The following is a 115,343-nucleotide window of genomic DNA, read 5'->3' as shown; positions in this document are numbered from 1 at the left end:
AAATAGTGAGCAATTTAACCAATGGATTGAAAATGGTGCAGCGATTTATGTGTGCGGTGATGAGAGTAAGATGGCTAAGGATGTTCATCAAGCTATTCGTAATGTATTAGTGAAAGAACAAAATCTTTCTGAAGAAGATGCAGAAGAATACTTGAAGCAATTGAAACGAGATAAGAGATATCAACGAGACGTGTATTAATAGAAAGGATGGGGGATACATGGCTAGAACAAATAAACAAATTTCAGAAGAACTTGATAAGAATCTTGATGAAATGGAATTTTTAAAAGCCGACAGTGACTTTCTACGTGGAACAATCGAACAAGGGCTTGCCGATCCAATTACGGGCTCGATTTCACAAGATGACGCTAAGCTATTAAAGTTCCACGGAAGTTACATGCAAGACGATAGAGATTTAAGAGATGAACGTCGTAAACAAAAATTAGAACCAGCATATAGTTTTATGATACGTGTTCGTGTACCAGGGGGGAAAGCGACACCAGATCAATGGATTGCTATGGATGACATCTCTAATAATCATGCTAATCAAACGATTAAATTGACCACAAGACAGGCATTTCAATTTCACGGAATTTTAAAGCGTAACTTAAAACAGTCTATGAAGGAGATCAACGACTCTGTCTTAGATTCAATAGCTGCTTGTGGCGATGTAAATCGTAATACGATGTGTAACCCAAATCCCTATCAATCAAAAGTTCACAAAGAAGTGAACACATATGCTACTGACATTAGTAATCATTTACTTCCAAGAACTGGCGCATATCATGAAATTTGGCTAGATGGCGAGAAAGTATTAGATTCCAGTGAGGAAAAGGAGCCGATATACGGTAATACGTATCTACCACGTAAATTTAAAATCGGTATTGCTGTACCACCCTCTAACGATATCGATGTCTATTCACAAGATATCGGACTTATTGCTATTGTAGATAACGATGAATTACTGGGATTTAATGTCACGATTGGTGGAGGTATGGGTATGACTCACGGTAATACTCAAACGTATCCACAACTAGGGCGTTTAATAGGATTCATACCAAAAGAAAAAGCTGTAGATGTTTGTGAAAAGCTTTTAACAATTCAAAGAGATTACGGTAATCGTGAAAATCGTAAAAATGCACGCTTTAAATATACAGTCGATCGTCTTGGTGAAGCTTGGGTCAAAGAAGAATTGAACCGTCGATTAGGATGGGATATTGAAGATGCACGTGACTTTGAATTTGAACATAATGGTGATCGTTTAGGTTGGATTGAGGGTAATGGCAATTGGAATTTTACGTTGTTTATTCAAAATGGACGAGTCAAAGATACTGAAGATTATAAATTGAAAACAGCACTTAGAGAAATTGCTGAAATGCATACAGGTGACTTCAGATTATCACCGAATCAAAATTTAGTAATCGCTAACGTTACACCTGAGAAAAAAGATGAAATCCAAGCTATCATTGATAAGTATGGTCTTACAGATGGTAAGAACTATACTGGATTACGTAGAAACTCTATGGCATGTGTAGCCTTTCCAACTTGTGGATTAGCGATGGCAGAATCGGAAAGATACTTACCATCTTTAATCTCTAAAATTGAAGATTTATTAGATGAAGCTGGAGTTCAGGAAGAAGAAATTACAATTCGTATGACAGGATGTCCAAATGGTTGTGCAAGACCTGCACTTGCTGAAGTCGCATTTATCGGAAAAGCACCTGGCAAATATAACATGTATTTAGGTGGTGGCTTCAAAGGTGAGCGTCTCAATAAATTGTATAAAGAAAATATCGGTGAAAATGAAATATTAGAAAGTTTACGTCCATTGTTGATTAGTTACGGTAAAGAACGACTTGAAGGCGAGCACTTTGGTGATTTCGTCATACGTTCAGGTGTGGTAGCAAAAGTCCATGATGGTCGCGACTTCCATAGCTAATCTAAAGGGGGAGTGATTAATATGGGCAAGGTATTTCTAGTTGGTGCAGGTCCTGGTGATCCTGATTTATTAACAATTAAAGGTTTAAAAGCAATTAAAAAAGCAGATGTGATTCTTTACGATCGTTTGATTAATAAAGAAATTTTAGAATTCGCCTCTCCTTCCACTAAATTCTTTTATTGTGGTAAAGATCCTAATAAGCATTCATTACCACAAGAAGAAACGAATAAAATGATGGTCACTTTAGCTAAGAAAGGGCATACTGTTACACGATTAAAAGGTGGCGATCCTTTCGTCTTTGGTAGAGGTGGCGAAGAAGCGGAAGTACTAGCAAATCACAATATTCCGTTTGAAATTGTACCTGGTATTACATCGGGTATTGCTGCACCAGCATACGCAGGTATTCCTGTCACTCACAGAGATTTTAGTTCATCTGTCGCATTCGTAACCGCAGTCAATAAACCAGGTATGGATAAAGAACAATATTGGGAACATTTAGCGAATGGACCAGAAACGTTATGCGTTTATATGGGAGTTAAACGACTTCCAGAAATTTGTGATTTATTAACGAAACATGGTCGTTCATCAGAAACGCCAGTCGCACTCGTTCACATGGGTACATCAATACGACAAAAAACGATTACTGGTACACTTGGTAATATTGTAGATAAGGCACATCAAATAACGAACCCAGCTATGATCATCATTGGTGATGTAGTCCATATGCGAGAGAAGATCAATTGGTTTGTGGAGCAAGCTGATGTAAACAAATTGTCAATTCCTAAAGTGACATCTAAATAGGACTGTTTTAGTTTTATCATTTATTTTCTGAAAATGAAGAAAAATAGTAAGATGAATATGACAAATACGAGGAGGGATTTACCGTGAATATGCCATTAATGTTAGATTTAACAAACAAAAAAGTTGTTGTTGTCGGTGGTGGGAAAATTGCTACACGACGTATTAAAACATTGTTAAATTACACAGAACATATTCACGTTGTAAGCCCGGTTATCACTAATCAAATAGCACAATGGGTTGAAACTCAGCGCATCACTTATTTGGAAAAACGTTTCGAACCTACTGATATTGAAGAGGCAGATATGGTAATTGCTGCTACCAATCATTCAGAGGTCAATGAAGAGGTAAGGTTATCAGTACCTGAACATGTGTTATTTAATCATGCAGAACAAGCTGAATTAGGTAATGTTACGTTTCCTAATGTTTTTCGAAGGGATCGCTTAACGATTAGTGTATCCACTGAAGGTGCGAGTCCAAAGTTAGGACAACGTATTATTAATCATTTAGAGGATACATATAATGAGGAGTATGTAACTTATGTTCAATTTCTATATGAAAGTAGACAATACATTAAAGCACTCAGCATAGAGCCATCTGATAAACATGCGTTACTTGAACAAATTTTATCAGACACATATTTAGATGAGAATAAGCAACATGAATTCATCCGATGGCTTCAATCACAGGTTTAATGAAGAATGGGGGCATTTGATATATGCGCAAAGTATTAATATTCGCAATAGCGGGATTTTTAGCACAACTTGTAGATGGGTCACTCGGCATGGGATTTGGTGCATCATCATCATCCATTTTACTCACTTATGGTATTGCGCCAGCAGTAGTTTCTGCAACAGTTCATTTCTCAGAAATTGCTACCACTGCAGCTTCTGGTACATCTCATTGGAAATTTGAAAATGTTCATAAGCCAACGATGTTAAAGCTTGCGATACCTTTCTATTTCAGCCTTCATAGGTGCAGGCGTTTTAACGTTTATTCACGGTAATTACATTAAACCATTCATTGCACTCTTTTTATTAAGCATGGGATTCTATATTTTATATCAATTCTTATTTAAAAGAACACATGAACACCATACGCATGTTGGTGATTTGAGTAGTTTCAAAGTGATTCCACAAGGTGCGATTGCAGGTTTCTTAGATGCTATCGGTGGTGGAGGCTGGGGTCCAGTGAATACACCGCTCTTACTTTCAAGCAAGAAAATTCAACCACGTTATGCGATTGGTACGGTTTCAGCTAGTGAATTCTTTGTTACATCTTCTGCAGCAATTAGTTTTATTATATTTTTAGGATTAACTCAGATTAACTGGTTTGCTGTCATTGCACTAAGTGTTGGTGGCATGCTTGCTGCTCCAATTTCAGCATATTTAGTTAAAATTTTACCTATAAATATTTTAGCAATATGTGTGGGTGGGTTAATTATTTTCACAAATAGTAATGCATTATTAAGTTATTTCATTAAAGATACAACAATCTCAAATACAGTTAGATGTATTATTTTAGCAGCAATTATTGTTTTACTCATCGTTCAGGTGATTCGAAACAAGAAATTGTCTTTTTCTTACAAGAAAAGCCGAGTAAACAAATATAATTAATTGGATAAAGGGGTTATAAAACGATGTCTAAAAATGAAGAAGTAATTAACTATACAATTCAACCACATGGTGGTGAATTAATTAACCGAGTTGTTGAAGGTGAGGAAAGAGAACGTTTAATTAAGGAAGCATCATCATATAAATCAATTACTTTAAATCCTTGGGGTATTTCAGATTTAGAATTAATTGGTATTGGTGGTTTTAGTCCGTTAACAGGATTTATGAATAAAGCAGACTATACCAAAGTTGTTGAAGACACTCATTTAGAAAATGGATTAGTATGGAGTATTCCCATTACTTTACCAGTATCTGAAGAAGAAGCGAATCAATTAGAAATTGGTGATGACATTGCTTTATACGGTGAAGATGGTGAATTATATGGAACATTAAAATTAGAAGAGAAGTACACGTACGATAAAGAAAAAGAAGCAAAATTAGTCTATGGAACTACTGAAGAACAACATCCAGGTGTCAAGAAAGTGTATGAAAAAGGTAATGTGTACTTAGCTGGACCTATTCAATTAATCAATCGCCCTAAACATGATGAATTTTCTGATTATCATCTAGATCCATCTGAAACAAGACAATTATTCCATGATTTAGGTTGGAAAACGGTTGTCGGATTCCAAACTAGAAATCCAGTTCATCGTGCACATGAATATATCCAGAAATCAGCTTTAGAAATTGTAGATGGATTACTTCTCAATCCTTTAGTTGGAGAAACTAAATCAGATGATATACCTGCTGATGTTCGTATGGAAAGTTATCAAGCTATCCTCAAGAATTATTTCCCTGAAAATAGAGCACGACTAGTGATTTATCCTGCAGCAATGCGCTATGCCGGCCCTCGTGAAGCAATATTGCACGCAACAGTGCGTAAGAATTATGGTTGTACACACTTTATAGTGGGACGTGATCATGCGGGTGTGGGTGATTACTATGGCACATATGAAGCGCAAGAGCTTATCACTCAATTTGAAGATGAACTAGATATTCAAATCTTAAAATTTGAACATGCTTTTTATTGTGAAGCATGCGGTAATATGGCGACGGCTAAGACATGCCCTCATGATGCCTCTCAACATTTACATTTAAGTGGTACAAAAGTTAGAGAAAAATTACGTAACGGAGAATCCTTGCCGACTCAATTTTCAAGACCAGAAGTCGCTGAAGTACTAATTAGAGGTTTACGAGAAAAATAATAAAGTAAAAGGAGAGATAGCATGAGTGAATCTAACAATATTACTTGGCATGATTCAGAAGTGACGAAAGAAGAAAGACAAAATCGTAATGGTCATAAAAGTGCAGTTATTTGGTTTACGGGGTTATCTGGTTCAGGTAAATCGACCGTTTCTGTCGCTTTAGAAAAAGCGCTATTCAATGAAGGAAAGCAAACATATCGTTTAGATGGGGATAATGTGCGTCATGGTCTTAATAAAAATTTAGGATTTAGTCCTGAAGATCGTACTGAAAACATACGCCGTATAGGTGAAGTTGCCAAACTCATGGTTGATGCAGGTTCAATCACTGTGACAGCTTTCATTTCACCGTATAAACAAGATCGCGATAATGTACGCGCGATTCTCAAAGATGATGAATTTATAGAAGTATATACGAAATGTAGTGTTGAAGAATGTGAGAACCGCGATCCTAAAGGATTGTATAAGAAAGCACGCTCTGGAGAAATTCCTGAGTTTACAGGTATTAGCGCCCCTTATGAAGCTCCAGATCATCCAGAAATCATTTTAGATACTGAACATGAATCAATTGATCAATCAGTTGATCGTGTGATTCAATACCTTAAGCAACATCAATATATTTAACTCACAAGCATGTATGTCAATGAACATACATGCTTTATGTTTGAATTGTTATATGTCTATACATATTTTTTATTTTGAAAATCTTTGTTACAATTATAGAAAGCGCTTACAAAATACAAGGGGATTTAACGAGTATGATGAGGAATGATTTATTGGGGGATGATTAAAATTTTATACATCTGTGTATAGTAATACTTATTAAACCTACGTATGACATAGCGGAGTTAATAAAAGGGGATGTTAAATATGCATGGAGATAATATATGGTTAACGATGATTGGGTTAGCGATCATTGTTTCAATTGTAGGTTTACTCATAGCGAAGAAAATTAGCCCGGTTGTTGGCATGACATTGATACCATGTATCGGTGCAATGATATTGGGGTACAGTGTGGGAGATTTAGTAAAATTCTTTGATAAGGGCTTATCACAAGTTATGAACGTTGTCATAATGTTTATATTTGCCATCATCTTTTTTGGCATTATGACTGATAGTGGATTATTTAAGCCTTTAGTGAAGCGATTGATATTAATGACGAGAGGTAATGTGATTATTGTTTGTGTTATGACTGCGTTAATTGGTTCATTTGCACAATTAGATGGCGCTGGGGCAGTGACTTTCCTACTTTCAATACCAGCATTGCTTCCATTATATAAAGCGCTAAATATGAATAAATACCTACTAATATTATTACTTGCATTAAGTGCAGCAATTATGAACATGGTTCCGTGGGGTGGACCTATGGCACGTGTGGCAACAGTATTGAAAGTGAAAAGTGTGAATGAATTATGGTATGGTCTGATTCCAATTCAAATTATTGGATTCGTCCTCGTAATCATCTTCGCAGTATACTTAGGATTTCGTGAAAAGAAACTTATTAAGAAGGCGATAGAAAAAGGCGAAGTAGAAGAAACGCAAGATGTAGATATACATAGATTAGTTAATATTTATGAACGTGAACAAGATATTAAGTTTCCAGTTAAAGGCCGTGCTAGGAATAATCCTTATATTATATGGATAAATGTAGTATTAACGATTTTAGTTATCGTCATCATGTTAGCAAATCTAGCGCCACCAGAGTTTGCTTTCATGATAGGCACTTCACTCGCACTAATTATCAACTATAAAAGTGTTGATGAACAAATGGATCGATTAAAGGCTCATGCTCCTAATGCCTTAATGATGGCGGCAGTCATTATTGCAGCTGGAATGTTCTTAGGTGTTCTTAATGAAACGGGTATGCTTAAAGCGATTGCTACTGATTTTATTAAGATTATTCCAGATGCAGTAGGTCCATATTTGCATATCATTGTTGGAATATTCGGTGTGCCGTTAGATTTATTAACAAGTACGGATGCATATTACTTTGCTGTTTTACCTATTGTTGAACAAACTGCTAGTCAATTTCATGTTTCAGCTGTTTCTACAGCATATGCAATGGTGATAGGTAATATTATTGGTACATTCGTAAGTCCGTTTTCACCAGCATTATGGTTAGCCATTGGACTTGCTGAAGCGAATATGGGTACTTACATTAAGTATGCATTCTTTTGGATTTGGGGATTTGCTATTGTGCTACTACTCATCGCAGTACTTATGGGCGTCGTTACTGTTTAGATTTTAATTAAATCATATACTTAGTGTGAAGGCGCTATCACAGAAGGGATGAAACGAAGTTTTCATCCCTTTTTCAATGAAATAATTTACTCTAAAAATTATCAGATAAATTACAACAACTGTAACAACGATGTTGATTAAATCGCTATAACTACTGTCATGAAAGTGGTTTAAATTGTGTAAAATTGACACACGTTTTTTACAAGAGGGCGTTACATTATTATGATTCATTTACAAAGTATTAACATTGTACACAAACGGTTGTGTGTCTGTTACAGTGTTTCTTGTCGTTAATTAACGAAGAAAAAATTAAACTTAAATGTTAAAGATAATTGAAGGTAGCCACGAGATAGTTAAAAGATTTACCCAAATTATAGGAGGATATTAAAATGAAAAAAATCGCTACAGCTACAATCGCTACAGCAGGTATTGCAACATTTGGAATCATGCAACACGATGCAGATGCAGCGGAAAATAACAATAATGGATATAACCCTAACGATCCTTATTCTTACAGCTACACTTATACAATCGATCAACAAGGTAACTATCATTACGATTGGAAAGGTAATTGGAGTCCACAACAAGCTCAACAAGGAAACAACTCTAACTACTCAAATGCTAACCAAAGTACACAAAGCTACAATTCATACAATAACTACAATAATTATAGAACAAATAACCAAACTCAAAGCTACAACTCAAATAATGGTGGAGGTTTAGGTGCAAATTATTCAACTTCTGATAGAAACGTTAAAGTAACAACTCAATCAGCACCAACTCAAAAATCTTCAAGCAATGCATCAGCTGCATTCGCAGGTCAAACATCTTCAGGTTCAAACCTATACACTTCAGGTCAATGTACTTACTATGTTTATGACAAAGTTAGCGGCAAAATCAGCTCAACTTGGGGCAACGCTAACAACTGGGCTAACGCAGCAGCATCATCAGGTTACACTGTAAACAATACACCTAAACAAGGTGCAATCATGCAAACTTCACAAGGTGCATTCGGTCACGTTGCATACGTTGAGAACGTAAATAATGACGGTTCAGTAAAAGTATCTGAAATGAACTATAACGGTGGACCTGGAGTTGTATCTACTCGTACAATCTCAGCAAGCCAAGCTGGCGCTTATAACTACATTTCATAATCGAGTGACTAGAAATATTTTTAGTACTGAAGCCATGAACTTAAACGGTTCATGGCTTTTTTATATAGATAAGAAACTTTATACATATAAAGAGTTAAGTCAATGATTATGTGATTGAAGTTATTTTAAAAGGGAAATTTAAAAATAAAGAGATTAGAGTTGAGCTATTTTTAGCTTTAAGGAAGGTGAAGTAACATGGAATTTAACATTTGGATGTGGATTATTTTAGCAGTTATTATCATTGTCACTATAGCTGTTATTCTTATATTAACAGTTGGTTCAGTTTATGAAGAACGTGCTTACGATAAACGTTCAAAAGAAGAAAAACGTAAAAACACAGAAAAGAACCTTCAAATGGCAAAAGGTCACACAGATGAAGAAAGTGAAAAGAGTGAAGCACCACACCATCAAACTGAAGATAAAGCACATCATTCAGTAGATAATGAAAAAGTTGAAGAACGGTTTAAAGACAAAGATAGATAAGTAGAATATTTTTTATTCATAAGGCTCTGACATGTAGATGATAATCACACATGTTAGAGTTTTCTAATTGTTCGCAATAAAGTGCCCTTTCTACATATAGTTCATGAAACGTTAAAATCTTTTTGACACTTTCGTTAACGTCTAAGTTATCGATTGTAATACTATATATAGTGTTATATTTTGTAAATAGATACCATATATAGAAAAAGGTGATAATATGACTGCTTTAGAACAATCATTAACACGATTGATAACAAAAGACCCGACAATATTAAATGAAAATGCAAATAAAGATAGTAATACTTTCTCTACAATGAGAGATTTAACAGCTGGAACTGTATCTAAATCATATGCACTAGAAAATCTACTTCCAAAACACGTAGCTAAAGCACATTTATCTGGAGATATACATTTCCATGATTTAGACTACCATCCTTTTCAACCATTAACGAATTGTTGTCTAATTGATGCTAAAGATATGTTAGAAAATGGCTTTGAAATAGGTAATGCACATGTGACCTCCCCTAAATCAATACAAACCGCATCTGCACAACTTGTTCAAATTATCGCAAACGTATCAAGCAGCCAATATGGTGGTTGTACAGTTGACCGCGTAGATGAATTATTAAGTACATATGCTAAATTAAATGCAGAACATCATCGTGAAATGGCACAACAATATGTCCAACCGGATAAAATAGAATCTTACGTAGAGCAACAAGTGACTAAAGATATCGGCGATGCCATCGAAAGTTTGGAATACGAAATTAATACACTTTATACCTCCAACGGTCAAACGCCATTTGTAACATTAGGATTTGGTTTAGGTACAGATGAACTTAGTCGCAAAATACAACAAGCTATTTTACGTACGCGTATTAAAGGACTGGGTAAAGACCGTATGACAGCTATTTTCCCGAAACTTGTCTTCTCAATTAAAAAGGGTACTAACTTTAGCCCAGATGATCCCAATTACGATATTAAACAACTCGCGCTTGAGTGTTCAACGAAACGTATGTATCCTGACATCTTAAATTATGACAAAATCGTTGAGCTTTTGGGTGATTTTAAAGCGCCAATGGGTTGCCGTTCATTCTTACCTAGTTGGAAAGATGCAACAGGAAACTTTGAAAATAATGGCCGCTGTAACTTAGGCGTTGTCACATTGAATATCCCAAGAATTGCAATAGAATCTAATGGTGATATGGCCAAGTTTTGGGAGTTATTTGATCAAAAAATGCAATTGATGCATGATGCATTAGTTTATAGAATTAAACGCTTAAAAGATGCAATACCTAATAACGCGCCAATTCTTTATAAAAGTGGTGCTTTTAAATACAAATTAAACGCTTCTGAAAATGTAGAAGAACTGTTTAAACACCAACGTGCGACGATTTCAATGGGTTACATTGGCTTATATGAAGCCGCAACAATGTTTTACGGTCCTGATTGGGAGGATAATATTGAAGCTAAAACATTTACATTAGATATTCTAAGAGAAATGAAATATTATCAGAATGCATGGACTAACCAATATGATATTTGGTTTAGTATTTATAGTACGCCAAGCGAATCTTTGACCGACCGATTTTGTCGCTTAGATAAAGAGCGCTTTGGTGAAATACCTGATATTACCGATAAAGGATACTACCAGAATTCCTTCCATTATGATGTGCGTAAAGATGTAACACCTTTCGAGAAGTTAGATTTTGAAAAGGATTACCCTTACTATGCAAGTGGTGGTTTCATTCATTATTGTGAATATCCTAAACTTAATCACAACATTAAAGCGTTAGAGGCAGTGTGGGATTATTCTTATGATAAAGTTGGCTATTTAGGAACGAATATTCCTATTGATCATTGTTACAAGTGTGATTATGATGGTGATTTTGAAACTACTGAAAATGGTTATAAATGTCCGAACTGTGGAAATAGCGATCCTAAGACCGTCGATGTCGTGAAAAGAACATGTGGTTATTTAGGAAATCCAGTACAACGACCAGTAATAGAAGGACGTCAAAAAGAAATTTGTGCAAGAGTTAAACATATGAAGGAACCACGTTCATGAGCATGTTAGACATTAAAACAGGACAAAATCACATTGCTAAAATTGAAAGTCATAGCTTTGTGGATGGCGAGGGTGTACGTTGTAGTGTATATGTATCAGGATGTCCTTTTCAATGTAAAAAGTGCTATAACGAAAAAGCACAGATTTTTAAATATGGTGAAACATTTTCTGAAGATATCTTGCAAGAAATACTTGAAAATTGTGCCCCCTCATATATTTCTGGAATCAGTATTTTGGGTGGAGAGCCTTTTTGCAATTTGAATATATCTTTAAAGATTGCACGAGCGTTTAGAGAGAGATTTGGTTACAGTAAAACGATTTGGATATGGACTGGCTTTCTATTCGAATATTTGAAACATCAAACGGATGAACGACGAGAATTACTTGAACTTACTGATATTTTGGTTGATGGACTATTTATGTATCAGCTATATAAACCCAATTTACCTTATAAAGGCTCTCTTAACCAACGCGTGATAGACGTTCAAGATTCTTTGCGTAGCCATGGGATTATTGAATATGTGTAATAATGAAGCGGGTGATAACACTCGCTTCAGTTTATTTCATAATCTAAAATGTTAAAAGAGATATTAATCACTAAAGTAGGAAAAATGATAATACCTAATCAAATTTAAAGTGATAATAAATAATATTCTACCTATATATATACTATTTACATCTTTAAGTGATAAAATATTAATGTATACAAAATTTGTTCACCAAGTTTAAGGAGATCTTCTCATGGTTTTATTTATCATAGAAATCATAATAATGATTCTTGCGATATTATTAGGTCTTAGAACAGCTGGCGCACTTGGATGTGGTATCTTTGCGATTGTGGCTCAGTTAATAATGATATTTATCTTTCGATTACCTCCAGGTTCAGCTCCTGTTACAGCAGTTTTAATTATCTTATCTATTGGTATCGCAGGCGGAACTCTTCAAGCAACAGGTGGTATTGATTATCTCGTTTATATTGCTTCGCGTGTGATTGAACGCTTTCCAAAATCGATTATATTTATTGCTCCGATGATTGTTTTCCTTTTCGTCTTTGGTATAGGTACGGCTAATATAGCTTTATCCTTAGAACCTATTATTGCAAAAACGGCGCAGAAGGCACATATACAACCTAAGAGAGCCTTAACTGCATCAGTTTTAACTGCAAATTTAGCACTGCTTTGTAGCCCTGCAGCTTCAGCTACCGCATATATCATTTCAGTTTTAGCAGGATATCATATATCGATGGGTAAGTATTTAAGTATCGTTTTACCAACTGCTCTTATTAGTATGTTGCTACTTAGTATTTTTTGTACTTTTGTAGGGCGTAAAGAGAAAGTACATGATTCATCTGAGCGTTTAGTTCAAATGCCGGAGGACGAGCTTGAAAATCAATTTTCAGGAAAAGTAAAAATAGGCGTGCTAAGCTTTCTATTATGTGTGTTAGGCATCTTAACATTTGGTATATTCCCACATCTTATGCCTACATTCGATGTTAATGGAAAGACAGTCAAAGTAGAAATGACTGAGATAGTACAATTCTTTATGTATTTAAGTTCAGCAATTAATTTACTATTAGTCAAAATTAACACATCAGATATTTTAACTTCTCATATTACGCAATCAGCAACGGGAGCTTTATTTGCTGTGCTTGGACCGGGTTGGTTAGGTGCAACAATCTTTAATGCGCCACAAAATTTAAAAATATTAAAAAATGATATCGGACAAACGATTAGCCAAGTTCCATGGTTAGTCATTATATTGGTTTCCATTGTAGCGATGATTGTAATATCTCAAACTGCCACTGCATCGATTATGGTGCCGATCGTTATGAGTTTAGGCATTCCACCTATTTATTTCGTAGCCATGGTACAAACATTGAACGTTAACTTCGTGATACCAGCTCAACCTACATTACTATTTGCTGTGGAGTTAGATGAAACAGGCAGAACGAGACCAACCAGCTTCGCCGTCCCAGGATTCTTTGTGATTACTGTATCTATCATCATTGGGTTCACTATTAAAGCACTATTAGGTTATTAAAAATTAAATCATTCTCTACGGTTTACATAAACTACTTTTCAATGAAATTGGAAAGTAGTTTTTCTTTTGTATAAGGAATTATTTCTTTAAGAGTCGAAGTTTTGAAAATAAATAAATATTCTTTGAATGCGTATTTTTATGCATAATCAACATTCTGTAAAATTCGTTTATTTTGTTAAATTTTAATTTAACACTGTTGTCATAGTCATTTTAAATGAGCATTAAAATGCCTCAAACTATATAAATATTCACTATAACGGTTAAAAATCTTTGTATGTAATTTGCATTATTATTAAAACTTCGTTATTGTCTTTTTTGTGAATCAATAAATATTGAGCGTAATTGAACACACGATTCATAAAAATAATATTAGGGGGATCACAATTGAAAAAGGAAAAAGTTATGGACTGGACGACCTTCATAGGCGTAGTCATAGTATTACTTTTTGCCGTTATACCTATGATGGTTTTTCCGAAAGCAAGTGAAACAATCATCACAGACATCAATAGTGCCATTTCTAATTCAATTGGTTCTGTGTATTTATTTATGGGACTGGCAATCTTTTGTTTCGTTCTTTACATAGCGTTTGGTAAATACGGCAATGTCACATTAGGGAAAGCAAGTGACAAGCCAGAATTTAATAATTTCACATGGGCTGCGATGCTATTTTGTGCGGGTATCGGCTCAGATATCTTGTATTGGGGTGTGATTGAGTGGGCGTTTTACTACCAAGTCCCACCTAATGGCGCAAAACCAATGTCAGATGAAGCACTTCAATATGCGACACAGTATGGTATGTTCCACTGGGGCCCTATTGCATGGGCTATCTATGTATTACCAGCACTACCAATCGGTTATCTTGTGTTCGTTAAGAAACAACCGATTTATAAAATTAGTCAAGCTTGTCGACCTATTTTAAAAGGTCAAACTGATAAATTTATCGGTAAAGTTGTAGATATATTATTTATATTTGGTTTACTTGGAGGTGCCGCTACGTCATTAGCACTTGGTGTGCCAATGATTTCAGCTGGTGTTGAGAAGTTAACTGGTTTAGATGGAACTAATATGGTGTTACGTTCAATCATCTTATTAACCATTACAGTTATATTCGCAATTAGTTCTTATACTGGATTGAAAAAAGGTATCCAAAAATTAAGTGACGTCAACGTGTGGTTATCATTCATATTACTAGCGTTCGTGTTTATCGTTGGTCCAACAGTGTTTATTATGGAAACAACGGTAACTGGGTTCGGTAACATGTTAAGAGATTTCTTCCACATGGCGACTTGGATGGAACCATTTGGCGGTATTCATGGTCGTAAGGAAACTCATTTCCCTCAAGATTGGACAATTTTCTATTGGTCTTGGTGGTTAGTATATGCACCGTTCATCGGTTTATTTATCGCCCGCATTTCTAAAGGTCGTACACTTAAAGAAGTAGTATTAGGTACAATGTGTTACGGTACATTAGGATGTGTATTATTCTTCGGTATTTTTGGTAACTATGCAGTTTACCTACAAATTACTGGACAATTTAATGTTATTAATTATTTAAATAGTCATGGTACTGAAGCAACAATTATTGAAGTAATGCATCAGTTACCATTCCCAACAATTACAATTATTTTATTCTTAATCTCAGCATTCTTATTCTTAGCAACAACATTTGACTCTGGTTCTTATATCCTAGCAGCTGCATCACAGAAAAAAGTTATCGGGGAACCTTTAAGAGCCAATCGTTTATTCTGGGCATTCGCATTATGTTTACTTCCATTCTCACTCATGTTAGTGGGTGGCGAGAGAGCACTTCAAGTATTGAAAACAGCATCAATATTGGCCAGTGTACCTTTACTCGTCATTTTCACCTTTATGATGATTTCCTTCCTCATCATACTGGGTCGAGATCGAATAAAACTTGAAACACGTGCAGATAAATTGAAAGAAGTTGAACGACGATCACTTCGAATCGTTCAAGTCAAAGAAGAACCAGAAGACGATAATTTATAAATACTAATTCAAAAAAGCCAAGGGATATTCACGTTTAAATACGTTTGAATATCCCTTGGCTTTTTTACGTTATAATTTAAATTTAATTTTATTCATTTTCATGTTCAGGAATAGGGAAGTATTTGAATATTTCTCCAGATTCCAATGACTCGCTTAATTGTTCTAACCATTCATAATATATTTTTGAATGATCTAATTGAGCTTTAACATTTAACGCATTTTCTTTTGCTTCTTCATCTAAATTTTCTTTGTTTAATAGTGGGTTGATGATCTTTTCGGCATCTTTAATTGCTTCCATGTTAGTATCGATTTCTCGTTCCCATTTTCTTGTAAAGAAGTTTCTAAAGAAATTAAAGAAGTCTTTCTCTGCGATAAAATGTTGCTTACGACTTCCGCGTGTAAATTGTTGTTTAACAATGTCGTATTCTTGAAGTTTCTTTACACCTGAACTCATACTTGGTTTACTCATTTGTAGTTGTTGACGCATCTCATCTAGTGTCATGCTGCCTTCAAAAACCATGATGCCATATAAATTGCCGACGCTACGATTAATACCATACAAATCCATCGTTTCTCCAATAGAGTTTATCACTAAATCTTTCGCTTGTTCGACTTGGTGCGCGTCATTATTCGTACGTGTCATCACTGCACCTCCAATTCTAATATTCAATTTTTTTACCACGTCAATTAAGTTAAATAACTTAAAATTGAAAATTTTACATGCCAAACTATTATAAAACCTTTTTACAAAAATTAAAATTAATTTATCAAATTAAAGTTGTAAGTAAGGAGAATAATGTTAAGTTTGGATATTTACTTGTGTATTACAAATGTATTTTAAGAAATTGACACGTTTTCAATACCTATGCTAACATAAATTTGTAAAATTCGTTAAATAAAAATTTAACAAACTTAACGGAGGTTGTTTTGATGGAACTTGTAGATAAATTATCAAACCGTCAGTATATCGATGGTGAATGGGTTGAAAGTTCAAATAAAAATACAAGAGATATTATAAATCCTTATAATCAAGAAGTTATCTTTACAGTAGCTGAGGGGACTAAAGAAGATACGGAAAGAGCAATTTTAGCTGCAAGAAGATCATTTGAAGAGGGCGAATGGTCACTTGAAACAAGTGAAGTTAGAGGTAAAAAAGTAAGAGCCATCGCAGATAAAATTAAAGAAAATAGAGAAGAATTAGCTAAACTTGAAACATTAGATACTGGTAAGACATTAGAAGAATCTTATGCAGATATGGATGATATTCATAATGTATTCATGTATTTCGCAGGATTAGCTGATAAAGATGGTGGCGAAATCATTAATACGCCAATCCCAAATTCTGAAAGTAAAGTTATCAAAGAACCTATCGGTGTAGTTACACAAATCACACCTTGGAATTATCCTTTACTTCAAGCATCATGGAAGATTGCACCTGCATTAGCTACAGGTTGTTCTTTAGTTATGAAACCTAGTGAAATTACACCATTAACAACAATTCGTGTATTTGAATTAATGGAAGAGGTTGGTTTCCCTAAAGGTACAATCAACTTAATTCTAGGTGCAGGTTCAGAAGTTGGCGACGTTATGTCTGGCCATGAAGAAGTTGACTTAGTATCATTCACAGGCGGTATTGAAACAGGTAAACACATCATGAAACAAGCTGCTGACAATGTAACTGAAGTTGCTTTAGAACTTGGTGGTAAGAATCCAAACATCATTTTTGACGATGCAGACTTTGAATTAGCAGTGGATCAAGCGCTAAATGGTGGTTATTTCCACGCAGGTCAAGTTTGCTCTGCAGGTTCTAGAATTTTAGTTCATAACGATATTAAAGATAAGTTTGAAAAGGCACTGATCGACCGTGTAAGTAAAATTAAAATTGGTAATGGTTTCGATCAAGACACTGAAATGGGACCAGTTATTTCAACTGCACATCGTGAGAAAATTGAAAATTACATGGAAGTTGCTAAACAAGATGGCGCTACAATTGCTATCGGTGGTAAACGTCCTGAACGTGAAGATTTACAAGCAGGTTTATTCTTTGAACCTACTGTTATCACAGATTGTGATACATCAATGCGTATTGTTCAGGAAGAGGTCTTTGGACCAGTCCTAACTGTTGAAGGTTTCTCAGATGAAGAAGAAGCAATTCGTTTAGCTAACGATTCAATCTATGGATTAGCTGGTGCGGTATTCACTAAAGATATTGGTAAAGCACAACGTGTAGCTAACAAATTAAAATTAGGTACCGTTTGGATTAATGATTTCCATCCTTATTTCGCTCAAGCGCCATGGGGAGGTTATAAACAATCAGGTATCGGTAGAGAACTTGGTAAAGAAGGACTTGAAGAATACTTGATTACTAAACACATCTTAACAAACACGAATCCAGAACCAGTGAATTGGTTTAGTAAATAATTCTTCCATTTGAAAAAGTATGCTGATTTAATTTTCGAAATTAAAAAATATTCATTGCGAGTGAGCGCTTAGAAAAACATAATGGCGCTCACTTCAATATGTAAAACCTTTTAAGAAAGAGATGTTGAAAAACAAAGAAAACTATCAATTTTGGAGGTCGAATTTGATGAGTAGAAAACATGATTCATATGATTACATCATTATTGGTGGCGGAAGCGCAGGTTCAGTACTAGGTGCCCGTCTATCTGAAGATAAAGATAAAAATGTATTAGTATTGGAAGCTGGACGTAGTGACTATTTCTGGGATTTATTTATTCAAATGCCCGCAGCATTAATGTTCCCATCTGGTAACCCATTCTATGACTGGAGATATCAAACTGAAGAAGAACCTCATATGGGACGTAAAGTTGACCATGCTAGAGGTAAAGTGCTTGGTGGATCAAGCTCAATTAACGGTATGATTTATCAAAGAGGTAACCCAATGGACTATGAAGGCTGGGCAGAGCCAGAAGGTATGGATACATGGGACTTCGCTCACTGCTTACCATATTTTAAAAAGTTAGAAACAACTTATGGTGCGTCACCTTATGATAAAGTACGTGGACATAACGGACCGGTTAAATTAAAACGTGGACCTGCTACAAATCCATTATTTAAATCATTCTTTAATGCAGGTGTTGAAGCGGGATATCATAAAACACCAGATGTAAATGGCTTTAGACAAGAAGGATTTGGTCCATTCGATAGTCAAGTTCATCATGGTCGCCGTATGTCAGCATCTAGAGCGTATTTACGCCCAGCAATGAGACGTAGAAATCTAGACGTAGAGACACGTGCATTCGTTACGAAACTTAATTTCGATGATAACAATAGTAAAAAGGTAACAGGCGTCACTTATAAGAAAAATGGTAAAGAACAAACGGTTAAAGCTAACGAAGTCATCTTATCAGGCGGTGCGTTCAACACACCTCAATTATTACAATTATCTGGTATAGGTGATTCAGAGTTCTTAAAATCTAAAGGCATAGAGCCACGTATGCACTTACCAGGTGTGGGTGAAAACTTTGAGGATCACTTAGAAGTATACATTCAACATAAATGTAAACAACCTGTATCATTACAACCAAGTCTTGATGTAAAACGTATGCCGTTTATCGGTTTACAATGGATCTTTGCGCGTAAAGGTGCCGCAGCATCTAACCACTTCGAAGGTGGCGCATTTGTAAGATCAAATGATGAAGTGGATTATCCTAACTTAATGTTCCACTTCTTACCTATAGCTGTACGTTATGATGGCCAAAAAGCACCTGTTGCGCATGGTTATCAAGTTCACGTAGGTCCAATGTATTCAAATTCAAGAGGTAGCTTGAAAATTAAATCTAAAGATCCATTTGAAAAACCAAGTATCGTGTTTAACTACTTATCAACTAAAGAAGATGAACGCGAGTGGGTAGAAGCAATTCGTGTTGCACGTAATATTCTTAAACAAAAAGCTATGGATCCATTTAATGGTGGAGAAATATCACCAGGACCAGAAGTACAAACTGATGAAGAAATTCTAGATTGGGTACGTAAGGATGGCGAAACAGCATTACACCCATCTTGTAGTGCTAAAATGGGCCCTTCTTCAGACCCTATGGCTGTTGTAGATCCATTAACTATGAAAGTTCATGGCATGGAAAACTTACGTGTCGTAGATGCATCAGCAATGCCACGTACAACAAATGGTAATATTCATGCTCCAGTTTTAATGTTAGCTGAAAAAGCAGCAGACATTATTCGTGGTAGACAACCATTAGAACCTCAATATGTAGATTACTATAAACATGGTGTTCATGATGAGAAAGCTGGCGCAATGGAAGACGATCCATTTTATCAATATTAATCGAACTAAGTTCGTCAATTAAATGAACAAAAGCTATTCTATAATTAGCGAAGCCTTTAAGTGAATTGAATTCAAATTCATTTAAAGGCTTTTTATTTATGTTTTGGTAATTCATTTTCTATTAATTTTCAAAAAGTATAATATTGTAGTTGTTAATATCATAAATAAAAAATATAGTAAAAAGACACTGTGCAACATTCCTTGACGATTAAGTTCTATAATTGAATTGAGGAGAGGATATAAATGAATCAAGAATTAATTAAACGTTTACGTGAGAAAGAAAGTAAAATGATTGAAATCAGACGATATCTTCACGAACATCCTGAACTTTCTTTTCATGAAACTGAAACGCCTCAATACATTGCCGATTTTTATAAAGAGAAAGATTGTGACGTTGAAACGAATGTAGGACCCAATGGTGTTAAAGTAACAATTGATAGTGGGAAATCAGGTAAGACGATTGCGATTCGTGCAGATTTTGACGCATTACCTATTGAAGAACAAACTGGACTGTCATTTGCTTCAAAAAATAAAGGCGTTATGCATGCGTGTGGCCATGATGCGCATACAGCATATATGCTTATTCTCGGAGAAACATTGATAGAAATGAAAGAACAATTCAAAGGTAAAGTCGTTATCATTCATCAACCTGCAGAAGAAATGCCGCCAGGTGGGGCCCAAGGTATGATTAAAGATGGTGTGCTTGATGGTGTGGATCATGTATTAGGTGCGCATGTTATGAGTACGATGGAAGCAGGTAAAGTCTTTTACAAAGAAGGCTATGTTCAAACAGGTCGTGCTTATTTTAAACTAGTTGTACAAGGTAAAGGTGGTCATGGTTCATCACCTCACATGGCTAATGATGCAATTGTGGCTGGTTCCAACTTTGTCACTACTGCTCAAACAGTAGTATCAAGACGTCTGAACCCATTTGAAACGGGTGTAGTCACTATAGGTTCGTTTGATGGTAAAGGTCAATTCAATGTGATTAAAGATCAAATTGAAATAGAAGGAGACGTTCGTGCTCTAACTGACCAGACTAGAGATACAATTCAACAAGAATTAACTAGAATTGTTAAAGGTATAGAGGAAACATTTGGAGTAACATGTGAATTCGAGTTCAAAAAGGATTATCCTGCGTTATATAATGATCCAGAATTCACTTCATATGTCGCAGAAACAATCAAAAATGCACAAATTGATGATATTAAAGGTGTTGAGATATGTGAACCTCAGCCACCATCAGAAGATTTTGCATTTTATGCTACTGAATTACCAAGTACATTTATTTATTCAGGTGCTGCACCTGAAGATGGTGATATTTACCCTCACCACCATCCTAAATTTAATATTAATGAATCATCAATGCTTGTTGCTGCTGAAGCAGTGGGCACTGTTGTTTTAGATTATTTAACTTAAAAGGAGATTTAATCATCAATGAATCAGCAACATGAATACATAGGGACTCGTAAACTTTTAATAGGAATCGTATTAGCAGTCATCACATTTTGGTTATTTGCTAATTCTTTAATCAATGTAATTCCTAATTTACAAACGTCATTTGGCAGTTATTTAAGTACAATAAGCATTGCGGTAAGTCTAACAGCTCTATTTTGTGGCATGTTTGTAGTTGGAGCGGGCAGTTTGGCAGATTATTTTGGACGTGTACGTTTAACGATAATTGGACTATGGTTAAATATTTTTGGCTCATTACTTATTATCGTTTCTGACTACATTCCGTTATTATTGATGGGACGTGCAATTCAAGGTCTTTCTGCTGCATTGATTATGCCTGCGACACTATCATTAATTAAAGCATACTATCATGGTGACAAACGTCAGCGTGCGCTCAGCTTCTGGTCTATAGGCTCCTGGGGAGGTTCTGGTTTCGCATCTTTATTTGGAGGGATGATAGCTACATTCTTAAGTTGGAGATGGATATTTGTCTTTTCAATTATCGTCTCCCTCATTGCAGTACTTTTAATTAAAGGTACGCCAGAATCTAAGAATCAACATGCATCATCAAGACAGTTTGATATTGTGGGTCTTATTTTACTAGTTGTAATGATGCTCAGTCTAAATATTATGATTACACAAGCTGCACATTTAGGTTTATTTTCCGTAGCGATTGTGTCATTATTTGTTGCATTTGTGTTATCTACAATATTATTTATCATCCTTGAAAATAGAAAACGCTATCCACTCATCGATTTTGCTTTATTTCGTAATCGATTCTATACGAGTGCGACATTTGCTAATTTTTTAATTAATACAGTTGCTGGTACGCTTCTCATAACGAATACGTTTGTCCAACAAGGTATAGGTTTAAGTTCATTTGAAACAGGTTTGTTGTCACTCACGTATTTGATTGCAGTATTAACAATGATTCGAGTAGGAGAGAAAATCTTACAAGAGTTTGGTCCTAGAAAACCTATGCTAATTGGTACGATGTCGACAACAGTGGGAATATTCTTAATGTCGATTACGTTTTTACCTATTCCAGTGTATATCACTTTATGCGTGATAGGATTTTTATTATTTGGATTAGGTTTAGGTTTATTTGCAACGCCTTCGACTGATACAGCCATTTCTCATTCTCCAGAGGAAAAGGTAGGCGTCGCCTCAGGTATTTATAAAATGGCTTCTTCAATAGGTGGCGCTTTTGGTGTGGCCATTTCAGGTTCAATTTATAGCATATTTTCAACATTATTTGATCCAAAATTAGGAGCAATGATGGGGCTATGGTTTAATACAATGATTGCTTTCACTGCATACTTTATTGTATGGCTCACACTTCCTAATACTAAAAAGACCTCATAAGAATCGTCTATTTTCTTTAAATTAAACAAACGTTTTAAAGAGTTTTCTTTTTGAAAATGCAAATAAATTTCACTGAATATTCTTTGATATGATGTTTTATGAGTCATTTCGTGATAGTATAAATTTATATTACGAAAAAAGGGGTGTTAGCGTGAGTTTCTATGAATTTATTCAGAACTTTGTGGGAGATCAAACGCCATTGGGAGAGTTAGCGGCGTGGATTAACCAAGATGCTCATTTTTCAATTGAAGAGACTGTAGCTGATAATATACTCAATTATTTCAATGAACTTAAAGATTTCGATCATGAACTCATAGAAATTGTTAAACGCTCATTATCCCTTTATGAACAAAGTAGGATGTAATACTTATAAATTGAAGTGAAATGAAGGAATTATATATGTTAATCAATGATGCATACAAGGCATATATTATAGAAGAAACTGATCATTCTTTTATGATAGAGAAAAATAATGATAAACAATATTACGAAGTGCTAGAATCTATAAATACACTATCGAACGACGCATTTTGCGTGTTAAATCATCTTTTTGTTAATGAAGGAAACGAAGAAGCTTTTGAACAAAAGTTTTTACAAAGAAACAAACACTTAGAAAATGTACCAGGATTTAGAGCGTTGAGATTTTTAAGACCTAAAACTGTAGGTCGACATTATATAATCGTAACTTTATGGGAAGATCGACAAGCATTTTATGATTGGCAGAATTCTGCTGAGTACGCAGAAACACATAAGAAACGTGGAACATCAAAAGGTGTGGATCATCGCATTGTTAATCGCGATTTATCATATAATGTTAGAATTGAACTTGAAAAACTTCATCATCATATAGATTTTGAAAGCGTCATATAGGTAAATAGGTGGAGAGAAGGGCAGAAATATAATTCTATTGTCCCGCATCCAACTTACATAGCTTGTTGAAATCTTTAAAATAATTTTTGATTTGGGAGTCCACCAATAAAAATGTTTAGAATTGTAGAAAATTGATGTAAGCGCAGTTTTAAAATAGTCATCCATTGCTAATATGTTAATTAAGGCTAAGACAATCATTTGTGTCTTAGCCTTCTTATTTATAGGCATTTAATTCTAAACTGCTTTTACAAGTTTAAATTGGTAAACGTGCCCCTCACTCATAATTAGAATAGAAGGTTTTGAGGTCACTGTATCATTTTGACAATATGACATTTCTCAACTTTAATAGTTATAAAGTCGATTAACGATTTCCAAATACGATTAAATATTGAAAAATAGACAAATTTAAATAGTTAGGAGAGCACGAATCTAAAATGAATTTTTTCAAACTCATTACGATAATTTGTTCCTTAATTCCAATAGAGTTTATCGGCCTAAATATTGATTATCATACGGGGTCACTAATAGGTTATATTCCATTTGTGATTGTCGCGCTCTTAGTGAGTTTATCTATTTTTAAAACTGGTATAAAAAATAACATAGGCATTGTAATATGTAGGGTCATTGGGATATTTCTCTCTTGGATATGTGTTCATTTATTTATGAATGTTTATAATTCATCAGGTTATTTCACCCCATTTTCGACAGATGGTTTTGCAATATTTCTAGGAGCCATTCATGTCATAGTCATTATAATTATCTATTTAGTTATCTATAGTTTCTCTTCTCTAAATAAGTGATTGTATCAATATAGACACAAAAGGCTAGTTTAATGCCTAACCGCGTAAGGATTATTTTTAAAAGTGACTTATAAGTAACTGTTTCTGATTCTGTTCATCATATTCCTTACGCATATACAGTGCTCTAATAAGTAATACAAGAACAATTATCAATATAACCCCAATAATACTAAAAATTCAGAAAATTACTATAATATAAGTTTAATCCATTTGAATGGACTTTAAGTTCTGATAGTATGAGTATGAATGTGAATTGAAAGGAAGTACAGTTATGAACAAATCAGATTTACTTGCTCCAGAGAAATATAATATTATTTCTGAAATTGAAAAATACGCTTCAGATTCATCTAAAAAAGCGATTATTTATAAAGATAACGAACATGATAATATTTCAGTAAGTTATGAAGAGCTATTGCAAAATGCAAATAAAGTAGGGAATGTCTTTTTAAAACATGGTCTTAAAAAAGGTGACAAAGTATTAATCATGATGCCACGCGCTATCGCCACATACGAATTATACATCGCTGCGTTAAAATTGGGTATCGCAATTATACCAAGCTCAGAAATGTTACGTACAAAAGATTTACAATATCGAATTACACATGGTGAAATTGATGCAGTGATTGCATTTCACACATTAACTAAAGAATTTGAAGGCGTTAAAGAATACGAGGAACTTACTAAATTCATTATTGCTGGTCATCAAGATGGTTGGATTTCTATTGAAGATGAAAAAGCTAACGAAAGTAATGAACTTGAAAGTGCTGAAACGACACGTGATGATTTAGCAATTCTTTCATATACTTCGGGAACTACTGGTAATCCTAAAGCTGTTACACATTCTCACGGCTGGGGATATGCGCACTTACAAATGGCACCGAAACATTGGCTATGTATCAAAGAAGATGATCTTGTGTGGGCAACGGCTGCTCCAGGTTGGCAAAAGTGGGTATGGAGTCCGTTCTTATCAATACTAGGAACTGGCGCAACAGCCTTTGTATATAATGGACGTTTCCAACCAGAAACGTATCTTGAATTATTACAAGATTATCAAATTAATGTATTATGTTGTACGCCGACTGAATATCGTATGATGGCAAAATTAAGTAATCTAAATGACTATCATTTAGAACATCTACACAGTGCGGTTTCAGCAGGCGAGCCACTTAATCGTGAAGTTGTAGAGCAATTTAAGAACAACTTTAATCTTACAGTAAGAGATGGTTATGGTCAGACTGAAAGTACATTGCTTATCGGTTTTCTTAAAGATACAGAACCACGTACGGGGTCTATGGGTAAAGGCATTCCAGGTAGTTTTGTCACAATTATTGATGATGATGGTAATGAAGTTCCACCTCAAACTAAAGGTAATATCGCTGTGCCATTAGATTTGCCTGCATTATTTAAAGGATATTATAAAGATGAGGAACGTACGAAAGCGGCTTCAGCAGGTGATTATTATGTCACAGGAGATTTAGCGCATAAAGATGAAGATGGCTATTTCTGGTTTGAAGGACGTCGTGATGATATTATTATCAGCTCTGGCTATACAATCGGTCCATTTGAAGTAGAGGACGCATTGACGAATCATCCTGCTGTTAAGGAATGTGCAGTGGTTGCTAGTCCTCACGAGATTCGTGGTAATATTGTTAAAGCCTTTATCATTTTACAAAATAACTATGAAGGCAATGATGAACTAGTTAAAGAACTTCAGACATTCTGTAAAAATGAAGTGGCCCCTTACAAATATCCTAGAGCAATAGAATTTGTCGATGATTTACCAAAAACAAATTCTGGTAAAATTCGCCGTGTCGAACTGCGTGATGCGGAAATTGCAAAATACAATAACCAAGATTAATTTAATTCGTACTATAAAGTTATAATTATGTATTAAACTGTCGATTCAGTATTAAACTGAGTCGACAGTTTTTTGTGTATAACATATTTATATTTTCACTAATGTTGTTTTAAAGGCTTTTATTCACGTAATCGTAATATTTATGAAATCCTTTTCATAAAAATAGTTGTAATTATTCTTTTAATATGACATACTAAAAAATGATTAGTATGACATATTAAAAGAAGAGGTGGTCTATGATGACACAATATATTTATGCATTTGACGAAGGACGCATTTCAATGAAAGATTTATTAGGTGGGAAAGGTGCTAACCTGTCTGAGATGAAACGTTTAGGTTTACCGGTACCTGATGGATTTACAATTACAACCGAGGCATGTATTGATTACTTAAAACAAAATGAACAATTGCCAACAGAAGTTAAAACACAATTGATACATCACTTAACGTCCTTTTCAGAAAGAACAGGAAAATCATTCTCCTCTGACGAAGATTTATTATTAGTTTCAGTGCGTAGTGGCGCAAAAATTTCTATGCCTGGAATGATGGATACTATCCTTAATTTAGGTTTGAACGATGACAACGTGAAGAAACTTGCTGATAAAACAAATGATGCACGCTTCGCCTATGACTGTTATCGACGTTTATTACAAATGTTTGGTGAAGTCGTTTATGGTATCCCTATGATGGCATTTGATACATATTTTGATGATTTCAAAAATAAACATAATTACAAGAACGATGCGGATATACCTGCTGACGGCTTGCAAACGATATGTGAAAGGTTTAAAGAGATTTACCGAGAAGAGGTATATAAGCCATTTCCTCAAGAACCATTAAAGCAATTAGAGGAAGCGATTGAAGCGGTATTCAAATCTTGGGATAACGATCGAGCGCGTGTATATAGAGAATTAAATGATATTCCGCATGATATTGGAACTGCAGTCAATGTGCAAGAAATGGTATTTGGTAATAGTGGAGAACAGAGTGGTACAGGTGTTGCGTTTACCAGAAACCCAGTTACTGGTGATAACCAATTATTTGGAGAGTACTTACTTAATGCGCAAGGTGAAGACGTTGTAGCAGGAATTAGAACACCACAAGATATTGATACATTAAAGGCGCAAATGCCAGAGGTTCATCAAGAATTTGTTGAAGTGACAAAGCAACTTGAAACACACTATAAAGACATGCAAGATATCGAATTTACGATTGAAAACGGCAAGCTTTATTTACTTCAAACACGTAATGGGAAACGTACGGCAAGAGCTGCCATTGAAATTGCTGTGGATATGGTTAATGAAGGTTTAATCACTCGCAAAGAGGCAGTAGCGAATGTGGATGTAAAATCAATCGATCAATTATTGCATCCTAATTTTAAGGAAGAAGCCTTAGAGCAAGCAACTGTTATTTCGAAATTAGGGTTACCTGCAAGTCCAGGTGCAGCAACAGGCCAAGTCGTCTTCTCAGCTGAAGATGCGAAAGAACAAGCTGAAAAAGGTCATCGTGTAGTTCTGATGCGTCCGGAAACGTCCCCAGAAGATATTGAAGGTATGATTGCTAGTGAAGCTATCGTTACAACTCATGGAGGTATGACATCTCATGCAGCAGTTGTGGCAAGAGGGATGGGTAAATGTTGTGTTACAGGTTGTTCAGATGTTGAAATCGATACTCTAAATAAAACGGTTTATTATTCAGATGGCGAATTGAATGAAGGTGATGTGGTTTCGGTAGATGGTTCCACAGGAGATTTATATGTAGGTGAGATTGAAACGGTCAATGCAGAACACAGTGAAGCATTTGAACAATTTATGGAATGGTCTGAAGAAACTGCGCGCTTACAAGTCAGAATGAATGCCGAAACACCTCAAGATATTAAAGCAGGATATAATTTTGGTGCTAAAGGGATTGGACTTGTAAGAACAGAGCATATGTTCTTTGGAGCTGAGCGTTTAATAGAGATGCGCCGATTTATTTTAGCTTCAGACCATGAAGCACGTATTGGTGCATTAGAGAAGATTAGAACGTATCAAGTAGAGGATTTTGAAGCTATATTTAGACTTTCTCAAGACCGACCTACAATTGTGCGCTTATTAGATCCACCATTACATGAATTTTTGCCAAGCTCAGATGAAGACATCGCAAGCGTTGCCGAACAACTTGATATTCCTAAAGATGTATTACGTAAGCGTATCGCTGAACTCAACGAAGTTAATCCTATGTTAGGTCACCGTGGTTGTCGCTTAGCTATAACTTATCCTGAGTTATACGAAATGCAAGTAGAGGCGATTATTGAAAGTGTATTGAAACTTAAGAAAGAGGGCATAGAGTGTCATCCTGAAATTATGATTCCACTTGTTTCAACTGTTGAAGAGTTTATTACTCTAAAAGGCCGTTTAGCAGAAACAATTACTCAATTGGAAAATGACGCAAAAACAAATGTGAATTATCTTATTGGTACAATGATCGAAACACCGAGAGCATGTTTAATTGCGCAACAACTCGCACAACATTGTGATTTCTTTAGTTTCGGTACAAATGATTTAACACAATTAACTTATGGTTTTTCAAGAGATGATGCAGGGAAATTTATAAACGTGTATACTGAAAGTAACATTTTACAGATTGATCCATTCCAAACATTAGATAAAGATGGTGTGGGACAATTGATTCAATACGCGGTTGAACAAGCTAAGCAAATAAAACCAGAGATCAAGATAGGCGTATGTGGTGAACTTGGTGGTGATGCTAAATCAATTCATCAATTTAATCAATGGTCTATTGACTATGTATCATGTTCGCCATTCAGAGTACCTGGTGCGATATTAGCTACTGCTCAAAGTCAGGCGGAGGAAAGCGAGCGATAAGGTGGAAGAGAAGAACGATCAAGTTTTAAAGTTATTTATTGTTTCGGATTCAATTGGGGAAACGGCACAACGTATGATTCATGCTACATTAACCCAATTCCCAGATTTGACCCAAGTTGAGATTAAGAAATTTCCGTACATTAAAGATGAACAAGAATTTCTTAATGTGCTTCAACTTGCTCGAGAACAAAATGCAATTGTAGCGACAACATTAGTGAGCGAATCATTTAATGCTTTAGGTCATCAGTTTGCGAAAGAACATGATATTCCATACGTCGATTATATGTCAGAGTTAATTCGAATAATTGAAACGCATACAGATGCTAAACCTTTAATGGAAAGTGGCGCATTACGTAAACTTAATGATGAATATTTCAAACGTATTGAAGCTATTGAATACTCAGTCAAATATGATGATGGTAAACATTTTACAGATATTGGTGAAGCGGATGCGTTAATTGTAGGAGTTTCACGTACGTCTAAAACACCATTAAGCATGTATTTAGCCAACAAAGGTTATAAAATAGCAAACATCCCTTTAGTACCGGAAGTTGCCATTCCAGACAATGTATTTCAACAAAAGGGACTAAAAGTGTTTGGCTTAACTGCAAGTCCGAACTATATTGCAAACATTCGTCGCAATCGTGCTGAAACGTTAGGGTTATCTGCTGAGTCTACATATAATAGTTTGGAACGAATTAAGAAAGAACTCTCTTATGCAGAAGAAGTTTTCAAAAAATTGAATGCTACAGTCATCAATACTGAGTATAAATCTATTGAAGAATCTGCATTTTATATAGAAAAGTTTTTAATGCAACGTTAAATTGCTTATTTTAACAGTACGAGGTTGAAGTAGAAAACTTTAACTTTGTGCTGTTATTTCATGTTGATGTGGGTGTGCATTAAGAGCAATATTGTAGTCGGATTAAAAGAGAAAAAATATTTTGTAATTAATATATTTTAGTATAAAAAAATTATTATTAAACAATTGAATAATCTTAGTTAGAATAATTTACATTTCCTTATTGTTGCTTTAACATAGAAGTGTAGTAACTAGTAAAGAGTTTAAGATGCTCTTTAATTTTTGGAGTTGTGAATTGGGATTTAATAAAAGAACAACTCTAATGTACTGGTGTAATATATTTTAAATTATTTGAGAGGTGAACAACATGGCAAAGTCTGAGAAAAAAGACGTTGTATTAATTGGTGCCGGTGTACTTAGTACAACATTCGGTTCAATGTTAAAAAGCATCGAACCTGAATGGGATATCCATTTATATGAACGTCTAGATCGTCCCGGTATTGAAAGTTCAAATGAACGAAACAATGCGGGTACAGGACACGCTGCGTTATGTGAATTGAACTATACAGTTCAACAACCAGATGGTTCAATTGATATCGAAAAAGCAAAAGAAATCAACGAACAATTTGAGATTTCTAAACAATTCTGGGGTCACTTAGTAAAAAGTGGACAAATTGAAAATCCTAGAGAGTTTATTCATCCATTACCACACATTAGTTTCGTACGTGGTAAAAATAACGTGAAATTCTTAAAAGATCGTTATGAAGCAATGAAAAACTTCCCAATGTTCGATAATATCGAATATACAGAAGACTTTGAAGAAATGAAAAAATGGATTCCGTTAATGATGGAAGGTCGTGAAAATAACGGTGGCGTTATGGCGGCTAGTAAAATTGATGAAGGTACAGACGTTAACTACGGTGCTCTTACTCGTAAAATGGCTAAAAACCTTCATGACTCTTCAAACGTTGAAGTACAATACAATCATGAAGTTGTAGACTTTGAACGTTTATCTAATGGTAAATGGTTAGTTAAAATTAAAAACCGTAATACTGGTGATGTATTTGAACATCAAACAGATTATGTATTTATTGGTGCCGGCGGTGGAGCGATTCCACTTCTACAAAAAACTGGCATTCCAGAAAGTAAACACTTAGGTGGATTCCCAATTAGTGGTCAGTTTATTGCTTGTACTAACCCTCAAGTTATTGAACAACACGATGCCAAAGTATACGGTAAAGAACCACCTGGCACACCACCTATGACAGTTCCTCACTTAGATACGCGTTATATCGATGGTGAAAGAACATTATTATTTGGACCATTCGCGAATATTGGACCAAAATTCCTTAAATTTGGTTCTAACCTTGATTTATTCAGATCTGTTAAGCCATATAACATCTCAACATTATTAGCTGCAGCAATTAAGAATGTGCCATTAATTAAATATTCAATTGATCAAGTGATTATGACTAAAGAAGGTTGCATGAATCACTTACGTACATTCTATCCTGAAGCACGTGATGAAGATTGGCAATTATACACAGCAGGTAAGCGTGTACAAGTTATTAAAGATACTGAAGAGAATGGTAAAGGCTTCATTCAATTCGGTACTGAAGTTGTGAACTCTGAAGATCATTCAGTTATCGCTTTATTAGGTGAATCACCAGGAGCTTCTACTTCAGTTTCAGTTGCATTAGAAGTATTAGAACGTAATTTCCCTGAATATACTTCTGATTGGAAACCGAAAATTAAAGAAATGATTCCTTCTTATGGAGAATCATTAATTAATGATGAACAATTAATGAGAAAAATCCGTAAACAAACTTCAAAAGACCTAGAACTAGGTTATTATGATAAAGCTAAAAAATAGAATAGATATTTTTAACGTGTGAGATGTAAAGATGTCTCACACGTCTTTTTTATATACAAATATTTCACCTCATGCCTAGAATATTAATTAATTTTAATAAATAAAGGTAAGAGATACAATGGAGTCAAAGTTAGAGTCGAAGGAGTTTGATGATATGACAAATGAAAATATCTTTGATCAACAGTTTTGGAAAGAGGCTTGGGACAATGATCCTAATACACAAGATAAAAGAATGAAACGTGCAGGTTTAGGTCAACCTGATGCTCCAGGCTTTGAAAAATGGGCTGAAAATTTTAATAAAAATTCTTTTACTGAAGAGAGTCAAAAAAGAGTAAAACGAATTATGTCATGGATTCAGAATCAAACAGGAGGATTTGAAAACCTAAGTATACTGGATGTTGGTGCTGCTTCAGGAGTGTTTAGTATACCGTTCTCAAAAGAAAGCGCTAAAGTTACTAGTCTTGAACCCTCATCCATATTGCACGGTATGTTAAAAGATAATGCGCAACATTATGGTGTAGAGATTGAAACAATTAATGAATCATTTGAAAATATTGAAACGACAGAGATTAAAAAATTCGATTTAGTCTTTGCATCAATGTGTCCTGCAGTAACAACATGGGAAGCCGTGGAAAAAGCTATAGATATAGCTCATCAATATGTTTATGTCAGCTTAATAGCAGGACCTAAAGAAAACTCAATCGTGGATGAGGTCGTTGCTTTTCTTGAATTAGAACCTTCGCCGATGACTGCTGATTTATATTATTTATTGCAGCTACTTTATTGCAATAACTATACGTATGAAACCTTAATTGAGCGTCATACACAACATGCTGAAAAAAGTGTAGATGAAGTCATGCGTCAATTACGTTCTTGGTTAAAAGAAGTGGAAATTGAAATGAATGCGCAACAAAAAGAGAGTATTGAACAATATTTACGAGATAAATATGGCGATCATGTACCCGTAGTTACAGGTGGTAAGTTTGGGAAAGTACTTATCACATTACAAGACTAAATGTATTGAAGGTACGACTTCTAAATGCCGTTTTAACAGTATTTGTTAAAATGGTATTTATTTTTCGAAAAATTATTACGATATATCGTTGACATATTTCGATATATCGCTTAGGATATTGATATATCGAAATAACAAATAAAGAAAGGTGATTTAAATGTTCAGAAGAAGACCTGAAATGATAAGACAAAGAATGGAGCGATTTGAAGGATTTGATTTTGGCAGAGGATTTGGTGGTCCGAGAGGCGGCGGTCGTGACCGCTTTTTCAAGAAAGGCAATTTACAATTTGTCATTCTTAAAATGTTGAAGGAAGAATCACGTCATGGATATCAAATTATTAAAGATTTAGAAGAACGTTTTAAAGGCTTCTATTCACCTAGTCCTGGATCTGTTTATCCTATCTTACAAATGTTAGAAGATAGAGAATTTGTATCAATCTCTAAAGATGGTAAAAAGAAAGTGTACTCAATCACTGAAGAAGGTGAGAAGTTCTTAGAGGAGAATATTAATAATGATGAATTTACACAACGAATGGAACAGTTTCAAAATATAGACTTTGAGCAATTAAAAGCATCAAGAGAACAATTACATGAGGTGTTCCAAGGATTTATGAAAGCGAGTCAGCAAGCACTACAAGATGAAGAATTGAAAAAAGAGTTTGACCAATTTGTAGAAGAAACAAAAGCACGTTTGGAACAATTTTCTAAATAAAAATAGATAGTGGGGGAGTTCAAATGAATATAAAAGATGTTAAAAGCGTAGGTATTATTGGAGGAGGACCTGGTGGATTAATGCTAGGACTTCTTTTGCAACAACAAGGATTTGAAGTGTCAATTTTTGAGAAAGCTGGGTTAGATGTAAATCGAGACCGTGGAGGTTCCTTAGATATTCATGAGGAGAGTGGCCAGTTACCATTAAAAGAAACAGGTATTATTGATCGATTTAGAGAGCTTGCTCGTTTTGAGGGTGAAGATACTCGCGTTTTAGATAAAAATGGTAAGGTTTATTATGAAGAAACAGCCGATCCTGAAGTTGAGGGAGGACGTCCAGAAATTGATCGTGGTGAACTATGTGATATCATCAGTGAACAATTAAGTGAAGGCACAGTAATATATGGTAAAGCGTTCGAATCACTTCGTCGCTTAGACAATGGACAAGTTGAAGTCTCATTTGTTGAGGGAGATACAGCTGAGTTTGACTTTGTAGTTGGGGCTGATGGAGCATTTTCAAAAGTGAGACCTTATTTAGCAAATGTGGACGTAGAATATAATGGTATTTCAATGGTTGAACTAAATGTAGAAGATGCATACAATCAATATCCTGATTTAGCAGCGTTTAATAAAAATGGGAAAATGATGGCATTTGGTGACCATAAAGCAATTCTTGGTCAAGTGAATGGCAATGGAAGAATTAAAGTATATATGTCTTATCAAATGGATTATGAGGAATTTGAAAAATTTAAAGGAATGAGTAAGTCAGAAATTAAAGAACAGTTGTTACAAGATTTCTCGGACTGGGACGAAGATTTAAAAAAATATATTGAATATGCTGGTGATGATGTACTCTTACGTCGAATTTACAAATTGCCTATAGGGTTTAAGTGGGAGAATCAATCTAATCTCACTTTAATCGGAGATGCAGCGCATTTAATGAGTCCATTTGCAGGCGAGGGTGTTAATATGGCATTCTACGATGCATATTTATTAGCGAAAGCACTTAAAGAGAATAATAATTTACAAGATGCGTTGAAAGAATATGAAGCATCTATGTATGAAGCTTCAGAACAGAGTGCAAGTGAGTCTCAAGCTAATTTAGAAGAAATGTTTGGTGATGACGCTGCTCAAAAATTTGGCGATTTCTTTAATCACATTGGTGAATTGTTTGAAGAGCATCAAGCACAAAAATTAGATAATAAATAATAAAAAGTATAAAGAAATGCCGTGTGGTCAAATAGATTACCACACGGCATTTTATATTAGGTTAAGCAAGATAATGTTGCATAACCGGAATGATAGACGGGCTTCAGTGAGCAGGTTTTTCGGCAGAAACTCTCAAACTCTCGTCAAAACTAAAGAACAGTTTTGCTCGCTTTTCGGTTCTGCTCAAAACCTAAGCGCTCACTTCCGCACCTTAATTTTTATTTACTGATGCGTCATAGATTGAATCTACTGCGTCGCCTAACGCTTTATCGAATTCTTCTTGAGATTGGCTAGCGCGTAAGTCGCTTGCTAATGCACGTGAGAAGCTTGCGATTAATTCATCGTTGTCTTTTAATAATTTGTTAGCTTCGTCTCTGCTATAACCGCCAGATAATACAACGACACGTACAACGTTAGGATGGTCAGCTAATTCTTTGTATAAGTTAGCTTCAGTAGGAATAGTTAATTTTAACATTACTAATTGATCATCATTTAATGCGTCTAAGCCTTTTTTGATTTCAGCTTTTAATACTTTTTCAATTTCAGCTTTGTCTTTTGCATTAATGTTTACTTCTGGTTCGATGATTGGTACTAACCCTTTAGCAATGATTTTTTTAGCAAATTCGAATTGTTGTTCAACAACGTCTTTGATACCTTGTTCATTTAATTCTAAGATATTAGAACGCATTTTAGTACCAAAGATATGACGTTCATTTGCACGGTCTAATGTTTCGTCTAAGTCATTGATAGGTTTCATTAATTGAACACCATTTTGTTGTTCAGCTAAACCTTTATCGACTTTTAAGAAAGGTACAATACCTTTGTCAGCTAAGTAATCACCAGTATATTTACCTTCTACTTCACGATCCATTGTTTGTTCGAATAGAATTGCACCTAAGATTTTATCAGGTGAAAATGATGGTGAAGTTACTACGCGAGTACGCATATCATGTACAAGTTGGAACATCTCATCTTCATTGCTATATTGGTCTTCATTAATGCCATATTCTTTAAGCGCTTTAGGAGTACTACCGCCACTTTGGTCTAATGCTGCGATAAATCCTTTGCCATTAGTCATTTTTTCTAATTGTTCTTTATTCATACTTTCCACTCCTTAACTTAACTTTCATTTATAGTATGATAAAAAATATTTTTTATCTCAAGCTTTTCAACTCGAAAAATGTGTAAAAGTATTCTGAATATTGTATTAAGTCATAAATTTGACGTAAATTAGAATTATATTGCTGACAATGTAAAAGTATAAGGCTTATTTCTTATCAAGTTGAAGTGAAAATTTCATAGGGTACATAAGGTCTTCATATAGCTCAAATGTTTTTAAGAATATTCCTTACATCGCTCTGAAACTTTAAGAAACCTATACCATGAATATAAAAAACTCAGTGCAAAAGTTTTGTGTACTTTTCACACTGAGTATTGATATATGCAACCTAAATCAGTTTAGAATAGCATTTTGTCACTACCGAACGTATCACCAAGCGCTTGTTGAGCAAGCACGTTGAGGTAATTCCATGGGCGATCGTAGTCAGGTTGGAAGAAGAAATCTTGTACGGCTAATTGTTCTAGTGTATATCCTGCTGATATCGCCATAGAAATTGTATTGATAGAAGCTGTAACATCTTCTGTAGACATGACTTGTCCACCTAAAATTTGATGACTATCTTCATCGTAAATGATTTTCATGTGAATTGTAGTTTCGTCTTGCATGAATTTTGGATGGATCAGTTCTTCAACATATTTTTGACCTAAATTGCCATCATAACTATCAGCTTCTGTACCGTGTACACCAGTTTGTCCAAATTTATAATCAAATAATTGCAATCCAGATGTTCCGGATACTCTTGGCATAGTCATATTTTTACCAGTCATATTTTTTGCTGCTACGACACCTTGACGACGAGAGTTTGTCGCTAAAGCAATGTAACGATCTTCTTCAACTGGAGCGAATGGTACAAGTGTTGCGTCGCCACCGGCATATACATCTTTAGCAGAAGTTTGTTGTTGATGGTCAATATTGATAATACCTTTTTCGCCTAATTCAATTTTGCCATCTAACCATTCAGTTGCAGGTGTAACACCGACTGCGAATAAAACAGTATCTGCTTCATATTCATTTTTATCGGTTACAACTTTTGTTACGTTTCCATTGTCATCACCAGTTAATGATTGAACGGTTTCACCGCCTTTGAAGTAAAGACCATGTTTTTCTGAATTTTGTTGTAAAATGTCAGTGAATTCTTGATCTAAATACGTATTTAAAATTCTATCTGCAATGTCAACTATCGTTGTTTCAATACCTGCTTTAGCGAAGGCTTCGGCAGCTTCGATACCAATATAGCCACCACCTACGACAACCGCTTTTTTAGCTTGAGGCATGCGTTGCTTAATTTGATCTGCCCATTCACGACCACGCATAAATAGTACGTTATTATACTGATCAATGCCGTCAATTGGAGGAGTAACTGGTTTACCGCCAGGACTTAAGAACAATTTGTCATACGTTACTTCATTAGATTGTCCATTTTGTTCTACAGTTATCATTTTTTTATCTGTATTTAAGTCAGTAACAGTACTGTTTACATGGATGTTAACTCCTTGTTCTTTATAAGAAGCTTTAGAAGCATAGTGTAATGAATCTAATGACGGTGAAACATCTTCTAAATAGCTTTGAATACCACAAGATAAGAATGAAGGTTTATCTCCACTTTCAAATACATGAATTTCAGCATTTGAATCTTCTTTTAAAAGTGTTTCAATCACTTCATAACCAGCATGTGATGTACCAACGACTACATATTTCATGATTAAATTCCTCCTTAAGACTTTGTTAATCTATAGTAAAATGCGTAAGCATTATTAGAATTAATGTTTACATTATTATTATTTCCGTTTTAATTATCGATTATTCAATTTATCATTGCTATAATGTTGGATTTCAAAAAATCGTCAAAAAAGGGCCATACCATAGTGATGAAACACTATCATATGACCCTCTATCAATAAAATTTAAATTTATTAGATTATGAAGTTTTTTCTCTACGTTTGCGTCCGCCAATTAATAATCCGCCTGCTAGAAGTGACGTACCAGCGATTAAATCCATCCCTACATGTGTGTCATTATGACCTGTTTCAGGAAGTGAAGATTTAGAATGCTTTGGTAAATCAGAAGATTTTACGTCTCCTACATAGAATGAATTAAGTTCTCTAGTAGAATCAACGGCTACTTCTTTTTTGGCCACGTGTTTAGGTTCTTTATAAGGTTTTGTTGTGATATCTTGGCCAGTATAACAATCTTCGCTATTCAAAGTGCTATAATTACCAAAGTTTCCACTTTTATATTGAACCTCACCATCTTTATAAACTTTATAAGTACCCACACCTGCACCAGATTTATTATTAATACCGATTTCGTAGTAGTCCCCTTTATCTTTTACGGCATTGAAATTCTGTAAGTTGGGATTGCCACCGCTGTTTTTCATAGCTTGTTGTGCTACGTCTTTTGCATTATTTGCAGTTACTTCATCCGCTTTTGCTTCAGAAACATTTGCAGTCGTAAATAATACTGCCCCAGTTATTACAGTTGTTGCAATAAGAGAAACCTTGTTCACAATGATAACCCCATTTCGAATTTGAGAATTTAGAATTTGAAATAATGTTTTCTACGCTTTTAGTGTACCACCTGAATAAAATAATCATACCGGTTTAAAAGAAACATTATTGAAACTTTAAGATAAGTTAAAGAAGTTAATATATCCTCACGATTTGTTCATATTTACTTATCAATTTATTCATAAAATGTCTTCGATAGAGTGCAATCAACATGTGATATGTAATTTTAAAATAACTATACACTTTAGTTTACATACACTATATAATTAATTTATATAGTAGTTTATATGTATTAAGCATCAAGCTATTCATTTTCAGAAAAAAGGGGATTAATAGGTATGAAAAAAATGGTGAGTGCATGTCTAGTGACATCTTTATTATTAGCAAGTTGTAGTACGGGGCAAAGTAATGACAATAAAGGAAGTTCAAATCTTTCAGACGATAAATCTCAGTCATCTAAAAGTAATAAAAATTCTAAAAATAATAATTCAAATCATGCATCAAGTCAAAGTTCTAATGACAAGAGTCAAGAGGACGCTAATCAGGAGAATACGCATTCAAATACTTATTATGCGAAAGTATGGTTAACGGCATTAGAAAGCTATAGGGGAAACAGTGATATAAAATTTGACGATTTAGATATTAAACATGGGGATGTTTCAGGTAAATTAATTGATCCTTATTTACCTGATGTTTCTGTAAAATTTCCAGAAGGAACTGAAATTTTGACTGCAAGCGTTCATGCTGCTGGGTCAGTCTATTATAAAAATAATGGAGACGGTACGATAACGATTTATCCCGTGCCATCACAATTTAACGGTCCGATTTACGGTGATGAATATGGCAAGAAAGAATCACAACGTGTACTAGACAAAGCTTCAACTGTAAAATTATATGACGCAAGTGATAGTGAAATTAATAAAATAAGTGCATTAATGTCATCAGAACCTGCAAGTTATGGAGATCCAATCGATACTCAATCAAGTTCAGATTCAGATGATGATAATAGTTCAGATAGTACTACAGTGACACGAAGTAATGTAATCGATTTGGTGGAAGATTATGAAGGACACAAATTAGATACTGACACATATACTTACAAAGAGCCTGAAGAAGACAGTGATGGCAATTGGGGATTCTCATTTACAGATAAAGATGGGGAACTCGCAGGCTCTTACATTATAGATCAAGATGGCATTGTTACTAAGTATGATAAACATGGTGATGAGGAATAATAAATAGTAAGAAAGGTCCAGAACAAATAGCTTCTGGGCCTTTTAATTATAAGTGTTTCTTAGCAATCGTAGGTATACTGATAGCCATGAGAATCATGAATAAGATATGAGCTTCCATCCACAATGCATATGCATTCCAACTGAATTTAAACAATGAACGTTGGGCAATCGCAATTAAAAATGGGTACATGACTATAAAAATAATCGTTAAAGGAACAAATGCTAAGTGATATAGGGGCTTGGAGTAATGATAAATAATTAAAAAAACGATATAGATTACGATACCTATACTTAAATGAATCAACCCTTCAACAATTGTAGGCACTTTCTTCGGGTCAATTAAGAAATCAATATTAAGTAATAGCTGGGTTAAATGCGTCTTTTGAAATAGAACGTCCATCACAATAGTAGTGATTAATAATATAGCGCTGATGACAATTGCACTTAATAAATGATAACCATATCTAAGCCACATAAATTTATCCTCCATAATAATTTTACTTTTTATTATTCCCATAATTAAACAATTTAGACATTTCTATTTGAGTGGTTGAATTCATTTTTAAATTAATAAACCCAAACAATATTTTAATAATTCAGAAAATATTTACAAATCAGAAAATTATTAGTATATTGAGTACTATCATATTACTGGGAATTCATTTTAAGACTGATAAAAAGTGACTCAAAAGCGTTATGAGAAGGAATAATACAGTATAAGAAATGGATGATAAAGCCTAGGGAAGGTGAATTTATCATGAGTAAAGCAAAAAATTTAATTAATGAAGATGAAAAGTATTTCGCTAAGTCAGGACGTATTAAATATTATCCTTTAGCTATTGATTATGGCTATGGTGCGACGCTAGTAGATGTAGATGGAAAGGAATATATAGATTTATTATCAAGTGCAAGTTCGCAAAATGTGGGGCATGCACCTAAGAAAGTCACAGATGCTATTAAAAAACAAGCAGAAAAATTTGTTCATTATACGCCAGCATATATGTATCATGAACCACTTGTACGTTTATCAAAGAAGATTTGTGAAATAGCTCCTGGAGATTTTGAAAAAAGAGTAACGTTTGGTTTAACTGGATCTGATGCTAATGACGGTATTATTAAGTTTGCTCGTGCCTATACCGGACGTCCCTATATGATTAGTTTCACAAACGCATACCACGGTTCAACGTTTGGCGCTTTATCGATGTCAGCTATTAGCTTAAATATGCGAAAACACTATGGACCATTACTTAATGGTTTTTATCATATTCCATTTCCAGACAAATATAGAGGGATGTTTGAACAATCAACATCTAATACAGTGGAAGAATATCTTGCGCCTCTCAAAGAAATGTTTGCGAAATACGTTCCAGCAGAAGAGGTCGCATGCATTGTAGTAGAGACAATACAAGGTGATGGAGGCTTACTTGAACCTGTATCAGGTTATTTTGAAGCCCTACAAGATTTATGTCACCAGCATGGTATTTTAATTGCAGTTGACGATATTCAACAAGGATTAGGACGTACAGGTAGATGGAGTTCTGTGGATCATTTTAACTTTACTCCTGATTTAATTACTTTTGGAAAGTCTCTAGCTGGAGGTTTACCAATGTCAGCTTTGGTAGGTCGTAAAGAAATTATGGAAAACCTTGAAGCGCCAGCGCATTTATTTACTACAGGTGCCAACCCTGTTAGTTGTGAAGCGGCATTAGCTACATTAGAAATGATAGAAGAGGAAGATTTATTAACCGCTGCCACTGAAAAGGGGAACTACGTACGCCAGCGAATGAATCAATGGATGACACAGTTTGAGAGTGTAGGAGATGTACGAGGTGTTGGATTATCAATAGGTATAGATATTGTGTCTGATAAGGAAATTAAGACACGAGATTCAGAAGCAGCATTGAAAATTTGTAATTATTGCTTTGAGCATGGAGTTGTAATCATTGCAGTCGCAGGAAATGTATTGAGATTTCAACCACCACTAGTAATTACTTATGAACAACTTGATACAGCACTCGATACCATTGAGAATGCACTTAAAGCATTGGAAAAAGGTAACTTAGATCAGTATGAAATTACCGGTCAAGGATGGTAATGAATCAAAAAGATTCTCATTTTATTAAAACTAAATGAGGATCTTTTTTTTATAAAAAAAGGCACAAGTGCTGTAAAAACAACACTTGTGCCACTTAGTATTTATTATTTCGGTGCGTGATATTCTTCTTCATCATTTTTCTTAGAGTGTTTCAGTCCATAAAGTAAGTAAATAACAATACCTACAACGAACCATATTAAAGTATATAATTTAGCTTCAAAGCTTAGTCCCCAGAATACAAGTAATACGAGTACAAATGTAATAGCTGGTAATACTGGATATAATGGTAATTTGAAATCTGGTTTTGGTAAATCCTTACCTTCACGTTTTCTTAAGCGATACATTGCCAGTGATACAAACATAAATGCTACGAGTGTACCTGCAGAAATTAATTGTGCTAAAAAGTTGAATGGGAACATTGAACCTATTACCACACCAATAATTGTTAAAATAAGTAAAGCTCTGTTTGGTAAGTGCTTATGATTTAATTGACTTAACCATGAAGGTAGTAATCCGTCGCGACCAAATGAATACAATAATCGTGATCCGGCTAACATCATACCGATTAAAGCAGTGAACATACCGATAACTGAAATCGCTTGAACCACTGCCGCTATAATTCCATGGCCACTTTTACGTAGAGCCCAACCTACTGGTTCAGCATTGTCTGCATATTGTGAGTAATGGAACATACCAACTAAGACTAATGCCACGGCTACAAATAGTACAATGGCTACTGCAAGAGAACCTAAAATCCCTCTAGGCATTGTTTTTTGAGGGTTAATAGCTTCTGCAGAGTTTGCAGCAATTGAATCAAATCCAATATATGCTAAGAAAATCATTGATACACCAGCATATATACCTTGCCATCCACCAAAATCACCTGATTTTGTAACTTTATGCTCAGGCACAAATGGTACGAAGTTACTAAAGTTGATTGCTGTTAAACCAACAATGACAAATAAGATAATTGCCAAAACTTTAAGTATAACTAGGATATTTTCCATGCGAGCGGCTTCAGTCACACCACGAGAAAGTAATAACGCAGTTAATATAATTACGACAGCAGCGATGATGTCTATTACACCGCCTTTATTGCCGAAAGTATTCGACAACGCGTTAGGTAATGTGATACCAATCGGGGCGATAAGACCTCTTAAGTTAGCTGAAAATCCGGAAGCAACAAAGGCTACCGCAATAAAGTACTCAGCAAGTAATGCCCATCCAGCAACCCATCCGAAGAATTCTCCAAATAATACATTAATCCATGAATATGCTGATCCTGCGAAAGGCATAGTCGATGCCATTTCAGCATATGTAAAAGCTACAAGACCAGCCACTATAGCTGCTAATAGGAACGATAAAGCTACTGCTGGACCGGCGTGCTCTGCAGCAACAACTCCTGGTAGAGTGAAAATGGATGTAGAAACAATTGTACCGACACCTAACGCAAGAAAGTCACGAACACGTAATGTGCGTTTAAGGTGTCCATCTTTATTTTGATAAATTGTTGGATTCTCTTTACGAGTAATCCGGTTAAAAAAACTAGACATAATAAACCTCCACTTACTAATAAGACATCTATTTCGAGCAGTCAAGGTGTTTATAGAGATTGTTATAGTCCTTATATAAACATCACGAGTGACCAGCTATTTCTAATAATTTATATCATAGCATAGAATTTTCTTATTTTGTCTAAAAATTCTGAAAAATTAAAGCTTTTCTATCTCTCTTTTGATGAATAAATCAAATGTAAGCATTTCACGAAATGATAAACTTGATTATATCAGATATACAAAAAATAAAAATAGAATTTTTAACGAAATTTTTACCAATATTTTACAATTTACATTTATGGGTTATAAAACGGATAAATTAACATTCTATAGTGGCAAGGTGTAAAATATGATTGAAAAAATAGAAAAGAGGTGGTAGCTATTTCATTAGACAAATATCTCACACAAAATATTTATCAATTTAAAGAGATGGCTATTGCATTGACATTTGTTGGTGGATATATAGATGCTTATACCTTTTTAGAACGTGGAGGCACTTTAGCAGCGGGTCAAACTGGTAACCTCATCTTTCTAGCTTCTGAAGTCTCTCATCATAACCTTGATGGTGGATTGTTAAAGATTATTTCAGTTATCTCATTTATGATAGGTGTCATGTTTGTTTCATTAATACATGCGAAAATAGCTACAAGATATTGGCGTCTTATCGCTTTACTACCAATCACAATGAGTAGCATCACAGTGGGTTTTATACCTGCATCAATACCGAACATCTATATTATTCCACCTTTAGCATTTAGTATGGCCATGCTTACTACTGCGTTTGGTAAAATAGAAGGTGAAGGATATGCTAACACATTTTCAACAGGTAATTTAAAAAAAGCTGTGATTGCGCTAAGTGAATTTATTATAAATAAAGACAAAGTACAATTGAGTAAATCATTGCTTTACATTAGAATAGTAATAAGTTTTGTTGTGGGGGCTATTATATCTGCGTTACTTCAAAAATATATGGGAATCTATACAATTTTAATAGCTGCATTCATTTTAATTAGCGTTTTAATATTTTATAGCTTTCTGATTTATCGCAGAGAACGTAATATTCAGTAATATTAATTTGCATAAGGATGAGTAAAGAAATGGAAATTAAACAGATAAAATATTTCGTAGAAGTCGTTCGCCAAGGGGGAATGACACAAGCGTCAGAACATTTATATATTGCTCAATCAACGATTAGTAAAGCTATAAAAAATATCGAGAATGAATATGATATTACTTTATTCGATCGTTCTCAGAAACAAATTAAATTGACAGATATTGGCCAAACATTTTATGACAATAGTCTAGAATTTTTGGCTCTATTTGAGAAACTATCATTAGAAATGAACGATGTAGTCAATGTTCAAAAGGGCCATATTAAGATAGGACTTTCACCCATGATGAATGTTCAAATGTTTACAAATGCGCTTAATCAATTTCACAAGTTATACCCTAATGTGACATACGAAGTCATTGAAGGTGGAGGGAAAATAGTAGAGAACTTAACTGCTAATGACGATGTAGATATAGGTATAACAACGTTGCCTGTGGACCATTCATTATTCCATTCTGTTTCCTTATACAATGAAGAGTTATTACTAGTAGTCAGTAACGATCATCATCTCTCGGATATGGAAAAGGTAGACCTAGCAGAATTAAAAAATGAAGAATTTGTATTGTTCCACGATGATTATTATCTTAAAGATCAAATTATAGAAAACTGTAAACGTATAGGTTTCTATCCTAAGACAGTCGCTAACATCTCACAAATTAGCTTTATTGCTAACATGATTCAACAAGGTATAGGTATTAGTATTGTACCTGAAAGTTTAGTACGTTTAATGGGAGATAATGTAACGTCCATTCAATTAGAAAATGTAGAACTCTCATGGCATTTAGGTGCCATATGGAGAAAAGATGCTTATTTAAATTATGTAACACGCCAGTGGATAGACTTTATTTCAACACTCCAACCAGTTAAATAAATTTTAAACGCGACTTCTAATTAATTTGTTAGAGGTCGTTTTAGTTTATAAGAGAATATAAAATTAAAGAAAAATGTTTCCATAACGCGTATATTATTTACCACGATTTACGATTAAAAGATCTCATAGCTATTGATATATTATATGTTTCTATATATAAACCATTCCTTTTAAGAATACTTATAATCGTTATTATGTATTTTATTAATACATGTTTTCGTACTATAATTAATTATGTAATAAAGTTAGTCACTAAATAAAACATTTTGAACAAATTGTAACAATTTCGTCACTGAAATAGTGATTTTATAACTAAGGACAATTAAAATTCTAGTTATTTTAATGAAAATATTATAAAAATAAAACTAAGCACATTAATTGTGTCACTTTATTGCGAAGGAGTCGTTAAAATGAAAAAATTTAGTAAAAAAGTTGTATTAATTGGTGATGGATCAGTAGGTTCTAGCTATGCATTTGCTATGGTTACTCAAGGGATTGCAGATGAATTTGTCATCATTGACATTGCGAAAGATAAAGTAGAAGCAGACGTGAAAGATTTAAATCACGGCGCACTCTACAGTGCATCACCAGTCGTAGTAAAAGCTGGGGAATACAGCGATTGTAAAGATGCAGACTTAGTTGTCATTACAGCAGGTGCACCACAAAAACCAGGAGAAACACGCTTACAACTTGTAGAGAAAAACACTAAAATTATGAAAAGTATTGTATCAAGTGTAATGGATAGTGGTTTCGATGGTTTCTTCCTAATCGCAGCTAACCCTGTTGATATTTTAACTCGCTATGTTAAAGAAGTCACAGGCTTACCAGCTGAACGCGTTATTGGTTCAGGTACTGTTCTTGATAGTGCGAGATTTAGATATTTAATTAGCCAAGAGCTAAATGTTGTGCCATCAAGTGTACATGCAAGCATTATCGGTGAACATGGTGACTCTGAACTTGCAGTTTGGTCTCAAGCAAATGTTGCAGGTATCTCAGTATTTGATACTTTAAAAGAACAAACAGGCAGTGAAGCTAAAGCTGAAGAAATATATGTGAACACTAGAGATGCTGCTTACGATATCATCCAAGCTAAAGGTTCTACTTATTATGGTATAGCTTTAGCGCTTTTACGAATTTCTAAAGCATTATTAAATAACGAAAATAGTGTTTTAACTGTATCAAGTCAACTTAATGGGGAATATGGACATAAAGAAGTTTACTTAGGTGTCCCAACATTAATTAACCAAAATGGTGCAGTTAAAATATATGAAACACCTTTAAGCGATAAAGAGAAACAATTATTTAAGCAATCAGTTCAAACACTTGAAGAAACATACGACTCAATTAAACATTTAGTATAACGCATGCTTAAAATTCAAAAGAAATAAAGAAATTAAATTTTTGAAAGGATATGAAATGAATGGCTGACAAACAATATTCAGCAGCAGATATGGTAATTGACACTTTAAAAAATAATGGAATTGAATATGTATTTGGTATTCCGGGAGCAAAAATTGACTACTTATTCAATGCATTAGAAGATGATGGTCCAGAATTAATTGTTACACGTCATGAGCAAAATGCTGCAATGATGGCACAAGGAATCGGACGCTTAACTGGTAAACCAGGCGTTGCACTTGTAACGAGTGGTCCAGGAGTTAGTAATTTAACAACTGGATTACTTACTGCTACATCTGAAGGTGATCCAGTATTAGCAATCGGTGGTCAAGTTAAACGCAATGACTTATTACGTTTAACACATCAAAGTATTGATAACGCAGCACTATTAAAATCATCTACAAAATATAGTGCTGAAGTACAAGACCCAGAATCTTTATCAGAAGTGATGACTAATGCCATGCGTACAGCAACGTCAGGTAAAAATGGTGCAAGTTTTATTAGTATTCCACAAGACGTTATCTCTTCACCAGTTGAAGCTAAAGCAATTTCACTTTGTCAACAACCTCAACTTGGTGTACCAGCTGAAAAAGATGTTCAAGCAGTCATTGATGCTATCAAAAATGCAAAATTCCCAGTTTTATTAGCTGGTATGAGAAGTTCAAGCCAAGCTGAAACAGAAGCTATTCGTCAGTTAGTTGAAAAAACAAGTCTCCCTGTCGTTGAAACATTCCAAGGTGCAGGTGTGATTAGTCGTGAATTAGAAAATCACTTCTTCGGTCGTGTAGGTCTCTTTAGAAACCAAGTTGGTGATGAATTATTAAGAAAAAGTGATTTAGTAGTCACAATTGGTTATGATCCAATCGAATATGAAGCAAGTAACTGGAATAAAGAATTAGACACTAAAATTATTAATATCGATGAAGTTCAAGCAGAAATCACAAACTACATGCAACCAGTCAAAGAATTAATTGGTAATATCGCTGGTACAATTGAACTTATTTCAGAACATGTTGATGAACCATTTATTAATCAAGATCATTTAGATGAACTTGAAAAATTAAGAGCAGAGATTATTGAGGCTACTGGTATTAAAGCGACGCATAAAGATGATGTGATGCACCCAGTTGAAATCATTGAATCTATGCAAAAAGTTTTAACTGATGATACTACAGTAACTGTAGATGTTGGAAGTCACTACATTTGGATGGCACGTAAATTTAGAAGTTATAATCCAAGACATTTATTATTTAGTAACGGTATGCAAACACTTGGAGTGGCACTTCCTTGGGCAATTTCAGCTGCACTTGTCCGTCCTAACACACAAGTTGTCTCTGTAGCTGGTGATGGTGGTTTCCTATTCTCAGCTCAAGATTTAGAAACAGCTGTACGTAAAAACTTAAACATTATTCAATTGATTTGGAATGATGGGCGCTATAATATGGTTGAATTCCAAGAAGAAATGAAATATCAACGTTCTTCAGGTGTAGACTTTGGTGCCGTTGATTTTGTTAAATATGCAGAATCTTTTGGAGCAAAAGGTTTACGTGTATCTAACCAAGAAGAGTTAGAAGCAGCTATAAAAGAAGGTTATGAAACAGATGGTCCTGTATTAATCGATATCCCAGTTAACTACGAAGATAATGTTAAATTATCTACAAACATGTTACCGAATGCTTTAAATTAATTTGAAAGCGTATGTGTTTGTTAAATCATTTTCCAGGATATAAAAAAGAACGCATTCTAGAGAGATAGGTCATCTTTAGTTTGCGTTTCTTAAAGTAATAAGAAATGAATATTAATAGGAGTGAAAAGTAATATGACTAATGTATTGTACCAACACGGAACGCTAGGAACTTTGATGGCAGGTTTATTAGAAGGAACTGCTTCAGTTAATGAGTTACTAGAACATGGGGATTTAGGTATTGGGACACTTACAGGTTCAAATGGTGAGGTCATTTTTATAGATGGTAAAGCTTACCATGCAAATGAACATAAAGAATTTATTGAATTAACTGGCGATGAAATGACACCATATGCTACAGTCACTCAGTTTAAGGCAGACAAAAATTTCAGTATTTCAGATAAAAATCAAGACGATGTTTTTGATGAAGTTAAAAAAGAGATGACAAGCGAAAATATGTTTTCTGCTGTGAAAATTTCAGGTACATTTAAAAAAATGCATGTACGTATGATGCCTGGTCAAGAACCACCTTATACACGTCTTATTGATTCAGCACGTAGACAACCTGAAGAAACACGTGAAAATATCAAAGGTTCTATTGTTGGATTCTTCACACCAGAATTGTTCCATGGGGTGGGTTCAGCAGGATTCCACATTCACTTTGCTAATGATGATCGCGACTTTGGTGGTCACATATTAGATTTTGAAGTAGATAATGTTAATGTAGAGATTCAAAACTTTGAAACGTTTGAACAACACTTCCCAGTAGATGCGAAATCATTTACTGACGCTGAAATTGACTATCAAGATATTGAAGATGAAATTAGAGAAGCTGAATAACAAAAGTTAATCCCAAAGGCGATAGATAATGTCGCTTTTGGGATTTTTTTATGAATTGATATTCAATTATAAATCTTTGGTTTCTATAAATTTAAGATGATAAGCCTTTAAGAAAGTATAAACTGTATCTAGATAAGGCGTGTTAAGTTTATGAAATCTAGCCTTTTGATAGATATACCCCTGAATAGCTTCAACCTCTAAGGGTTGCTGATTTAAAACATCATAATACATACTTGTTCCCATTTCATCAGGATAACCTTGATAAATCTTCATAATGTCATCGATTGTCTGATCTGGAAAATGAATCCCCTCTGATTGAGCAACTTGTAACCCATCGTTAAGAATAGAACGACATATTTCTTTCATGTGTGTTGATTGTAATATTTTAGCGGGTTGATGCCCTATAGCAGTAATTGAATTAATTCCCAAGTTAACAAGAAGTTTATACCAAATTTTGTTTTGGATATCACTTTCTAAAATAAGTTCAATCTTAGAAGAAGAAAGCTGCTGTTTTAACTTACGAGTATCTGATGAGTCTTGTAGATGTAAGCGATAATCACGAAAGTGAGTGATTTTATCGTTTCTTTTTTGACCACTAATATAGACAACAGCTTGATAAACATGTTGGTGAGGAATATGTTGTGATTGACCATAACCATTTTGGGCTAAGATTATAAGTGAATCTTTATGGGCTATAGTTGGTAATTGCTTAATGACGTTTTGAAGTTGATGTGTTTTAACAGCGATGATTATGACATCGAATGAATGATGCGTGTTATCGTATGAAACAACATCAATGTTTTGTGCTTGAGAAGTATTTTCCGGGAAATAGGTCATTGTTTTATTATGGCGACCAATGAGTTGTGTATCAGGTAAGACAGCTTTTAATTCAGCAGCAATCGTTGTTCCAACAGCCCCTGGACCAATAACGGCAATTGTCATAATATAATTCTTTCCTTTCTTGGTGCAATTCATTATACTATTGCTAATAATAAAGGAAATTGAGGTTGAAATGAATTGAAAACATTAAGTCAATTGATAAAGATGAAAGACGAGCAAACTAAAATTTCTATGGTAACAGCTTATGATTTTCCGAGTGCAAAGCAAGCAGAACAAGCTAGGATTGACATGATCTTAGTTGGAGATTCACTTGGAATGACCGTATTAGGATACGAAAGTACAGTTCAAGTGACCGTTGAAGATATGATTCATCATGGAAAGGCTGTGAGAAGGGGCGCACCTAACACATTTGTAGTTGTTGATATGCCTATAGGGACTGTAGGTGTATGTGATGAAGATGATTTGAAATATGCACTTAAACTTTATCAAGCAACACAGGCGAATGCTTTAAAAGTAGAAGGTGCACATCTTGTTTCATTTATTCAAAAAGCAACACGTATGGGTATTCCCATTGTTTCTCATTTAGGACTTACACCACAAAGTGTTGGTGTGATGGGATATAAATTACAAGGGGGAACGAAGGAAGCGGCAGTACAACTGATTGAAGATGCAAAAGCTATGCAAGAAGCAGGCGCAGTGCTTCTAGTATTAGAAGCAATTCCAAGTGATTTAGCTCAAGTCATTAGCCAACAATTAACGATACCAGTGATTGGCATTGGCGCTGGGAAAGAGACTGACGGTCAGGTATTGGTTTACCATGATCTGTTGAATTATGGTATAGATCGACAGGCCAAATTTGTAAAACAATATGCTGACTTTTCAGTTGGTGTGGATGGTTTAAAACAATATGATAATGAAGTGAAGTCAGGTGAATTCCCTTCAGAAGCTCACACTTATAGGAAAAAGATTATGAGCGAGGTCGACATCAATGACTAAAATCGTTACAACTATTAATGATATGCAAGAGATTGTGAAGTCATACCGTTCTCAAGGGAAGACAATAGGCTTTATACCTACAATGGGAGCATTACATGATGGTCACTTGAAAATGATGCGTATGTCAGTTGAGAACAATGATGTAACAGTCATTAGTATATTTGTTAATCCTTTACAATTTGGACCGAACGAAGATTTTGATGCATATCCACGTCAAATTGACCAGGATGTTAAAGCTGTAGAAAGTATTAATGTTGATTACGTCTTTTATCCTAGTGTGGAGGAAATGTACCCTGATCAGTTAGATATTACGCTTAAGGTAGGACGTTTAGCTGAAGTGCTTGAAGGTGCACAACGACCAGGGCACTTCGAAGGAGTAGTCACAGTAGTAAATAAACTATTTAATATCGTTAGTCCTGATTATGCTTATTTTGGGAAAAAGGATGCGCAACAGTTAGCAATAATTGAAAAAATGGTTAAAGATTTTAATCATCCTATTCAAATTGTTGGTGTCGATATTGTACGTGAAGAGGATGGGTTAGCTAAGAGTTCTAGAAATGTATACTTAACTCAAGAAGAACGAAAAGAAGCTATTCATTTAAATAAAAGTTTGCAAATTGCACGTGATTTATATGAAAAAGGTGAGAGACAAAGTTGTGTCATCATTCAAAGTATTACTTCTTATTTAAACAACAATACTAGTGGACACGTTGATGAAGTAGCTATCTACAGTTATCCAGAATTAGTTGAACAGAAATGGATGAGCGGACAAGTTTTTATTTCATTAGCAGTTAAATTTTCAAAAGCACGTTTGATAGATAATATGATTATTGGAGAGGGCAAATAATGATAAGAACGATGATTAATTCTAAGATTCATAGAGCGAGGGTCACGGAGTCAAACTTAAATTATGTAGGTAGTATTACGATAGATTCGAATATCTTAGATGCGGTGGATATTTTACCTAATGAAAAGGTCGCTATTGTGAATAATAATAATGGTGCCAGATTTGAAACATATGTTATTGCTGGAGAACGTGGAAGCGGTAAAATTTGTCTAAATGGTGCAGCTTCTCGTTTAGTAGAAGTGGGTGATATCGTCATTATAATGACTTATGCACAATTAAATGAAAAAGAAGTTAAAAATCATTCACCCAAAGTAGCAGTTATGAATGAGTACAATGAAATTATAGAAATGATACATGAGAAAGAGAACTCGATTGTGCCATAAAAAAGCAATACCTAAAACTTAAAGATATATGAAAGATTATTGCTGAGTTACTAATGAGTAGCTCGGCAATTTTTATATTAAAAACTAGGATAACACTAATATTATTATATAAATATAAAATTATATAGATAACAATATAAATATGGTATATAATCTAAAATATCTTAATAGTGGAGGTCCAAACATCTATGAATTGTCCCAAATGTGGCCAGAATATTCAACCAGAAGACGTCTTTTGCGGTAACTGTGGTACTAAGCTTCAATCTGTTACTACAGAAACTACTGGGATAACATCATCAGAAACTACAAATAAAGAGACATTAGATAAACGAACTAAAGAAACTAAGGAGCATGTACAATCAACACTTACGGATGTTAATCATCATCAAAATATTAATCAATCTGTAGTCAATCAAAATGATACACATCATCCTGTTAATCAAACATTTGAACAGGCACGTACAAATGAGAAAGATTTTCTTAATGAATTAAAAGAATTTTTTATTAATGCTTTTAAACGACCAGATCAAGTTATTAAAGATAATCAAACATTTAGTTTTAGAATACTGATTACTCTTATTGTTGCAGGACTACTGTTGATAAGTTTATTTACTACTATGCTTATTCCGAGTCAAGTAGGTTTATTTGAAATACAAAAAGAAGATATCTTACTTAGATTTGTTTTAAGTTTAGCTATTATCTTAGCAATTCATATTGGAATTACATATGCGGTGGTAAGATTAACAGTTATTCCTGAAATCAAGTTCAATAAATTATTATCAGATTATGTAATCATCAATACGTTTACAGTAGCTTTATTAATTTTCTCAGGAATAATTTTTGCATTAAATTCATATAAATTTGCGGCACTTATTTTTATTGTTATGTATCTATTTTTTACAATATCACCCGCGTATATCCTCGGGAAATATAGTTCATTGTATGAAACTAGAATTTCAGGTGTTTACGGCGTGATTATTTTGATATTTGCTTTAGCCATCATAGCTTTAATCTTTGGGGAAAACGTGATTGAAAGTGTAGTAATGCAAGACTTAAGTAGATTGTTCGGAAGAGTGATTTAATTGAGATTTTGTAAATATTGTGGAAACCCATTAAATCCCAATCATAAAGTATGTACACGTTGTGGTAAACCTACAGGATACTCTGAACAGTCTATGTCTAGAAATGATGTACGTCTACCTTATCCCCCAGGGCGTTATAGTGATGCTTATCAATTTAAGAAACCGAATAAACCATTAATTATTATTTCAATTTTAGTAGCAGTCATCGCCATTACTTTAATAAGTGTGTTCATATTTTTAAAGCATCAACTGTCTCCAGAACAAAGTGTGGATCAAATTTCAGATGCACTTAAGAAAGAAGACCATCGTCAACTTTCTAAATTACTCACTTCTGATGGAAAGAAGCTTAATGATAATCAAGCACATGCATATCTTCGATTTTTAAAAAATGAAGGAAAATTAAATGAACTTTCTCAAGATTTAAAAGATAGTCTGAAAAATTTGAAGACGTCTAAAGCTAAGACGCATACAATAAGTATCAATCAATTAGCAATTATTAAAATAGAGAAAAATGGTAAACGTTTTGGAGTGTTTGACCATTACACGTTTAATATTCCTAAATATTCTATAGCAATGTATTCACATGATGATGGGAAAATTAATTATGATTACAATGGTCAAACTCATACTATCAATTTAAAAAAGGATGAATCCGTTGAAGTAGGCACATTTCCACTTGGTAATTATCAACTCGATGCCAAAAAACAAGTTGGTAATCAAACATTCAAGGGTAATATAACTATTTTAATGACACCAGCACGTTCTATCGTTAAGGAGAATTTTAAAGAAAAACGCTTTATGATTAAGCCTAATCATACTTATAAAGTAAATGATATTAAGTTGTTTATTAATAATAAAGTTGATGAACGTTTCGATGAAAATAAAGTATATGGACCATACAATTCAAATGATAATATTATGGTTCATTTAGAGGGAAAAATTGGAAAACATACAGTTAAGACAAATAGTGAACGTGTAGGATTGCCGGAAGGAACTGAAGAGTATAAGACAATCGAACTATCTTTTAATAGTGAAGAAATCAATAAATACGAAGATGAATCTAATGAGTCTGATGACTCTAGTGGCTCTGATAAAGATGACAAAGAAAAGAAAGATAGGGACGATGGCGACAAAGGTACATCTGAAGATCATAAAAGTAAAGAAGATGAGGATAAAGAAGATAAAGAAGATAATACTGAGAAAAGAGTGAAGGCTGACTTAACGCAAACAGAAGCGATAAATATCATTAAGAAGTATGAAAATGATAAATTTGAAAGTAAAGATTATTCTTTTGAGCTGCAACCCTACCAAAGTAGCGGTGAAAATATCGTAAAGGTAAAGAATAATAAAGGGAAACTTGTTTATACATACCGTATTAACACTCCAATTAAATTTATATATAAAACAGACTCTGACAACAACTACATTTCATCAGGAGTCTATGAAGGAATTTAATTACTAAAATAATTTTTAAAAGATGAGCTTTAGGAAGCTTGGGCATAAAATTGTCTTAACTTCCTAAAGCTTTTTTATTTATTGAGGTATAATTGGGATAATTAATTGAGAATCATAGTTAGCACCAGTATGAATATAGTGATGTCCTTTATTAACTGTTTCATGATGTTCATAACGTGTACTTAAACCAGGAGAGCTAGTGCCTTTAATAATTTCATTTCCTTTTATAACTACAACGAGCGTTTCACCTTGTTTAAAGTAAGTACTTGAAGGTAAAATTTCTATTTCAATTGGTACAATCTCGCCTTTTTTCAATTTTAATTCTTGTTCGTGTTTATGCCATGGTTGTATAATAGTAGATTTTTCATCATCTAATTTACGGTGAGATACTCTTAACCAACCTGTAGCAACTTGTCCTTGTTCAATATGGTTGAAGTCAGGGAAATTAACTTCATTACCTTGTCTATCTAATTTTTTAATACCTGCGAATATCTCCATATCATCTGCTTCGTTAGAAGAAACCCATAGTTTTAAATTCATATTTCCAGTTAACTCTGTATCTTCAGAAAATGTATATGTGAAACGTAGTGACTCATTATCTTTTTCAGAGTGATAGTGTGAAACATGAGTTTGTTTTGGTTTATCTAAATTGAGGGAATGATTCTCTCCGTCTAGATATAGAGCTGTATATTGTGTATTAGGTATAGGGAAATCAGATGCTTCACGATAATGTCCTTGATAGAACTTCTCACGGACTTCATAAGTCACAGTTGGGGTATCTTTCCAATCGTTGTCCTCTTTTTTAAGGTAATAATCAAAGAATAACTTTTGCTTCTCTAAATTTTCACGCGCATAATAGCTTTCCCACTCTTTTCGACCATGAACATATAACCATTTATTAACTGAGCTTGCTTGTTTAAAGCCTTCAAATGTACCACGATTGTGTAAACCTTGTGTAGACCAACTGGCACAAGTAAATAACGGAATTCGAATTTGAGGAAGAGGTACTTGATGTGCTTTCCAATAGCTATCAAAAAGTGTGTGATCTTTTTGAGCTTGAATTAAACCTTCAATATTTGGATTATTTGGCCATCTAGCGAAAATGCCTTTAATCCAAAAACGGAAAAATCCTGTATCAGGAATTCCGCCATGAAAAGCGACCTCTCTATACATATCATTTAATCCTTCCCAAGGAATCATAGCTTTTAAGTGAGGAGGATTGAGGGAGGCTACCCACCATTGAGTCACTGCTAAATAAGAGACTCCATTCGTTCCAACATTACCGTTGGACCATTCTTGTTGTGACGCCCATTCAATGACTTCATAATAATCTTTAGCTTCACGTTTTGACCAAGGTGATAGAATGCCATTTGAACCTGAACTACCTCTCAGTGCTACTTTGACTACTACATACTCATTTGGTACCCAAAATCCAGGATCAGGGGATTCCTCAGGTGTAAAACTAGATGTTGCTATATTACCTAAGGTAGGCCATTTTGCCCCCATGTTAGTGATTTTAGGTTTGTTATCTTTACCATATGTGTCTGCTGACATGACAACTGGAAAACGACCTTCCTTATTAGGTCTAAAAATATTTAAATATAGAGTTTCACCGTCTTTCATGATAACTTCTACATCTTTTTCCATTATCATCTCTTGATTACCATATTGGACGCTATCTACAACGATATAATTGAGCCCTTTATGAACATCATTAACATCAGTTACATTTAATTCTGGATTACCTAATAAATGATTCATTAATGTGACCTCCTTTTATTGAGAATGGTTTTCAATACACTTTCATCTTACTAAGCGTGTTTATAATTAACAATAATCATTTTCTTAAGTTTGTCTAAAACCCAACAGAATGCTTATAATTGTGGAAAGAGATAAAAAGAAGGTGACAAGATGTCTCATGATAGAAGAGTAAGAAAAACACAAACTGCAATTAAAGATGCCCTCATTACATTATTAGAAAAGAAGCGTTTTGAAGAAATTACAATTCAAGAAATATCTGATTTAGCAGACGTAAATAGAAGTACATTTTATACTCACTTTATAGATAAATATGACTTATTAGATAAGATGGAAAATGAGAAAATTGATGAAATTAGAAGTTTTCTCGAGAGTAGTAAGAATGATGACGAACTGAAAATTTCAGAAAGCCAGTTAAGAGAGACAATGGATTTTGTGATTAATAGTATAGGAGAACATCTAGATTTCTATAAACTTATGTTTAACTTAGGTAAAGAGTCCAATTTACATGAAAAATTATACGAACTATTAACTGGGCACTTGAATCATGTAGTTAACGATAATGATAAAATCGGAGATATTCCATTTCCGTATTTTATGAGTTATGTCTCAGGCGCTGGTTTATCTTTAATACGTCATTGGGTTGAGGATGAAAATAGAATTTCAAAAGAGGAATTGATTCAACATTTTTATGAAATCGTTAATAATGGTCCAGCAACACTTATAAGACGAGAAAAGGGAATTTAATATAATATAGATAAAAAGTGACACATCTCTACATTGTGAAGTTTGTAAGAGATGTGCCACTTTTTTAATTTGCATGAATATGATTAATTCATTTGAGAATAATCTTGGCCGTTAAGCATCCAACGCACACCATATTTATCGGTAAAAGTTCCCATTTTACCGCCCCAGAATTGCTCTTCTAATGGCATTTCAATGTTGATAGATTCGTGATCTTTAATTTTATTGTAGAAATTCTCAACACGTTCAGTATCTGTTTTATCATTAGTATCAAAATCAATTAATAAAGAAATACCATTATTTATATTATCTACACGTCCAAAAGAATCAGAACATAAGATTTTAACACCTAAAATCTCAAATTCTGCATGCATCGTTGCTTCTTCACCTTGTTCTTTTGTTAAACCAAAATTTTCAGCTTGTTCTTCGCCTACTGCTAATCTGTTTACATTAGTTGCTCCAAAGACGTCTTCATAGTATTCAAGTGCATCTTTTGCTTTATCAAATGATAAATATGGATGTAATTGTGTCATATATTTTAACCCCTTTTTATGAAATATCTTTCTAACGCAATCTTACTATATAATTTTAATAATTCTAATATTATGATTATATAAAAGTGTCGTCTATATTTGACATTTCTAATATTGTCATATATATTTGACATTAACAAAGGATATTGAGGAGTGAAACGAGATGAGTAATTTTAATGATTTGATGCTTAATTGGATCACAAGTACCTCTACAAAAAAGGATGAAAGAGAAAAGTCAGAACTTAACCAAAAACTAGCAAACATGTTTGCTATTAACTATTTGGTTACAGTTCTAACAATTGTATTCTTTACAATTATTGATATGTATCATCATACAATTACAATGCATACGATAGTGTTATTTGCCGTATTCTTTATATTTAATATTATACTTATCATTAACTTTGGTAAGAATAAACATTTTGAGGAAGTCGCATATTCACCCAAAGAATATAAGAAATTAATAAGAAGATATGGTATCTTGAGTGTTGTATTTATGGTTTATTTTGGTGTTTGCATGACTCTCATCGGTGTGATAATAGATTATTTATGGAATGATCCTATTGATTGGAGCGGCCATTTACTGAATGGACTTATTTCAGGAGTAATATTTGGTGGCTTTATGTTTTGCGTCTATTTAGTTAAGCTTAAAAAGGAATACTAGTTTGTTAAAAAATAAACATGAACACAAGTATAGTTGATTAAAAAAGTAAATTGTTTTAGTAATTATTACTTTGATGATAGACAACCTCTCTTTATACATCATGTTATTATATAATAAAGTTAATATATAATAAAAATGTGTGTTAAAGGGAGGTTTTATTATGATTGAAGCGGATAAAATTTTGGCAAAAATGAAAAACCAGAAGATTAATTACGATAGAGTACTAAGAAAAATGATATCTCAGTGGCAACGTGATGGGGAACGCCCACGTATCTTATTACATAGTTGTTGTGCACCATGTAGCACATATACTCTAGAATTTTTAACTCAATATGCTGATATTGCAATTTACTTTGCGAACCCAAATATTCATCCTAAGAATGAATATCTAAGACGTGCTAAAGTTCAAGAACAATTTGTTAAAGATTTCAATAGTAAAACAAATAGCAATGTCGAATACATTGAAGCAGAATATAAACCACATGAATTTATGAAGATGGCTAAAGAGAAAGGGCTAACTGATGAGCCAGAGGGTGGATTGAGATGTTCAGCATGCTTTGAAATGCGATTAGAAATTGTAGCTCAAGCAGCTGTTGAATATGGTTACGACTATTTTGGAAGTGCCATAACACTCTCTCCAAAGAAAAACGCACAACTTATTAATGAACTAGGAATGGATGTTCAAAATATTTATAATGTTAAATATTTGCCTAGTGATTTTAAAAAGAATAAAGGGTACGAACGTTCAATTGAAATGTGCAAAGACTATCATATTTTTAGGCAATGCTATTGTGGTTGCGTCTTTGCTGCAATGAGACAGGGTATTGATTTTAAACAAATTAATAAAGAAGCAAAGGCATTTTTACAACAATTTTAATTAATATAAAATCCCAAATGTACAGATAATATTTAAGACAATACTATCTTATTACATTTGGGATAATTTTTTTAAAACTATATCATTCTGTGTATAAATCTAAAAATCGCTAAGCCTGCTATTGCAATCATCGAGATAAGTGAGAATATCTTAAACTTTCTACTTTCCGTCTTTGTTTCTGATTCTCCTGATTCCATCATTTCACGCAGTTCACGTTCAATATCTAAATCGAGGTCTGTTTTACGGTAACCATTCAAACCTATTCTGTCATCATTAGATTGATGATTGGGCTTTTCAGAAATCGTTTGTTGGTTAGTTTGAGATGTTGTCTCTTTCTTCTCATCACTCATATTGTTGCCTCCTAAATTCTTGAAACATATACCTTTCTTTAGTATAAATCGTAAATATTATAAGTAAAGAAATTTCAGGAGTATTAACTAAACGTTCATTTTTTTGAAATATTTTAAAGCGTTATAATCATTTAAAGTTTATGCGTCTAAACCAATAATATCGCTTACGTTTTGATATCCATTTTCAGATAAATATTTAGCAATGTCTTTATTCATTGACTTAGTTAAACCTGGACCTTCAATGACTAAAGAAGAATAAATTTGTAATAAAGAAGCACCATTTCTTAACATTTTAATTGCGTCTTCAGAGCTAAAGATTCCACCAGTTCCGATAATTAAGAATTTACCTTTAGTTTGTTGATACGCGTATTTAACGAGTTTTAAATTACGTTCGAATAAAGGTTTACCACTTAATCCGCCTTCTTCAGTTTTATTCTTAGAAATTAAACCGTCACGTTGACGAGTCGTGTTAGCTAGTATAACGCCATCAAAAGTCTTAGTTATGGAAGGTAAGATGTTTTTGAATCCTTCAAGTTCCATATCTGAAGTTAATTTCAAGAATATAGGTACGTTGATATCATTTTCAGATTTAAAAGTAGTGAGCGCTTCGCAAAGCATCGTGAATTCATCTTTATCATGGAAATTCTGTAAATTCTCAGTGTTAGGTGAGCTGATATTAACTGTGAAGAATGTCACGTCATTCTTAAATGTATCGATAACTTTTATATAATCTTGATAACGGTCTTCGTAAGACGTCTTCTTATTAACACCCACATTTAAACCTACTGGGATCGTATAGGCATGACGGCGTAAATGACTAAGTGCTTTATTCATCCCTATATTATTGAAGCCCATACGATTAATTAACGCGTCATCTTCAATTAAGCGATACATACGTGGTTTAGGATTCCCTGGTTGCGGTTTAGGGGTAATACCACCTAATTCTATGGCTCCAAAACCAACATGCTCTAATGCTTTAGGTACTTCACAAGATTTATCGAATCCTGCAGCGAGACCAATGGGATTATTAAATTTGATGCCATGAATGGTTTTAGAGAGTGATGGGTGATTGTAATTAAAAATTTTGTCCATGATAGGATAAATTTTCGGAACTCTTTGTACCATTTTCAATGCATCAATGGTAAGACCATGTGCTTTTTCAGGATCTAATTTAAATAATAAAGGTTTAACTAATTTATACATGTTAACGCTCCTATTTCATTATATTTGAGGCTTACTATCCTCAATTTAATATATTTGAAATACATTCCTTTAATAGACTAGCATTTTAATAAAAATTTTCATAGCTAAATTAGTGAAAGTTGAAAATTTGACTTAATTCTTAGGTCAGTTTTATTTCATATATACCGATTACTTTTAAAAGATTAATTATAATGAGAGTTGGCAATATAATAAGGTATAACGACAAACTTCTTAAGAAGGTGAAAGTATGAAAGCAGAATGGAAAGAGAAACTCCCCATAGACAGAGTAAAAGATATCTCACCAGTAAGTGGTGGTGATGTTAATGAAGCATTCAAAGTTACAACTACTGAGGATGATATCTCCTTTTTACTTGTTCAGCGTAATCGTCCAGAATCATTCTATGCGGCTGAAATAGCTGGCTTAAATGAATTTGAGAATGCAGGTATCACAGCACCACGTGTGATTGCTAGTGGTGAAATTAACGGAGATGCTTATCTTATTTTGAGCTATTTAGAAGAAGGTGGAAGTGGAAGTCAAAGAGAGCTCGGTCAGCTTGTAGCTAAGATGCATAGTCAACAACAAAAAGAGGGTAAATTTGGTTTCAGTTTACCACATGAAGGCGGAGATATTTCATTTGATAATTCATGGACTAATAGCTGGAAAGAACTTTTCATAGAAAGAAGAATGGATCATTTAAGAGATGAATTGATGCGTAAAGAGTTGTGGAATGAAGAAGATAATAAAGTCTATGAAGAAGTAAGAACTGTGATGGTAAATGAACTTGATAGTCATGAAAGTAAGTCATCTTTATTACATGGTGATTTATGGGGCGGTAACTATATGTTTTTAACTGATGGTAGCCCTGCACTATTTGATCCTGCACCATTATATGGTGACAGAGAATTCGATTTAGGTATTACGACGGTTTTTGGTGGATTTACTCAAGATTTTTATGAGGAATATGAAAAGCATTTTCCTTTAGCCAAAGGTGCACAAAAAAGATTAGAATTTTATCGATTATACTTATTGATGGTTCATTTAGTTAAATTCGGTAATATGTACGCAGGTAGTGTTAATCGCTCAATGGATACAATTTTAAAATAAAAAGATTCCCCACACAGGCTCTAATGATGATATATATGAGCGCTTGTGTGGGGTGATTTTATATCTTAATAAATTAAAGTTCCATTTTATCTAATAATGATTTGCCATTGTCATAAAGCATATGAATTTTTGAATCAATTGTAATTAAATCTGTAGATTCAAATTCATTCGCTAACATTGAGACTACTTGGTCCGTTGTGTATGGTGCATCAGAACCATATACAATTTTATTTTTATCAACCATTTCTAATAGAGTAGGTAATTGATATGGTAAAACCTTACCGGCCAAATCGAAGTAAAGTTCTTTCATTACTTGTTCTAAATCATCAGGTTGCTTCTCTGATCCAAACATCTTGTTGCCCATCGCTACGCGTTGTGCGATTATAGGGAGTAAAGCACCACAATGAGGTACAATCCACTTAATATTCGGATACTTACTAAATACATTCTTTTGACTCATATAAATAATTGTACGAGTTGTATCAAAGATAAATTCCATAAGTGGCGGAGGTACTTCTTCGCTCATCGCTTTAATAGCTGGCTTAGGTTCATTAGGATGAATGGCTACAGTTGCTTGACGTTCATTTAATCTTTCAAATATCGGTGCTAAACGCTCATCACCTAAATATACGCCACGTGCATTCGTTGGTAACGTGAACCCTAACGCATGCTGTTCATCTAATGCTTTATCTATAAATTGAACACTCTGATTGACTAAGGGCAAGGGTAATGTTGCGAAGAAACCAATACGTTCGCTATGTTCCTGCACGATATTTGAAGCATAGTCGTTCACTTCTTCAGCAAGTTTTAACATCTCGTCATCAGGTGCAACGCTAATGTGCGGGCTTGAAATCGATAATACGCCATATTCAATATCTTGCTTCTTCATTAATTCTAAATATGATTCTACTGAAAATGGGGGCGTCTTAACGCCGTCACCTTCACCATTAAAATAGTCATCAAGAAATTGGCTATAACCAGGTGAAATGTAATGTGCATGTAAATCTATCTTCTTCATTGAGCAAACTTCCTTTATAGAAATAAGTGATTTTAAATATTTTGTATAATGTTGCGATATTTTAAAACTAGGCAGCAGTTCTGCATATAAGAGTAAACGTTACTTATTTATTTTGAGTTTGGTTTATAACTCTAATGTTTCTCTTCTTCATCATCATCTTTCTCAGTTAACCATTTATCTAATTGGCGATAGTATTTATTAACTTCATCAGGTCTATCTATACCTGGTAAGTCATGGTTAACATCATACCCTAGTTCATTGAGCGCATATGATAAACAAGCATAACTTTCTCGGTATTCACTAAATTCTGAGTTAGGTAAATTAATAGTCGTTGGAATGACAGGAGTTAATTTATCTTTTTCATAAATACAACTTAAATTAGAAATATACCAAACGTCATCATTGTCTTTATCAAGACAGTAGATAATTTTAGTGTCTGAATCCAATTGCATTTCTACGTTTTTAATATCTACTCGAAACTGGATTGTTGCTTGCATAATTGCTACAGCACGATGGTTATTAATCCACATTTGTGTATTATAAATTTGATGTGGCGCGTATCGATTCATTGCTTCAGAGGAGGATACAAATTCTTCTCCAGTACCATTAAACCAAGAAATGTTCACATGTGAGTCTTTAGCGAAACAAGTTCTCATGCTATCCCATAAGGCATTATCGCGACAAAAACGTTCGAATTGAATTAATTCTAAAATATTTTCTTTATCTAACAAAGTTTCTTGAGTATAAGGTTTATTTCTTTCAAATAACATTTAATAAACTCCCTTTAATACTTTAAGCTAAGATTAGTTCCAAATTTTGAGTAATACTTCTGCGAATCCTTCAGGCTTTTGTATATAACCTAAGTGACCACCAGGGATATCTACAATATTAATTCCCGTTTCATCTTTAATATAGAAGTTAACTTCTTGAGGGAAAGAACCTTTGGAATCAGTCCCATTAAGTAATGTGATGATATCTTTATGATGATTTAAATCTTCTAAAGAGATATCAGATTCTGTGTATTGGCGAATTTCATATTTAAACCAACCTAACATTTCTTCAAAACGTTTTTTACTCTCTGCATCATCTTCTGCTTGAGCAGGTTTAGACATTGATTGTGCATCAATAGAACTAATATTTAATGTTTCACCGAAAAGTTTCATAGCTTGAGGCATGCCTTCATTCACAGCAATATCAATAATTTCAGCATTCTTATCTTGCCAATATTTAGCATTCGGTAAGAATGTATTAATCGGTGGTTCATGAAATGCAATTTGCTTCACAACATCAGGATGTTCTTTTAGGACATGCATTGCAACGATAGCACCTGAACTTGAGCCTAAAACATATACGGGTTCGTCACTTAATGACTTAGCTAATTCAGCAATATCTTGTGCATCACGTTTCACGCGATAACGACTCTCTGGGTTAGATACTTCCTCTGGTAATGATTCAGTTAATTCACTTTGTCCATATCCTCGACGATCTACAGCTACAACTGTAAATTTTTCTTGTAATTGTTTAGCTAGTGGCATGTAGATATCACCAGTTCCATTCGCACCAGGGATTAAAATAAGAAGTGGTCCATTGCCAACTTTATGATAACGTAATTTTGCGCCTTGCAATTCTAATGTTTCCATCATTGAAACCTCCATTTAAATATTTTTCGTATTAAAGAAAAGACACACTTATATATTTCGTGTAAGTGTTACTCAAGACCTAATAATTTAGCTCCGTTTTTATAGCTGATTTTTTCTTTTTCCTCTTCAGTTAAATCTAATTCGTCTAAGAATGTACCCAATTTTTCAGGTTCAACATAAGGGTAATCTGCTGAATATAAAATTCTGTCGACGCCAACTTCTGCTTTTACTAGATCAAATTGTGGTTTAGTTAACATTCCACTTGGCGTAATATAGAAGTTATTTTTGAAATAATAACTAATAGGATGTTCTAGATGGTCAGCAAATAAAATATCATCCATACGTTCTAAGAAGAATGGAACAAATTCGCCCCAGTGACCGATGATCATGTTGAGGTTAGGGTGACGGTCAAATACACCTGATAGCACAAGGTGAATGGCATGAATACCTACATCTACGTGCCAACCATAACCGAAGCAAGCAAATGTAGCTGCTGTTACGTCTGAGTAGTTACCTTTGTAATAAGCTTGGTAAACATCGCTTTGAACTGGAGAAGGGTGTAAATAAATAGGAACATTTAACTCTTCAGCTACAGCAAAGATGCCATCATATTCATCTTGATCTAGGAAGCCACTCTTAGGATGTCCCATAATTAATGCGCCTTTAAAACCTAATTCTTTTACACATCGTTTAAATTCTTCTTCTGCTGCTTTAGGTTCATTAATTGGTAATGTAGCAAATCCTACAAATCGATCTGGGTGTTCATTGATATATTGTGCTAACGTATCATTTGCTTGTTTACATAATTCAATTGCGCGTTCGCCTTCAAGATTGGAAGGGGCGCCATTTCCATAAGATAATACTTGCATTTCAACGTCATGTTTATCCATGAATTGAATACGTGCATCGTGATGTTTGATTTCATCTGCATCAGTAAAACCAGATTTTTCTTCAAGGCCTTTTAACATCGTTTGCATAGGTACACCTTTAGGATCAGATGTCATATGTTTCATTGTTTCTTTTTGTATATCCTCAACAACATAATGTTCTTCAAAGTTTATACTTTTCATTGTGTATTTCCTCCCTAAGATAATAAATATCTTAATAACTAATTATATATGTGTAATTTTCATTGATTTCATTGAAAATTTTTCCCGTTAAACATGAGGCCAAACTTGTTAATGATTTACCACGGCATTGTGCCATTACCATCAATAAATGTTCCTGTAGGACCATTTTTATCAATAGTAGCAAGTTTTATGATAGGTTTTACACCTTCTGAAGCAGGTTTAGAGTTGTTACTGAAATCACCAACTAAATCAGTATTAGTAGAACCTGGATCTGCTGCATTAATTTGAATGTGTGGTAAGCCTTTAGCATACTGTACAGTCATCATTGTGACCGCTGATTTAGAAGAACAATACGCAAGTGAATTAACTTGCGATTCAGCAGTATCTGGGTTTGTAACCATTCCAAATGAACCCAATCCGCTACTCACATTTACAACTACAGGCTGCTCTGATTTCTCTAATAATGGAATAAAGGTATTCATCATGCGTACGATACCAAAAACATTTGTGTTATATACCTTTTCGACGTCTTTAGCAGTAAAATCAGCGACTTTAGCGAATCCTCCTGAAATACCGGCATTGTTTATAAGTACATCAACACGGCCTTCTTTATTTGAAATAGTTTCAAAGGCTTGTTGAACTGATTTATCATCACTTACATCTAGTTGAACATAGTCGACGCCTAATTCTTTTGAAGCTTGTTGACCACGTTCTTCATTTCTAGATCCTATATAAACCTTGTAGCCTTTCGCTTTTAATTCTTTAGCTGTCTCATAACCTAAACCTTTATTTCCACCAGTAATTAACGTAACTTTTTCCATTCATGAACACCTCAATTAATTTAAATATAGTTTTATTAAGTTATCTCTTATTTCATTATTTGAAAGTTGTCTTTTATTTTTTTGAATTTCATAAGCTTTAGTAGAAAGTGATTTTAATAACATATCAGTTTTGAATATGGCCCAAGAATCATCCTCGCCATCTTTAAATAAATCATAGTAAAAATTAAATAAATCAGAGAAAAATTGGCTTTGATGAAATTGAGACTTACTATTACTTTCCTCAATACAGTTTAATAAATCACTATTTTCATATTTAAATGTCAAAAAAACATCTAGGGAGTGTTCCATCTTCTCTTCTTTAGAATTAGATGAAGCAGCTACATCATTCATTTTTTGAATAATTTCATCGAAATCATGCTCGATAATGTGATAACACAAATCGCTTTTATCCTTAAAATGCCGATAAAGTGTTCCCATACCGATACCAAGTTCTTTAGAAATTCTATTCATACTGATTGTCTCAACGCCGTATTGTTTAAATAGTTCGATCGCTTTATTCTCGATACGTTGACGGTTTAGAAGAGCATCTTTACGCAATGTATTCACCTACTTAATGAGCTAATGTTGACAAACGGATAATGCTCCGTTTATTATAAATCTCACTTACTTAGAATTCAAATATAATGCTAATTAAAAAATAAGATGAAAGTGGGACACTATAATATGTCACTAAATAAAGAGCAAAGACGTATCACTGCTATAGAATTACGAGAACATTTCCATAATTCAACTTTAAATATTGAAGACATAGCAAATAAAATGAGTATTTCGGTTGAAGAAGTGGAAAAGGTATTAAACATGAATGCTCCTAGCGGTTTCTTTGGTAATCAGTTACAAAGATTTATCCATCGCGTTTGGGATGTTCGTGACATTATAAATTCAAATATTAAAGAAAATGGTCAAACACCTGAAGAATATACTTATTTAAAAGGCGAAAAAGAAGATTATTGGTTCTTACAATAGGAGAGATAAACATGAGTAAAAGTATATTAGTCATTGGTTCAACTGGTAAACAAGGAAATGCTGTTGTTAAACAATTATTGGAAGATGGTTGGCATGTGCGTGCGTTTACTAGAAATAAAAATAATGAAAAATTAACATCAATTCATAATGATCGATTAGAGATTTTTGAGGGCGATTTGAGTGATAGAGAAAGCTTGACTCAAGCGATGGCTGACCAATATGGAGTATATAGCGTTCAGCCTATTATTCCAGACCATGTTGAAGAGGAATTAAAGCAAGGTAAACATATTATCGAAACTGCTGAAGAACAAGGAGTTAAGTATGTCGTTTATAGCACAGCGGGTGGTGTTAATCGTGATAGAACAGGTCCTCACTTTGAAGCATTAGCACAATTAGAAAATAAGATAAAAGCATCTCGTTTAGATTTTACAATTATTAAACCATCGTTTTTTATGGATAACTTCTTAAGAATCACTAAAGTTTCAGATGGAGAAATTAAAATCCCAGAATTTATTAATCCTGAAGTGAAATTTTCAATGATTTCTTCTATCGATATTGCTAAAATTGCGTCAGCACTTTTCAAAGATCCTAAAACATATAATCATCAAGATATAGAAATTGCTACTGATGAGCTGACTCTAAATGAAGTAGTCAAAACTTTTGCAACCGTAACAGGTAAACCAACTGAAATTGAAGGCGAATTTACGAGTGGCACTGCTGAAAGAAGTTGGCTTGAAAATAAAGGTTATGTTATAGATTTTGTACAAATGGAACGTCTTAATCCCACGCGCTTAACACTTGATGAATGGATTGCTCAAGCGGCATTTTAAACTTGAAATCGTCTAATTATAAATGAGAGGTGACATGTACGATGCATTCAATGTGGTTTAATCTAAATGTAAAAGATTTAGATCGTAGCGAACAGTTCTTTAAGTCTCTAGGATTTGAAATTAATAAAAATCCAGAAATGCTAGATAAAATGTTAGGTATTACAATTGGACAAACGATTGTGATATTGATAGAAAATAATCACTTCGAGTCTGTATCACATCAAGATGTCGATTCAAGCCCTAATGAAGTGATGGTTTCGTTAGGTGTTAAAGAAAATAAAGACGTTGATGAATTATTAGCGAAAGTGGAACCTGCTGGTGGAACAATTATTGAAAAACCAGGTGTAAGACAAGGGTATTATGGAGCAATGTTTAAAGATCCTGATGGGCATAAGTTTAATTTTCTTGTTTGTTAAATAAGCGTGAAAAATATATAAATAGGCACCGTGTATTCTCATTCAGTACATGGTGCCTTTTACTATATCTTTTGGTTTGATTTTAAAAAATGAAAACTTCTCACAATTTGTGAGGAATTGACGTGATTATGAAGAAAAATATCAACTTTCATCAGATACATATTGAAGTTGTACGATTTACCATAAAACGGTGAATATTAATGAAATTGTTCAATTTGTTATAAATGTTTATAATAAAGGAATTATTAGAAGTATTGGAAAAGATAAAAAAGACAAATTATTCTAGTATTTGATTGTTTTTGATTGTTTGGGGTATTATATAACTTATAAGAATAAATGATTTGATTTTGAGAAAAATTGTTTATTAGATTAAAAAGGGGTATCTAATTTTACATATCGATTTCAGTCATAAATATACTCCATGAAATGGAGAAGGAAAGGTTATGGCAGATAAACTGCAAAGAGAATTAAGCAATAGGCATATCCAATTAATTGCAATTGGTGGTGCTATTGGTACAGGATTATTCCTGGGCGCAGGTGCTTCTATTCATTTAGCAGGACCATCCATATTACTTACTTATATTATAGTAGGTTTTATATTATTTATGTTTATGAGAGCGATGGGAGAATTGCTCTTATCGAACTTAGGTTTCAAGTCATTTGGTGACATTGCCCATCATCACATAGGTTCAATGGCAGGATTTATGGTTGGTTGGACTTATTGGTTAACTTGGATTATTTCAGGTATGGCGGAAGTTACCGCTGTAGCCAAATACGTCGACTTCTGGTATCCAGACATGCCTAACTGGATTACTGCAGCAGCTACAATATTAGTATTAGTAGCATTGAATTTATTTAGTGCCAAATTATTTGGTGAACTTGAATTTTGGTTATCTATTATAAAAGTTATTACAATTTTAGCTTTAATTATTGTTGGTATTGTAATGGTAATCTTTGCTATGAAGACGGATTACGGTCCAGCGACGGTAACTAATATTTGGAAAGAAGGCGGCTTCTTCCCAAATGGTGCCTCAGGATTCTTTATGTCATTCCAAATGGCAATATTCTCATTTATTGGTATTGAATTGATAGGTATTACAGCAGGGGAAACTAAAAATCCTCATGAAACAATACCTCAAGCAATTAATAACGTACCATTCCGAATTTTAATCTTTTACATAGGTTCATTAGCAGTCATTATGTCAGTAGTTCCTTGGGACAAATTAGATCCTGCAGAAAGTCCTTATGTTAAATTATTCGGATTAATAGGAATTCCTTTTGCTGCTGGTATTATTAACTTTGTTGTACTAACAGCAGCGGCTTCATCATGTAACAGTGGTATATTTGCGAATAGCCGTACAATGTTTGGCTTAGCTGGAAGAAATCAAGGTCCACCGTTTTTACATAAAACAAACAAAAATGGCGTTCCTTACAATGCAATTTTAGTTACTTGTGGATTATTAGGCATTGCAGTAATATTAAATGCGATTTTTAAAGATGCTACTAAAGTATTCGTTCAAATCACTACTTTCTCTACTGTGTTGAATATTTCAATTTGGGCAGTTATTATGGTAGCTTATATTGGATACTTAAAGCACAATCCTGAGCAACATAAAGAAAGTAATTATAGAATGCCTGGTGGTAAATACACGGCTTATGGTATTTTAGTATTCTTTGCTTTCATTTTTGTTATTTTACTTATTAATAGTAGTACGCGATTAGCAGTTCTATTTATTCCAGTTTGGGTTCTAGTATTATTCTTGATGTATCAAAAATACAAAAAAGAATCTCGTAAAGCTGAAATTCCAACAGAAGATGATGCAGAAACTACAGAAGAATAATAGTTAAAAACACTTCCTCTATTACAGAGGGAGTGTTTTTTATACAAAAAAATCCCTAAGAAAGAGTAAAAATAATATCTTTCTTAGGGAATCATTTATCTTAAATAATATTATCTTTAATTTTTCGATTGTCATTGATGATATATCTTAAGTTTTCTCTAAATTGTTTTGCTTCTGGAATATTCTGAATCGCATAGTCATGAAGCATATGACTTCCAATAAGTAAATTATGGCTAATTCCTTCAGAGTTTAATTTACGAGATAACTTAATTACGTCAGGATAAAGTAATTCATGTGTTCCTACTGAAAGAGTGATGTGACCGAGATTGTTAAAGTCTCCATTAATTGGAGATACTTTATAATTGTCTAACTCATCACTTTCAGCCCATATTTTAGCAAATGTTTTAAGTCCTTCTTTACCAATCATACTATCTACCTTTTCGTAATGAGGTATTTCTGGATTAGTAAATGTGGCATCAACCACTGGTGATATAGTGATAATATGACCTGGTTGAGGTAAATTAATTTCATTAAGATACTGCGCGTAGCTTAATGTGATGTTACCGCCTGCAGAATCTCCCATAATGATAATATGGTCGGATGAAGACACAGAATCTAAAAGATTACGATAAATATGAGTCATTAAATCAAATGTTGCGCGTTTGCCACTTTGAGGCACTTTAGGGTATATAGGTGCAATAACTTCTGCGTTGTAATCAGTAGCAAGTTGATCCATCATTTGATAATGCTCTTTGAATGGACCTGCGACCCAAGAACCACCATGCATATATAAAATCTTTAACTGATGTGGATCATTTTGATGATTAACATAGTACGTATGTGTACCATAATATTCTCGTATATCCACTCTATGATTAAATCTATATTTTGTAGCTTTGAAAGGTTTGCTATTTTCGATTTGAGCCATTTTAAGCATTTGATCAATCTTCTTCGGCTTAATAAAGTATTGTTTGCCACGTGAAACATGATTAAATTTTTCTTTTAAAAAGCTCTTATAACTACGTTTTTCAATTAATTTAGTATATAAGTAAGAGCCCACAATAGCAGCACCTGTTGTGGCCCCAACAGAACATACAATTTTCTTCCACATAACGTTACCTCCCTTGTGTCAATGATTGTAGTATATCTTCGAGTAAATATTAAATCATACGGTTTTCGCATAATTTGAAAATTTGTAAGATAATAGCAAAAATAATTATCTAAATTTTCTGAAAACGTGATATACTATTACTCATAGTCTTGAGACGCGTGTATGAATATCATTAAATATCCCTCTAAGTTATTGCATCTAAGAATCATTTACTTGAATCATACTTTGCGAATCAAGACTTTGTCTTTATACATAATTATTACTCAGCACATTGGGAGGTTTAAGTCATGTCAGCTATTAGAAATATCGACGGACCAAAGGATTTTATTTTTAGAGTTTTATCAGGGGTAGCAATTGGAATTGTCGCAGGACTCGTTCCAAATGCGATTTTGGGAGAGATTTTTAAATATTTAATGCAATATCAGCCTATTTTTAAAACTTTACTAGGAGTCGTGCAAGCCATCCAATTTACTGTACCGGCCCTTATCGGTGCACTTATTGCTATGAAATTTAATTTAACACCATTGGCAATTGCCGTAGTTGCTAGTGCTTCTTATGTTGGAAGTGGTGCAGCTCAATTTAAAAATGGTGTATGGATCGTCGCAGGTATAGGGGACCTTATTAATACGATGATTACAGCTGCAATTGCAGTATTATTCATATTATTAATTGAAGAACGTGTAGGAAGTATGGCCCTGATAGTCTTTCCGACAATTGTAGGCGGCCTATCAGCAACGATAGGTATTTTTACATTACCTTATGTGAGATTAATTACTACAGGTATTGGAAATATGTTGAATAGCTTTACTGAATTACAGCCTGTCCTTATGAGTATGTTGATATCTATGGTATTTAGCTTTATTATTATATCGCCATTATCAACCGTCGCAATTGCAATGGCAATTGGCCTATCAGGTATTGCAGCTGGTTCGGCATCAATAGGTATTGCTGCTACAGAAGCTGTCCTTCTTATTGGTACGAGCCAAGTGAATCGCTTAGGCATTCCTTTATCAATTTTCTTTGGTGGCGTAAAAATGATGATGCCTAATATGGTCAAATATCCTGTGATTATGGTACCAATATTTATCACAGCAGCATTATCAGGTATCGCATCAGGTATCATTGGTATTGGTGGAACAAAGGAATCAGCGGGCTTCGGATTTATAGGTATGGTAGGACCTATTAATGCTTTTAAATTTATGCATGTTGATTCAGTATGGTTAAGTCTGTTACTGATTATAGTTGCGTTTTTTGTAGTGCCGTTTTTAATTGCTTGGATTTTAGATTTATTATTACGGAAAGTAATTCATCTATATCGTAATGATATATTTAAATTTATGGGATAGAGTAGAGTCTCTTCGATGTGTGATACATTGAGGAGATTTTTTCTGTGCTAAAATAAAAGTGTAAAATTGGATGTTTATTGTAATAAAAATATAGAGGGTGAAATCATGTCGCATCACATCGACACATTACAATTAAAAGTGGCACAGTTGAGTAGAAAGACCCATGAGTTAGGTATACCTGTCATGATCATTTTTGAAGGGATACCCGCGTCTGGTAAGACACGTTTATCAAATGATTTATTACTTCAATTAGACGCGAAGTATACAAACTTTATCGCTACGAAATCTCCAGAAACATACGATTTAAGATATCAATTTTTACAAAAATATTGGAATACTCTGCCACAAAAAGGTGACATCAACATTTATTTTAGAAGCTGGTATTCACATTATCTTGATTATAAGGAAAATAATATCAAACATCATCAATATGTTAATTATGATTCATTACTTAAACAAATTAGTAATTTCGAATCAATGTTGAAGAAAGATAATTATGAAATAATTAAGTTCTTTATAGAAATAAATGAAGAGAAACGTCAAGCTCATATTCAACAAACTAAAAGTAACCCGTTGATGAGATGGAAGGTTCAAGAATATGAGGAGGTAATACCCCAAGATGTTTATTTAAATGAAATGAGACGTATCATACACAATTGTAATGATTGGCAAATCATTGATTATACGGTTAGAGAACAAGCAATAACAAACATGTATCTAAATATAATAGAAAGATTAGAATATGCGCTTGAAAAATACCAAAAACATGAAGAATATATAGATGGAGAATTTAATAGTCATTTCTCAACGTCGTTATTTAATATTGAAGAATCTAAAATTAAGAAAAAAGATTACCAACATCAAATAGTAGAATTACAAACCCGTATGAGAGAAATTCAATTTGCGTTGTACAAACGTAAAATCCCTTTAGTTTTAGTATTCGAAGGTATGGATGCTGCAGGTAAGGGTGGGAATATTAAACGTATCAGAGAAAAGTTAGATCCGACTGGTTATGAAGTTAATGGAATCAGTGCGCCTACAGATGTTGAAAAGAATCATCATTATTTATGGAGATTCGCTAAAAAAATGCCTAAATCAGGACACATCGAAATTTTTGATCGCAGTTGGTATGGAAGAATATTGGTGGAACGAGTCGAAGGATTTGCAGAGCATCATGAATGGAAACGCGCATATGATGAAATTAATCAGTTTGAGAGAATGTGGACGGATGAAGGTACCATAATTATCAAATTCTTTTTATGCTTAGATAAAGAAGAACAATTGCAACGTTTTAAAGATAGAGAACAAAATCCAAATAAGCAATGGAAAATTACAGACGAAGATTGGCGTAATAGAGAAAAATGGGATATGTATTTAGAAGCCAGTCAAGATATGATTAAGTATACGAATACGAAGTTAGCGCCATGGCATGTGATAAAAGCAGATCATAAAAAAACAAGTCGTCTCGAAGTTCTCAAAACGATTATTAAAAGATGCGAAGACGTTTTATAGATAAGAAAAAGTTGTATCAGAGGATGAATTTCAAGAATATTTCTTTGAAATTCATCTTTTTTACTTTTTTGTTGGGTCAAATTAGATTATAGAATTATTACGGTAGTGTAACAAAAATGAAATCTGTAATATTACAGACTATTTGAAAGTTGGGTCAAACCAACCTAAAAACTAATGTAAAACCACAAATACCAATGTAATTTTAAACAATTTTTAAGAAATTATATGTTACAAAGAGAAATGTTTTTGTTTCAAGATTACAAAATCAAACTTCTATTGTAATTTTTTGTAAGGAACGTGTAATATACAAACGAGATTTTTGTGGTATAGTGAATACCGTCAAAAGTTAACAAAAAACATTTTCAATGTAGCACAACGAAATCAAACACTTAGAATATAATTTACAAATTTTAATTTTAAAACATATTTGGAGGATTTTATATTATGAAAAAGACAGTTATCGCTTCATCATTAGCAGTATCTTTAGGAATTGCAGGTTATGCATTAACAGGTAACGAAGCTCACGCTTCTGAAACTACTAACGTAGATCAAGCTCACTTAGCTGATTTAGCTCAACACAACCCAGAACAATTAAACTCTAAACCAGTTCAAGCTGGTGCTTACGATATCCACTTCGTAAACAATGGTTTCCAATACAACTTCACTTCTAATGGTACTAACTGGTCATGGAACTATGCTCAAGTTGGTTCAACTACTCAATCATCAGCTGATTACACTAATTCATACAGCCAAGAAAGTTCAAACCAATCAGTAAGTTCAAACCAACAATCAAGCAATACAAGTGTTAAAGCTGTTTCAGCTCCAACTACTTCAACTCATAATTACAGCACTTCAACAACTTCATACTCAGCACCATCAAGCTCAGCTTCAACTGGTGGTTCTACTAAAGCTCAATTCTTAGCTGCTGGTGGTACTGAAGAATTATGGAACGCTATTGTAATGCCTGAATCAGGTGGTAACGTTAACGCTTCTAACGGTCAATACCATGGTTTAGGTCAAACTAACCAATCTTGGGGTTACGGTTCAGTATCTAACCAAACTAAAGGTATGATTAACTACGCTAAAGAACGTTATGGTTCAATCGGTAACGCAATTTCTTTCCGTCAATCTAACGGTTGGTGGTAAGATATAGTTTATAACTGGAAAGACAATTCGAGTTATAATCTTTGAGGATGACAATATGTCATCCTCTTTTTTTATGCAATTTTTTAGTAGTGTAGAATAACATGGCATTTGCGTTTCGCATCTGATATGAGAGGGAATATAATCGAATAACTATTTAAGGTTTTATTTGTAAATAGAAAGCTGTGAAAGTATGAAAGCTATTAAATCTATAACTCGCCTTATTATTTTGCACAGTCTATTTTGGTTTGTCGTTCAAATGTCTATTGCACATTTAGGTACACGTATCCCTAAATCATTTTTTGAAAAATATTCATGTTTATTTCGATCTTTTCAATGGGAAGAAAATGGTGAACTTTGGGATCATACTTTAAAGGTAAGTAAGTGGAAAAGATTGATACCTGAAGGTGCTCAAATTAATAAGGATATCTATGATAAAAGCAAGTTATCAGTAAATATTGAACAGACGCGTCGCTTATTATTGGAAATGAGACGTGCAGAATTGATACATTGGATTTCCATTTTACCTGTGTGGCTATTTGTTAAAGCTCCACGGTACATCAAAATGATTAACATTGCGTACGTAACGTTTAGCCATCTTCCAGTGATTGTAGCACAACGATATAATCGTCCAAGAATCGAACGTTTAATACGTATAATTGAAAAGCGAGGTAAGTAATATGACTCAATCCATCTTAGTTATTGGTGGTGGTTTAGGAGGGATATCCGCTGCTATTCGAATGGCTCAAAGTGGGTATAAAGTAACATTATTTGAGCAAAATAATCATATTGGTGGAAAGGTGAATCGTCTAGAGAAACAGGGTTTTAGCTTTGACTTAGGTCCATCTATTTTAACCATGCCATACATATTTGAGCGTCTTTTTAACTATAGCGGGAAAAATATGGCTGATTATATCGAAATTGAAAGATTGCCGTTACAATGGCGGAGTTTCTTTCCTGATGGTGAAATCATTGATCTATATGAAAATACTGAAGCAACTTTACTTAATAATTTGCAGTTAGGTCAAGAAGATAAGAAGGAACTCGACAATTATTTAAAATATACTAAGCGTATACATCGTTTTACTGAAAAGGGATATTTCAATTTTGGCTTAGATACGTTACGAGAAATTATAAAATATCATGGACCTTTTAAAGCATTGCGAGGTTTTGATTACTTTTCAACAATGCAACAAGCAATTCACCGTTATATTTCGAATCCAAAATTAAGAGATATGCTAGGTTACTTTATTAAGTATGTAGGTTCTTCTTCCTATGATGCACCTGCAGTTCTCTCAATGTTATTTCATATGCAACAAGAACAAGGATTATGGTATGTCAAAGGTGGAATTCATAAATTGGCACTAGCGCTAAAACAATTGGCTATTGAAGAAGGCGTGGACATACAAATGGGGGTTGCTGTTGAAAATATTAAAACGTATCATCAACGCGTTACGGGCGTACGTTTAAGTAGTGGGAAGTATGTTGAAGCGGATTATATAATTTCCAATATGGAGGTCATCCCTACCTATAGAGAGTTATTGCATTTTAATCAACAAAAAATTGACCAACTCGAAAGAACATATGAACCTGCAAGCTCAGGTTATGTATTACATTTAGGGATAGACAAATCCTATTCTCAACTTGCTCATCATAATTTCTTTTTCTCAAAGGACTCTAAGAAAAACTATGATGAAGTATTCCATCAAAAGGTATTACCTCAAGATCCGACAATCTATTTAGTAAATGTTAATAAAACGGATGAACAACAAGCGCCACAAGGATATGAAAATATTAAAGTCTTACCACATATACCCTATATTCAAGATAAACCATTTAAAAAAGAAGAATATGCAGCGTTTAAAGAACGTGTACTAACGAAATTAGAACGAATGGGACTGACTGATTTGAGAGCGCATATTATATATGAAGATATTTGGACGCCTGAGGATATCCAACATAATTATCGCTCAAATAGAGGGGCCATATATGGTGTAGTCGCAGATAAGAAGAAAAATAAAGGGTTTAAATTTCCTAAGCAAAGTGAGTACTTTGACAATCTCTTCTTTGTGGGAGGCTCTGTAAATCCAGGTGGAGGTATGCCAATGGTAACGTTAAGTGGCATGCAAGTTGCAGACAAAATTAATGCTATTGAAGCGGGAAGGAGTTAGAAAGAATTGAAACTTATACAACTCCTTTTATCATTAGCATCTGTTATTTCATTAATTTGTGGAAAATTTATATATAATAGAAGACATACATTATCTCGCTCGAAACATAGTACTATTCATAGCAATGAATTAACAGTTATTATACCAGCTAGAGATGAAGCGCAAAGGTTGCCACACTTGTTAAGATCTTTGACTAAGCAACATGGCATCTATGAAATTATAGTTATGGACGATGCGTCTCAAGATGGGACGAGTGAGGTTGCCAAAGCTTATGGAGCAACTGTTTATGAAACTAAAGAAGATAGCCAATGGTATGGTAAATCTCATGCGTGCTATCAAGGAGCCCAACATGTTCAAACGCCATTAATGATGTTTGTTGATGCAGATGTCATCTTTAATAGTCATGCTATTGAGGCGATATTAAATTCATTTGCTAAGCAAGGGAATCAAGGACTATTAAGTATTCAACCTTACCATGAGACTTTTAAATTTTATGAGAGTCTTTCGGCTATCTTTAATTTAATGACGATTGTCGGAATGAATCGATTTTCAAGTTTAGCGGGTAAATTTAATAATTATACGGCTTTTGGTCCTGTCACAATAATGAATAAAGAGGATTACTTTAAAACAGGTGGTCATAAAAACGCACGCAACACTATTATAGAAGGCTTTGCATTAGGAGAGGCATTTAGTCAATCTAACTTGCCTGTTACAGTATACGAAGGTAGTGAATATGTTAAGTTTCGCATGTATGAAGAAGGACTTCGCTCACTTATACAAGGATGGACAAAGCATTTTTCAGTAGGAGCCAATCAAACTGAACCTAAAGTAATGTTGGCGATTGTAATGTGGTTAATGGGCTCACTCACATCTACAATGGCTTTACTACTTGGATGGATTGCTAAACCGATATCGTTAATATTTTCCGGAATTGTTTATATTTTATATACATGGGAATTTGTAAGTTTACATAGAAGAGTGGGTGCTTTTTCGATAATATTGCTCATTCTTCATCCAATTTTGTTTGTGTTCTTTATTATTATCTTTATAAACTCATGGCGACACGCTCATTTTTCAAAAAAGGTAAAATGGAAGGGTCGTACATTTGATATAAGTTGAATTTTAAACTAGGCCATTAAATTATAGGAGGAATTCCATGACATCGAATGAAAAAAACTTTAAATACTGCCATCAAATTATGAAAGAACATTCTAAAAGTTTTTCTTATGCTTTTGATTATTTACCTGAAAATGAACGCAAAGCAGTATGGGCGATTTATGCAGTATGTCGAATTATAGATGACAGTATTGACGTACATGAAAATCCTCAAATACTTAAAAATATACACGAAGATATTATAACTATCGAGAAAAATCATGACGTTGAAAACTACGAATTTAAAAGCAATCAAATGATTATGGAAGCTTTGTATACAGTTTCTCAAAATTTCACAATTGAATATCAATCTTTTTATAATCTCATTCAAACTGTATATGAAGACCAGGATTTTGAGATGTTTGAAACTGATGATGAATTATTAAACTATTGCTATGGCGTAGCAGGTACAGTGGGAGAAGTATTAACTCCTGTACTAGCAGAGCAACCAAATGAAGAAACGTATCGAATCGCGCGTAAACTAGGAGAAGCACTTCAAATAACCAATATTTTAAGAGACGTAGGAGAAGATTTTGAGAATGACAGAATTTACTTCAGTAAGTCGAGTTTGTCTCGATTTGATGTCTCTATTGAAAATAATTTTAACAATGGAGTGTCACAGCAATATATTGATTTATGGGAGCATCATGCGAAACTAGCTCAAGAAGACTATGATATTGCACTATCAAATCTTGGTGTTTTCAATAAAGAAGCGCAACCAATTATTGAATTAGCTTCAATTATTTACCGCGGCATATTAGATGAAGTGAGAAAAGCTTCCTATACATTACATCGTCGTGTCTACGTTTCTAAATTAGATAAGGTAAAAATGTATAAAACAATAAAAAAGAAATATCATTTATAGGTGGAATGTAGTATGAATATTGCTGTAATAGGAGCAGGCGTCACTGGATTAGCAGCGGCAGCAAGACTTGCTTCGCAAGGTAATAATGTAACAATTTTTGAAAAAAATGGGTATCCAGGTGGTCGAATGAGTCAATTCACTAAAGATGGCTTTACCTTTGATAAAGGTCCTTCTATCGTGATGATTCCCGAGGTATACAAGGCAGTATTTGAAGAAAGCGGTAAGAAATTTGAAGACTACGTAGATATGGAACAATTGCGCTATATTTATGATGTTTACTTTGGGAAAAATGACAAAGTAAGAGTACCTACTGATTTAGCCGAACTTCAAGAAACGCTTGAAAGTATTGAACCAGGTACGACACATGGGTTTATGTCATTTTTAACTGATGTTTACAAGCGATATGAAATTGCGCGCTATCATTTTTTAGAGAAAACATATAGAAAGGTTACGGATTTCTATAATGTAGATTCGCTTATTAAAGGTTTGAAATTAAAAACATTAAACAATGCTGATAATTTAATAGAAAATTATATTGATAATGAACGAATACAAAAATTATTAGCATTTCAAATGTTATATATAGGAATTGATCCAAAACGCGGCCCCTCTTTATACTCAATTATTCCTATGGTAGAAATGATGTTTGGTGTTCACTTTATTAAGGGGGGCATGTATGGATTAACACGTGGACTTGTTAAATTAAATAAAGATTTAGATGTGAATATTCAATTAAATTCTAATATAGAAGAAATCATCATCGACCCTAAATATAAGCGTGCTGATGGCGTAAGGGTTAATGGTCTTGTGCAACGATTCGATAAAGTATTATGTACAGCAGATTTTCCTTATGCAGCGGAAAAATTGATGCCTTCACATTCACCCGTAAAAAAATATAAACCTAGTAAAATTGAAAAATTAGATTATTCTTGTTCTGCATTTTTAATGTATATTGGTATTGATAAAGATGTGACTAGCGAGATGTTGCTACATAATGTCATTTTTTCCCAACAATTCCGACAAAACATAGATGAAATATTTAACGGTTCATTATCTGAAGATCCATCTATTTACGTTTATGTGCCAGCAGTTGGAGATCGGAGTATGGCACCTGAAGGTCAAACCGGTATCTATGTTTTAATGCCTACGCCAGAATTAAAAACAGGTCATATTAATTGGAAAGATGAAAATGTGATTAGGAAAGTTAAAGATATTATCTATCGTCAATTAGAGACAATTGACGTATTAGAGGATGTAAAATCAAATGTTATATCTGAAACTGTTTATACACCAATCGATTTTGAAAATGATTATAATGCGAAGTTTGGTACAGCATTTGGTTTAATGCCGACATTAGCCCAAAGTAACTACTACAGACCTCCAAATGTTTCGAGAGATTACAAAGATTTATATTTTGCTGGAGCGAGTACACATCCTGGTGCCGGAGTACCTATTGTATTAACTAGCGCTAAAATTACTGTAAATGAAATGTTGAAAGATATAGACAATAATATTTAGTGAAAATTAGGAGTCATTCAATTTGAAAAAGAGTCCATAAATGTTTGAAAATAAATCATTCGTTTATGGATTTTTTATATATTTAGTGGGAATTTTTTTGCTGATTCATAATAATTACCGTTATTCTAGAATTAGGGAAAGGGAGATAATTAACTTCACTTATCTGAAAATTGTTAATATTGACATAATTAATCTTGTTGATAAAATTGATAATAATAAGAGGATTGAGATTTAATAAAGGGGGCTTATAATGGTAATTTCAAATAGACTTGCTACAATCCCTGATAGTTATTTCGGAAAGACAATGGGGCGTAAAGTTGAACATGGATCTCTTCCGCTTATTAATATGGCGGTAGGAATTCCCGATGGAGAAACACCTAAAGGTATTATTGACCATTTTTCTGAAGCGTTACGTATTCCTGAGAATCAAAAGTATGGTGCTTTTCACGGGAAAGAGTCTTTTAAAGAAGCCATTGTAAATTTTTATGAACGACAATATGGTGTCACACTTCATAAAGACGAAGAAGTTTGCATTTTATATGGCACTAAAAATGGTTTAGTTGCATTACCAACGTGTGTAGTCAATCCTGGCGAAACGGTGCTTTTACCAGATCCAGGATATACTGATTATTTAGCTGGCGTCATGTTAGCAGATGCTAACCCTGTACCCCTAGAACTAGAGCCACCAGATTATCTACCTGATTGGAATAAAATTGATCCACAAGTTTTAAAAGACACTAAATTAATTTATTTAACGTACCCTAATAATCCTACTGGTTCTACAGCTACACAATCCGTATTTGATGAAGCAGTACAACGATTTAAAGATACAGATACTAAAATTGTACATGACTTTGCATATAGTGCCTTTGGGTTTGATGATAAAAACCCAAGTATTCTTGCATCGGAACATGGTAAAGATGTCGCTATCGAAATCTTTTCCTTATCCAAAGGATATAATATGTCAGGATTTAGAGTCGGATTTGCTGTAGGAAATAAAGACATGATTCAAGCTTTGAAAAAGTATCAAACACATACTAATGCTGGCATGTTTGGAGCATTACAAGATGCCGCCACGTATGCTTTAAATAATTATGATGATTTTTTGATACAACAAAATGAAACATTTAGACGAAGACGTGACACATTTGAAGCAAAACTTAAAGAAGCAAAATTACCATTTGTTCATTCTAAAGGTGGTATCTATTCTTGGTTGCGTACGCCACAAGGGTATAATAGTGAACAATTTGAAACGTTTTTATTGCAAGAGAAATCTATTTTAGTAGCACCAGGTATACCTTTTGGGAAAAACGGCAAGCATTATGTGCGTATTTCTCTTGCATTAGACGATAAGCAACTAGAAGAAGCTACAGAGAGATTAACAGACCTTGCCAACATGTATAATGGCTAAATGTTAATCAGAGGGGATGATTGAGAATGACTAAAATTAAAATTATGAGTGTTAGAGATGAGGATTTACCTTATATTGAAGAATGGTCTAAGCGTAATAATATAGAAGTTGATTTATCAAGAGAGCAACTAACAGAAGATAATGTCGAGACAGTTCCAGGTAGTGACGGTCTCTCATTATCTCAAACTTTACCTATCTCTGAAGAAATTTATAAGAAGTTAGAATCATTTGGGATAAAACAAATCGCTCAAAGAAGTGCTGGATTTGATGATTATGATTTAGACTTAGCGACTAAATATAATCTAATTATTTCCAATGTGCCGTCATATTCACCACGTAGTATTGCTGAATTTGCGGTTACTCAAGCTGTTAATGTCGTACGTTATTCAAATCGCATTCAAAATAAGATGCAAGAGTACGATTTTAGATGGGAACCATCGATTTTATCGCAGTCTGTGAGTGATTTAAAAGTTGCTGTAATTGGTACTGGACGTATAGGTAGTATTGTAGCTCAAATATTTGCCGAAGGATATCGTAGTGAAGTAGTAGCATATGATCCATTTCCGAATGAAAATGTGGCTAAGTATGTAACTTACAAAGATACTTTGCAAGAAGCGATTGAAGAAGCGGATATTGTGACTGTGCATATTCCAGCTACAAAATATAATCATCATTTGTTTAATGAGGCTTTATTTAGTTACTTCAAAAAGGGCTCGGTATTCGTAAATTGTGCAAGAGGTTCTTTAGTTGATACTCAAGCACTGATATCGGCGTTAGACCAAGGGCGATTAAAGGGAGTTGCCTTAGATACTTATGAACTTGAAGTAGGTGTATTTACAACAGACCGACGTGGAGAAGATTTGAACGATGAATTATTAAACTCATTAATACAAAGGGAAGATATTATTATAACACCGCATATTGCTTTCTATACTGAAGCAGCAGTGGAGAATCTTATTGTTGATGCCTTAGATGCTGCTATGGATGTCATAAATACTGGAGATACTCGTCTGAGAGTGAATTAGTTAAAATGAGCTTTTATAAGAATAACACTAACTATGATTCAACAACATATAAAGGATGGAACAACAATGCAAATCACTATACTTGGTTTTAACATATTTGCCAAAGGGGGAACTTCTAGAAGTAATATCAATTTAATTAAAGCTTTTTTGAAAAATGAACATACAGTTAACTATTTTAATTATAAAAAATTCGATCAAGCACAGAAAGATTTACTAATCCAAGAGGAAAACTTAGCGAACAATTCAGTTGATATTTTTTATTTAAACAACTTAAAGCAATTAGCAAAAACTCAATTATTAATTATTACTAGAGAAGCATTTTTTAAATATTCGAGATTAATTAAAAAATATAACCCCAAAATAAAAATTGTTGGAGAAATACATGGACCACTAAAGTATATTACTGAAGATATAGATCTTTCGTTAGATACAATTGACTGTGTGAGAGTAAGTACTAAAAGTATAAAATCGGATTTTATTAAAAGGTTTAATTATAAAAATGTTTTTAACCAATACGTGAATACTGAACACATTCCCATTGATAAAATTACCAAAAATACACATAAACATTTTTTAATTAAATCACGATTTGAGGATGAAGTTAAAGATATTTCGTACGCGATAAAATTATTTAATTACATAATAAAAAATAAAAATACGATAAATATCAGACTCAATATTATTGGTTATGGCCCATCAGAAACATTATATAAAAACTTGGTTAACTACTATAATCTGAATAAATACGTCTACATTAATGGGTACCAACCTCAGAATTATATTTATATTTCTACATCCCCTTATGAAACGCTTGGTTATTCTATTATTGAATCGATTTTTAAAGGTAACAGAGCATTGATATATGGTGGAGATGATGGACTTCTAAAAGAAATTTATCAATCATATCATTGTACTGAATTTTTAACTAAAGACATTGAAAAAGATTGTGAGATTTTATTAGCATTTGCACAAAAAAATTATAATGATAAAGAAAGAATAGAAGACTGTGAAATGCTACAAGAAAAATTTAATTACAAAAATTATGCCGAAACTTACTTAAAAAATATAGATATTGCTATTAATTCTAAGGAAGTTAGGTTTAATAGTAATTACAAACTCGCAGTAGCAAGAAAAAGTAAGTTGAAAAAGGATAAAAATGAAGTTACTTTAAAAGAAAGAGCTAGACAATGTTATCAATGTATAAGAAAAGTATTTCATGTTATACATAGACCATTTTATCTTAGAAAATTAAATAAAATTAAACCTAGTAAAAAATATGTATTTATAGAATGTTTTCATGGTAAATCATTTAGTGGTGATCCGAAATATATTGCACATGCAATTCGTCGTCTGTATCCTGAAAAAGAGATTTTCGTAAGTTCTGTCAATGCATTAGTCGACATGGAAATAAGAGAGAATGGGTTTATCCCAACAAGACTCTCAAGTGACGATTATGTTAATAAATTTCGTAGAAGTAAATATATATTTATAAATGGTAATGCTATTGATAAAGTGTATAAACATCGAAATCAGGTTTTTGTAGAAACTTGGCACGGTCTACCTATGAAGAAAATGGTTAATGATCTTAATAACAAGAAAGAACGTATGATTCAGTTGAAAAATTTTCTTCCTAGAATGAAAAAGTGGGACTATTTATTAGTTTCTTCAGATTTAAATAAGAAATTATTTGAGTCTGCTTTCCAAACCTCTAAAAATCCTAAGTTAAACATCCTTAATTATGGTGCGCCTAGAAATACGTATTTATTAAAAAATAATACACTTGAAGAACAAAATAGAATTAAACTTAAATACCTATTTAAGTTATCTGATAAAAAGAAATATATCTTATACTGTCCAACATGGAGAAGAAACGAAAGGGAAACAATTACTAATATAGATATCGAGAAATTAATAGATTATTTGCCTACAGAGTATGATATTATTATTAAACTTCACCCAAATGAAGGGGCTCTACGTAAATGCTACAGTCATATTAATGAACGCGTGCATTGTTTCTTTAATGAATTAGTTGATATCCAAGAGTTATATTTAATCAGTGAATGTATTATAACCGATTATTCGTCAACCATTTTTGATTATGCGCATTTAAATAAACCAATTATATTATTGCAAGAAGATGAAGAGCTATACCAAAAAGAAACTGGCTACTACTTTAATATATTCGATTATGGTAGTTTTACTATAGGCAGTAAGAACGAAGAGCTGTTAGCTCAACAAATCGTGGAACATGAAAGTGTTGACTATTCCAGATTGATTAACTTATTAATGACTAACGATTCAACGGATAGTTGCGAAAAGATATTAAAAGAGATTTTTGAAATATAATAAAAAATATAAATGCCTCAGTAAGATTTTACCTATCTTTCTGAGGCATTTATATTTAATAACTATTTTGCATCATAGCCTTGATCTTCAATAGCATCTTTCATTTGTGTGATGTTCACTTTTGAATCATCAAATTCTACACGAACGTTATTTTCTTCTAAATTAACTTCGGCAGATTGTACACCGTTTAAGTTTGCTAATGCTGATTCAACTGAATTTTTGCAATGTTGACAGCTCATACCTTCTACTTGAATTATTTCTTGAGTCATAAGACTTCACTCCTTTATCGATATCTTCATCTATATTATAATCTTAAAACGCTATTCCGATTAATGAAAGTAATGGTAATCGGGAATTTATAATTTTATCTTTTTAAGACGCAGTGCGTTTGTCACTACGCTAACTGAACTCAATGCCATGGCTGCTCCGGCTATCCAAGGCGCAAGTAAACCTAAAGCGGCTATAGGAATACCTGCGACATTGTATCCAAATGCCCAAAATAAGTTTTGACGTATATTGCGAATTGTTGCTTTACTAGCTTTTATAGCTTTAGGGAGTAGTAGTAAATCACCACCAAGAATTGTAATATCTGCAGCCTCAATAGCTACTTCAGTACCTGTACCTATTGCAATTCCAATGTCAGCTTTAACTAAAGCAGGTGCATCATTGACACCGTCGCCAACCATAGCAACATTTCGTCCTTCTTTTTGTAATAGAGCTATTTGTTCAGCTTTTTCTTCAGGTAACACATCAGAGATAACACGGTCTATACCTACTTCTTTAGCAATTGCTTGTGCCGTTTGTTTGTTGTCTCCAGTGAGCATGACTACTTCAATATTCATATTTTGTAAATGATTAATGGCTTGTTTTGCAGTATCTTTAACAGTATCAGCAACAGCAATAATACCTTTCAGTTCATGTTCAATTGCAATTACCATTGCAGTTTGACCATGTTGTTCATATTGAATTAATTTGTTATTGAGTTCTTGAGTTATATTGATGTCATAGTTATGCATTAACTTTCTGTTTCCAACTAAAATACGATGACCATTTATTGTCGCTTCAATACCCAGGCCAGGTACAGCTTTGAAAGTTTCGTTGCCTAAAAGTGTTAAGTTTTGATCTTTAGCATAATTGACGATGGCTTCAGCTAAAGGATGTTCAGATGCATTTTCAGCACTAGCTAACAGCTGAAGTGTATCTTGATCGCCAACATAATCTGTAACTTTTGGTTTACCATTAGTGATGGTACCTGTTTTATCTAATACAATAGTGTCTATATGGTGAGCTCGTTCTACAAATTCGCCGCCTTTGAATAAAATACCATTTTCAGCCGCGCGACCAGTACCTACCATAATAGATGTAGGCGTTGCTAAACCAAGTGCACAAGGACATGCAATGACTAGTACTGATATCGCAGCAAGCAACGCAGGTTCAAATTGACCAAAATGAATGAAAATAATCCAAATAATAAATGTAATCAATGAAATATCAACAACCACAGGTACGAAATAACCTGAAATGATGTCCGCTAATCTTTGAATTGGTGCTTTAGAACTTTGTGCTTCCTCAACGACTTTAATAATATTTGCTAATGCAGTGTCACTGCCCACTTTAGTAGCTTTTATGATCAAAGAACCATTTTTATTTAGTGTAGAGCCAATTACTGCATCTCCGATTGTCTTTTCAACTGGAATAGATTCACCAGTTAACATGGATTCATCGATGGAGGTGCTTCCTTTGATAATCTCACCGTCTACAGGAACCTTTTCACCAGGTTTAATTACTAAAGTATCTCCCACTATAACTTCATTAAGAGGAACCATCATCTCTTGATTATCTTTTAATACTCGAGCTTCTTTAGCTTGTAAACTTAATAATTCGCCCAATGCATTGGTAGTCTGAGATTTAGCACGTGCCTCTAAATACTTCCCAAATAGAATGAGCGTAATCAAAATAGCACTTGTTTCAAAATATAAGTGAGGTTCATTCACTTTATTTAGTAACCATCGGATCATTTCATAAATACTGTAAAAGTATGCCGCGCTTGTGCCGAGAGACACCAAAACATCCATGTTGGCAGAACCATTGCGTAGGTTCTTATAGGCACCTACATAAAATTGCCAACCTATAATAAATTGTACAGGTGTAGCTAGAATGAGTTGTATCCATGGATTCATTATAGTTTCTAGTAAATGAACAGGAAATACATGAATGAGCATTACAAGTAAAAGTGGTGCAGATAAGATTGCTGAAATCATTAATTTAGTTCGTTTTAATTTTAATTCTTGTTCTTTTCGAGATGACTTTTCTAAATTATTATTTGTGATTGGTTTAGCATCGTAACCTAATTTATGAATTCTTTGAATAAGTTGATCCGTATTCGTTGTACTAGGGTAAAATTCAATTAATGCTTGTTCAGTTGTCAAATTGACTGTTGCATTTTGAACGCCGTCCATTTTGTTAAGAACTTTCTCTATACGATTCGAGCAGGCTGCACATGTCATCCCAGTAATATCTAATTCTTGTTTTTCAGTTGCAACATCATAACCTAATTTCTTGATTTGTTCTACAAATGCTTCTGGTTGATATTCATCGGCATTATATTCAATTGTTGCCTTTTCAGTTGTTAGATTCACTTGAGCTGTAACATCGTCTAATCGATTTAATTTCTTCTCTATTCGGTTAGAGCACGCAGCACATGTCATTCCGGTAATATCCAATGTGGTAGTTTTATTAGACAAAGGTATACCTTCTTTCTGCGTTTTTCTTAATTTCAATATACCCCCTATAGGTATTAAAGTCAATTTAATAGTTTCTAACTTTTAGTAATAAAAAAACGCGCACATCATCAAATGTCGATGAGGTACGCGTCTATAATCTATATTTAAGAAATTGTTTTACAATCATGAATGATAGAGGGATAAAAAATAGTTGAATATTTGTTATATCGTTAGTAAATGTTTATTAGATTGTTATTTCAATTTCGATTTATAAATAATCAATTCATTTCTTAGAAAAAGTCTGATGGGTTCAAGTTTTCTAGATCTAAATTTTTAAAATTATTGAAATCTAAATTTGAGATGTCTTGAACTAGCTCACCACTTTTAGCTTGTTCATAATAATAGCTGGCTTCGTTAAGGATATCGTGGTCTTGAAAAGTTTTAACTATTCCTAAGATGATAAGTACTGAGATAACTCCTTTTAGTAATGTTTTCATAATGGTGGCTCCTTTGTTTCTTTCTTAATATATAGTATATGTGATTTTTTTCTAAGGGTCATGAGCCTATAGTATTGAGATACTATCGTACTTTAGAACTATTTTAATAAATAAAATCTCTATGTGGTAGTGTAAGTGTTTGCTTGTTGTGCGATATGGGAATGTGTTTTGTAAGTATAGAGGAGGTTGATTTTTAGTGAGTTTATTAGATTTTCATAAAGAAATAAAAGGCTACACTCAAGATAGACAGCCTGGTATAGAAGCGGACATGAATCCTAAGCCAGTAGCTGAATTAGATGAATATAAAGCAGCAGGTAAATTAAAAGGCAAAGTTGCTTTAATTACTGGTGGCGACTCTGGTATTGGTCGTTCCGTAGCAATACTATATGCTAAAGAGGGAGCAAATGTTGCTATAGGTTATTATAATGAACATCAAGATGCTGAAGACACTGTTAAACGTTTAAAAGAATTAGGCGTATATGCAAAAGCATATGCACATGATTTAAAAGACGAGCAACAATCTAAAAAACTCATTGATGATGTTGTTAAAGATTTTGGTAGTTTAAATATTTTAGTAAATAATGGTGGTGTTCAATTCCCACGAGATAATTTTGAGGATATTACGCCTGATCAAGTCAAAGAGACGTTTATGACGAACATTTTTGGAATGATGTTCTTATCGCAAGCAGCTGTTCCACATCTTTCAAAAGGTGACGCAATTATTAACACTACTAGTGTAACGGCTTATAGAGGTTCAGGTCATCTTATTGATTACTCTGCGACAAAAGGTGCGATAGTGTCATTTACTCGCTCTCTTGCGACAACATTAATGGAAAAAAGTATTCGAGTTAACGCTGTAGCACCAGGACCTATATATACTCCATTAATCCCATCTACATTTGATGAGGAAAAGGTTGAAAATCAAGGTGGAGATACGCCAATGGGTCGCCGAGGCCAACCAGCAGAGCTAGCTCCTTCATATGTGTTCTTAGCAACTCAAGCAGATAGTTCATATATTACAGGACAAGTCATTCATGTTAATGGTGGAGATTATATTACGACATAGATATAAATATGTTTAGAGGCTGAGATATGAATGATTATCTCAGCTTTATTTAATATATTGTTATTTGATTTGAGGGATAATCATGACTGAAAAGGAAAAAATGTTAGCACATCAGTGGTACGATGCTAATTTTGATGATGAGTTGAAAGAGGATAGGTTACAGGCAAAAGAGTTATGCTTTGAATATAACCACACACGCCCAAGTAATGTTGAAAAACGCAACGAAATAATGGAGAAATTATTTGGCTATAAACTTGAGAATGTGGGGATTTCAATCCCGTTTGATACAGATTATGGATGGAATATTAAGTTCGGAAAAAATGTATTTATTAATACCAATTGTTATTTAATGGACGGCGGTGGCATCACGTTTGGAGATAATGTATTTATAGGTCCTAACTGTGGATTTTACACTGCTACACATCCACTTAATTTTGAGGAACGTAATAAAGGTCTAGAACTAGCAGAACCCATTGTAGTAGGAAGTAACACTTGGTTTGGGGGACATGTTTCTGTGTTGCCTGGGGTGACGATAGGTGAAGGAACCGTTATTGGTGCAGGAAGTGTAGTAACCAAAGATATACCCCCTCATTGCTTAGCAGTAGGTAATCCTTGTAAAGTGATTAGAGAAATTGAGCAGTAATATTAAAAAAGCAACGAATAGCCCATAAATGTACTATGATTTCATTTATGGGCTATATTGCATATTCTATTATAAACTATAATTTTTAAATGTACGTTCTCATGATTTTAGCTTAGTCTTTTAATTTTAAAAATGAGATAAAGCTCTTCATTCTTGATCTTAATCCATAAGATTATTTTTGTAACTTTTATAAACGGCAGTGTAGTTAACTTTTCCTATACCACCTACAATATATTTTCCAAATTTAAATAAATTAAAAACGTATCCAACTGTAATAGCTAGAGATAATGTAACTATAGTATTGAATATTACATTTTTAATTGGGTTATGGCTTAATAATCCTAAATCATGCACAAAAAAATAATGAACTAAGTAGATACAATAGGAGTAATTACTTATAAATACAATAAACTTAGGTACATACTTAATATAGGAAGAAAAGAGGAAAAATAATAGAATAATCATTGTTACATAAATAGGTGTATCTATTCTTTTAGATTCTACCCATGTGCTAATACCAAGTAAATAATTTGAAAACATGAAAAGAATTGATAGAAATGCTCCAATAATTATATGAATAGAGTAATTTTTTATTCTCTCCATAAATACTTCATAGTAAGTGCCTATATAGAAACCGAGTAAAAAATAGCTTAACCAACCTATGAAAATCATCCATCCCTCTCGATCCCAAATAGCTGCTATTATAGGATTATCAGGAGGCGATACAAAGGATCTCATAGCCCAATACATTGTGGTGATAAAAATTGATATAACAATCATCCCAATTGGATTCAAACCAATTAAATATTTAGAAAATAGCCAATGTAGTATATAAAATTGAAAAATAATAACTATAAAATATGTAACAGCCCCTCCATGAAACATTGTTTCTTTAACATGGAATAAATATTCATGTAAATTATTTGGACTAAAGTAAAAATAAGAAATACTTAAATTAATAATAATGTAGGGTATGCCCAAATAAATCAATTTATTTTTGAAGAAGCCCTTTTTTAATTTTGAGCCATAATTTTTTGCTAGTAAAAATTCTGATATAAAAACGAACATTGGCGTACTAAACATTAATAATAATTGGAATAGACGAAGTGATGTACTATGAGGGACGGAATGCATTGTTGAAAAAGTGGTAGTAATAGAGTGAATGATTACTATACTTAAACACGCGATGGCGCGCATCCAAAAAATTACTGATGTATAAGTTTTCATATGTTTATACCTTTCTGAATTTATTTATTTTTTAGAATATAGGGATCAACCATTAATTCTATACAATAATTTTCTTATTTTCAACAACTTTTTTACTAAACAAAATAATTGAAATGCATAAAATTGTAAATTTAATCATAAAAAGACACATTAACTCCAAATTATTTTTAAGACTTTTCAGATAATATAAATGTAAGCGATTGCAAAAACGGGTGTGAACATAGTAGAATAAGGTAAATGATATGAACTATCATTTGAAATGTATGTCAATGTTTTGTGATTTTAATAATCTTAATAATACATAGGGGGTTAATGATAATGGTAGTACCTTTCAAAAATGAACCTGGGATTGATTTTTCAGTACAAGAAAATGTAGACCGCTTCAACGAAATATTAAAGAAGGTAAAAGGGGAACTTGGTCAAAATATTCCGCTATTCATCAATGGTGAAAAAATAGATAAGAGTGACAAGTTTGAATCTCTAAACCCTGCAGATACATCTCAATTAATTGCTAAAGTTTCCAAAGCTACAAAAGACGATGTAGAAAATGCGTTTCAAGCAGCGAACGAAGCTTATAAATCATGGAAGAAATGGTCTCATAAAGATCGTGCTGAATTGATGTTACGCGTTACAGCAATTATTCGTCGTCGTAAAGAAGAAATTTCTGCTGTTATGGTATATGAAGCTGGAAAACCATGGGATGAAGCAGTAGGCGATGCTGCAGAAGGTATCGATTTTATCGAATATTATGCACGTTCAATGATGGATTTAGCAGAAGGTAAACCTGTGTTAGATCGAGAAGGTGAACATAATAGATATTTCTATAAACCCATAGGTACTGGCGTTACAATTCCGCCATGGAACTTCCCATTTGCAATTATGGCGGGTACAACACTAGCTCCAGTGGTGGCTGGTAATACAGTTCTATTAAAACCTGCAGAAGACACTGTACTTACAGCATATAAATTAATTGAAATTTTAGAGGAAGCTGGTTTACCTAAAGGTGTTGTTAACTTTGTACCTGGTGATCCTAAAGAAATAGGAGATTATTTAGTTGATCATAAAGATACACACTTTGTAACATTTACAGGTTCTCGTGCAACAGGTACACGTATCTATGAACGTAGTGCTGTAGTTCAAGAAGGACAAAACTTCTTGAAACGTGTTATCGCTGAAATGGGTGGTAAAGATGCTATTGTCGTAGATGAAAACGTTGATACGGATTTAGCAGCAGAGGCAATTGTAACGTCTGCGTTCGGATTCTCAGGACAAAAATGCTCAGCATGTTCACGAGCAATTATCCATAAAGACGTGCATGATGAAATTTTAGAGAAAGCAGTCAAACTAACTAAAGATTTAACTTTAGGTAACACGGAAAACAATACATTTATGGGACCAGTAATTAATCAGAAACAATTCGATAAAATTAAAAATTATATCGAAATTGGTAAAGAGGAAGGTAAATTAGAACAAGGTGGAGGCACGGATGACTCAACAGGTTACTTCATCGAACCAACCATCTTCTCAGGTCTTAAGTCAGCTGACCGTATTATGCAAGAAGAAATTTTTGGACCAGTTGTCGGATTTATAAAAGTTAATAGCTTTGATGAAGCAATTGATGTTGCAAACGATACTGATTATGGTTTGACAGGTGCAGTCATCACAAATAACCGTGAACACTGGATTAAAGCAGTAAATGAATATGATGTAGGTAACCTTTACCTCAACCGTGGTTGTACTGCTGCCGTAGTTGGATATCATCCATTTGGTGGTTTCAAAATGTCAGGTACAGACGCTAAAACAGGTAGTCCGGACTACTTACTTAATTTCTTAGAACAAAAAGTTGTTTCAGAAATGTTCTGATAAAATAAATAAAGCCGTTAATAGGAAGGTAAAATGAGTGTTGACTCAAATGCTTCCTATTGATGGCTTTTTCTAATTAATTTTAGAGTACAAAAATCTATTCAGAAATACTAATGTTGATTGCTTTATGGAAAACTTTATCAATTTCTGAAGCGGGCCATTGAATGTTTTCTTGTTTAATCCACTCCATAAATCCATCTAATGTAGAACCATAGATATAAAATACTAAATCTTCTGGGATTGTTTTATCAACAGAGATACGATGAATATTTTCTTTAATATCTGCCTTCATAATATCTACACAAACTTCTTTAAATATTTTACCGAATGATACATCATCTTTTTGTACTTTTTCGACTTTTTCCAATTCTTCTTTATTTGTAAATGTAGCTTCAATTGTTTGGAAAGGATTATTTAACCGATCTTTTAAGTCGGTTGAAAAGTAATCTTTAGTGAGTAACTTGAATAGATAAACTAACAAATCATATTTGTCATAGAAATGTTTATAAAAAGTCGTCCGGTGAACCATTCCAGATTCGCAAATTTCATTAACAGAAAGAGATTCGAAACTTCTTTTCTCTAACAATTGATAAAGACTCGATGATAACGCCTTTTTAGTTTTCACTACTCTTAAGTCTTGTTCATTCATAAAAATAACCTCGCTCATCTACACTGTATAGTTAAACTATATCGTCGCATTAACCATTACGCAATAACTTAGATTTATGTATAGATAATTATTTCTAAAAATAGACACATTTATCTTTTTGTAGATATTGTAAATCATAGGTAATAGGCATATGATTTTCTTATTGATAATGATTATTAATTAAGGTTAGAAAGCGTGAGTATGATGTTGAATTTAATGACTGGGATGAAAAATAAACAATATAAAGTTAAAAGTATCAATCTGAATAATAAAAGCATGTTATATCGTTTGGGAGCACTTGGTTTAAAGAAGGGCAGTCTAGTGAGTATTAAGCGTAAATGCTTATTTAATGGACCAAGTGTAATTGAAATCAATGGTCAATATCTTAGTATTAGACAATCAGATGCTCGTCAAATTGCATTAGAGGAGTAGATGATATGAATGAAAGTTATTGCATTTTAGGTAATCCTAATGTAGGTAAAACATCTCTATTCAATGCATTGACAGGATCTTATGAGTACGTTGGGAATTGGAGCGGTGTGACGGTCGAGAAAAAAGTAGGTAAATTAAAAGAAAATCTAGGACAATTAATAGATTTACCTGGTGTATACGATCTTTCACCAATCACTAAAGATGAAACAGTTGTTACAGAATTTCTAATGGAAACATCATTTACTGGAATGATTAATATCATTGATACTAGTCAAATTAAAAGAAATCTGCAATTAACTGTTCAATTGCTAGAACTCAATGTTCCTATAATCATTGGTTTAAACATGATGGATGTAGCTATTCAACATGGTTTAAAGATTAATTATGACACTCTAATGAGAAAGTTAAAAGTACCTATTTTTCCTATAGTAGCAAGAAAAGCTAAAGGTACAAACACTTTATTGCATGAACTTCAATTCTTGAAATCTGATCAAAGACAACACTTCAAAATTGATTATGGCAATGAGATTGAAGAAGCTATCGAACGACTTAGCTCAATTATCAAGAAAGAAACGTCGTATCCAAATGAACGAATACGTTTTATAGCAATTCAATATTTGCTTGATAATGTCAAAATTAACGAAGAATTAGGGGCTGAGTTGATTAATCTTCTAGAGCCCATAAAAACAAACTTAGATAAACACTCTAATATGTGCGTACGTGAACGTATAGAAGCTATAAGAGAAGCATTTATAGATAATATCTTAAAAAATGTTGTTGAATATCCGGAAGAAGAAAAACAATTTTTCACAGCTAAATTAGATAAAATTCTTATGAATAAGTATTTAGGAATTCCAATATTCTTAGGTATTATATGGCTAATATTTCAAACCACTTTCACATGGGTGGGGACGCCTTTATCTGATAAAATGGACGATTTCATCGGTGGTCAATTAACCGATTGGATAAAACTACTGATGCAACAATTGCATCTATTACCGTTTCTTCAAGACTTAATTACTGATGGTATTATTGCTGGAGTAGGTTCAGTATTAGTATTTATTCCTCAAATCGTAGTTTTATTCTTCTTTATTTCATTGCTCGAAGATTCAGGTTATATGGCTAGGATTGCCGTTTTAATGGATAAGACTATGGAATCCATTGGTTTAAGTGGAAAGTCGTTTATCCCTATGATTATTGGCTTTGGATGTAATGTTCCAAGTATTATGGCTGCGCGTAGTATTGAAAATGAAAAAGAACGACTTATTACTATTTTAATTGCACCATTTATGTCTTGTTCAGCTCGGTTACCCGTCTATGCTTTGTTCGTAGGTGTATTCTTTAAAGAATACCAATCACTTATCGTACTTAGTTTATATTTAATTGGCATTCTGATTGCTCTTTTAGTGAGTACTTTTATGAATAAATTTATTTTGAAAAATGAAGACTCGGTTTTTATCGTGGAATTACCAACATATCGTGTACCTTCAATTAGAACGTTATGGCGTAGTACATGGGAAAAGGCAAAAGGTTTTGTGAAAAAAGCAGGTACATTTATTTTCGGTGGTTCAGTAGTGATTTGGGCTTTAACTTATATGGGCCCTAATGGATTTGATGTGAAAATTAACCAAAGTTTTATGCATATACTGGGAGAAGTTTTTGCTCCTATCATTGCTCCTTTAGGTTTTGGAACTTGGCAGGCAGGAGCAACATTGATACCAGGCTTTTTAGCAAAAGAGGTTATTATTAGTTCAATGGCTATACTTTATTCTTCCAATGAGAATGGTTTAGTCAATGTGATTCAACACCAATTCACTCCAATTTCAGCATATGCGTTTATGATATTTATACTATTATATGTACCTTGTATCTCTACGGTTGCCACTATTAGAAAAGAAACATGTTCTTGGAAATGGACACTTATTGCTGTGATCTATCCAGTATTAACAGCGTACATTTTAACATTAATATTTTATCAATTTAGCCATTTATTTACGTAAGGAAGTGATTCTATGTATGTATTATTAAACATTTTAATTATCGCAGTTATTGTAAGCTATACAGTGTATACATTATTTAAGTTCTTTAAACGATCTAAAGCAGGTCAATGTGGAAGTTGTAAATCGCAATGTCATTGCAATACCTCTTCTTCTAAAAAGTCTTCGCCATCATAGAACTAAAAAATCCTCCTCAAATAAGAACTTCTCTACTCATTTTAATAAATAAGAGTAGGGAAGTTTTTATATTAAGTAAATATTGAGTTATTATTAATTTACTTTTCTAATGATTAAACTTTTTAAAAAGTGATATATTATATGTAACTATTTTTTTAGAATGTAAATTTTTATTAATACGGAGGATTTAATAAATGAAAGGTAGCAAGAAACTAGATAGCTTACTAGAGGATAATAAGAAGAAATTAAAAAAGTTATTTAAATATGATAAAAAAGAAGCTTTGGCTTTCACAAAAGAAGATCGTGAGAAAGTCAAAGATAAGTATGGGGTTTATGTTATTTTTGATCAAAAGAAACCAGTTTACGTAGGACAAACTGGTGGGTACTCAACGACTTATAAACCTATAAATAAAGACTTATACACTAAATTAGGACAATATAACTCTCATTCAGATAGCGGTACAACAAAGTTTAGAAAAGGGTTTGCCCAAAGTAAAAACTTAGATCAATCTGATTTAAAAAGTATCACTGCTCAAGAACATAGTTTAACTTTCCAATATATTAAAGTTAAAGATGAACCTGCCTTTATAAATATTTTAGAACTTGTCGCTTTAGAGTATGCGAAAGATAAAGGTTATGAACTATATAATTTTGAATAATTAATTTTTATGATATGTGAAAAGCTGAGGCATTTATTGCCTCAGCTTTTAAAGTATTCAACTTATGTTTATTAAAATTATTACGATTCACTAGTATATTAAAACAAACTTAAGAATGCTATAACCACACAACTTTCATTCAGATTGATTTTTTAATTCATCTTTATATAGGCGTCTATAATAATTAGATAATTTGAGATCATGTATAAATGAGATAATTGGTCGTGCTGTCATTTGAAGACTACCGATAACAAAGAGGACTGTGCCGGCTATCATTGTTTTATCGCTAAAGAAGAGAAAGCTTCCAACCAGAAATATTAAACCTAACACGATATCATTAATTTGATACAGTGCTTTGTAAAAAGTAGTAATTTCATTGGCATGGTTTTGACTTTTAGGACTTAAGTTATTTTTATTAAAATGAAGATCTACATCGTTTTTATGCTGAATCATATTATTACCTCCACTATGTTTATTGAGTTAAAAATTCCCATTCAATAATAGAGTTAAACTTAGCAATCGTATTATATGATAAAGGAGTTATTGAAATGCAATATCAAACGAAATTTCAATCCCCACTAGGTGAACTGCAATTAATTAGTGATGGTTCTGCACTTACGCATCTTTTATATCCGAGCCAACATATAGAAAATGTTAAAACAAAAGGGGACTTACCACTATTTCAAAAAGTGACTCAGTGGCTAGAACAATATTTTGAAGGTAATCATCCAGTTATAGATTTTACATTAGCACCACATGGAAGCGACTTTCAGCGTGAGGTCTGGGATGAGTTAATAAAAATAGCATATGGAGACTTAGAAACATATGGAAACATTGCAAAAAGTGTTGGTCAAAAGTTAGGTAAGCCAAAAATGTCTGCTCAAGCTGTAGGAGGGGCAGTAGGTCGTAATCCGATTTCTATCATCATACCTTGTCATCGTGTGGTAGGTAAGGAAGGAAGTTTAACAGGTTACGGTGGCACGATAGATAATAAAATTAAATTGCTAGAAATTGAAAATGTTGATATGTCTCAGCTTTATAGACCGAAATATAGTACAAAGCCATAAAGAAAGCTTGGGAGTCTTAGGTAAGACTTCCAAGCTTTGATATTTGTCCATGATTTATTCTGCAATATGATATTCACGAATATCGTCATTAATGTCTTTTAAGTAGAAGAGATCATTGTCTTTATCTGATTGTTCAATGTCGTGATTGAATTCTAAATCATCAAAACGTTTAAAGAATGATTCGTATTCTTCGACAGAAACTTCTGTACGATTGTTTAACAATGCTTTGTGTCCTTCAATGTCTAGATGTTTTTCGAAACCGTCTACAAGTGTTGCACTGAAGAATTCGCCAACAGAACCTGAGCCATAACTAAATAAACCAATTGTTTGACCACCTTTAAGGTCACGTGTTTCTAGTAATGAAATTAAACTTAAGTATAATGAACCAGTATAGATGTTGCCAACATAACGGTTATAATATACTGCATCTTCATATCCTGATTTTAAGCGTTCTTGTGTAGTTTCATCAGCATTATCAATGATAGAATCTAAAGCTTTTTTACCCATTTTGGTGAAAGGTACATGGAAGCAAAGCGATTCGAAATCAGATAGTGTTTTACCTTGACGGCGTGCATATTCATTCCAGCTTTCTTGGAATGATTTAATGTAAGCGTCTTTAGATAGTGCACCTGCAACGAGTGGGTATTTGTGACCTGTAGGACGCCAGAAGTCGTAAACATCTTCGGTATAAGCAACTGCATCCTCGTTTAATGTTAATATGCTAGGCTCATGAGAAATCATCATTGCTACAGCACCAGCCCCTTGAGTAGGTTCTCCGCCTGAGTTAATACCATAACGTGCAGTATCACTTGCGATAACTAGAACTTTCTCGTTGGGACGTTGTGCAAGATAGTCTTTAGCAAGTTGGATTGCAGGAGTTGCAGCATAACATGCTTCTTTCATTTCAAAGCAACGTGCGAAGGGTTGAATACCTAATAAATTATGAATTTGAACTGCTGCAGCTTTGGCATTATCAATAGCAGATTCAGTTGCTACAATTACCATTCCAATATTCTTTTTATCTTCGTCTGTTATAATATCTTTAGCAGCATTAGCACCCATCGATACGATATCTTGGTTGACAGGACTTACTGCCATTTCAGTTTGTCCGATTCCTATTAAGAATTTACTTGGATCAACTTGGCGTGCTTCTGCAAGCTTTGCCATGTCTACATAATATTTTGGTACATAAAAGTTTATTTTATCGATACCTATGTTCATAAGGCGAATCATCCTTTCAGTTTTAAAGTAGCATTAGTATCATATCAAACCAATACAATGTTATACAATGAAATATAACAGAATATTTCATCAAAGTATAATAGAAATGTAAGCGTTTTACACGATGAATTGTTATCATTAAATTAATCGTCTATATGGTATGATTGGAAATTTAATTTTCCGGAAAATAAATATTTAAAAGTTTAAAATAACTTGAAAGATACATATAAAAGGAGTTTACTCATGAAAAGTTTAGAAAAAGGATTTAGACATTTATCTCGAGAGGATAAATTAAAGCAATTAGTCGAGTATGGATGGCTCAATACTGATAATTATGATTCATTACTTAGTCATCCTCTTATTAATGAAGAAGTGGCAAATAGTTTGATTGAGAATGTAATTGGTCAAGGCACTCTACCAGTTGGACTATTACCTAAAATTATTGTTGATGATAAAGAATATGTGGTGCCAATGATGGTTGAAGAGCCTTCAGTAGTGGCTGCCGCAAGTTATGGAGCGAAACTTGTTAACCAAAGTGGTGGCTTTAAAACAATCTCAAGTCAAAGATTAATGATCGGTCAAATTGTGTTTGACGATATTGAAGATACAGAACAATTATCTAAAGATATCCAAGCACTTGAACCACAAATACATCAAATTGCTGATGAGGCTTATCCATCTATTAAAGAACGTGGGGGCGGTTACCAACGTATTGAAATAGATACGTTCCCTGAGCAACATTTACTATCATTGAAAGTATATGTTGATACTAAAGATGCGATGGGCGCTAATATGTTAAATACAATTCTTGAAGCAATCACTGCTCATCTTAAAAACGAATTCCCTGAAAAAGATGTTTTAATGAGTATTTTATCTAATCACGCGACGGCTTCAGTAGTTAAAGTGCAAGGCGAAATAGATGTTAACGATTTAAATAGAGGTGAGAGAAGTGGCGAAGAGGTAGCACACCGTATGGAACGTGCCTCAGTATTAGCTCAAGTTGATATTCATCGTGCAGCTACTCACAACAAAGGTGTAATGAATGGTATTCACGCAGTAGTTCTTGCTACAGGTAACGATACAAGAGGTGCTGAAGCGAGTGCACATGCATATGCTAGTCGTGATGGTCAATATAGAGGAATTGCGACTTGGAAATATGATAAAGAACGTGGAAAATTAATCGGTACAATTGAAGTGCCTATGACCTTGGCGATTGTGGGTGGTGGCACGAAGGTATTACCTATTGCAAAAGCTTCGCTCGATTTACTCAATGTAGCGTCAGCCCAAGAGTTAGGTCATGTTGTAGCTGCAGTTGGTTTAGCTCAAAACTTTTCAGCTTGTCGTGCGCTTGTATCAGAAGGTATACAGCAAGGACATATGAGCTTACAATATAAATCATTAGCAATTGTTGTTGGAGCACAAGGTGAAGAAATTGCTAAAGTTGCGGAAGCATTGAAACATGAAACACGCGCTAATACAGCTAAAGCTAAAGAAATTTTAGAAAAATTACGTCAATCATAATTAAAAAGCCATCAAACGGGTAATGAATTCCATAAGTAAATGTTGATATGGTTTCATACTTGTTTGATGGCTTATTTTATATTAATAAATATAATTATAATGACGTGCTGATGATTTACTAATAATACGTGTTCCGTAACCTAAAGGAACATTATAATTATACTCTGAGATTTTAATGCTTCCACTATTGTAAACTTTCTCTACAATTGCCACGTGCCCATAATAACCTGCAGTAGATTGCATAACAGCGTATTTTTTTGGTTTGTGTCCCGTTGAGTAACCTGAACGGCGTGCGTTGTAGTACCAGTTCCTAGCATTTCCCCATCTATTAGAAACAGGCTTTCCTAATTGAACTCGACGTTTATAGGCCCACCAAGTGCATTGATGTTTGCTGTAATAATTATATGAAGCAGCGTGTGATACGTGCGTATGTTCTATAGTTTGATATGTTAAAGTTCCAGTGAACATGATTCCAGTAGCGATAATAATACGTGATAATAATTTTTTAAGTTTCATTGCTTCTCCCCAAAAAATGTATTTATTTTTTAACCGTATATATAATAATCTTTAAAAATACGTAATACAATATAAGAAACGAATTGTACAAGCAAATGTAATGTTCTTGAAATATTGTATTTCTTTTTGTAATAAAGTTAATATTGTATGCAATTTACAATGAAAAAGACGCCCCGTAGGACGTCTTGCGAGATGATTAACTCCATGCATTCATGTATAAAGAATATGTTAAACGTAATGTATTAACGGTCATTATACATTTTGGGTGAATTGGTTGAAAACAGCAAGTGCGCGTTTGATCACTGTCACAGGTATGTTTTCAGGACATGGATTATTTCGAAAATATGTCAATATTTCACTATGGCTCTTCACTTCTTTAGGAAAATTGATATCTTGATTAATCCAATCAACCAATTCACCTAACGATGTGTCATCACCATGGAAACTTTGCATAAATTCGTAAAAGCTCAATTCCTCACCTCAAAAAATGTAATATGAGCCACAGACATTGTAACATATTTTAATTATTTAAAAATACTTGTTAATAAAGAATTTTGACTATGCAATTCTTTTAGGAAAATTATTAATCGCTAAAAAGGTCAATCATATTGTATAATTAATATATTATTTATAAAAAAGGGGGATATGCGTGGACATTAAACACATGAAATATTTCGTCGAAGTCGTAAAACAAGGTGGAATGACAAACGCATCTAAATCTTTATACATCGCTCAGCCTACAATAAGTAAAGCAATTAAAGATATCGAAGCAGAAATGGCTGTCCCCTTATTCGATAGAAGTAAAAGAAATTTAGTACTTACAGATGCTGGGAAAATTTTCTTCAATAAATGTAAAGAAATTATTTCTTTATATGATAACTTGCCTACAGAAATTAATAGTCTGTATGGGTTAGAAACAGGGCATATTAACATTAGTATGTCTGCAGTTATGAGTATGCGTAAATTTATAGGGATTTTGGGTGATTTTCATCAATTATATCCAAATATCACTTACAATCTTATCGAAAGTGGAGGGAAAACCACAGAGAACCTCATCTTAAATGATGAAGTGGATATCGGTGTAACGACTTTACCGGTCGATCATCATTTATTTGAATCTATTTCACTCAATAAAGAAGATTTAAGAGTAGTATTACATAGGGAACATCCATTAGCTTATAAAACTAAAATTAAGATGGAGGAACTCGCTGAAGAGAATTTTATACTATTTAATGAAGATTTTTATTTGAATGATAAAATTATCGAAAATGCTAAAAACGCTGGGTTCGTTCCTAATATGGCTTCTCAAATTTCACAATGGAACGTTATCGAGAATCTCATCATCAATAAGTTAGGAATTACAATATTACCTGCAACTATCTCAGAGTTATTAAATGATGATGTGAAAATGATTCAACTCGAAAATGCTAATACAGAATGGGAACTTGGCGTAGTGTGGAAAAAAGATAAGCGTTTAAGTCATGCGACAAATAAATGGATAGAGTTCTTAAAAGAAAAATTGACTGAACAAAAGTAGAGTAATATGTTCGCCTCAATTGTAATTGATTATTAAGACTACAATAGCCAGTTCATATCTTTTATTTATAAGTTGGCTATTGAGTCATGATAAATTTGTATTTTTACGTTACAAATCAATGCTAATAACAGTTGACGATTCAGAGATTAAGAATTGAGGATGATATGTAAACGGTTTCATAGATTAGAGGAATAGAAAACATTCTTAAAATGTATTTTTACTATAGAAGAGTCAGTATTATAATAATAAATAACAATGAAAAAAGTTAGTAACAATTTAGACACAATTTGATAGAAAGGGATGTTGACTATGTATAGGGCTAAATTTTTGGTTAAGTTAGTACTTCAACTTGCACTGATATTACTGATTACCTATATAGGAACAGAAGTGCAGAAATTATTACACATCCCACTAGCAGGTAGTATAGTTGGTTTAATTTTGTTCTTCTTACTTTTACAGTTTAAGATTATTCCAGAAAGTTGGATTGATGTAGGGGCTAATTTCTTACTCAAGACAATGGTATTTTTCTTTATCCCATCAGTGGTAGGTATTATGGATGTAGCTTCTGATATTACGTTAAATTATGTATTATTCTTTATCGTAATTATTATAGGTACATGTGTAGTTGCTTTATCTTCAGGCTTTATAGCTGAAAAAATGGTAGGAAAAGACAAAATAACTAAAGGGACAGATCAGTCATGAATGATTATTTACAAGCCGTTCTCATGATATTATTAACAGTCATTTTGTACTATGGTTCTAAGCGACTCCAAGATAAATATAAAAATCCATTATTAAACCCTGCGCTGATAGCATCAATTGGGATAATAATTATACTATTAGTTTTCGGAGTGAGTTACAAAGGGTATATGAAAGGTGGTACATGGATTAACCATGTATTAAATGCAACAGTCGTCTGTCTTGCTTATCCACTATATGAAAACAGACACAAAATAAAGAAATATCTGTCTATCATTTTTGCAAGCGTACTGACTGGTGTACTTCTTAATTTTGTGTTAGTATTTACAACGTTGAAAATCTTTGGTTATTCTAAAGACACGATTGTCACCCTGTTACCAAGATCAATCACTGCAGCAGTTGGTATTGAAGTTTCCCAAGAATTGGGAGGCACAGATACAATGACTGTACTCTTTATTATAACTACAGGTTTAATCGGCAGTATTTTAGGTTCAATGTTATTGCGTATGGGAGGTTTCAAATCCTCTATTGCTAGAGGATTAACTTATGGAAATGCTTCACACGCCTTCGGTACTGCAAAAGCATTGGAATTAGATATAGAATCAGGAGCATTTAGTTCTATTGGTATGATTCTTACGGCTGTCATAAGTTCAGTCTTAATACCAATACTGATTTTAGTGTTTTACTAAAGGGAAAGATGTACTCGTATACTAGAAAGGGAGGCTATTTGTAAAAATGGCAAAAATTAAAGCAAATGAAGCATTAGTTAAAGCATTACAAGCTTGGGATATTGACCACTTATATGGTATTCCAGGTGACTCAATTGACGCAGTAGTAGATAGCTTACGTACAGTAAGAGATCAATTTAAATTCTACCACGTTCGTCACGAAGAAGTAGCAAGTTTAGCTGCTGGTAGTTACACAAAAATGACAGGTAAAATTGGTGTTGCATTAAGTATCGGTGGACCTGGTTTAGTTCACTTATTAAACGGTATGTATGATGCTAAAATGGACAACGTTCCTCAATTAATTTTATCAGGTCAAACTAATAGTACTTTATTAGGTACTAAAGCATTCCAAGAGACTAATCTTTCTAAATTATGTGAAGACGTTGCTGTATACAACCACCAAATCCAAAAAGGTGACAACGTATTTGAAATCGTTAATGAAGCAATCCGTACAGCTTATGAGAAAAAAGGTGTAGCGGTAGTTATTTGTCCTAACGACTTATTAACTCAAAAAATTAAAGATACTACAAACCGTGCAGTAGATACTACTAAACCTAAACCAGTATCTCCTAAATTCAAGAGCATTAAAAAAGCTGCTAAATTAATTGATAAAGCTAAAAAACCAGTAATGATTATTGGTATGGGTACTCAACACGCTAAAGAAGAATTACGTGAATTTATCGAAGCTGCTAAAATCCCAGTAATTCACACATTACCAGCTAAAACAATCTTACCTGATGATCATCCATACAGCATTGGTAACTTAGGTAAAATTGGTACTAAAACATCTTATCAAACAATCCAAGATGCTGATTTATTAATCATGGCTGGTACAAACTATCCTTACGTAGACTATCTACCTAAGAAAAACATTAAAGCTATCCAAATTGATACAAACGAAGCTAACTTAGGTCATCGTTTCAACATCAATGTTGGTATTTTAGGCGATAGTAAAGTTGCTTTCCATCAACTAACTGAAAATATTAAACACGTTGCTAAACGTCAATTCTTAGATAAAACATTAGAACGTAAAGCTGTTTGGGATAAATGGATGGAACAAGATAAAAATAATAATAAATCACCATTACGTCCAGAACGCTTAATGAAAGCAATCAATGCTAACTTAAAAGATGATGCTATTATCTCAGCAGACGTTGGTACTGCTACAGTTTGGTCAACTCGTTACCTAAACTTATCAGTTAATAACAAATTCATCATCTCAAGTTGGTTAGGTACTATGGGTTGCGGTCTTCCAGGTGCTATGGCAGCTAAAATTGCTTACCCTAACCGTCAAGCTGTTGCTATCGCTGGTGACGGCGCATTCCAAATGGTAATGCAAGACTTCGCAACTGCAGTTCAATATGATTTACCAATGACTGTATTCGTATTAAACAATAAACAATTATCATTCATTAAATATGAACAACAAGCTGCTGGTGAATTAGAATATGCGATTGATTTCTCTGATATGGATCACGCTAAATTCGCTGAAGCTGCTGGTGGTAAAGGTTATGTTGTTAGAGATGCTAGTCGTTTAGACGATATCGTTGAAGAAGCTATGGCTCAAGACGTTCCAACTATCGTAGACGTACACGTTGATCCAAACGCTGCACCATTACCAGGTAAAATCGTTAACGAAGAAGCATTAGGTTATAGTAGATGGGCTTACAGATCAATCACTGAAGATAAAAACTTAGACTTTGATCAAATCCCACCAATCTCTGTAGCAGCTAAACGTTTCTTATAATAGATGATTTACAGAACTCGACTTATTAAGTCGGGTTCTTTTTATATAAAAAATAAAAAAATTGTCTTGTAAACGCTTTATTAACTGTGTATACTTAGTGTAAATAAATATTAAATATTGCGTGTTACTGGTTATGCAGGCATGAGCAAATGAGGTTTACCATCTTTTTGAGTTATTAAAGAAAATGATGGTCTTGTTTGTTCATGTCTTTTTTTATGCCATTACATGTATCAACTATAGATGGAGAGGAATGTTTAATATGTTTAAAAAGCTATTTGGGCAGTTACAACGTATTGGTAAAGCATTAATGCTACCAGTAGCAATATTACCTGCTGCCGGAATCTTGCTTGCATTTGGTAATGCAATGCATAATGAACAACTTGTTCACCTTGCACCGTGGTTAAACCATCCTGTGTTTGTAGCAATTTCTTCAGTTATGGAAGCCTCAGGACAAGTGGTTTTTGACAATTTACCATTATTATTTGCAATCGGAACAGCACTTGGTTTAGCAGGAGGAGACGGTGTAGCAGCACTTGCAGCACTAGTAGGTTACCTTATTATGAATGCGACAATGGGTAAAGTACTACATATCACTATTGATGATATATTCTCATACGCAAATGGTGCTAAGGAATTAAGCCAAGCAGCTAAAGATCCTGCTCATGCATTAATTCTTGGAATTCCGACACTTCAAACAGGTGTATTCGGTGGTATTATCATGGGGGCCTTAGCTGCATGGTGTTATAACAAATTTTATAACATTACATTACCAGCATTCTTAGGTTTCTTTGCAGGGAAGCGTTTTGTACCTATCGTGACATCAGTTGTCGCAATTGCGACAGGTATCATATTAAGTTTTGTTTGGCCGCCTATTCAAGATGGTTTAAATGGTCTTTCAAACTTCTTATTGAATAAGAACTTAACTTTAACTACGTTTATTTTTGGTATTATTGAGCGATCACTTATTCCATTCGGTCTGCATCACATTTTCTATGCACCATTCTGGTTTGAATTTGGCCATTATACGAACCATGCTGGAGATTTAGTACGTGGAGACCAAAGAATTTGGATGGCACAATTGAAAGATGGCGTGCCATTTACAGCTGGCGCATTCACTACAGGTAAATATCCATTCATGATGTTTGGTTTACCAGCGGCAGCATTCGCCATTTATAAAAATGCTCGCCCAGAACGTAAGAAAGTTGTTGGAGGTTTAATGTTATCAGCAGCTTTAACTTCTTTCTTAACAGGTATTACTGAACCATTAGAGTTCTCATTTTTATTTGTGGCACCCATTTTATATGTGATTCATGTATTTTTAGCAGGTACTTCTTTCTTGGTCATGCACTTGTTAGGTGTAAAAATAGGTATGACTTTCTCCGGAGGGTTTATTGATTATATTTTATACGGTTTACTTAACTGGCATCGCACAAACGCGCTTTGGGTTATTCCAGTAGGTATTGTGTATGCGATTGTGTATTACTTCTTATTTGACTTTGCAATTAGAAAATTCAAATTAAAAACACCTGGTCGTGAAGATAAAGAACAAGAGATACGCAATTCAAGTGTTGCTAAATTACCATTTGATGTATTAGATGCTATGGGCGGTAAAGAAAATATTAAACATCTAGATGCTTGTATTACACGTCTTAGAGTTGAAGTCGCAGATAAATCGAAGGTAGACGTTCAAGGATTGAAAGCGTTAGGTGCCTCTGGAGTTCTAGAAGTAGGAAATAACATGCAAGCTATATTTGGCCCAAAATCAGATCAAATTAAGCATGACATGGCAAAGATTATGAGTGGAGAAATTACTAAACCTAGTGAGACAACAGTAACTGAAGAGATTTCTGATGAACCAGTTCATGTAGAAGACGTCATTGAAACTGAAATTTATTCACCTGGACATGGTCAAATGATTCCATTAACGGATGTTCCGGATAAAGTTTTCTCTGAAAAAATGATGGGCGATGGCGTAGGTTTCATTCCTGAAAAAGGCGAAATCGTAGCACCTTTTGATGGTAACGTGAAAACCATCTTCCCAACGAAACATGCGATTGGTTTAGAATCAGATACAGGTGTAGAAGTCTTAATTCACATTGGTATCGATACAGTTAAACTGAATGGACAGGGCTTTGAAAGCTTTGTTCAAGCTGATGAAACTGTAACACAAGGTCAACCTTTAATGAAAATTGATTTAGCTTATCTAAAAGATAACGCACCAAGTATTGTTACGCCGGTAATTATCACAAATTTAGGTGATAAAACATTAACAATTGAAGATGTTAAATCTGTAGATCCGGGAAAAGTTATAATGAAAATTAAATAACACATAATTGGTAGTGCATATTTTTGAGATTTCAAAGATGTGCACTTTTTTTGTATAACATTGACAACGATAACAATAAATAGCAATGTAGTAATGTAAGTTACATAAATGTTATCACTAAAGCTGGAGGTTAAAAGTATGTGTGATTCTAAAATAAACAAGAATTCTAGAGTTAGTCATCAAGGGAACAAGATAATCAATGTTCTCATTTACGTAATAATGGTAGTCGTAATACAAGTTCCTGTGGGTTTATCACTTGTTGCACTTCCATTATCTTTAAGACTGAATGATTGGTATACAATAGCGATGAGTATGTTTATTCTAGGAATTACACTTTTAATCATTTGGGGGATAAGATCCTATTATTTATATCGTACTTATGAATATCAAGATTTTAAGATGAGTATTAAAGATATCTTTATCAATATTGGTTTTTTCTTTCTCGTAATTCTCTGTAGTATTAGTGCGAATGCTTTAATGTTTATTTTTACAGGTAATTCAAACACACAAAATCAGGAAACAATAGATGACAGTTTAAGTTCACTTATGGATAAAAGCCATTTACCTCATCCCACTATTGTATTAGTAACCGTATTGTGTCTTTGTATCATAGGACCATATTTAGAAGAATTGGTATTTAGAGGAATCTTTAAGGAAACTTTATTTATGAAATGCCGCTTTTGGCTACCCTTAATTTTCTCATCATTGATATTCAGCTCTCAACATCTATCATCAAATATATTTTCTTATGCAATTTATTTTTTAATGGGAATTATTCTCTATATTGCTTATGATAGAAGGCGAAACTTGAAGGACAGTATGATGGTACATATATTTAACAATTCTTTAACAACGCTACCTTTTTTAATTATTTATTTATATTTCTATTTTAAATAATAATGAAAGTTTTGATTTAGCAAAAAGCATTTAATTCAAACTTGGTCATCTGTCACATAATGATTAAGTAAGAATTAAATGCTTATTTTTTTAGTGTTTAAAAAAGGGTATATTATACTGGAGTAATATCATTCTCTATAAGTAACTTAATTGCTTTATGGTCAGTTGCATTTCTAAATAATTCGTAGGCATTTTCAATATCACTTAATTTACTATAATGTGTAACTAATTGTTCAGGTTGAATAATTTTACTTTTTAATGCTTCTAACAATTCTTCAGTTGTATTACCAGAAACTAATCCTGTGGTTACATTGATATTTTTAATCCAAAGTTTGTCTATATCAAATTGAACAGGTAGACCATGAACGCCGACGTTCGCAATCGTACCATCGACACCAATGAGTTTTTGACATAAGTCAAAAGTTTGTGGGATACCTACTGCCTCAATGGCTACATCTACACCGCGAGGATTTAATTCTTTCACTTTTTGTATAGCCTCTTCGACATTTTTAGAATTAATTAAATGCGTTGCACCAAGAGAGCGGGCTGTTTGTAATCGGTTATCGTCTAAATCAATCATGATTATTTTAGAAGGAGAGAAGAATTGTGCAGTTAACAGTGTAGCTAAACCAACTGGACCAGCACCTACTATTGCAACAGTGCTTCCTGGTTTGACCTTTCCTTTTAATACACCAATTTCATAACCTGTTGGTAAAATATCTGATAGCATTACAAGTGCTTCATCAGGTAAAGAAGCGGGTGCATGATATAAAGAGTTATCTGCGAAAGGAACTTTAACATACTCAGCTTGAGTACCATTGATTAAGTGCCCAAGAATCCATCCGCCATCATTTTCACAATGAGCGTATATACCTTTTTTACAGTAGTAACACTTACCACATGAAGAAACAGCAGATACGATAACTTTATCACCGACTTTAAAGTTATTAACATTGCTACCAACAGATTCTACAATACCAATACCTTCATGACCTAAAGTTGTATTTTCAGTAACTTCAGGAGTATCTCCTTTAATAATATGTAAATCAGTTCCACAAATTGTTGTTTTAACCATTCTTATAATAGCATCAGTACTTTCAGTAATTTCTGGTTTTTCTTTATCAATGAGTTCAGCCACTCCGGGTTTGACATAGTTGTATGCTTTCATTAGCAAGACCTCCTAATATTGTGAATATTTTCACAATAATTATACCATGCTTTCTGTAAGCGGTTTAAGTCATCTTTATGACAAATAGTAAATTTACTCATATTAATCTTAATTAGTTTATCTAAATGAAAATCTGTAAATAACGTTGTAAAATAAAATTGAATATAGTAAAGGAGAATGAGTTATGAATCATGAAGGTAAATTAGTAGCTGAGAAAGAGATAGAAGTGAATAATTACGATATTGATGCTATGGGGATTGTTAGTAATATTGTTTATGTCAGATGGTTTGAAGACTTACGAACAGTATTTATTAATCAATATATGAATTACTCAGAGATGATTAAGAATCACATTTCACCGATCCTTATGAAAACTGAAATTGAATATAAAGTGCCTATAACGATTCACGATCGCCCAGTGGGTAGATGTTGGCTTGTTCAAGCTAGTAAATTGAAATGGGTTTTTAAATTTGAAATCGCGTCAGGTGATAAAGTGCATTGCGTAGGGTCTCAAATGGGTGGATTTTATGATTTAGATAGAGAAAAAATCACAAAAATGCCACAAGTATTTCAAGATATTCTTAAAAATTAAATAAAAACTTTGCTAAAAGAAAAGTTTTAATTAATAATAATAGAAAATAAAAGGAAGGTGATGACCATGATTCAAACATTACAAAGTATTTATGCATTTAACCAGTTTATTCAATCTAATGAACTAGCAGTTATCCATGTTATGAGAGATCATTGTAGCGTTTGTCATGCTGTCCTTCCACAACTTCAAGACTTATTACAAGAATATCCTTTTGCAAAATTAGGTGTCGTCAATCAATCTCATGTAGAGGAGATTGCTGGAGAATTATCAATTTTTACAGTACCGGTAGATTTAATTTTCTTAAATGGTAAGGAAATGCATAGACAAGGACGTTTTATCGATATGCAATCGTTTGAACATCAACTTAAGTTAATGCATGATTCTCTTAAATAAAGAAATGGAACAACTTTTGTTTCATTTCTTTTTTTATTTAAACTTCATTGATTGGGTAGACCAAAACTTAGTGTTATTATTAGAGACGTGTGACTTTTTCAAGAATAAGAAAAATCAAACATAAAAAAAATGAAAACACTTGGAGGAGGCTCAAATGGAGAAAAAACGTCGTCAAGAACACTTTAAAAACGTTATTTTTTGTTTACTAGGGACGTTAATTATTGCATTAGGAGTCAATTGCTTTGTTATTCCTGGTAATTTAGGTGAAGGTGGAGCAATTGGTCTATCGCTTATTTTGAACTATACATTAGGTATTTCACCGGCGCTAAGTTCATTTATTATTAACGCTATTTTAATTGTTGTAGGATGGAAATTTTTAAGCCGAACGACTGCTATATACACTGCAATAACGATTACGGCAAGTTCTATTTTCCTAGATTTAACAGAGCATTTTGGATTAGGTATTCATGAAAACTTTATCAATTCTGTTTTCGCTGGTTTACTCATCGGTATTGGCACAGGACTTGTTATTGCTGCTCAAAGTACATTAGGCGGGACATCAGTTATTGCTAGAATTATAAGCAAATATTCAGAAGTAAAAACCTCTCAAGCATTATTAATTTTAGATGCTTTAGTCGTGCTATCCTTCCTTCTTGTCTTACCGGTTTCAAATGTACTTTATACAATTGTTATGCTATTCATAGTGGAGAAAGCAATGGCTTTTGTAGTAGAAGGTTTTAATCCTAAGAAGGCTGTGACAGTGATTTCTGAATACAATAGACAAATAAGCTCTGACATATATCAAGCAACTGGCAGAGGGTCAACATTATTAAGTGGTAAAGGCGCTTATCAGCAAAACAATACAGATGTATTATACGCTGTTGTTTCACAAAGTCAGATTGGTACTGTGAAGAAGATTGTTAATTCTTATGATGAAAGTGCCTTCCTCGTTATACACGATGTGCGTGATGTCTTAGGTAATGGTTTTATTAATACTAAATAATTAATCTTCTTATTTAATTAGGGACTGTTGAAGCCATTTACTCAAAGTTTTTCTATTTTTGATTTAAAATGGTATTAAATAGAAAATGAGGAGGTCGACTTTCAGATGTTGAGAAAATTAGCAACCATTATAGGATCCACTATTGTCGGCACAATTTTATATGCAAGAGTCAAAGAAAAGAGAAGTTATAAGAGCTTTTTACAAGAAAAAATGATTCGCATGTCTGGAATGAAAAAAACGTTTGAAAATGTACAAGATGCAGAAAAAGCTCTAGAGGAAACGAAATACGAAACAGCGGGTAAATATAGTGGAACAGATTATGAATTTAGTCATGGAGTTCAAATTAAAGACTACGATGGTTCCTTAGTTTATATCGTCAATGATGAAGGACAACGCGATCAACGTACTATTTTGTATATACACGGTGGAGCATGGTTTCAGGACCCATTAGATTATCATTTTGAATACATGGATTTATTGGCTGATTCGCTAAATGCGAAGGTTGTTATGCCAATTTATCCAAAAATTCCACATAGGGATTATCGTACTACATTTGAATTACTGACAAAGCTGTATCATCATTTGCTAAATAAAATAGATGATTCAAAACAAATGATAATAATGGGGGATTCTGCTGGTGGACAAATTGCATTAGCGTTTGCTCAACACCTTAAAAAAGATAGTGAACCACAACCAAGCCATATTGTATTAATTTCACCTGTTTTAGATGCAACATTTAGTAATCCAGAAGCTCGAAAATATGAAAAAGAAGATCCAATGTTGGGTATTGAAGGTAGTAAATATTTAGTCAATTTATGGGCTGGCGATGCACCTTTAGATCATTACAAATTATCACCAATGTATGGAGATTTAGAGGATTTGGGGCATATTACTATAACAACGGGTACGAAAGAAACATTGTATCCAGATGCTGTTAAATTCTCAACTATGTTGAATGAAAAGGGTATTAATCACGAATTTATACCAGGTTATAGCTTGTTCCATATTTATCCTATTTTTCCTATTCCAGAACGAGAACGCTTCTTAGAACAATTAAAGCGTATTATCCTAAAATAATTTCGATAAGTTAAAAGCTCACATGAGAAAAATCACTCATTATGGTATTTCCTCATGTGAGTTTTTTAAATTTTAGTGGCTGGTAATCATTTTAGTTGTCGATATTGGGTTGCTTTTTCAAAGAAAGAACTAAAATAAGAACGACTATGATAATAATTCCTAATATTTGAAAAGCCTTAAATGATACATCTAGAAATAAACCACTTGCTACAACTGCAACTACAGGTTCTATCGTACCAAATAACGTTGTTTCTTTAGCTGATAGATATTTCAAGCTATCAATAAATAGATAATATGCTAGAGCAGTGCCTCCAATAATTCCAAATATTAAATAAAGAAACGTTGACACATGCCATTGAGTCATACTGACGTTCCAAATAGGATGACGTAAAGTCATAATTATACCGGAAATAATCATTGCCCAACCAACGACTAAAATGGAGGCATATTTATTCAATAATTTTTCCGCATAGATAGTGTAAAATGCTAGAGCTAATCCGGCCAAGATTCCCCAAAATAAGCTTGAAGGGGCAACAATTAATTTAGAAAGTGAACCATTTGTTAAGAGCAGAAATGTACCGACAAGTGTCAAGAGTACAACAACTATATCAAATGCCCTTAGCTTTTCTTTACCTCTGAATGCAAACCATAGAATGATATATACAGGCGCAATATATTGTAATAAAGTAGCGACTGCTGCATTACCTTCATTAATTGATGCCATGTAAGCATATTGAACGATTAACATGCCAAAGAGACTATAAATT

106 protein-coding genes and 1 pseudogene (2 of these 107 cut by a window edge) are annotated in these 115,343 nt (G+C 33.5%); 78 read left to right on the top strand and 29 right to left on the bottom strand.

Features of this window, described 5'->3' with window-relative positions; genetic code table 11:
- The 14 genes and pseudogenes from HMPREF3154_RS06945 to HMPREF3154_RS06880 form a co-directional block, all read left to right on the top strand.
- A protein-coding gene (locus tag HMPREF3154_RS06945) for an assimilatory sulfite reductase (NADPH) flavoprotein subunit (protein ID WP_037550636.1) crosses the window boundary here: on the top strand, window positions 1-199 show its final stretch. It extends 1,667 nt beyond the left edge of the window; 199 of the gene's 1,866 nt are visible here — the last part of the coding sequence; its start codon lies beyond the left edge, outside the window; it ends in the stop codon at window positions 197-199.
- 19 nt (window positions 200-218) lie between these two features.
- Complete coding sequence (cysI, locus tag HMPREF3154_RS06940) at window positions 219-1,937, top strand: assimilatory sulfite reductase (NADPH) hemoprotein subunit (RefSeq protein WP_070474522.1); 1,719 nt, start codon at window positions 219-221, stop codon at window positions 1,935-1,937.
- Window positions 1,938-1,958: 21 nt separating this feature from the next.
- Window positions 1,959-2,738: a uroporphyrinogen-III C-methyltransferase gene (cobA, locus tag HMPREF3154_RS06935; RefSeq protein WP_023351043.1), complete on the top strand. Its 780-nt coding sequence runs from the start codon at window positions 1,959-1,961 to the stop codon at window positions 2,736-2,738.
- An 83-nt stretch (window positions 2,739-2,821) separates the two neighbouring features.
- Window positions 2,822-3,430 carry an NAD(P)-binding protein gene (locus HMPREF3154_RS06930; protein WP_030059188.1) on the top strand — a complete coding sequence of 203 codons (609 nt, stop codon included), beginning with the start codon at window positions 2,822-2,824 and terminating at the stop codon, window positions 3,428-3,430.
- A 23-nt stretch (window positions 3,431-3,453) separates the two neighbouring features.
- A pseudogene (locus HMPREF3154_RS06925) lies at window positions 3,454-4,351 on the top strand (sulfite exporter TauE/SafE family protein).
- Window positions 4,352-4,374: 23 nt separating this feature from the next.
- Window positions 4,375-5,553: a sulfate adenylyltransferase gene (sat, locus tag HMPREF3154_RS06920; protein WP_037550631.1), complete on the top strand. Its 1,179-nt coding sequence runs from the start codon at window positions 4,375-4,377 to the stop codon at window positions 5,551-5,553.
- A gap of 21 nt (window positions 5,554-5,574) precedes the next feature.
- On the top strand, window positions 5,575-6,174 hold the full coding sequence (cysC, locus tag HMPREF3154_RS06915; protein ID WP_030059184.1) for an adenylyl-sulfate kinase: 600 nt from the start codon (window positions 5,575-5,577) through the stop codon (window positions 6,172-6,174).
- A 246-nt stretch (window positions 6,175-6,420) separates the two neighbouring features.
- Window positions 6,421-7,791, top strand: coding sequence for a CitMHS family transporter (locus HMPREF3154_RS06910; protein WP_049427796.1), 1,371 nt, complete (start codon window positions 6,421-6,423; stop codon window positions 7,789-7,791).
- A gap of 389 nt (window positions 7,792-8,180) precedes the next feature.
- On the top strand, window positions 8,181-8,945 hold the full coding sequence (locus HMPREF3154_RS06905) for a CHAP domain-containing protein (RefSeq protein ID WP_070474519.1): 765 nt from the start codon (window positions 8,181-8,183) through the stop codon (window positions 8,943-8,945).
- Between the two features lie 195 nt (window positions 8,946-9,140).
- Window positions 9,141-9,428 (top strand): hypothetical protein, encoded by a 288-nt coding sequence (locus HMPREF3154_RS06900; RefSeq protein ID WP_030059182.1) that lies wholly within the window; start codon window positions 9,141-9,143, stop codon window positions 9,426-9,428.
- A 217-nt stretch (window positions 9,429-9,645) separates the two neighbouring features.
- Window positions 9,646-11,496, top strand: a complete 1,851-nt coding sequence (gene nrdD / locus HMPREF3154_RS06895; protein WP_023351049.1) for an anaerobic ribonucleoside-triphosphate reductase — start codon at window positions 9,646-9,648, stop codon at window positions 11,494-11,496.
- The gene (gene nrdG, locus HMPREF3154_RS06890) at window positions 11,493-12,023 is read left to right on the top strand and encodes an anaerobic ribonucleoside-triphosphate reductase activating protein (RefSeq protein ID WP_030059181.1); all 531 of its coding nucleotides are present in this window, start codon (window positions 11,493-11,495) and stop codon (window positions 12,021-12,023) included. The genes nrdD and nrdG overlap by 4 nt, the downstream gene beginning before the upstream one ends.
- A 214-nt stretch (window positions 12,024-12,237) precedes the next feature.
- Window positions 12,238-13,536 (top strand): anaerobic C4-dicarboxylate transporter family protein, encoded by a 1,299-nt coding sequence (locus tag HMPREF3154_RS06885; RefSeq protein ID WP_002436174.1) that lies wholly within the window; start codon window positions 12,238-12,240, stop codon window positions 13,534-13,536.
- Window positions 13,537-13,920: 384 nt separating this feature from the next.
- Entirely contained in the window at window positions 13,921-15,543 is a 1,623-nt protein-coding gene (locus HMPREF3154_RS06880; RefSeq protein ID WP_002469734.1) for a BCCT family transporter, read from the top strand.
- A gap of 88 nt (window positions 15,544-15,631) precedes the next feature.
- On the opposite strand, the gene HMPREF3154_RS06875 is transcribed toward HMPREF3154_RS06880, so the two are convergent.
- Window positions 15,632-16,186 (bottom strand): choline uptake/conversion transcriptional regulator CudC, encoded by a 555-nt coding sequence (locus HMPREF3154_RS06875; RefSeq protein ID WP_030059178.1) that lies wholly within the window; start codon window positions 16,184-16,186, stop codon window positions 15,632-15,634.
- A gap of 287 nt (window positions 16,187-16,473) precedes the next feature.
- Between HMPREF3154_RS06875 and betB the strand changes: the two genes are divergently transcribed.
- From betB to HMPREF3154_RS06805, 14 genes are all read left to right on the top strand, one after another.
- Complete coding sequence (gene betB / locus HMPREF3154_RS06870) at window positions 16,474-17,964, top strand: betaine-aldehyde dehydrogenase (protein WP_049427801.1); 1,491 nt, start codon at window positions 16,474-16,476, stop codon at window positions 17,962-17,964.
- 166 nt (window positions 17,965-18,130) lie between these two features.
- Window positions 18,131-19,849, top strand: coding sequence for a choline dehydrogenase (gene betA / locus HMPREF3154_RS06865; protein ID WP_002432573.1), 1,719 nt, complete (start codon window positions 18,131-18,133; stop codon window positions 19,847-19,849).
- A 243-nt stretch (window positions 19,850-20,092) separates the two neighbouring features.
- On the top strand, window positions 20,093-21,268 hold the full coding sequence (locus tag HMPREF3154_RS06860; protein ID WP_030059176.1) for a M20 family metallopeptidase: 1,176 nt from the start codon (window positions 20,093-20,095) through the stop codon (window positions 21,266-21,268).
- A gap of 18 nt (window positions 21,269-21,286) precedes the next feature.
- Window positions 21,287-22,669, top strand: coding sequence for an MFS transporter (locus HMPREF3154_RS06855; protein ID WP_030059174.1), 1,383 nt, complete (start codon window positions 21,287-21,289; stop codon window positions 22,667-22,669).
- Between the two features lie 151 nt (window positions 22,670-22,820).
- Complete coding sequence (locus tag HMPREF3154_RS06850) at window positions 22,821-23,033, top strand: YozE family protein (protein WP_070474516.1); 213 nt, start codon at window positions 22,821-22,823, stop codon at window positions 23,031-23,033.
- Window positions 23,034-23,068: 35 nt separating this feature from the next.
- Window positions 23,069-23,539 (top strand): antibiotic biosynthesis monooxygenase family protein, encoded by a 471-nt coding sequence (locus HMPREF3154_RS06845; RefSeq protein WP_030059173.1) that lies wholly within the window; start codon window positions 23,069-23,071, stop codon window positions 23,537-23,539.
- A 434-nt stretch (window positions 23,540-23,973) separates the two neighbouring features.
- Entirely contained in the window at window positions 23,974-24,339 is a 366-nt protein-coding gene (locus HMPREF3154_RS11655) for a hypothetical protein (RefSeq protein WP_030059172.1), read from the top strand.
- Window positions 24,340-24,610: 271 nt separating this feature from the next.
- Complete coding sequence (gene mbcS, locus HMPREF3154_RS06835; RefSeq protein ID WP_030059171.1) at window positions 24,611-26,197, top strand: acyl-CoA synthetase MbcS; 1,587 nt, start codon at window positions 24,611-24,613, stop codon at window positions 26,195-26,197.
- A 239-nt stretch (window positions 26,198-26,436) separates the two neighbouring features.
- Window positions 26,437-29,064 carry a pyruvate, phosphate dikinase gene (gene ppdK, locus HMPREF3154_RS06830; RefSeq protein WP_037550613.1) on the top strand — a complete coding sequence of 876 codons (2,628 nt, stop codon included), beginning with the start codon at window positions 26,437-26,439 and terminating at the stop codon, window positions 29,062-29,064.
- Window position 29,065: 1 nt separating this feature from the next.
- Window positions 29,066-29,887 carry a pyruvate, water dikinase regulatory protein gene (locus HMPREF3154_RS06825; protein WP_002432738.1) on the top strand — a complete coding sequence of 274 codons (822 nt, stop codon included), beginning with the start codon at window positions 29,066-29,068 and terminating at the stop codon, window positions 29,885-29,887.
- Window positions 29,888-30,233: 346 nt separating this feature from the next.
- Entirely contained in the window at window positions 30,234-31,739 is a 1,506-nt protein-coding gene (gene lqo / locus HMPREF3154_RS06820) for an L-lactate dehydrogenase (quinone) (protein ID WP_002432748.1), read from the top strand.
- Window positions 31,740-31,893: 154 nt separating this feature from the next.
- Window positions 31,894-32,754 (top strand): class I SAM-dependent methyltransferase, encoded by an 861-nt coding sequence (locus HMPREF3154_RS06815; protein WP_030059064.1) that lies wholly within the window; start codon window positions 31,894-31,896, stop codon window positions 32,752-32,754.
- Between the two features lie 157 nt (window positions 32,755-32,911).
- Complete coding sequence (locus HMPREF3154_RS06810) at window positions 32,912-33,466, top strand: PadR family transcriptional regulator (RefSeq protein WP_002432898.1); 555 nt, start codon at window positions 32,912-32,914, stop codon at window positions 33,464-33,466.
- Between the two features lie 23 nt (window positions 33,467-33,489).
- The gene (locus HMPREF3154_RS06805; RefSeq protein ID WP_030059066.1) at window positions 33,490-34,674 is read left to right on the top strand and encodes an FAD-dependent oxidoreductase; all 1,185 of its coding nucleotides are present in this window, start codon (window positions 33,490-33,492) and stop codon (window positions 34,672-34,674) included.
- A 211-nt stretch (window positions 34,675-34,885) separates the two neighbouring features.
- Here the strand turns inward: HMPREF3154_RS06805 and HMPREF3154_RS06800 are convergent, their stop codons facing one another.
- The 3 genes from HMPREF3154_RS06800 to HMPREF3154_RS06790 all read right to left on the bottom strand — a co-directional run bounded on the left by HMPREF3154_RS06800 (window position 34,886) and on the right by HMPREF3154_RS06790 (window position 38,300).
- Window positions 34,886-35,776, bottom strand: coding sequence for a fructose bisphosphate aldolase (locus tag HMPREF3154_RS06800; RefSeq protein WP_002432552.1), 891 nt, complete (start codon window positions 35,774-35,776; stop codon window positions 34,886-34,888).
- Window positions 35,777-36,132: 356 nt separating this feature from the next.
- Entirely contained in the window at window positions 36,133-37,494 is a 1,362-nt protein-coding gene (locus tag HMPREF3154_RS06795; RefSeq protein WP_030059068.1) for an FAD-dependent oxidoreductase, read from the bottom strand.
- Window positions 37,495-37,712: 218 nt separating this feature from the next.
- On the bottom strand, window positions 37,713-38,300 hold the full coding sequence (locus HMPREF3154_RS06790) for a hypothetical protein (protein WP_023351068.1): 588 nt from the start codon (window positions 38,298-38,300) through the stop codon (window positions 37,713-37,715).
- 339 nt (window positions 38,301-38,639) lie between these two features.
- Between HMPREF3154_RS06790 and HMPREF3154_RS06785 the strand changes: the two genes are divergently transcribed.
- Entirely contained in the window at window positions 38,640-39,536 is an 897-nt protein-coding gene (locus HMPREF3154_RS06785; protein WP_070474513.1) for a hypothetical protein, read from the top strand.
- 46 nt (window positions 39,537-39,582) lie between these two features.
- Here HMPREF3154_RS06785 and HMPREF3154_RS06780 read toward each other — a convergent pair whose 3' ends face one another.
- Window positions 39,583-40,011 (bottom strand): hypothetical protein, encoded by a 429-nt coding sequence (locus tag HMPREF3154_RS06780; protein WP_070474510.1) that lies wholly within the window; start codon window positions 40,009-40,011, stop codon window positions 39,583-39,585.
- 282 nt (window positions 40,012-40,293) lie between these two features.
- On the opposite strand from HMPREF3154_RS06780, the gene HMPREF3154_RS06775 reads away from it, so the two are divergent.
- Complete coding sequence (locus tag HMPREF3154_RS06775) at window positions 40,294-41,631, top strand: aspartate aminotransferase family protein (RefSeq protein WP_070474507.1); 1,338 nt, start codon at window positions 40,294-40,296, stop codon at window positions 41,629-41,631.
- Between the two features lie 104 nt (window positions 41,632-41,735).
- Here HMPREF3154_RS06775 and HMPREF3154_RS06770 read toward each other — a convergent pair whose 3' ends face one another.
- Window positions 41,736-43,184 (bottom strand): APC family permease, encoded by a 1,449-nt coding sequence (locus tag HMPREF3154_RS06770; protein WP_030059074.1) that lies wholly within the window; start codon window positions 43,182-43,184, stop codon window positions 41,736-41,738.
- 375 nt (window positions 43,185-43,559) lie between these two features.
- Between HMPREF3154_RS06770 and HMPREF3154_RS06765 the strand changes: the two genes are divergently transcribed.
- The 5 genes from HMPREF3154_RS06765 to budA all read left to right on the top strand — a co-directional run bounded on the left by HMPREF3154_RS06765 (window position 43,560) and on the right by budA (window position 49,091).
- A complete protein-coding gene (locus HMPREF3154_RS06765) occupies window positions 43,560-44,255 on the top strand; it encodes a YoaK family protein (RefSeq protein WP_002432493.1) in 696 nt (231 codons plus the stop codon).
- A 29-nt stretch (window positions 44,256-44,284) separates the two neighbouring features.
- Entirely contained in the window at window positions 44,285-45,169 is an 885-nt protein-coding gene (locus HMPREF3154_RS06760; protein WP_002432944.1) for a cidABC operon transcriptional activator CidR, read from the top strand.
- Between the two features lie 410 nt (window positions 45,170-45,579).
- Window positions 45,580-46,530 carry an L-lactate dehydrogenase gene (locus HMPREF3154_RS06755; protein ID WP_002454082.1) on the top strand — a complete coding sequence of 317 codons (951 nt, stop codon included), beginning with the start codon at window positions 45,580-45,582 and terminating at the stop codon, window positions 46,528-46,530.
- Between the two features lie 59 nt (window positions 46,531-46,589).
- The gene (alsS, locus tag HMPREF3154_RS06750; RefSeq protein WP_030059078.1) at window positions 46,590-48,254 is read left to right on the top strand and encodes an acetolactate synthase AlsS; all 1,665 of its coding nucleotides are present in this window, start codon (window positions 46,590-46,592) and stop codon (window positions 48,252-48,254) included.
- A gap of 132 nt (window positions 48,255-48,386) precedes the next feature.
- Window positions 48,387-49,091: an acetolactate decarboxylase gene (budA, locus tag HMPREF3154_RS06745; protein WP_002432571.1), complete on the top strand. Its 705-nt coding sequence runs from the start codon at window positions 48,387-48,389 to the stop codon at window positions 49,089-49,091.
- Between the two features lie 66 nt (window positions 49,092-49,157).
- Here the strand turns inward: budA and HMPREF3154_RS06740 are convergent, their stop codons facing one another.
- A complete protein-coding gene (locus HMPREF3154_RS06740) occupies window positions 49,158-50,033 on the bottom strand; it encodes an oxidoreductase (RefSeq protein ID WP_070474504.1) in 876 nt (291 codons plus the stop codon).
- A gap of 75 nt (window positions 50,034-50,108) precedes the next feature.
- Between HMPREF3154_RS06740 and panB the strand changes: the two genes are divergently transcribed.
- From panB to HMPREF3154_RS06715, 5 genes are all read left to right on the top strand, one after another.
- A complete protein-coding gene (gene panB, locus HMPREF3154_RS06735; protein ID WP_030059089.1) occupies window positions 50,109-50,927 on the top strand; it encodes a 3-methyl-2-oxobutanoate hydroxymethyltransferase in 819 nt (272 codons plus the stop codon).
- On the top strand, window positions 50,920-51,774 hold the full coding sequence (panC, locus tag HMPREF3154_RS06730) for a pantoate--beta-alanine ligase (RefSeq protein WP_002432476.1): 855 nt from the start codon (window positions 50,920-50,922) through the stop codon (window positions 51,772-51,774). The genes panB and panC overlap by 8 nt, the downstream gene beginning before the upstream one ends.
- Complete coding sequence (gene panD / locus HMPREF3154_RS06725; RefSeq protein WP_070474501.1) at window positions 51,774-52,157, top strand: aspartate 1-decarboxylase; 384 nt, start codon at window positions 51,774-51,776, stop codon at window positions 52,155-52,157. The genes panC and panD overlap by 1 nt, the downstream gene beginning before the upstream one ends.
- A gap of 188 nt (window positions 52,158-52,345) precedes the next feature.
- Entirely contained in the window at window positions 52,346-53,239 is an 894-nt protein-coding gene (locus HMPREF3154_RS06720) for a zinc ribbon domain-containing protein (RefSeq protein ID WP_002432610.1), read from the top strand.
- Window positions 53,240-54,694, top strand: coding sequence for a TcaA second domain-containing protein (locus tag HMPREF3154_RS06715; RefSeq protein WP_030059093.1), 1,455 nt, complete (start codon window positions 53,240-53,242; stop codon window positions 54,692-54,694).
- A 78-nt stretch (window positions 54,695-54,772) separates the two neighbouring features.
- Here HMPREF3154_RS06715 and HMPREF3154_RS06710 read toward each other — a convergent pair whose 3' ends face one another.
- Window positions 54,773-56,455: a CocE/NonD family hydrolase gene (locus HMPREF3154_RS06710; protein WP_064212216.1), complete on the bottom strand. Its 1,683-nt coding sequence runs from the start codon at window positions 56,453-56,455 to the stop codon at window positions 54,773-54,775.
- Window positions 56,456-56,605: 150 nt separating this feature from the next.
- On the opposite strand from HMPREF3154_RS06710, the gene HMPREF3154_RS06705 reads away from it, so the two are divergent.
- Window positions 56,606-57,199, top strand: coding sequence for a TetR/AcrR family transcriptional regulator (locus tag HMPREF3154_RS06705; RefSeq protein WP_030059095.1), 594 nt, complete (start codon window positions 56,606-56,608; stop codon window positions 57,197-57,199).
- A gap of 83 nt (window positions 57,200-57,282) precedes the next feature.
- Here the strand turns inward: HMPREF3154_RS06705 and HMPREF3154_RS06700 are convergent, their stop codons facing one another.
- Window positions 57,283-57,729, bottom strand: coding sequence for a VOC family protein (locus HMPREF3154_RS06700; RefSeq protein WP_002432211.1), 447 nt, complete (start codon window positions 57,727-57,729; stop codon window positions 57,283-57,285).
- Window positions 57,730-57,892: 163 nt separating this feature from the next.
- On the opposite strand from HMPREF3154_RS06700, the gene HMPREF3154_RS06695 reads away from it, so the two are divergent.
- Both HMPREF3154_RS06695 and HMPREF3154_RS06690 read left to right on the top strand, forming a co-directional pair.
- Complete coding sequence (locus HMPREF3154_RS06695) at window positions 57,893-58,393, top strand: hypothetical protein (protein ID WP_049427824.1); 501 nt, start codon at window positions 57,893-57,895, stop codon at window positions 58,391-58,393.
- A gap of 160 nt (window positions 58,394-58,553) precedes the next feature.
- Window positions 58,554-59,270: an epoxyqueuosine reductase QueH gene (locus HMPREF3154_RS06690; protein WP_002432766.1), complete on the top strand. Its 717-nt coding sequence runs from the start codon at window positions 58,554-58,556 to the stop codon at window positions 59,268-59,270.
- A 77-nt stretch (window positions 59,271-59,347) separates the two neighbouring features.
- Here HMPREF3154_RS06690 and HMPREF3154_RS06685 read toward each other — a convergent pair whose 3' ends face one another.
- Window positions 59,348-59,620 (bottom strand): hypothetical protein, encoded by a 273-nt coding sequence (locus HMPREF3154_RS06685; RefSeq protein ID WP_002432954.1) that lies wholly within the window; start codon window positions 59,618-59,620, stop codon window positions 59,348-59,350.
- Window positions 59,621-59,758: 138 nt separating this feature from the next.
- On the bottom strand, window positions 59,759-60,823 hold the full coding sequence (locus tag HMPREF3154_RS06680) for a quinone-dependent dihydroorotate dehydrogenase (protein ID WP_070474498.1): 1,065 nt from the start codon (window positions 60,821-60,823) through the stop codon (window positions 59,759-59,761).
- Window positions 60,824-61,070: 247 nt separating this feature from the next.
- Here HMPREF3154_RS06680 and HMPREF3154_RS06675 point away from each other — a divergent pair, with 247 nt between their 5' ends.
- Entirely contained in the window at window positions 61,071-61,928 is an 858-nt protein-coding gene (locus tag HMPREF3154_RS06675) for a fructosamine kinase family protein (protein ID WP_070474494.1), read from the top strand.
- Window positions 61,929-62,001: 73 nt separating this feature from the next.
- On the opposite strand, the gene HMPREF3154_RS06670 is transcribed toward HMPREF3154_RS06675, so the two are convergent.
- From HMPREF3154_RS06670 to HMPREF3154_RS06645, 6 genes are all read right to left on the bottom strand, one after another.
- Window positions 62,002-62,946, bottom strand: coding sequence for an amidohydrolase family protein (locus tag HMPREF3154_RS06670; protein WP_030058707.1), 945 nt, complete (start codon window positions 62,944-62,946; stop codon window positions 62,002-62,004).
- Window positions 62,947-63,077: 131 nt separating this feature from the next.
- The gene (locus HMPREF3154_RS06665) at window positions 63,078-63,716 is read right to left on the bottom strand and encodes a nuclear transport factor 2 family protein (protein WP_030058708.1); all 639 of its coding nucleotides are present in this window, start codon (window positions 63,714-63,716) and stop codon (window positions 63,078-63,080) included.
- A gap of 33 nt (window positions 63,717-63,749) precedes the next feature.
- A complete protein-coding gene (locus HMPREF3154_RS06660; protein ID WP_023351087.1) occupies window positions 63,750-64,586 on the bottom strand; it encodes an alpha/beta fold hydrolase in 837 nt (278 codons plus the stop codon).
- Window positions 64,587-64,654: 68 nt separating this feature from the next.
- Entirely contained in the window at window positions 64,655-65,656 is a 1,002-nt protein-coding gene (locus HMPREF3154_RS06655) for an amidohydrolase family protein (protein WP_002432761.1), read from the bottom strand.
- A gap of 116 nt (window positions 65,657-65,772) precedes the next feature.
- Window positions 65,773-66,477: an SDR family NAD(P)-dependent oxidoreductase gene (locus HMPREF3154_RS06650; protein ID WP_030058710.1), complete on the bottom strand. Its 705-nt coding sequence runs from the start codon at window positions 66,475-66,477 to the stop codon at window positions 65,773-65,775.
- 15 nt (window positions 66,478-66,492) lie between these two features.
- Window positions 66,493-67,035: a TetR/AcrR family transcriptional regulator gene (locus HMPREF3154_RS06645; protein ID WP_002432343.1), complete on the bottom strand. Its 543-nt coding sequence runs from the start codon at window positions 67,033-67,035 to the stop codon at window positions 66,493-66,495.
- Between the two features lie 126 nt (window positions 67,036-67,161).
- Here HMPREF3154_RS06645 and HMPREF3154_RS06640 point away from each other — a divergent pair, with 126 nt between their 5' ends.
- The 4 genes from HMPREF3154_RS06640 (at window position 67,162) to HMPREF3154_RS06625 (ending at window position 70,548) form a co-directional block, all read left to right on the top strand.
- Window positions 67,162-67,461: a DUF2316 family protein gene (locus tag HMPREF3154_RS06640; protein ID WP_002432863.1), complete on the top strand. Its 300-nt coding sequence runs from the start codon at window positions 67,162-67,164 to the stop codon at window positions 67,459-67,461.
- An 11-nt stretch (window positions 67,462-67,472) separates the two neighbouring features.
- On the top strand, window positions 67,473-68,291 hold the full coding sequence (locus tag HMPREF3154_RS06635) for an NmrA/HSCARG family protein (RefSeq protein WP_070474492.1): 819 nt from the start codon (window positions 67,473-67,475) through the stop codon (window positions 68,289-68,291).
- Window positions 68,292-68,332: 41 nt separating this feature from the next.
- A complete protein-coding gene (locus HMPREF3154_RS06630) occupies window positions 68,333-68,707 on the top strand; it encodes a VOC family protein (RefSeq protein WP_002432575.1) in 375 nt (124 codons plus the stop codon).
- Window positions 68,708-69,150: 443 nt separating this feature from the next.
- Window positions 69,151-70,548: an amino acid permease gene (locus tag HMPREF3154_RS06625; RefSeq protein ID WP_002432730.1), complete on the top strand. Its 1,398-nt coding sequence runs from the start codon at window positions 69,151-69,153 to the stop codon at window positions 70,546-70,548.
- A 100-nt stretch (window positions 70,549-70,648) separates the two neighbouring features.
- On the opposite strand, the gene HMPREF3154_RS06620 is transcribed toward HMPREF3154_RS06625, so the two are convergent.
- Entirely contained in the window at window positions 70,649-71,659 is a 1,011-nt protein-coding gene (locus HMPREF3154_RS06620) for an alpha/beta hydrolase (protein ID WP_049427840.1), read from the bottom strand.
- Window positions 71,660-71,946: 287 nt separating this feature from the next.
- On the opposite strand from HMPREF3154_RS06620, the gene HMPREF3154_RS06615 reads away from it, so the two are divergent.
- The 11 genes from HMPREF3154_RS06615 to HMPREF3154_RS06560 all read left to right on the top strand — a co-directional run bounded on the left by HMPREF3154_RS06615 (window position 71,947) and on the right by HMPREF3154_RS06560 (window position 86,151).
- Complete coding sequence (locus HMPREF3154_RS06615; RefSeq protein WP_030058717.1) at window positions 71,947-73,005, top strand: PTS sugar transporter subunit IIC; 1,059 nt, start codon at window positions 71,947-71,949, stop codon at window positions 73,003-73,005.
- A gap of 105 nt (window positions 73,006-73,110) precedes the next feature.
- Window positions 73,111-74,517: a phosphate--AMP phosphotransferase gene (locus HMPREF3154_RS06610; RefSeq protein ID WP_030058718.1), complete on the top strand. Its 1,407-nt coding sequence runs from the start codon at window positions 73,111-73,113 to the stop codon at window positions 74,515-74,517.
- Between the two features lie 444 nt (window positions 74,518-74,961).
- The gene (locus HMPREF3154_RS06605) at window positions 74,962-75,663 is read left to right on the top strand and encodes an aggregation-promoting factor C-terminal-like domain-containing protein (RefSeq protein WP_030058720.1); all 702 of its coding nucleotides are present in this window, start codon (window positions 74,962-74,964) and stop codon (window positions 75,661-75,663) included.
- Window positions 75,664-75,853: 190 nt separating this feature from the next.
- Window positions 75,854-76,339: a glycosyl-4,4'-diaponeurosporenoate acyltransferase CrtO family protein gene (locus tag HMPREF3154_RS06600; RefSeq protein WP_030058722.1), complete on the top strand. Its 486-nt coding sequence runs from the start codon at window positions 75,854-75,856 to the stop codon at window positions 76,337-76,339.
- Window position 76,340: 1 nt separating this feature from the next.
- Window positions 76,341-77,831, top strand: coding sequence for a phytoene desaturase family protein (locus tag HMPREF3154_RS06595; protein WP_030058724.1), 1,491 nt, complete (start codon window positions 76,341-76,343; stop codon window positions 77,829-77,831).
- A gap of 6 nt (window positions 77,832-77,837) precedes the next feature.
- Entirely contained in the window at window positions 77,838-78,950 is a 1,113-nt protein-coding gene (locus tag HMPREF3154_RS06590) for a glycosyltransferase family 2 protein (protein ID WP_030058726.1), read from the top strand.
- Window positions 78,951-78,987: 37 nt separating this feature from the next.
- Window positions 78,988-79,851 carry a phytoene/squalene synthase family protein gene (locus HMPREF3154_RS06585; protein WP_030058728.1) on the top strand — a complete coding sequence of 288 codons (864 nt, stop codon included), beginning with the start codon at window positions 78,988-78,990 and terminating at the stop codon, window positions 79,849-79,851.
- 12 nt (window positions 79,852-79,863) lie between these two features.
- Entirely contained in the window at window positions 79,864-81,369 is a 1,506-nt protein-coding gene (locus HMPREF3154_RS06580) for a phytoene desaturase family protein (protein WP_030058731.1), read from the top strand.
- A 250-nt stretch (window positions 81,370-81,619) separates the two neighbouring features.
- Window positions 81,620-82,780, top strand: a complete 1,161-nt coding sequence (locus HMPREF3154_RS06570; RefSeq protein WP_049427848.1) for an aminotransferase class I/II-fold pyridoxal phosphate-dependent enzyme — start codon at window positions 81,620-81,622, stop codon at window positions 82,778-82,780.
- A gap of 26 nt (window positions 82,781-82,806) precedes the next feature.
- Entirely contained in the window at window positions 82,807-83,805 is a 999-nt protein-coding gene (locus HMPREF3154_RS06565) for a D-lactate dehydrogenase (protein ID WP_070474489.1), read from the top strand.
- Window positions 83,806-83,871: 66 nt separating this feature from the next.
- Window positions 83,872-86,151, top strand: coding sequence for a CDP-glycerol glycerophosphotransferase family protein (locus HMPREF3154_RS06560; protein ID WP_070474486.1), 2,280 nt, complete (start codon window positions 83,872-83,874; stop codon window positions 86,149-86,151).
- A 62-nt stretch (window positions 86,152-86,213) separates the two neighbouring features.
- Here HMPREF3154_RS06560 and copZ read toward each other — a convergent pair whose 3' ends face one another.
- The 3 genes from copZ to HMPREF3154_RS06545 form a co-directional block, all read right to left on the bottom strand.
- Window positions 86,214-86,420 (bottom strand): copper chaperone CopZ, encoded by a 207-nt coding sequence (copZ, locus tag HMPREF3154_RS06555; RefSeq protein ID WP_030058741.1) that lies wholly within the window; start codon window positions 86,418-86,420, stop codon window positions 86,214-86,216.
- An 87-nt stretch (window positions 86,421-86,507) separates the two neighbouring features.
- Window positions 86,508-88,859, bottom strand: a complete 2,352-nt coding sequence (locus HMPREF3154_RS06550) for a heavy metal translocating P-type ATPase (protein WP_256275673.1) — start codon at window positions 88,857-88,859, stop codon at window positions 86,508-86,510.
- 305 nt (window positions 88,860-89,164) lie between these two features.
- A complete protein-coding gene (locus HMPREF3154_RS06545; RefSeq protein WP_002432535.1) occupies window positions 89,165-89,371 on the bottom strand; it encodes a hypothetical protein in 207 nt (68 codons plus the stop codon).
- Window positions 89,372-89,567: 196 nt separating this feature from the next.
- Between HMPREF3154_RS06545 and HMPREF3154_RS06540 the strand changes: the two genes are divergently transcribed.
- Together HMPREF3154_RS06540 and HMPREF3154_RS06535 are read left to right on the top strand one after the other, a co-directional pair.
- Window positions 89,568-90,437, top strand: a complete 870-nt coding sequence (locus tag HMPREF3154_RS06540; protein WP_023351104.1) for an SDR family oxidoreductase — start codon at window positions 89,568-89,570, stop codon at window positions 90,435-90,437.
- An 82-nt stretch (window positions 90,438-90,519) separates the two neighbouring features.
- Entirely contained in the window at window positions 90,520-91,080 is a 561-nt protein-coding gene (locus HMPREF3154_RS06535; protein WP_023351105.1) for a sugar O-acetyltransferase, read from the top strand.
- A 159-nt stretch (window positions 91,081-91,239) separates the two neighbouring features.
- On the opposite strand, the gene HMPREF3154_RS06530 is transcribed toward HMPREF3154_RS06535, so the two are convergent.
- Entirely contained in the window at window positions 91,240-92,307 is a 1,068-nt protein-coding gene (locus HMPREF3154_RS06530; protein ID WP_070474483.1) for an acyltransferase family protein, read from the bottom strand.
- 318 nt (window positions 92,308-92,625) lie between these two features.
- Here HMPREF3154_RS06530 and pruA point away from each other — a divergent pair, with 318 nt between their 5' ends.
- A complete protein-coding gene (gene pruA, locus HMPREF3154_RS06525; RefSeq protein ID WP_023351106.1) occupies window positions 92,626-94,170 on the top strand; it encodes an L-glutamate gamma-semialdehyde dehydrogenase in 1,545 nt (514 codons plus the stop codon).
- 97 nt (window positions 94,171-94,267) lie between these two features.
- On the opposite strand, the gene HMPREF3154_RS06520 is transcribed toward pruA, so the two are convergent.
- Complete coding sequence (locus HMPREF3154_RS06520) at window positions 94,268-94,819, bottom strand: TetR/AcrR family transcriptional regulator (RefSeq protein WP_023351107.1); 552 nt, start codon at window positions 94,817-94,819, stop codon at window positions 94,268-94,270.
- Between the two features lie 204 nt (window positions 94,820-95,023).
- Between HMPREF3154_RS06520 and HMPREF3154_RS06515 the strand changes: the two genes are divergently transcribed.
- From HMPREF3154_RS06515 to HMPREF3154_RS06505, 4 genes are all read left to right on the top strand, one after another.
- Complete coding sequence (locus HMPREF3154_RS06515) at window positions 95,024-95,251, top strand: FeoA family protein (protein ID WP_002432860.1); 228 nt, start codon at window positions 95,024-95,026, stop codon at window positions 95,249-95,251.
- 5 nt (window positions 95,252-95,256) lie between these two features.
- Window positions 95,257-97,251 carry a ferrous iron transport protein B gene (gene feoB, locus HMPREF3154_RS06510; RefSeq protein ID WP_049306911.1) on the top strand — a complete coding sequence of 665 codons (1,995 nt, stop codon included), beginning with the start codon at window positions 95,257-95,259 and terminating at the stop codon, window positions 97,249-97,251.
- A 12-nt stretch (window positions 97,252-97,263) separates the two neighbouring features.
- Complete coding sequence (locus tag HMPREF3154_RS11265; protein WP_023351110.1) at window positions 97,264-97,425, top strand: FeoB-associated Cys-rich membrane protein; 162 nt, start codon at window positions 97,264-97,266, stop codon at window positions 97,423-97,425.
- 194 nt (window positions 97,426-97,619) lie between these two features.
- Window positions 97,620-98,084, top strand: coding sequence for a hypothetical protein (locus HMPREF3154_RS06505; RefSeq protein WP_002469886.1), 465 nt, complete (start codon window positions 97,620-97,622; stop codon window positions 98,082-98,084).
- Window positions 98,085-98,219: 135 nt separating this feature from the next.
- Here HMPREF3154_RS06505 and HMPREF3154_RS06500 read toward each other — a convergent pair whose 3' ends face one another.
- Entirely contained in the window at window positions 98,220-98,537 is a 318-nt protein-coding gene (locus HMPREF3154_RS06500; protein ID WP_002432691.1) for a YrhK family protein, read from the bottom strand.
- 95 nt (window positions 98,538-98,632) lie between these two features.
- On the opposite strand from HMPREF3154_RS06500, the gene HMPREF3154_RS06495 reads away from it, so the two are divergent.
- Entirely contained in the window at window positions 98,633-99,151 is a 519-nt protein-coding gene (locus HMPREF3154_RS06495; protein ID WP_023351111.1) for a methylated-DNA--[protein]-cysteine S-methyltransferase, read from the top strand.
- Between the two features lie 54 nt (window positions 99,152-99,205).
- Here the strand turns inward: HMPREF3154_RS06495 and HMPREF3154_RS06490 are convergent, their stop codons facing one another.
- Window positions 99,206-100,372 carry a hydroxymethylglutaryl-CoA synthase gene (locus HMPREF3154_RS06490; protein ID WP_070474481.1) on the bottom strand — a complete coding sequence of 389 codons (1,167 nt, stop codon included), beginning with the start codon at window positions 100,370-100,372 and terminating at the stop codon, window positions 99,206-99,208.
- Between the two features lie 213 nt (window positions 100,373-100,585).
- Between HMPREF3154_RS06490 and HMPREF3154_RS06485 the strand changes: the two genes are divergently transcribed.
- On the top strand, window positions 100,586-101,893 hold the full coding sequence (locus tag HMPREF3154_RS06485; RefSeq protein WP_255297804.1) for a hydroxymethylglutaryl-CoA reductase, degradative: 1,308 nt from the start codon (window positions 100,586-100,588) through the stop codon (window positions 101,891-101,893).
- An 81-nt stretch (window positions 101,894-101,974) separates the two neighbouring features.
- Here the strand turns inward: HMPREF3154_RS06485 and HMPREF3154_RS06480 are convergent, their stop codons facing one another.
- Both HMPREF3154_RS06480 and HMPREF3154_RS06475 read right to left on the bottom strand, forming a co-directional pair.
- Window positions 101,975-102,409 (bottom strand): CHAP domain-containing protein, encoded by a 435-nt coding sequence (locus HMPREF3154_RS06480; protein ID WP_002432351.1) that lies wholly within the window; start codon window positions 102,407-102,409, stop codon window positions 101,975-101,977.
- Between the two features lie 252 nt (window positions 102,410-102,661).
- On the bottom strand, window positions 102,662-102,880 hold the full coding sequence (locus tag HMPREF3154_RS06475; protein ID WP_023351114.1) for a sterile alpha motif-like domain-containing protein: 219 nt from the start codon (window positions 102,878-102,880) through the stop codon (window positions 102,662-102,664).
- Between the two features lie 178 nt (window positions 102,881-103,058).
- Here HMPREF3154_RS06475 and HMPREF3154_RS06470 point away from each other — a divergent pair, with 178 nt between their 5' ends.
- The 6 genes from HMPREF3154_RS06470 to HMPREF3154_RS06445 all read left to right on the top strand — a co-directional run bounded on the left by HMPREF3154_RS06470 (window position 103,059) and on the right by HMPREF3154_RS06445 (window position 110,343).
- Window positions 103,059-103,946, top strand: a complete 888-nt coding sequence (locus HMPREF3154_RS06470) for a cidABC operon transcriptional activator CidR (protein ID WP_002432609.1) — start codon at window positions 103,059-103,061, stop codon at window positions 103,944-103,946.
- Window positions 103,947-104,255: 309 nt separating this feature from the next.
- Window positions 104,256-104,648: a CidA/LrgA family protein gene (locus HMPREF3154_RS06465; RefSeq protein WP_016898577.1), complete on the top strand. Its 393-nt coding sequence runs from the start codon at window positions 104,256-104,258 to the stop codon at window positions 104,646-104,648.
- Complete coding sequence (locus HMPREF3154_RS06460) at window positions 104,645-105,334, top strand: LrgB family protein (protein ID WP_002432680.1); 690 nt, start codon at window positions 104,645-104,647, stop codon at window positions 105,332-105,334. The genes HMPREF3154_RS06465 and HMPREF3154_RS06460 overlap by 4 nt, the downstream gene beginning before the upstream one ends.
- Window positions 105,335-105,380: 46 nt before the next feature.
- Window positions 105,381-107,120 (top strand): pyruvate oxidase, encoded by a 1,740-nt coding sequence (locus tag HMPREF3154_RS06455; protein ID WP_023351115.1) that lies wholly within the window; start codon window positions 105,381-105,383, stop codon window positions 107,118-107,120.
- Between the two features lie 259 nt (window positions 107,121-107,379).
- Window positions 107,380-109,446, top strand: coding sequence for a glucose-specific PTS transporter subunit IIBC (gene ptsG, locus HMPREF3154_RS06450; protein ID WP_023351116.1), 2,067 nt, complete (start codon window positions 107,380-107,382; stop codon window positions 109,444-109,446).
- Between the two features lie 138 nt (window positions 109,447-109,584).
- Entirely contained in the window at window positions 109,585-110,343 is a 759-nt protein-coding gene (locus HMPREF3154_RS06445) for a CPBP family intramembrane glutamic endopeptidase (RefSeq protein WP_023351117.1), read from the top strand.
- Between the two features lie 112 nt (window positions 110,344-110,455).
- Here the strand turns inward: HMPREF3154_RS06445 and HMPREF3154_RS06440 are convergent, their stop codons facing one another.
- Window positions 110,456-111,511 carry a zinc-dependent alcohol dehydrogenase family protein gene (locus tag HMPREF3154_RS06440; protein ID WP_023351118.1) on the bottom strand — a complete coding sequence of 352 codons (1,056 nt, stop codon included), beginning with the start codon at window positions 111,509-111,511 and terminating at the stop codon, window positions 110,456-110,458.
- A 184-nt stretch (window positions 111,512-111,695) separates the two neighbouring features.
- Here HMPREF3154_RS06440 and HMPREF3154_RS06435 point away from each other — a divergent pair, with 184 nt between their 5' ends.
- From HMPREF3154_RS06435 to HMPREF3154_RS06420, 4 genes are all read left to right on the top strand, one after another.
- Window positions 111,696-112,103, top strand: coding sequence for an acyl-CoA thioesterase (locus tag HMPREF3154_RS06435; protein ID WP_023351119.1), 408 nt, complete (start codon window positions 111,696-111,698; stop codon window positions 112,101-112,103).
- 66 nt (window positions 112,104-112,169) lie between these two features.
- Entirely contained in the window at window positions 112,170-112,496 is a 327-nt protein-coding gene (locus HMPREF3154_RS06430) for a thioredoxin family protein (protein ID WP_037560520.1), read from the top strand.
- A 154-nt stretch (window positions 112,497-112,650) separates the two neighbouring features.
- On the top strand, window positions 112,651-113,499 hold the full coding sequence (locus HMPREF3154_RS06425; RefSeq protein ID WP_002432918.1) for a YitT family protein: 849 nt from the start codon (window positions 112,651-112,653) through the stop codon (window positions 113,497-113,499).
- Window positions 113,500-113,604: 105 nt separating this feature from the next.
- Window positions 113,605-114,576 carry an alpha/beta hydrolase gene (locus HMPREF3154_RS06420; RefSeq protein WP_023351121.1) on the top strand — a complete coding sequence of 324 codons (972 nt, stop codon included), beginning with the start codon at window positions 113,605-113,607 and terminating at the stop codon, window positions 114,574-114,576.
- Between the two features lie 91 nt (window positions 114,577-114,667).
- Here HMPREF3154_RS06420 and HMPREF3154_RS06415 read toward each other — a convergent pair whose 3' ends face one another.
- A protein-coding gene (locus tag HMPREF3154_RS06415) for a DMT family transporter (RefSeq protein ID WP_023351122.1) crosses the window boundary here: on the bottom strand, window positions 114,668-115,343 show its 3' portion. 245 nt of this gene lie beyond the right edge of the window; 676 of the gene's 921 nt are visible here — the last part of the coding sequence; its start codon lies beyond the right edge, outside the window — the gene reads right to left on this strand; the stop codon is at window positions 114,668-114,670.

Origin of the sequence: Staphylococcus sp. HMSC06C11, from assembly GCF_001808345.1 — a bacterium.
Lineage (GTDB): Bacteria > Bacillota > Bacilli > Staphylococcales > Staphylococcaceae > Staphylococcus > Staphylococcus capitis.
The sequence above is the reverse complement of the archived record's forward strand: the minus strand, read 5'-3'. Positions and strand labels throughout refer to the sequence as shown.

What these genes read in the sequence shown, in the direction of transcription:
- HMPREF3154_RS06445 (WP_023351117.1), top strand. Translation starts at nt 109,585, where the DNA reads ATGTGTGATTCTAAAATAAACAAGAATTCTAGAGTTAGTCATCAAGGG.
- HMPREF3154_RS06775 (WP_070474507.1), top strand. Translation starts at nt 40,294, where the DNA reads ATGAGTAAAGCAAAAAATTTAATTAATGAAGATGAAAAGTATTTCGCT.
- HMPREF3154_RS11655 (WP_030059172.1), top strand. Translation starts at nt 23,974, where the DNA reads ATGAATTTTTTCAAACTCATTACGATAATTTGTTCCTTAATTCCAATA.
- HMPREF3154_RS06785 (WP_070474513.1), top strand. Translation starts at nt 38,640, where the DNA reads ATGAAAAAAATGGTGAGTGCATGTCTAGTGACATCTTTATTATTAGCA.
- HMPREF3154_RS06570 (WP_049427848.1), top strand. Translation starts at nt 81,620, where the DNA reads ATGGTAATTTCAAATAGACTTGCTACAATCCCTGATAGTTATTTCGGA.
- HMPREF3154_RS06585 (WP_030058728.1), top strand. Translation starts at nt 78,988, where the DNA reads ATGACATCGAATGAAAAAAACTTTAAATACTGCCATCAAATTATGAAA.
- HMPREF3154_RS06780 (WP_070474510.1), bottom strand. Translation starts at nt 40,011, where the DNA reads ATGTGGCTTAGATATGGTTATCATTTATTAAGTGCAATTGTCATCAGC.
- HMPREF3154_RS06550 (WP_256275673.1), bottom strand. Translation starts at nt 88,859, where the DNA reads ATGACATGTGCTGCGTGCTCTAACCGAATAGAGAAGAAATTAAATCGA.
- HMPREF3154_RS06635 (WP_070474492.1), top strand. Translation starts at nt 67,473, where the DNA reads ATGAGTAAAAGTATATTAGTCATTGGTTCAACTGGTAAACAAGGAAAT.
- HMPREF3154_RS06690 (WP_002432766.1), top strand. Translation starts at nt 58,554, where the DNA reads ATGATTGAAGCGGATAAAATTTTGGCAAAAATGAAAAACCAGAAGATT.
- HMPREF3154_RS06500 (WP_002432691.1), bottom strand. Translation starts at nt 98,537, where the DNA reads ATGATTCAGCATAAAAACGATGTAGATCTTCATTTTAATAAAAATAAC.
- HMPREF3154_RS06520 (WP_023351107.1), bottom strand. Translation starts at nt 94,819, where the DNA reads ATGAATGAACAAGACTTAAGAGTAGTGAAAACTAAAAAGGCGTTATCA.
- HMPREF3154_RS06705 (WP_030059095.1), top strand. Translation starts at nt 56,606, where the DNA reads ATGTCTCATGATAGAAGAGTAAGAAAAACACAAACTGCAATTAAAGAT.
- ppdK (WP_037550613.1), top strand. Translation starts at nt 26,437, where the DNA reads ATGACACAATATATTTATGCATTTGACGAAGGACGCATTTCAATGAAA.
- HMPREF3154_RS06620 (WP_049427840.1), bottom strand. Translation starts at nt 71,659, where the DNA reads ATGTGGAAGAAAATTGTATGTTCTGTTGGGGCCACAACAGGTGCTGCT.
- HMPREF3154_RS06900 (WP_030059182.1), top strand. Translation starts at nt 9,141, where the DNA reads ATGGAATTTAACATTTGGATGTGGATTATTTTAGCAGTTATTATCATT.
- cysC (WP_030059184.1), top strand. Translation starts at nt 5,575, where the DNA reads ATGAGTGAATCTAACAATATTACTTGGCATGATTCAGAAGTGACGAAA.
- feoB (WP_049306911.1), top strand. Translation starts at nt 95,257, where the DNA reads ATGAATGAAAGTTATTGCATTTTAGGTAATCCTAATGTAGGTAAAACA.
- mbcS (WP_030059171.1), top strand. Translation starts at nt 24,611, where the DNA reads ATGAACAAATCAGATTTACTTGCTCCAGAGAAATATAATATTATTTCT.
- HMPREF3154_RS06700 (WP_002432211.1), bottom strand. Translation starts at nt 57,729, where the DNA reads ATGACACAATTACATCCATATTTATCATTTGATAAAGCAAAAGATGCA.
- HMPREF3154_RS06420 (WP_023351121.1), top strand. Translation starts at nt 113,605, where the DNA reads ATGTTGAGAAAATTAGCAACCATTATAGGATCCACTATTGTCGGCACA.
- HMPREF3154_RS06860 (WP_030059176.1), top strand. Translation starts at nt 20,093, where the DNA reads ATGAATCAAGAATTAATTAAACGTTTACGTGAGAAAGAAAGTAAAATG.
- HMPREF3154_RS06465 (WP_016898577.1), top strand. Translation starts at nt 104,256, where the DNA reads ATGTATAGGGCTAAATTTTTGGTTAAGTTAGTACTTCAACTTGCACTG.
- HMPREF3154_RS06515 (WP_002432860.1), top strand. Translation starts at nt 95,024, where the DNA reads ATGTTGAATTTAATGACTGGGATGAAAAATAAACAATATAAAGTTAAA.
- budA (WP_002432571.1), top strand. Translation starts at nt 48,387, where the DNA reads ATGACTAATGTATTGTACCAACACGGAACGCTAGGAACTTTGATGGCA.
- HMPREF3154_RS06610 (WP_030058718.1), top strand. Translation starts at nt 73,111, where the DNA reads ATGTCGCATCACATCGACACATTACAATTAAAAGTGGCACAGTTGAGT.
- HMPREF3154_RS06800 (WP_002432552.1), bottom strand. Translation starts at nt 35,776, where the DNA reads ATGAATAAAGAACAATTAGAAAAAATGACTAATGGCAAAGGATTTATC.
- HMPREF3154_RS06875 (WP_030059178.1), bottom strand. Translation starts at nt 16,186, where the DNA reads ATGACACGTACGAATAATGACGCGCACCAAGTCGAACAAGCGAAAGAT.
- HMPREF3154_RS06640 (WP_002432863.1), top strand. Translation starts at nt 67,162, where the DNA reads ATGTCACTAAATAAAGAGCAAAGACGTATCACTGCTATAGAATTACGA.
- HMPREF3154_RS06545 (WP_002432535.1), bottom strand. Translation starts at nt 89,371, where the DNA reads ATGAAAACATTACTAAAAGGAGTTATCTCAGTACTTATCATCTTAGGA.
- HMPREF3154_RS06440 (WP_023351118.1), bottom strand. Translation starts at nt 111,511, where the DNA reads ATGAAAGCATACAACTATGTCAAACCCGGAGTGGCTGAACTCATTGAT.
- HMPREF3154_RS06655 (WP_002432761.1), bottom strand. Translation starts at nt 65,656, where the DNA reads ATGAAAAGTATAAACTTTGAAGAACATTATGTTGTTGAGGATATACAA.
- HMPREF3154_RS06845 (WP_030059173.1), top strand. Translation starts at nt 23,069, where the DNA reads ATGTTAATCAATGATGCATACAAGGCATATATTATAGAAGAAACTGAT.
- betB (WP_049427801.1), top strand. Translation starts at nt 16,474, where the DNA reads ATGGAACTTGTAGATAAATTATCAAACCGTCAGTATATCGATGGTGAA.
- ptsG (WP_023351116.1), top strand. Translation starts at nt 107,380, where the DNA reads ATGTTTAAAAAGCTATTTGGGCAGTTACAACGTATTGGTAAAGCATTA.
- HMPREF3154_RS06660 (WP_023351087.1), bottom strand. Translation starts at nt 64,586, where the DNA reads ATGGAAACATTAGAATTGCAAGGCGCAAAATTACGTTATCATAAAGTT.
- copZ (WP_030058741.1), bottom strand. Translation starts at nt 86,420, where the DNA reads ATGACTCAAGAAATAATTCAAGTAGAAGGTATGAGCTGTCAACATTGC.
- HMPREF3154_RS06855 (WP_030059174.1), top strand. Translation starts at nt 21,287, where the DNA reads ATGAATCAGCAACATGAATACATAGGGACTCGTAAACTTTTAATAGGA.
- HMPREF3154_RS06615 (WP_030058717.1), top strand. Translation starts at nt 71,947, where the DNA reads ATGTCAGCTATTAGAAATATCGACGGACCAAAGGATTTTATTTTTAGA.
- HMPREF3154_RS06720 (WP_002432610.1), top strand. Translation starts at nt 52,346, where the DNA reads ATGAATTGTCCCAAATGTGGCCAGAATATTCAACCAGAAGACGTCTTT.
- HMPREF3154_RS06650 (WP_030058710.1), bottom strand. Translation starts at nt 66,477, where the DNA reads ATGGAAAAAGTTACGTTAATTACTGGTGGAAATAAAGGTTTAGGTTAT.
- HMPREF3154_RS06605 (WP_030058720.1), top strand. Translation starts at nt 74,962, where the DNA reads ATGAAAAAGACAGTTATCGCTTCATCATTAGCAGTATCTTTAGGAATT.
- HMPREF3154_RS06600 (WP_030058722.1), top strand. Translation starts at nt 75,854, where the DNA reads ATGAAAGCTATTAAATCTATAACTCGCCTTATTATTTTGCACAGTCTA.
- HMPREF3154_RS06455 (WP_023351115.1), top strand. Translation starts at nt 105,381, where the DNA reads ATGGCAAAAATTAAAGCAAATGAAGCATTAGTTAAAGCATTACAAGCT.
- sat (WP_037550631.1), top strand. Translation starts at nt 4,375, where the DNA reads ATGTCTAAAAATGAAGAAGTAATTAACTATACAATTCAACCACATGGT.
- HMPREF3154_RS06460 (WP_002432680.1), top strand. Translation starts at nt 104,645, where the DNA reads ATGAATGATTATTTACAAGCCGTTCTCATGATATTATTAACAGTCATT.
- HMPREF3154_RS06425 (WP_002432918.1), top strand. Translation starts at nt 112,651, where the DNA reads ATGGAGAAAAAACGTCGTCAAGAACACTTTAAAAACGTTATTTTTTGT.
- HMPREF3154_RS06675 (WP_070474494.1), top strand. Translation starts at nt 61,071, where the DNA reads ATGAAAGCAGAATGGAAAGAGAAACTCCCCATAGACAGAGTAAAAGAT.
- HMPREF3154_RS06665 (WP_030058708.1), bottom strand. Translation starts at nt 63,716, where the DNA reads ATGTTATTTGAAAGAAATAAACCTTATACTCAAGAAACTTTGTTAGAT.
- nrdG (WP_030059181.1), top strand. Translation starts at nt 11,493, where the DNA reads ATGAGCATGTTAGACATTAAAACAGGACAAAATCACATTGCTAAAATT.
- HMPREF3154_RS06480 (WP_002432351.1), bottom strand. Translation starts at nt 102,409, where the DNA reads ATGAAACTTAAAAAATTATTATCACGTATTATTATCGCTACTGGAATC.
- HMPREF3154_RS06435 (WP_023351119.1), top strand. Translation starts at nt 111,696, where the DNA reads ATGAATCATGAAGGTAAATTAGTAGCTGAGAAAGAGATAGAAGTGAAT.
- HMPREF3154_RS06685 (WP_002432954.1), bottom strand. Translation starts at nt 59,620, where the DNA reads ATGAGTGATGAGAAGAAAGAGACAACATCTCAAACTAACCAACAAACG.
- HMPREF3154_RS06670 (WP_030058707.1), bottom strand. Translation starts at nt 62,946, where the DNA reads ATGAAGAAGATAGATTTACATGCACATTACATTTCACCTGGTTATAGC.
- HMPREF3154_RS06430 (WP_037560520.1), top strand. Translation starts at nt 112,170, where the DNA reads ATGATTCAAACATTACAAAGTATTTATGCATTTAACCAGTTTATTCAA.
- HMPREF3154_RS06560 (WP_070474486.1), top strand. Translation starts at nt 83,872, where the DNA reads ATGCAAATCACTATACTTGGTTTTAACATATTTGCCAAAGGGGGAACT.
- pruA (WP_023351106.1), top strand. Translation starts at nt 92,626, where the DNA reads ATGGTAGTACCTTTCAAAAATGAACCTGGGATTGATTTTTCAGTACAA.
- HMPREF3154_RS06815 (WP_030059064.1), top strand. Translation starts at nt 31,894, where the DNA reads ATGACAAATGAAAATATCTTTGATCAACAGTTTTGGAAAGAGGCTTGG.
- HMPREF3154_RS06740 (WP_070474504.1), bottom strand. Translation starts at nt 50,033, where the DNA reads ATGACAATTGCCGTTATTGGTCCAGGGGCTGTTGGAACAACGATTGCT.
- HMPREF3154_RS06770 (WP_030059074.1), bottom strand. Translation starts at nt 43,184, where the DNA reads ATGTCTAGTTTTTTTAACCGGATTACTCGTAAAGAGAATCCAACAATT.
- HMPREF3154_RS06530 (WP_070474483.1), bottom strand. Translation starts at nt 92,307, where the DNA reads ATGAAAACTTATACATCAGTAATTTTTTGGATGCGCGCCATCGCGTGT.
- cobA (WP_023351043.1), top strand. Translation starts at nt 1,959, where the DNA reads ATGGGCAAGGTATTTCTAGTTGGTGCAGGTCCTGGTGATCCTGATTTA.
- panC (WP_002432476.1), top strand. Translation starts at nt 50,920, where the DNA reads ATGACTAAAATCGTTACAACTATTAATGATATGCAAGAGATTGTGAAG.
- HMPREF3154_RS06625 (WP_002432730.1), top strand. Translation starts at nt 69,151, where the DNA reads ATGGCAGATAAACTGCAAAGAGAATTAAGCAATAGGCATATCCAATTA.
- HMPREF3154_RS06710 (WP_064212216.1), bottom strand. Translation starts at nt 56,455, where the DNA reads ATGAATCATTTATTAGGTAATCCAGAATTAAATGTAACTGATGTTAAT.
- HMPREF3154_RS06905 (WP_070474519.1), top strand. Translation starts at nt 8,181, where the DNA reads ATGAAAAAAATCGCTACAGCTACAATCGCTACAGCAGGTATTGCAACA.
- HMPREF3154_RS06505 (WP_002469886.1), top strand. Translation starts at nt 97,620, where the DNA reads ATGAAAGGTAGCAAGAAACTAGATAGCTTACTAGAGGATAATAAGAAG.
- HMPREF3154_RS06580 (WP_030058731.1), top strand. Translation starts at nt 79,864, where the DNA reads ATGAATATTGCTGTAATAGGAGCAGGCGTCACTGGATTAGCAGCGGCA.
- HMPREF3154_RS06805 (WP_030059066.1), top strand. Translation starts at nt 33,490, where the DNA reads ATGAATATAAAAGATGTTAAAAGCGTAGGTATTATTGGAGGAGGACCT.
- HMPREF3154_RS06490 (WP_070474481.1), bottom strand. Translation starts at nt 100,372, where the DNA reads ATGAACATAGGTATCGATAAAATAAACTTTTATGTACCAAAATATTAT.
- HMPREF3154_RS06630 (WP_002432575.1), top strand. Translation starts at nt 68,333, where the DNA reads ATGCATTCAATGTGGTTTAATCTAAATGTAAAAGATTTAGATCGTAGC.
- HMPREF3154_RS06760 (WP_002432944.1), top strand. Translation starts at nt 44,285, where the DNA reads ATGGAAATTAAACAGATAAAATATTTCGTAGAAGTCGTTCGCCAAGGG.
- panD (WP_070474501.1), top strand. Translation starts at nt 51,774, where the DNA reads ATGATAAGAACGATGATTAATTCTAAGATTCATAGAGCGAGGGTCACG.
- HMPREF3154_RS11265 (WP_023351110.1), top strand. Translation starts at nt 97,264, where the DNA reads ATGTATGTATTATTAAACATTTTAATTATCGCAGTTATTGTAAGCTAT.
- HMPREF3154_RS06755 (WP_002454082.1), top strand. Translation starts at nt 45,580, where the DNA reads ATGAAAAAATTTAGTAAAAAAGTTGTATTAATTGGTGATGGATCAGTA.
- HMPREF3154_RS06810 (WP_002432898.1), top strand. Translation starts at nt 32,912, where the DNA reads ATGTTCAGAAGAAGACCTGAAATGATAAGACAAAGAATGGAGCGATTT.
- HMPREF3154_RS06495 (WP_023351111.1), top strand. Translation starts at nt 98,633, where the DNA reads ATGCAATATCAAACGAAATTTCAATCCCCACTAGGTGAACTGCAATTA.
- HMPREF3154_RS06535 (WP_023351105.1), top strand. Translation starts at nt 90,520, where the DNA reads ATGACTGAAAAGGAAAAAATGTTAGCACATCAGTGGTACGATGCTAAT.
- lqo (WP_002432748.1), top strand. Translation starts at nt 30,234, where the DNA reads ATGGCAAAGTCTGAGAAAAAAGACGTTGTATTAATTGGTGCCGGTGTA.
- HMPREF3154_RS06695 (WP_049427824.1), top strand. Translation starts at nt 57,893, where the DNA reads ATGAGTAATTTTAATGATTTGATGCTTAATTGGATCACAAGTACCTCT.
- cysI (WP_070474522.1), top strand. Translation starts at nt 219, where the DNA reads ATGGCTAGAACAAATAAACAAATTTCAGAAGAACTTGATAAGAATCTT.
- betA (WP_002432573.1), top strand. Translation starts at nt 18,131, where the DNA reads ATGAGTAGAAAACATGATTCATATGATTACATCATTATTGGTGGCGGA.
- nrdD (WP_023351049.1), top strand. Translation starts at nt 9,646, where the DNA reads ATGACTGCTTTAGAACAATCATTAACACGATTGATAACAAAAGACCCG.
- HMPREF3154_RS06910 (WP_049427796.1), top strand. Translation starts at nt 6,421, where the DNA reads ATGCATGGAGATAATATATGGTTAACGATGATTGGGTTAGCGATCATT.
- HMPREF3154_RS06595 (WP_030058724.1), top strand. Translation starts at nt 76,341, where the DNA reads ATGACTCAATCCATCTTAGTTATTGGTGGTGGTTTAGGAGGGATATCC.
- HMPREF3154_RS06680 (WP_070474498.1), bottom strand. Translation starts at nt 60,823, where the DNA reads ATGTATAAATTAGTTAAACCTTTATTATTTAAATTAGATCCTGAAAAA.
- HMPREF3154_RS06565 (WP_070474489.1), top strand. Translation starts at nt 82,807, where the DNA reads ATGACTAAAATTAAAATTATGAGTGTTAGAGATGAGGATTTACCTTAT.
- alsS (WP_030059078.1), top strand. Translation starts at nt 46,590, where the DNA reads ATGGCTGACAAACAATATTCAGCAGCAGATATGGTAATTGACACTTTA.
- HMPREF3154_RS06885 (WP_002436174.1), top strand. Translation starts at nt 12,238, where the DNA reads ATGGTTTTATTTATCATAGAAATCATAATAATGATTCTTGCGATATTA.
- HMPREF3154_RS06795 (WP_030059068.1), bottom strand. Translation starts at nt 37,494, where the DNA reads ATGAAATATGTAGTCGTTGGTACATCACATGCTGGTTATGAAGTGATT.